This is a genomic window from Bradyrhizobium tunisiense (assembly GCF_042263385.1).
GTDB lineage: Bacteria > Pseudomonadota > Alphaproteobacteria > Rhizobiales > Xanthobacteraceae > Bradyrhizobium > Bradyrhizobium tunisiense.
This window is the reverse complement of sequence record NZ_JBHLEV010000003.1, coordinates 911,764-1,022,707: the sequence shown is the minus strand read 5'-3', so window position 1 is coordinate 1,022,707 and position 110,944 is coordinate 911,764. Positions and strand designations below refer to the sequence as shown.

Below are 110,944 nucleotides of genomic sequence, written 5' to 3'. Positions count from 1 at the left end.
GAGGCCGAGCGTCGCATTTGCGAACGATATCCCGCCCGGCCATCAAGAAATCGCGGCGGAGGCCCGCGTTCACGGCGCTCCCCCGATGGCGAGCGAGTTTTCGCATCCCGACCTCGGCCTTCACGTTGCGGGCGGCGCAGCCGGGCATCATGTGCCGCACGATCTCCTGGTGTGACCATGGTCTATTGAAGATGCACATGGCGGGAATGCATCGCTAAATCTCGCGAGCCCCGCAAGCCAGAGGCCTGTAACGATCTCGGCCTATTTCCGCCCTGACGGCGGCGTTGCCATCGCCGCCGCCGGCTCGGGCGGGGTCAGGTGACGGGGGACGATGAGGGTTTGCCCCGGCGTAAGCGGTGCATTTTCTGCGAGCGAGTTGCTCTGCGCGAGCGTCCACAGCGGCACGCGATTGGCGGCGGCGATGCTTTCCATGGTGTCGCCCTTGCGCACCGGCACTCGTACACCGGAGTCCCACAATTCGACCAACGTATCGGCCGGCACAAGATAGCGCAGCGGCACCGCGTCGGCCTGCGTTTGCGGCGGAATGCGCGGCAGCTTCGTCACCATCTCGACGATCTGGCGATGGATGTCGTCGGATTTCTCGATGTTGATGTGCGAGACGCGCGCGTTCTGCTTCAGGTCGTAGCTCGCGTAATGGCCGCGAAAGCCGGGGACCGCAACGACGTCGCCGCCGCCGAGCACGCTGTCGGACAGGAAGATGTTGATGAAGCGCTCGACATTGAGCGGCACGTCGCCGGTCGCATGCGCGGGATCGATGGCGATGACGAGGCTGATCGGGATGTTCTCCTTGGCCGCCATCTCGGAGATGATGATCGAGCACAGCCCACCCATGGAGTGGCCGATCAGCACGATCGGCGCGGGGCTTTCCTTGTAGCTGGCGATGGCGCGGTCGCCGATGAACCGGCAGATAGTGAACTCATAGACATTGGCCGAGAAGCCGGCCTTCGTCAGCTTCTCTTCGAGTCGATCCATGCCGGTCGAGAAAATCGGGCCCATGGCGCCGCGGAACAGGTAGATTTTTGGCGGCGCCAGCGGCTCGAAAGGCGGAGGCGGCGGCGCGGCAGGCACGGCCGCGGTGGGCTTGGATTTGGCGGGTGAGGCAGCGGCTACGCCGGGGCCCAAGGCGAGCAGTGCAACGGCTGCCAGCGCGACTAGTCGCCTCAGATCAATCATCAGTCCAGCAGTCCCACCACGGAGCCAATGGCCCCCTCCGGGGCTTAGTGACCACCGATTGGGTGGATTTTGGGGCACGGAACCGACTGCCTTTCCCGGCAGCCCGCCAACCCGCTGCCCATCGCGGCATATCACGGACTTTGCGACGATCGGCCTCAGGCCGGTCCCGAGGCTAGAGCGGCAGAATCCGATTCAACAGTTCGAGCAGCGTACGTTGCTCGGCCTCGCTGAGCGAGGCCAGCATCCTTTCATTATAGGGCTGAGTCAGCCTTACTCCCTCGGCAATGAGCTTTGCGCCCTTTGGCGTGAGCATCAATTCCACCGCGCGGCGATCGGACTTCGAACGGCTGCGCTTGATCAAGCCGGTCGATTCGAGCTCGTTCAGGATCTTGATCAGGTTCGGCAGGCGGAGGCGGAGCACGCTGGCGATGCTGCTCGGGGGAACGCCGGGATTGTCCCGAATGATCGCGAAGATCGCATAGGTGGCGGGCGTCAGACCCAATGCCGCGAATTCCTCGTAGAAGCCTTCGAAGAACTTCAGCTGCGCGAGCCGCAGCATGAAGCCTGGCGTCCGCTGCAGCGCGCGCAGGTTCAGCGACGTCTCCGGCGACTGCGCGGACTTGGCTCCGGGTCTTACTGCTTTCGCGCTCATGATCCTCAATCCGCGGCGGCCGGAAGACGGCCGAATTGACACTCCCAAAAATAGCTATAAAATATAACTATTATACAGCGGCACCAAGACCGCCCATGGGAGGGAGACAATGAACAGCAAATTCCTGCACAAATTATGCATAGTGGCGGCGATGATGACGGCTGCACCGGCGTTCGCCCAGGACGCGGTGAAGATCGGCATCCTGAACGACCAATCGGGTCCGTTCGCCAGCTATCAGGGCATCGGCTCGGTCGTCGCCGCCAAAATGGCGGTTGAAGACTATGGCGGAAAGGCCGCCGGCAAGCCGGTCGAGGTCGTCGCAGCCGACCATCAGAACAAGACCGATATCGGCATCGGCATCGCCCGGCGCTGGTACGAGAACGAGGGTGTCGATGCGATCTTCGACCTTCCGAACTCGTCGATCGCGCTTGCGGTGGCCGGCATGAGCGCCGAGAAGAACAAGGTCTTCGTCGGATCGGGCGCCGGAACGGTGCTGTTGACCGGCGAGAAATGCACGCCGAACACCGTGCACTGGACCTACGACACCTATGCCTATGGGCGTGGTCTCGGCAAGGCGATCGTGCAGCAGGGCGGCAAGAAATGGTTCTTCATCACCGCCGACTACGCCTTCGGCCATGATCTTGAGAAGCAGGCCGCGGAGGCCGTGAAGGCGTCCGGCGGCGAGGTGCTCGGCAACGTGCGGCATCCGCTGGGAACGGCTGATTACGCCTCGTTCCTGCTCCAGGCCCAGGCGTCGGGCGCGAACGTCATCGGTTTCGCCAATGCCGGCGACGATACCATCACCTCGATGAAGCAGGCCGCCGAGTTCGGGCTGACCAAGGACCGCAAGCTGGTCGGATTGATCCTCGGCATGAACGGCCTGCCCGCACTCGGCCTGAAGTTTGCGCAAGGCGCTCAGATCATGAACCCGTTCTACTGGGATCTGAACGACGGCACGCGGGCTTTCGCCAAACGCTTCGCCGAACGCATTCCCTCGAAGGCCTATCCAAACGACATGCAGGCCGGCGTCTATGCTTCGGTCATTCACTATCTCAAGGCCGTCGACAAGGTCGGCGGCGCCAAGGACGGCAAGGCGGTGGTCGCGGCGATGAAGGCGTTGCCGACTGACGACCCCCTGTTCGGCAAGGGCTACATTCGCAAGGACGGACGCAAGATCCACCCGCTCTACCTCTTGCAGGTCAAGGCTCCGGACGAATCCACGTCGACCTGGGATATGCTGAAGGTCGTCGCTACGATCAAGGGCGAGGACGCGTTCCGCTCCGAGGGCGACGGTCAGTGCCCGCTGGCGAAGCAATAGCCGCCGGGAGCTGACCATGAGCGGCATTGCATCCATCCCCCTCGACCCGTTCGCACCTGACTTCCTGATGGAGCCTTATCCTGCTTATGAGGAGCTGCGTGCGCTCGGGCCCGTATTCACGCTGGAGCGTTACGGCGTGTGGGCCATGGCAGGCTATGGCGAGGTCGAAGCGGCCCTGAAGGACTGGAAGACCTTCATCAGTGGCGAAGGCGTCGGGCTCCACGGGATGAACCCGGCGTTGCCAAAGCCGCTCACGCTGCAGATCGACCCGCCGGACCACGACAAGGGCCGGCGGGTGCTCGGCCGCACGCTGTCTCCGGGCGTCGCAAGGAGGCTGCGCGAGACGTTTCAGAAGGAAGCGGAGAAGAAGGTTTCGGAGCTGATCGACAAAGGCACGTTCGATGCCGTGAGCGATCTTGCCGAGGCCTATCCGATGAAGGTGTTTCCGGATGCGATCGGCATCCGGCCCGACGGTCGCGAGAAGCTGCTGGCCTGGAGCACCTTCGTGTTCGACAGCTTCGGCCCTGAGAACGAGATCCAGGCCGGCTCGCGCAAGGCGGGCCTCGCGGCGCAGAGCTGGATCATGGATTGTTGCGCGCGAGATGCGTTACAGCCCGACAGTCTCGGCATGATGATCTACCAGGCGGCCGACGACGGCGAGATCACCGAACACGAGGCGACGCATCTGGTGCGGCCGTTCCTCACGGCGGGGATCGACACCACGGTCAACGGCATCGGCAACACCCTGCTCGCGCTGGCCACCCATCCGGATGAATATCGCAAGCTGCACCACAAGCCGGAGCTGGCGCGCAACGCTTTCGAGGAAGGCCTGCGTTACGATTCACCGATACAGACGTTCTTTCGCACCACCTCGCGCGACGTGAAGATCGGCGGCGGCGTCATCCCGGCGCATCGCAAGGTGCTGCTGTTCATGGCCTCGGCCAACCGCGATCCCGCACGCTGGGACAAGCCGGACTGCTTCGAGGTGGAACGGACCGCGACCGGCCACGTCGGTTTCGGCGCAGGCATCCACGCCTGCGTAGGTCAGATGATCGCGCGCCTGGAAGGCGAATTGATCTTCAGCGAGTTCGCAAGGCGCGTTAAGACCATCGAGCTTACGGCGGAGCCGAAGCGCAGGCTCAACAATTCGCTCCGCGGGCTGGAGAGCATGCCCGTGCGAGTGACGGCGGCCTAATTCCGTGTCGAGGCCGCTGCCGCCGAGTGCGCCTGCTGCGGCGCGCCGCGGACGGCGACCGGAGCTGCCGGAGCGCGCGAGCGCATGATCGCGGCGTTGATCTCGGCAATAACGCGGCGCTGGATCGCCTCGTTCTTGTCGATCGAGACGTGGCCGACGCCGGTGCCGCGCACGTCGACATTGTCGAGCTTGCCGCGCAGGCCCGCCGCAGCGCGCACCGGCTCACCCGGACCGTCGCCGATATAGATGTTGATGTAGCGCTCGGCGCCGGTCGAGAGCTTGGTCTTGAACACGGAGTCGAGGCCGATGGCGAGCTTCACGGGTACGCCGAGCTGGTTGAGCTTGGCGATCATGTCGGGCAGCGCGGTCGCACCGGAGGAATGGCCGACCAGGACGATGGTCTTGAGCCGGCCTGCCCTGTAGGCGGCCGCAGCTTCATCGGCGAGCGAGGACCAGGAGACGAAGTTGGCGACGGTCACCGGGACGCCCTGCGCCTGGAGCCGGGCACCGATGGTGTCGAGCCCGAGCGAGAAGATGTTGAGTACCCCGCGAAGCAGATAGACATGCGTGGTCGCCGCCGCGGCCTGGCTGGGCGCAGCCTTGGCAGTGGTCGGGTTGATGGCAATTGCTGACAGCAGGAGCAGGCACGTCGCCCACACCCGGAGGGCTGACAACTGGTTGGCGCCAGCGGTGTGACGGCCGTTCGGTCTCATCGATCTATTCCTTGGGGACAATGCGCTTTGCGATTGGCCGGAATCGTAGCCACGGCCTGCTCGCAGACGCAACAAAGAGGCACGTGAACGGCCAATCTTACCCACAACCCGTGACCATCGCGCAACACCTGCCCGAAACCTGCCACCGAAGGGCCTGTTTTGAGACCATTTTTCTCCGGGCAATTGCGGCCTGGCAAAGGCATTCCTATCTCAGGGCTCCGCTGACCGCCCATCCGGCAGGTTCCAGCCTCCCTCCCCAGCTTTTGCCCTCAGCCTTACGGCCATCCATGTCCTCCATCATCTCCGTCGCCAATTTGTCGAAGACCTATGGGTCCGGCTTCAAGGCGCTCAAGAACGTCAATCTCGACATCAAGCGCGGCGAGATCTTCGCGCTGCTCGGCCCGAACGGCGCCGGCAAGACCACGCTGATCTCGATCATCTGCGGCATCGCCAATCCCAGCGAAGGGCGCGTCCTCGTCGGCGGCGAGAACATCCAGACCTCCTACCGCAAGGCCCGCTCGCTGATCGGCCTCGTGCCGCAGGAATTGCACACCGACGCCTTCGAAAGCGTATGGGCCACCGTGAGCTTCTCCCGCGGCCTGTTCGGCAAGCCGAAGAATCCCGCCCATATCGAGAAGGTGCTGAAAGACCTCTCGCTCTGGGACAAGAAGGACAACAAGATCATTACGCTCTCCGGCGGCATGAAGCGCCGCGTGATGATCGCGAAAGCGCTGTCGCACGAGCCGCAGATCCTGTTTCTGGACGAGCCCACCGCCGGTGTCGACGTCGAGCTGCGCAAGGGCATGTGGGAGGTGGTGCGCGGTCTGCAGCAATCCGGCGTCACCATCATCCTCACCACGCATTACATCGAGGAAGCCGAGGAGATGGCCGACCGCATTGGCGTCATCAACAAGGGCGAGATCGTGCTGATCGAGGACAAGTCGACCTTGATGCAGAAGCTCGGCAAGAAACGGCTGACGCTGCATCTGCAGGGCAAGCTCGACGCGCTGCCGGAGAGCCTCGGCCATTACGAGCTCGAGCTCTGCGATAAAGGCACAACGCTGGTCTACGATTACGACACCAAGGGCGAGCGCACGGGCATCACCAGCCTGCTCGGCGATCTCCGCACCGCCGGTATCCGCTTCAATGATCTCGACACGACGCAATCGTCGCTCGAGGACATCTTCGTCGATCTCGTGAGGACGTCATGAACCACCGCGCCATCCGCGCCATCTATCTGTTCGAAATGGCGCGCACCTGGCGCACGCTGCTGCAAAGCATCGTGTCGCCGGTGGTTTCCACTTCGCTCTATTTCGTGGTGTTCGGCGCCGCGATCGGCTCGCGCATCAGCGAGGTCGAGGGCGTCAGCTACGGCACCTTCATCGTGCCGGGCCTGATCATGCTCTCGGTGCTGACCCAGAGCATCGCCAACGCCTCGTTCGGCATCTACTTTCCGAAATTCACCGGCACGATCTACGAGATCCTGTCGGCACCGATCTCCTATTTCGAGATCGTGCTCGGCTATGTCGGCGCCGCCGCGACCAAATCGATCATCTTGGGCCTCATCATCCTGGCAACGGCCGGGCTTTTCGTTCCACTGCACATCCAGCATCCGGTCTGGATGCTGACCTTCCTGGTGCTGACGGCGGTGACGTTCAGCCTGTTCGGTTTCATCATCGGCATCTGGGCCGACGGATTCGAAAAGCTGCAGATGATCCCGATGCTGGTGGTGACGCCGCTGACCTTCCTCGGCGGAAGCTTCTATTCCATCGACATGCTGCCGCCCACCTGGCGCACGGTGGCGCTGCTCAACCCGGTCGTCTATCTGATCTCCGGCTTCCGCTGGAGCTTCTATGAGATCGCGGATGTCAGCGTATCCGTCAGCATCGGCATGACTGTGGCGTTCCTGGTGATCTGCCTGGTCGTGATCTGGTGGATTTTTAGGACCGGTTATCGGCTGAAGAACTGAGTTGTCATTCCGGGGCGCCCGAAGGGCGAGCCCGGAATCCATTCATCCATTATCTCTGCCGCCCGATGGATTCCGGGCTCGCGCTACGCGCGCCCCGGAATGACGGCACGAGCTCACCTATAGCAGTGGAAGCGATGGTACCCGTCATAATAACCGCGACAGCGGTGACGATAATGACGGTGGGGAATGCCGAGCACCCCCTCGACGGCGCCAACGGCGCCGCCGACACCGGCACCGACGACACCGCCAACTGCGCCGCCCACGGGACCCGCGATACGGTTGCCCTCATAGGAGCCTTCCTGGGCGCCGCGCACGATACCTTGGGCGTGGCCGGCTTGCGGTAGCGACAACAGCGCGAGCAGAATGGCGGCGGCCGCGAAAAGCAGGCGGACAGGCAAACCGGCCGGCAAGGCGGCGACACGGGCTTTGTTCATCTTCGGTCCCAAAAGGCTGAAAGGAATAACCGACGGCGGGCGCCGCCTGTCGAGAGCTGCGATCAACGCGCGGTGCGGCGGAATGGTTGCGCCTTTGTGACGAATTGTCGGCGTCGTGAACGCACGTTCGGCTCGCGAAAATGTCAGCGCCGCCGCCAGCCACGCGGCACAAAGCGGCCTTGCTTACGCCCGCCGCCGCGTTAACGATGGGTGGCCAGGCCGCTGGAACGAAAGCCGGATTGCAGGCATATTGCACGCCGGGGGACGGAGAGCCGCGGCGCTAGCATGAACAGGCCGGAGGCCAGTAGTCCGATGCGTTCGTTTTTGATTGCTTTCACATCCCTGATGCTTTTGAGCGCTGGCGCCGCGCAGGCCAAGGTCGAGATCACCGTCGACAAGGACAATCAGCAGATGACCGTCGCCGTCGACGGCGTCGCGCGCTATCGCTGGCCGGTCTCGACCGGCCTCCCCTCGCGCGAGACGCCGAACGGCGCCTTCCGCGCCTTCCGCATGGAAGAGGACCACTACTCCAAGGAATTCGACGACGCGCCGATGCCGCACGCGATCTTCTTCACCAAGGTCGGGCACGCCATCCACGGCACGGACTCGGTCGGCCGGCTCGGCTCACCCGCCTCCCACGGCTGCGTGCGGCTGTCGCGCCAGAATGCCTCGACGCTCTATGCGCTGGTGCAGCAGCAGGGCGTGCTCAACACCACGGTAACGCTGACCGGCTCGGCGCAGGTGGCGCTCGCCCGCAATCCACGCGGCCGCGCCAGCACTGCGGTGGCGCGGGCTCCGCAGCAGCCCACTGAGGAGCAATATGCCACGACAGGCGATCCGGTGAACCTGACGCCGCCGGCACAGCCCGCCCGTCGCTACATGCCGCAGGACGACAACTACATCTATCCCGCCGACGGCAGCGATACCGGCGCACGCTATCCGGCACCGCGTTCGGCCGGCCGCCCGCTCTATGACGCCCAGATGTATCAGCAGCAGCCGCGGCCCTATTACGACCAGAGCTATGGCCAGCAGGACTACTACCATCAGCCACAACCCCGACAGCTTTACCAGCCGCGCGGCTATTACTACCAGAATTGATACGGCCCGCGGCCGTCGCTATCGACTGCCCTCGCCGACCAGCACGAACGATAGATGTCCCTTCGAGGCACCATGCCATCACGTGCCGCGACCACTCTGACTGTGTTGTTGGTCCTGATAGCGGGACGAGCCATGGGCTTCGATCTCGAAGCGCATCGCGGCGGTCGGGCGCTGCTGCCGGAAAACACCCTGCCGGCCTTCGCCAACGCGCTGTCGATGGGCGTGGACACGCTGGAGCTCGACGCCGGCGTCACCGCAGACGGCGAAGTCGTCATCTCGCATGACCGCAGGCTCAATCCCGATCTCACGCGCGATGCGGGCGGCGCCTACATCGTGCCGCCCGGCGCGCCCTTCGTGAAGCTGCGTCTCGACGAGGTCAGGACCTATGACGTCGGTCAGATCCGGCCGGACAGCGCCTACGCCAAACAATTCCCCGACCAGCGCGCCGCGCCGGGAGCACGCATTCCCACCTTGCGCGAGCTGTTCGCGCTGGCGCGCAAGTCCGGCAACACGCGCGTGCGCTTCAACATCGAAACCAAGATCGATCCGAACCGCCCGGATGAATCCCTTACCCCGCAGCCTTTTGTCACCAGCCTGCTGGATTTGATCGAAGCTGAAGGATTTTCCGACCGCGTCATGATCCAGTCATTCGACTGGCGAACGTTGCAGCTCGTGCAGCAGAAGGCGCCGAAGATGCCGACGGCATACCTCACGCTCCAGCGCGGCACAGCCACAGTGGCTCTGGACAAGGCCACCAGCTGGACGGCGGGTTTCAATCCGGCCGATCATGGCGGCTCGCTGCCGCGCACCATCAAGGCCGCGGGCGGCGCAGTGTGGTCGCCTCATTTCGGCGACGTGACGGCGGCGCTGATCTCGGAGGCCCACGAACTCGGATTGCGCGTGGTGGTTTGGACGGTCAACAAGCCCGACGACATGGCGCGCATGATCGAGCTTGGCGTCGACGGCATCATCTCGGACCGGCCGGACCTGTTGCGGCAGGTCGCCGGTGAGAAGGGAATTGCGTTGCCGGCGGGAACGCCGGTGGCACCGTAAGGCGGTCTCGCGTCCCGGACGCGGTGCGGCGTGCAACGCTGCTCCGCAAAGCCGGGACCCAGAACGCCGCGCCATGGACCCAGTATCTGCAGCGCATCATTTCGTCCTGCGCAGCGCCCGGGGCACGGGATGCATTCGGGCTTCCCTACTCCCCGTCCCGATAACGCCGGTACAGCGCGCCCAGGATGTTGGAATAGTCGTCGCTCCAGACCCGCACCCTGTCGTCGGCCTCGGTCTGCTCCCACGACTTGTTGGAGGCGAGCCTGCCGATATCAGCCTCCTCCCTTGCGGAGATGACGACGTCGGTCGAGAAAATGTAGTCACCATCGCGCCCCGAATCCTCGTTGAAGACCCAGCTCTTGAGGTCGTTTGAATCGGCGATGCCGACCACGACGGTCTCGAGATCGAGATGCCGGTTGGAGACGTGCATCAGCACCGCGCCGTGCGGGGCCAGCTTGTCCTTGTAGATCTTCATCGCCTCCTTGGTCGCAAGATGGATCGGGATCGCATCGGACGAGTAGGCGTCGACGATGATGAGGTCGTAGGCACCGTCGGGCTCCTTGGCGAAGGTCAGCCGCGCATCGCCGATCACCGGCTTCATGTCGGGCATGCAGCTCGAGATGTAGCGGAAATTCCTGGGGTTGCGCGCCGCGTCCACCATGGATTGGTCGATCTCGAAGAACTTCCAGTCTTCGCCGTGCTCGACAGCACAAGCGAGCGTGCCCGAGCCGACGCCGATCGCGGCGACCTTCAGCGGCGCGCCCTTGCGCTCGCGGATGGCGGTGACGGCCTGACCAATGCCGCCGTCCTTGTGGTAATAGGTGATCGGCTCGGGCCGGCCGGTGACCTGAGTGCCGTCATTGTTGCGGAAGCGTTCGGCGCCATGAATGGTGGTGCCGTGCATCAGCACGTGGAAATAGCCACCGGGCGTCTCCACGATCTTGTGCACGCCGAAGAAACTTCGCACCGTGGTGACGCGCCCTTCGTCCGCCGGATAGATTCGGATCAGCGCCAGCGCGAGTGCGACGGTCGCAAAGATTTTCCAGCGACCGGCATTGAGCACCAGCGCGAGCAGCGCAGCGAGTGCGCCGACGAAGCCGGCGATCCAGACGCGGTGGTCCTCGAACCACGTTGAAAGATCGCCTGTCATGATAGAGGGCGCAACGAGCCCCACTGCGAGCGCGGCGAGTGCCAGCCAATACCATTTGACGATACCGGCGAGACGTTCGTTCGCGGGCGGCCGGCACAGCGCTGCGAGCGCGATCAGGATCGGATATTCGGCGATCCAGGAGAAGGTGAATGGCGCAACCAGGCCGGCAAAGAGACCGCCGACCATGCCGCCGAACGACAGCGCCACATAGAAGCCGGTGAGATATTTGGCGGCCGGCCGCGTCCGCGCCAGCTCGCCATGGCAGGCCATGGCGATGACGAAGAAGCACAATTGATGGCCGCCGAGCGTGAGCAGCAGGTTCTGCTCGCCGCCATAGGCCAGCAGGACAACCACGCCCGCGATCGCGACCGGCTGGAGCATCAACATCCATTTGTGCGGCAACAGCGGACGCGACTGGAACACGACCACCCAGGTGAGCAGGTACAGCGACAGCGGCAGCACCCACAGAAGCGGCGCCGCCGCGACGTCGGTCGAGATGTGCGCCGTCACCGCGATGAGCAGGCCGGACGGCACCGCAGCCAGGAAGATCCAGCGCAGCCGCATCAGCAGAGCGGGCGCCGGCGCATTCACCTCCTCGGTTCGCGCGTCGACCTCGGCCAATTTCGGCGAACGCAACAGCAACGCGCCGCAGGCAGCGATCAGCAGGATCAGGAGGCCATAGCCGGCAGTCCAGAACCGGTTCTGCGTGTGCAGCGTGAAGATCGGCTCCAGCAGGAACGGATAGGACAACAGCGCAAGGAAGCTGCCGATGTTGGAGGAGGCATAGAGGAAGTACGGATCGTGCGCGGCGGGATGGCCGGTGCGGACGAACCAGGCCTGCAGCAGCGGATTGTTGGCGGCGAGCGCAAAGAACGGCAAGCCGATCGAAACCACGAACAGGCCGAGCAGCCAGAGCGCATAGCCCGAAGCGGGAGGCTCGCCATAGGCGGAGGCGATGCCGAGCGGCAGCGTGACGAACGCCGCGATCAGCAGCACCAGATGCACTGCGACCGGAACGATGCGGTTTCTGACCTGCATCAACAGATGAGCATAGGCGTAGCCCGCCAGCAGCAGCGACTGGAAGAACACCATCGCCACCGACCAGACCGCCGGCGAGCCGCCGAGCCGCGGCAGCACCATCTTCGTGAACAGCGGCTGCACGGAGAACAGCAGCAGCGCGCTGACGAAGATCGCCGCGGTGTAGACCGTCAGCAGCAGCCGGTTGCGCGACGAAGACGGCTGCTCCGTGGCGGCGGGTTGCACGATCGAATCCATGAGCGCTCCGGCGAACAATTCTCCGGCGGGCGCCGGACGCGCGCAATGGAGCATAAGGCGCCTGAACGGGCAATAAAGGGGCGCGTGATGTTGCCGCGAGAAATGCCTGATATACAGATGTCGTTCCGGGGCACCTCGAGGAGGCAAACCCGGAACCTCAAGATTTCCGGGCTCGATGCCGCGCATCGCCCCGGAAGGACGCCAGGGACATCATGAACGAAACCGACGTCGTCATCATCGGCGCTGGCCATAACGGCCTCACTTGCGCGGCCTATCTCGCGATGGCGGGCCTGCGCGTGCGCGTGGTCGAGCGCCGCAAGGTGGTCGGCGGTGCCGCGGTCACGGAGGAGTTTCACCCGGGATTCCGCAATTCGGTCGCAGCCTACACGGTAAGCCTGCTCAATCCGCAGGTGATCCGTGACCTCAAGCTCACTGAACAGGGCCTGCGGATCGTCGAACGGCGCGCCCAGAATTTCTTGCCCGCACCTGACGGCAGCTATCTTCTCACCGGCGAGGGACGGACGAAGGCATCGGTCGCGCGGCTGAGCACGCATGACGCGGCTGCGCTCGACGGGTTTTCGCGCGAGCTTGAAGACATCTCCGACGTGCTCAGGCAGTTCGTGCTCCGCGCGCCACCGAACCTCGTCGACGGCTTTGGCACGGCGGCGTTGCGCGAAGGCGTCAACGCCTGGACGACCGCCAATATCCTGCGCGGCCTGACGCTGGAGCAGAGCCGCAGCCTGCTCGATCTCTTCACCCGCTCCGCCGGCGAGATGCTGGACGAGCGCTTCGAGCATGATCTGGTCAAGGCGCTGTTCGGCTTCGACGCCATCGTCGGCAACTATGCCAGTCCCTACGCGGCCGGCTCGGCCTATGTGATGCTGCATCACGCCTTCGGCGAGGTGAACGGCAAGAAGGGTGTTTGGGGCCACGCCATCGGCGGCATGGGCGCGATCACGCAGGCGATGGCGCGCGCGGCACGCGATCGTGGCGTCGTGATCGACACCGACGCGGGCGTCCGCGAGATCATCGTCGAGCGCGACCGCGCCGCCGGAATCGTGCTGGAGAACGGCGAGACGATCCGCGCGAAATATGTCGCGGCCAACGTCAATCCAAAGCTGCTCTACACGCATTTGGTCGCGGCCGAGGCCCTGCCTGCGGACTTCCTCGCGCGCATCCGGCACTGGAAGAACGGCTCCGGCACCTTCCGCATGAACGTGGCGCTGGACCGCCTGCCCTCCTTCACGGCGCTGCCGGGCGAAGGCGATCATCTCTCATCCGGCATCATCCTGGCGCCGAGCCTTCCCTACATGGACCGCGCCTATCTCGATGCCCGCGCGCAGGGCTGGAGCCGCGAGCCCGTGGTCGAGATGCTGATCCCCTCGACGCTCGACGACACGCTGGCGCCCGCGGGAAAGCACGTCGCGAGCCTGTTCTGCCAGCACGTCGCGCCGGACCTTCCGGATGGAAAGTCGTGGGACGACCATCGCGACGAGGTCGCCGATCTCATGATCGCGACGGTGGATCAATACGCGCCGGGTTTTGCGGGAAGCGTGCGCGGCCGCCAGATCCTGTCCCCGCTCGATCTCGAACGGCAGTTCGGGCTTCTCGGCGGCGACATCTTCCACGGCGCGCTGAGCTTGAACCAGTTGTTCTCGGCGCGGCCGATGCTGGGCCATGCGGATTATCGCGGGCCGTTGAGGGGCCTCTACCATTGCGGCTCCGGCGCCCATCCCGGCGGCGGCGTCACCGGCGCTCCGGGCCATAACGCGGCGCAGGTGATCCTGAGGGATCACCGGTCGCTGTTCGGAAGCCGTGGATAGGTCTGTGGATAGGGTGTGGACGGGCTGTTGAACGGCCTGTGGACAGACCGAGGATGGCTTGGGCGAGAACGTTGGGACGAACTGAGGAAAGTCGGTGGAAATCGGTGGGCCATTGGCGGGAAAAGCCGGTGGATAACGTCCCGGCAAGCTGCGGACAATCTGTGAATATCGAAAGCGCTCGCCAGAAACGACCTCGCCCGCCAGGGGAATTCCCCTCGCGGGCGGTGATCAGGAATAGCCTCGGAAGAAAAGCAGCCCCGCTGGGAAATGGAGGCGGAAATTACTTCAAGGAGGTGCTAATCGAAGTGAACTTCTCGTTCATGGTGGTGCCCAGGTTGTTCACCACGGTGATGATCGCCAGGGCGATGCCCGCCGCAATCAGACCGTATTCGATCGCCGTTGCACCGGACTCATCCGACCAGAACTTCTGAATCATGCTCTTCAAGGTTAGCCTCCGTTTCAACTAAAAGATGCGATGACTTAATTTGACACTCGGAAATGTACGGGACACAGCCTTCGCCCGAGTTAACCGGGGAACCGCAAGTTATGCGGTAAATCGGGAACAAAAGTTCCCAAAATTAAACTCAATGGAACCCTGATGCAGCCTTCTCCGACCCATCGCGCCAGCTTTTCCATAGGCAGCGAGGCCGACGCCAGGCGTGTCGTCGACGTGCTCACCGAGGTGTTTTTCGAGAGCGATGCGGCGGTCGCCGCCTTCGAGAGGCCGGACGGGCAATGGGACGTCACGCTTCATTTCGCCGAGGCGCCCGACCAGGCGCTCCTGCGAGAACTCGTTGTAAATTCGGCAGGAAATGCGGTCGCCGACACCCTTATCTTTGACACGATGGAAGCCAAGGACTGGGTCAAGGCCAGCCTGGAAGACCTCGTCCCAGTGCCGGCCGGGCGCTTCGTCGTGCACGGCAGCCACGACCGCGACCGCGTGGCGCCGAACAAGCTCGGGATTGAGATCGAGGCGGCACTCGCCTTCGGCACCGGCCACCATGGCACCACCCGCGGCTGTTTACTGCTGCTTGACCATGTCCTGAAGAGTTCCCGTCCGCGGAACCTCCTCGACCTCGGCACCGGCACGGGCGTGCTGGCCATCGCCGCGGCGAAAGCGCTGCACCGCCACGTGCTCGCCTCCGACATCGACCCGCCATCGGTACGGGTGGCGAGCGAAAACGCCCGGCTGAACGAAGTGGGCAATCATGTGCGGGTGATCCGCGCCACCGGCTTCGCCGCGCCGGATTTTGGAAAGGCCGGCCCATTCGACCTGGTGCTGGCCAACATCCTTGCCAACCCGCTCAGGCAATTGGCGGGCCCGATGGCGCGGCATCTTGCGCCCGGCGGACGCGTCATCCTCTCCGGCCTGCTGACGCACCAGGCGCCCGCCGTGATCGCCGCCTACCGCGCGCGCGGCCTCGTGCCGTTGAAGCATCTGCGGATCGAGGGATGGAGCAGCCTGTTGCTGCGGAAGATAGGATAACCGCGTCTCCACGCCCGGGATCGTCGGGAGACCTGGGCCCCCTCACCCGGACCGCATCTTTACGATGCGATCCGACCTCTCGCCGCAAGCGGGGCGAGGTGAGCAAACACCGCCGCTACTCTGCCGGCTTCTCGTCCTGGCGCACGGCGTGCTCGTCTTGCAACGTCCGCCTTGCGCGGCGCACGGCGATGCGGTCGATCACCTGACTGATGACGCTGCGCGGCTTCTTCGGTACCGCCGCGGTCGGCGCTCGGCGCACCGGCGGCGAAATCTTCTCGAACGTGAATGCTGGCATCGTGTGTCCCCTCGTCGTTGAGATGAACCACCTGCTCGAATTTCCCTGTTATCCGGACAAAGCGCGACTGCCGCATCCTTACTCCACTCGACTCGAGTGGAACCATTTCAAGCACGGTCCATGCCAGATGCGACGTAAATGCGCCCAGATTGCGGACTCGTCCCCATGATCCTAAAGTGATCCACCATGTTCGAAGCACACTTCCAGACATTCGAGGAGCCGGAGGCCGGCGTCGCATTGACCGCACGGCTGGCCGCCCTTCGCGAAGAACTCGCCCGTCGCAAGCTAACCGGCTTCGTCGTTCCGCGCGCCGATCAGCAGCAGAACGAATATGTGCCGCCGTCGGAAGAGCGGCTGGCCTGGCTGACCGGGTTCACGGGCTCGGCAGGATTCGCGGTTGTTCTGACCCAGGAAGCCGCATTGTTCGTCGACGGCCGCTACACGCTTCAGGCCGCCAAGCAGGTCGACGCAAAGGCCTGGGCCGTGGAATCGCTGATCGACCCGCCACCCGAGAGCTGGGTCTCGACGCATCTGAAAGCCGGCGACCGCCTTGGATTTGATCCGTGGCTGCACACTTTTGCGGCAGCCGAACGCCTGTCGGCCGCGTGCGCCAGGGCTGGCGCCGAGCTGGTTGCCGTCGACAGCAATCCAATCGACGCGATCTGGCAGGATCGTCCGCAGCCGCCGCTCGCCCCCGTCGTCGTGCACGGACTACAAAATGCCGGCGTCACTGAAGCCGAGAAGCTGACGCAGATCAGAGGCGAGATCGCCAAGCTCGGCGTCGACGCGCTGGTTTTGTCCGACAGCCACGCGGTCGCCTGGACCTTCAACATCCGCGGCGCCGACGTCGCCCATACCCCGCTGCCGCTGTCCTACGCGCTGGTGCCGAAAGACGGACGCCCCACCATCTTCATCGACCATCGCAAGCTCTCCAACCTCACGCGCGACCATCTCGAGCAGGCCGCCGACGTGCGCGAGCCCGACGCGATGGCGCCGACGCTGATGGCGCTGGCCAAGAGCGGCGGATCGATCGCGCTCGACAGCGCCACCGCGGCCGACGCACTCAACCGGCTGATCGCGGGCGCCGGCGGCAAGCCCGTGCGCGGCAGCGATCCGATTGCCCTGCTCAAGGCGGTCAAGAACCCGACCGAGATCAAGGGTACCAAGACGGCCCATGTGCGCGACGCCGTTGCATTGGCGCGCTTCCTCGCATGGATCGATCGCGAGGCCCCAAGCGGCAAGCTCACCGAGATCGACGCGGTCGAGGCGCTGGAAACGTTTCGCCGCGACACCGGCGCGCTGAAGGACGTGTCGTTTCCGACCATCTCCGGCACCGGCCCGAACGGCGCCATCGTGCACTACCGCGTCACGCGCAAGAGCAACCGGCGGATCGCGGCCGGCGACCTGCTGCTGATCGATTCCGGTGCGCAGTACGAAGACGGCACCACCGACGTCACGCGCACCATGGCTGTGGGCAAGCCGACGGACGAGATGCGCGACCGCTTCACCCGCGTGCTGCGCGGCCATATTGCGATCGCCCGCGCGATCTTCCCGGACGGCACCACGGGCGCGCAGCTCGATACGCTGGCACGGCAATATCTCTGGGCCGCCGGCGTCGATTTCGAGCACGGCACCGGCCATGGCGTCGGCAGCTATCTCTCGGTGCACGAAGGCCCGGCGCGGATCTCGAAGCTCGGGACCACGCCGCTGAAACGCGGCATGATCCTCTCCAACGAGCCCGGCTACTACAAGACCGACGGCTTCGGCATCCGCATCGAAAATCTCGAGCTGGTCGTCGCCGCCGACATCGAGGGCGCGGAGAAATCGATGAACGCGTTCGAGACGCTGACCCTGGCACCGATCGACCGCCGGTTGATCGATGCCGCAATGCTGAGCAGGGATGAGCTTGTCTGGCTCAATGCGTATCATGCGCGCGTAAGAGCCGAAGTCGGGCCGGCGCTCGATGAGGCGACCAAGGCATGGCTCGGTCAAGCGACGGCCGAGCTCGAGGGTTAAGGTCCCTGCCTCGGAGCGCGCATAGCACTACGCGATTTGCGCAAGGCTTCTCCGACACGACTGTCATCCTCCGCGAAAGCGGGGCATCCAGCATTGTCGCGCCGTCAGCATAACCGTCCCGAAATCCGTATAGCCGCATTCCGAAACGCCGATATCGGTCTTGCGCGAGCAGGCTACAGTCGGATTTGAATTTAACGATACGGACAAATATGCACGGCATCATCAGCAAGCCGCCGAAAGCGGCAACCAACCTTGCGACCTCGCGCGTGGTGTTGCTGCTGCTCGTCGTCATGACCGGGATCGCGCCGATTTCGCTCTACATCCTGGTTCCGGCTCTGCCCGTGCTGGCGACGAACTTCGGCAGCGACATCTCGATCGCGCAGATGACGGTGTCGCTCTACATGGTCGGCATCGCGCTGTCGCAACTCGTCATGGGACCGTTGTCGGACAAGTTCGGCCGGCGCCCTGTGCTGCTCGGCGGCCTTGCGCTGATGGTCGCGGCGAGCATCGCCTGCATCTTCGCCGAAACCCTGCCGCAACTGATCGCAGCGCGTTTCTTCCAGGCGCTCGGCGGCGCCTCCGGCATGGTGGTGAGCCGCGCCATCATCCGCGACATCTACGAGCGCGACCGCGTCGCCTCCATGATCAGCCTCGTGGTCGCAGCGCTCATGATCGGCCAGATGGTCTCGCCGCTCACCGGCGGCCTGATCGAGACAGCGTTCGGCTGGCGCGCGATCTTCTACGCCATCACCGCCGCCGCGATCATTGTCGCCGTCGGCATTGCGCTGGCGCTGCCCGAAACGCGGCGCAGCCGCGCCGCCGGCAGCGGCTTCCGTGGCGACATCGGCATCCTGATTCGCAACCGCGCCTTCGTCGGCTATGTGATGTGCCAGGTGCTGGCCTCGCAGATCATCTTCACGTTCGCCGGCGGCGGCCCCTACATCGTCGTGACGCAGATGGGCCGGACCAGCGCCGAATACGGCGCCTGGTTTGCGACCTCGGGCTTTGCGTTTCTGGTCGGCAATCTGCTCTGCGTGCGCTTTGCGCCGCGGCACTCGCTGGCAAAGCTGATCTGGTTCGGGCTCGCGCTCCAGCTCGCCGGCAGTCTGTTGAACCTGCTGTGGAGTTTTACCGGCTGGAACGAAGCGCCCGCCTGGCTCTTCGGCACGCAGATGATCGTGATGGTCGGCAATGCCTTCGTGATGGCGAATTCCGCGGCCGGCGCGATCAGCATCCGCCCCGAAGCCGCCGGCACCGCATCGGGCGCCATGGGCTTTCTGCAACAGGGGATCGGCGCGCTGATGTCGCAATTCGGCGCCTATCTCGGCGGACACTCCGCAACGACGCTGCCGCTCACCGCCGCGGTGCTGGCGATCTCGCTGCTCTGTGCCTGCATGATGTTCTTCGTCGTTCCCCGACGCGAGGTGACGGTGAGCGAGACGCTGATCAAGCAGGCGGAAGAGGAAGAGAGCGGGATGATGTGAGGGGTGGCTATGCGCGTGCCCAAATCTCGCTGTCATGCTCCGGCTTGACCGGGGCATCCAGCACGCCGCGGCGCGAGTAACAACAGCGAAATCTCCAACGCGGATCTCTGGAATACTGGATCGTCCGGTCAAGCCGGACGATGACGGCGGAGTGTTTGACGCAAAGCGCGACCCCTCACTCCCCGATCAGCTTCAGCCACTCGTCCTCGGTCAGCACCTGGACGCCGTGCTTGTTGGCCTCGGTGAGCTTCGAGCCGGCGCCCGGGCCGGCCACCACGAGATCGGTCTTCTTCGACACCGAACCGGACACCTTTGCTCCTAAACGCTCTGCCGTCGCCTTGGCCTCGTCACGCGTCATCTTCTCCAGCGATCCCGTGAACACCACGGTCTTGCCGGCAACGGCCGAGTTGCTCTTCGGCTTCTCGGCGTCGACGATCTCGACCTCGCTGGTCAGCCGCTCGACGATGCCGCGATTGTGGCTCTCGCCGAAATAATCGGCGATGCTCTTGATCACGGTATCGCCGATCTGGTCGAGCGCGTCCATGTCCGCCATGGCCTCCTCGTCGCCCTTGGCGACTTTGAGGCAGGCGTCGTGGAAGGCATCCCAGGAGCCGTAGCCGCGGGCGAGCGCGAGCGCAGTGGTTTCGCCGACATGGCGCATGCCGAGCGCATAGATGAAGCGCTCGAGCGCGATATTGCGACGGCTCTCGATGGCAGCGAACAGATTGCGCACCGAAGTCGCGCCATAGCCCTCGACCTCCTCGAGCTTGAGCTTGGAGTTGCGCTTCTCCAGCGTGAAGATGTCGGCGGGCTCCTTGACCCATCCCTCGTCGAAGAAATACTGCAGCTGCTTCTCGCCAAGACCGTCGATATCGAAGGCGCGGCGTGACACGAACAGCTTGAGGTGCTCGATCTTCTGGTAGGGACAGGCGAACTCGCCGGTGCAGCGGGCGCGCGAGCCCTCCTCGCCCGCCGCCGTCTCCTCGCGCGTGACGTCGGTGTGGAGCGGGCATGGGCACTTCTTTGGAAAGTGGAATTCCCTGGCCGTCTTCGGCCGCTTGTCGAGCACGACGTCGACCACCTGCGGGATGACGTCGCCGGCGCGCTGGATCACGACGGTGTCGCCGATTCGGATATCGCGGCCCTCGCGCAGCACCTCGCCCTTGTTGCCGATGCCCTTGATGTAGTCCTCGTTGTGCAGCGTGACGTTCTGCACGATCACGCCGCCGACGCCGACCGGTTCGAGCTTGCCGACCGGCGTGAACGAGCCGGTGCGACCGACCTGGATCTCGATGTCGCGCAGCACCGTCATGGCGCGCTCGGCCGGGAATTTGTGCGCGATGCCCCAGCGCGGCGTGCGCGAGACGAATCCGAGTCGCTCCTGCCAGTCGATGCGATCAACCTTGTAGACGACGCCGTCGATGTCGTAGTCGAGCTCCGCGCGCTCCTCCTCGATGCTCTGGTGGAACGCGATCAACTCCTCGACGGAGTGGCACAGCTTGGTCAGCGGGTTGGTCTTGAAGCCGCAGCGCTCGAACCAGCCGATCATGCCGCTCTGCGTCTCTTCCGGCATCGCGCTCATCTCGCCCCAGGCATAGGCGAAGAAGCCAAGCGGACGCGAAGCGGTGATGGTCGGGTCCTTCTGCCGCAGCGAGCCCGCCGCCGAATTGCGTGGATTGGCGAAGATGGTATCGCCCGCCGCCTTCTGCCGCTCGTTGAGCGCCAAGAAGGCCTTCTTGGTCATATAGACCTCGCCGCGGACCTCGCAGATGTCAGGGACGTTGCGTCCCTTCAGTTTCTGCGGCACGTCTTCGAGAGTGCGGATGTTTGCGGTGACGTCCTCGCCGACCGCACCGTCGCCGCGCGTCGCCGCGGTGACGAGCTCGCCGCCCTCATAGCGTAGCGACATCGAAAGGCCGTCGATCTTCGGCTCCGCGGAGAAATTGACCTCGTCGTCGCCGAGCTTCAGGAAGCGCACGATGCGGCCGACGAAGTCGCGCACGTCCTCTTCGGCAAAGGCGTTGTCGAGCGACAGCATCGGAACGGAATGCCGGACCTTCTTGAAGCGCCCGGACGGTGCCGCGCCGACCTTCTGCGAGGGCGAGTCCGCCGTGACGAATTCCGGAAAGCGCTTCTCGATGGCGTTGAAGCGCTGTCGCAGCGCGTCATAGTCGGCGTCGGTGACGGTGGGCGCATCCTCCTGATAGTAGCGCTCGTTGTGCCCCTCGATCTCGAGCGCGAGCCGCATGTGTTCGACCTTGGCCTGCGCCTTGGTGAGGTCGGCGACGTCGCGCGGCGGTGTTGCTTTGGATTTTGCTGCTCTTGCCATCATGCTTAAGGTTCTAGCTCATCGTTCCGGGATGGTCCGAAGGACCAGACCCGGAACCTCGAGATTCCGGGTTCGCACTTCGTGCGCCCCGGAATGACGGTTGGGGGGAGAGACCATGGCATACTGTGTCTATATCCTAGCAAGCCGGCGCGACGGAGCAATCTATGTCGGCATCACCAATAACCTTGTGCGCCGCGTCTACGAGCATCGAATCAAGGCCGTCTCAGGCTTCACGGCGAAATACAACATCACGCAGCTAGTTTGGTTCGAGGTCTACGACGATCCGATCTCAGCAATCTCACGCGAGAAAGAACTCAAGAAGTGGAAGCGGGCCTGGAAAATCCAGCTGATCGAGAAGGACAATCGAAACTGGGATGATCTGTACGAGTCGATCTGCAATTGAGAGAGCCATTCCGGGATGGTTCGAAGGACCAGACCCGGAATCTCTAGATTCCGGGTTCGATGCTTTGCATCGCCCCGGAATGACGGCGCAACCCTAAAGCTAACTGGCCGCCTTGAGCAGCCGTTCCGCGGCTGCCCTTGCCTCGGCCGTGATCTCGGCGCCGGCCAGCATGCGGGCGATTTCCTCGCGGCGGTGGTCGGCGGCCAGCGCGTTGACGCGGGTGGCGACGCGCTTGCCCTTGTCGAGGGCGTCCTTGGAGATGAGCAGATGCTGGTCGGCCCGGGCGGCGACCTGCGGGGCGTGGGTCACGGCCATCACCTGCACCTTGCCGGCAAGCCGCGCCAGGCGCCCGCCGATGGCGTCGGCGACCGCACCACCCACGCCGGTGTCGATCTCGTCGAACACCAGCGTCGGCGCCGAGCCGCGGTCGGACAGCACGACCTTCAGCGCCAACAGGAAGCGCGACAGCTCGCCGCCGGAGGCGACCTTCATCATCGGTCCCGGCTTGGTGCCCGGATTGGTCTGCACCCAGAACTCGACGCGGTCGAAGCCTTGCGGCCCCGGAGCTGCCTCATCGGTCGCGACCTGGGTCATGAACTTGGCGCGTTCGAGCTTGAGCGGCGCGAGCTCGGCGTTCACCGCCTTGTTGAGCTTCTCCGCAGATTTCTGCCGCGCCAGCGACAGCTTCTTGGCGGCGGCGGCATAGCGGCTATCTGCCTCGATCGCGGCCTGCTCCAGCTTCTTCAGCTGCGAGGCGCCGGCGTCGATCAGGACGACGTCGGCGGCATATCTGGCGGCCAGCGCGGCGAGCCCGTCGACCGGGGTCGAATATTTGCGCGAGGCGGCCCGCAGTGCGAACAGGCGCTCCTCGATGCGTTCCAGCTCTGAAGGATCGAAGTCGGTCGCGGCCAGCGCGGCCTGAAGATGCTGATCCGCCTCTTCCAGCGCGTTGATCGCGGCGTCGATCGCCTTCACGGCGGGCTCGACCAGCGCCGGCGAATTGACGCCACGGCGCTCCAGCCGGCGTACCGCGGCCGACAGCGTCGAGACCGGTGAATGATGGCCGCCGACCGCCTCCTGCGCCTCGCGCAGATCGGAGGCGATCTTCTCGCCCTGCATCATGGTGGTGCGGCGCTGGGCCAGCGATGTCTCCTCGCCGTCCTTGGGCGCGAGCTGCTTCAGCTCGCCGGAGGCATGGCGGAGATAATCGGCCTCGCGCGCGGCTCGCTCCATGCCGGCGCGATGCTCCTCCAGCGCGGTGTTGGCGGTGCGGCGCGCGTCCCACAATGTTTCGACCGCGGCGACGTCCTTCTCCAGGCCGGCGAAGGCATCCAGCAGGCGGCGGTGGGTGGCGGCATCGACCAGCGCGCGTTCGTCGTGCTGGCCGTGGATCTCGACCAGGGCGGCGCCGACCGCCTTCAGCGTCTGCACGCTGATCGACTGGTCGTTGATGAAGGCGCGGGTGCGGCCGTCGGCGAGCTGCACCCGGCGGAGAATCATCTCACCGGTGTCGTCCAGCCCGTTCTCGGCGAGAATCTTGGTCGCGGGGTGATTTTTGGGGACATCGAATACGGCAGTGACCTGCCCCTGCTCCGCGCCGTGGCGCACGAGGCCGGCGTCGCCGCGGCCGCCGAGCGCCAGCGCAAAGGCATCGAGCAGGATGGATTTGCCCGCACCGGTCTCGCCGGTCAAAACCGCGAGCCCGGTGGCGAATTCGATATCGAGCCGTTCGATCAGGACGATGTCACGGATCGACAGACGCGCCAGCATGGAACCAGATTTCCTAGCCGAGACCCATCTTCTTGAAGGTCCGGCTGATCCAGGACCCCTGATTCTCGCTCGGTTCGAGACCGCCGGATTTTACAAGATTATAGGCGTCCTTGTACCAGCGACTGTCAGGAAAATTGTGCCCAAGCACGGCCGCCGCGGTCTGCGCCTCGCCGACGATGCCGATCGCCATATAAGCCTCGGTGAGCCGGAACAGCGCCTCCTCGACATGGCGGGTGGTCTGGTACTGCGTGACGACGGTCTTGTAGCGGTTGATCGCCGCCGTGTAGTCGCGCTTCTGCGCGTAGTAGCGGCCGACGTTCATTTCCTTGCCGGCGAGCTGGTCGCGCGCGCCCTCGATCTTGGCCTTGGCCGAGGTCGCATATTCCGAGCTCGGATATTTGCGCACCACCTCTTCCAGCGCGGCGATCGCCTTCTCGGTGCGGGTCTGGTCGCGGCTGATGTCCGGGATCTGGTCGTAATGGGAGGCCGCGACCAGATATTGCGCATAGGCCGCATCCGGGCTGCCGGGATGCAGCGTGACGTAGCGGGTGGCGGCGCCGATGCAGCCGTCATAGTCGCCGCTCTGGTAGGACGCATAGGCCGACATCAGCAGCGATTTACGGGCCCATTCGGAATAAGGATGCTGGCGGTCGACCTCTTCGAACTTCTTGTTCGCCGCCTTCATGTCCTTCTTCTCGTTCATGAGGTACAGGCCCTCATTGTAGATCTTGTCGGCGGGCTCCTCGACGAAGGTGTCGTCCTTGGCGGTGAACTTGTCCCAGAGAGAACCGGTGCCGCAGCCGGCCAGCGGCAGCGCGAGCATGATGAAGGTAACGGCTTGAAGCGGCCCACGGGCTCGCGACGAGACCGAGAAATATCCGCGCGTCATACGCTGTGCCGACATGAGTTTAAGCCCTGACGCCCTGTGATGCGGTGCCCGCCAGCCCATGAACCCCGTCACGGGCGCTAAACATAATCGTGGTGCCTGCCATGCGACCACGCTGATGTATCCGAAAAGCGATCTTTAACCAACCGGATAGGCAGGCATTCCGCCCGGATTAAGGCGAAGTTGCCGCAATGCTAGTCGATCATGGTTACCAGGAGTTTCCCGGGGTAAGCCGCGGCAGGATCCTGCGATGGCAAGGCCGTCAGGACACGTCCGGCCCGTAGGCCGCGGCGATCCGTCCGCCGACGATGCCGCGACCGACTTCGCCCTGGGGACGCGTGGTGCGGCGAGCCGCCTCGCCCTCGACCACCCGCCAGGCGGTACGGTCGGCGAGCAACGCGGTCAGGACGGCGTGGTTGAGCTTGTGGCCGCCACGCACCGAGCGGTAGGCGCCCAGCAGCGGCAGGCCGGCCAGCGAGAGATCGCCGATCACGTCCAGCACCTTGTGGCGGGCGCATTCATCGGCGTAGCGCAGGCCCTCGGTGTTGAGCAGCCGCTCCTCGTCGAACACGACGGTGTTGTCGAAGGAGGCGCCGAGGGCATAACCCGCGCTCCAGAGCCGCGCGACGTCGGACATCAGACCGAAGGTCCGGGCCCGGCCGACTTCGCGGCGGAAACGTTCCGGGTTGAGCTCGAAAGCGTAAGCCTGCTGGCCGATGACGGGATTGGTGAAGTCAATCTCGACCTCGACGGAGAAGCCGTTGGCGTAGGGCCTGATCTCGCCGAAGGAGTCGCCGATCTTGACCGAAATCGGCTTCAAAACCTGAATGAAGCGGCGCTGTGCCGGCTGGGTCACGATACCGGCCTGGTCGATCGCCGCAATGAAGGCCGCGGCGCTGCCGTCCATGATCGGCACTTCCGGGCCGTCGATCTCGATGGTGGCATTGTCGACACCCATGCCCCGCAGTGCAGCAAGCACGTGCTCGGCAGTAGAGACCAGCGGGCCGTTGCGATCGCCGAGGACGGTGGCGAAATCGGTCGCGATCACCTGGTCAGCGGTCGCCTGAACTTCGCGGTCACTTCCCTCGAGGCCCGTCCGGACAAAAACAAGGCCTGCGTCGACAGGCGCAGGCCCGAGCGTGAGGGTGACGGGAAGACCGGAATGAACGCCCACGCCTGCCACAGAGGCTTGCGCACGAAGCGTTGTTTGCCGGCTAAATTTCATCAGGAACCCGCCCCACTACGACCCACTGCGACTTATACTAGACCCACTTGGCCGGTCAGTGCCGACGCTGCGAATCCGTATCCCCAAGTCACGGCAAACCATAGTCACTGCCTCAAACAGCGCCAACTCACGCTTTTTTACCGATTGTTACCCCAAACCCGCCGTATTCGCGCCAAGGCTTAACCAAATTACGCCGAGGTTTGGGGCCGCCGCCGGCAGTTTTACTGAACACCCGAACACGTAATTAATGATTTAAAATCAGTTGTTTGTCTGCGCAATCCGGGCATGCACGGGACAAAAGGAAAGGTCCCGGCAAGCTTGTTGCCGGGACCTTTTTTGGTCCGCCTTATTGTAACAATCCTCAGGTCGCCTGACGCCGCAGGAAGGCCGGGATATCAAGATGGTCGTCGCCCTGTGGCGCCGGCGCAACAGGCGCGGGACGGCCATGCATGTCCAAGCCCTGCGGCGCGGGCCGACGGGCATACTCGGATACCGGCTCGCTCGACGCGATCTGCTGCGCCACGCTCTTCTGCTGGCGGCGCTCGGGCAGCGGCGGCATTGCGGGACCCGCGGTGCGGGCAGCGACCGGCGGCTCGCTTTCCTCGTCGCGACGACCGAGGCCGACATTGGCCAGGCGCTGGAGCAGCGACAGGCGGCTCTTCTGCGGCGCCTCTTCCTCGACCTCACCGCGAGCCTGGCGAAGCTCAGCCTGGGCCGGCATCGGCAGCTCGTCGATGCGGGGCATCCGCGGGGCGCGGACCGGGCGCTCGGCCTGCGGCGGGATGAAGGTCTCGGGCGTCATCGGCTCCTGCATCGCGACCGGGGCCTGCTCGGGCTCCGGAAACAGGGTCGGCTTCTGAGCGATCGGGCGCACAGTGACGTCGCCGTAGGTCTGCATCGGCGCCGGCGCCTGCGGAACCTCTGCAACGGCGGCGGCGATCGCGGCGAGTGCGGCGCGCTCGACGTTCGGACGGGGCGCCATCGGCGCGGCAGCGGCCGGAGCCTGTGCTGCGGCCGGCAGCTGCGCTTCCAGCTTCTGGGCGCGCTCGGCCATGCGCTGATTGTCGGCGCGGAGCCGCGCGGTCAGGTCGGCAAGACGGCTCTCGGCAGCCACGGCCGGCGCTGCGGGCGCCTGCGGGGCCGCGTTCGCGACGGGAGCGGAGGTCGCCTGGCTGTTGCGGGCGATCGCGGCCTGCTCGATGCCGGTGGCAACGACGGAGACGCGGATCAGGCCGTCGAGCGCTTCGTCGAAGGTCGCGCCGACGATGATGTTGGCGTCCTGGTCGACTTCCTCGCGGATGCGGGTCGCGGCTTCGTCGACCTCGAACAGAGTGAGGTCCTTGCCGCCGGTGATGGAGATGAGGAGGCCCTTGGCGCCCTTCATCGAGCTGTCGTCGATCAGCGGGTTGGCGATCGCGGCTTCAGCGGCGGTCAGCGCGCGCTTGTCGCCGGAGGCCTCGCCGGTGCCCATCATCGCCTTGCCCATCTCCTTCATCACCGCTCTCACGTCGGCGAAGTCGAGATTGATCAGGCCTTCCTTGACCATCAGGTCCGTGATGCAGGCAACGCCGGAGTAGAGCACCTGGTCGGCCATCGCGAAGGCGTCGGCGAAGGTGGTCTTCTCGTTGGCGACCCGGAACAGGTTCTGGTTCGGGATGATCAGCAGGGTATCGACCACTTTATGCAGCTCGGCGATACCGGCTTCCGCCGTGCGCATGCGGCGGGCGCCTTCGAAGTGGAACGGCTTGGTCACGACGCCGACGGTGAGGATGCCCATGTCGCGCGCGATCCTGGCGATCACGGGAGCAGCACCCGTGCCGGTGCCGCCGCCCATGCCGGCGGTGACGAACACCATGTTGGCGCCGGAGAGATGGTCGCGCAGCTCGTCGATCACCTCTTCCGCCGCGGTGGCGCCGACGTTCGGCTGCGAACCTGCGCCGAGACCCTGCGTGACCACCGTGCCCATCTGCACGATGCGCTGCGCCTTCGACATCGTCAGCGCCTGCGCATCGGTATTGGCGACCACGAAGTCGACGCCCTGAAGGCCCGCCGTGATCATGTTGTTGACGGCGTTGCCACCGGCGCCGCCGACGCCGAACACGGTGATCCGGGGCTTCAGTTCGTGAATATCAGGAACGTTGATGCTGATGGTCATGGTTGCTGCCTCTCGATCACGCGCGCGTGGGTTCGCCCCGGCCAATGGCCGCGGGAGTTGGTGAAAATCGATAATTGCGGAAAGGAGTCATCAGAAGCCCTCGCGTAGCCATCGTCCGACCTTTCCGAAATAACCGCCCGTCCCTGTCCTGACCTGCTGCCGCGTATGCCGCGGTTCGACATGTTCGAGGTGAACATATTGCGGGTAGACGAGGAGTCCGGCCGGCACCGCGAACGCGGCGTTCTTCGCCTCGTTCGGCAGCCGGCCAAAGCCGAGCGGACGTCCGACCCGCACGGGCCGGCCGAGAATCTGGGTACCGAGTTCGACGAGGCCGGTGAGCTGCGAGGCGCCGCCCGAAAGCACGACGCGGCCGTTGGGCTCTGCGGCGAAAGGCGAATCCTTCAGCTTGTCCCGAACCATTTCGAAGACTTCCTCGGCACGGTGCTTGACGATGTTGGCGATGGTGGCGCGGGATACGATCTGCGGCAGATCCTGCTCGTCACCGGCTGTCGGCACAGACATCAGCTCACGCGAGTCCGATCCGCCGGTGATGACGGTCCCGTATAACGTCTTGATTCGCTCGGCATCGGCAATGGTCGCCGAGAGTCCGCGCGCCAGATCCATCGTGATGTGTTGCCCGCCGACCGCAAAACCGGCCGCGTGCACGAAACGGCCGCCTGAATAAACGGCAATCGTGGTGGTGCCCGCGCCCATCTCGACGACGGCGGCGCCCAGATCGGCCTCATCGTCGGTCAGCACCGACAAGCCGGCCACATAAGGGCTCGCGGCCATGGCTTCGACATTGATGTGGCAGCGCTCCACCGCCAGCATCAGGTTCCGCGCCACCGTGGCGTCGCAGGTGACGACGTTCATGTCGATGCCGAACTGATGGGCGACCATGCCGCGGGGGTCGCGGATGCCCTTGACGCCGTCGAGCGTGTAGCCGACCGGCAGCGCGTGCAGCACGGTGCGGCCTTCGCCTGTGGCGTGACGCATGCCGGTGGAGGTGACGCGGCTGACATCGGCCTGGGTCACGGCGCCGCCGCGGATGTCGGCGGCGGCTTCGACCAGCTGGCCGGACAGCCTGCCGCCGGAGACCGAGAGCAGCACGGATTCGACCCGCACCTTGGCCATCTTCTCGGCAAGCCCGACGGCCTGGCGCACCGCCTGCTCGCATTCACCGAGATCGATCACCGCGCCGGCCTTCATGCCCCGCGATTGGATCTGGCTGTAACCGATCAATTCCACCGCGTGGGTGCGGCCGCGCAGCGCATCGCTCGGCGGCGACGGCTTCAGCCGCGCGATCATGCAGGCGATCTTGCTGGTGCCGATGTCGAGGCAGGCGACGAGGCCGCCGCGCTTGTGCGGCATCGGGCGCGTCTTCGGCGTCTGGGTGCGATCAAGACCGGTCATGCGGAATCCCCGGCCTTCTTTTTCTTCTTGTCCTTGAACAGATCCTCGCGCGCCTTGGCGGCGTCCTCGGACAGCTGCACCACCAACCGATCGGCCAGGCGCATGTCGACGGCGACGATGTCGCGGGAGAACAGCCGGTCCTCCTTGTCGAGCTTGGACAGCATCGCAAGCGCGTTGCCGACGTCCTGCTCGGGCAGGCGGATGTCGAGGCCGTCCTTGAGTCTCAGATTCCAGCGCCGCTCGCCGACGAAGATGGCGGCCTTCGTCACCGCGTTCACCTGCGGATAGCGCGCCAGCAGCGCGAGGAAATCACGGGCCTGGGTTTCGGCGCCCTTGCCGACCACGAGCGGCAACGACAGGAACCGGCGCGAGACGTAGGGCTCGAGCACGGCGCCGTCGTCGGCGATGACCGAGAGCCGGCCGGCCTCCTGCCACAGCGCGAACGCCTTGCGCTCGGTAAGCTCGATCATGAGCTGGCCCGGATAGAGCTTCAGCACGGTCGCATCCGCGATCCAGGGATTGGCCTTGAGCTTGTCGCGCACCGCTTCGGCGTCGAGGAACAGAAGCGAGGAGCGGCCGCTGACGCCGCCGATTGCCAGGATCTCGTCTTGGGTGAGCTGCTTGCGGCCATTGATCACCACGGAGGTGATGCGGAACCCGGCGGAATTGGCCAACGCGTTGCGGGCGTCGCTGACCGCCGTGATGAAATCCTGGAGATGGCCGCCCTTGACGATGCCGAAGCCGCAGCTTCCGATCAGCAGCAGCACGGTCATGCTGATCCCGACCCGGCGCGGCAGGTAGCGCTCGATGAGTGCGACCACGCGCGGCGGCGGCTCGCGCTCGACGACGGCCTTTGCTCTGGTCTTGATCTTGGCCGCAGCGCGCTTCTCGTCGCGCTTGTCCTGCAGCCACTCGCGCAGAAGCACGACCGCTCCGATCGCGGCCGCCTTCAGGTCGGCTTGGGGCCTCAGCGATCTGAAAAGCGACCGGGTGAGGCTTCCTGCTCCATCCATTGCACGAGCTCGTCAACAGTTTGCCCGCGACATCGCGCGGATCCTGGCGAACATGACGTCTTGGGCATGCCGGGTCGGGTGCTGGTCTTCAGCAGAAGAAAACCTCTCCCCTTCAAAGCGTTCGCTGGAGGTGACATCACCCGCGACAGCTCACGCGCCGGCAGCCAAAGCGCCATATGCGCCGCCAGCGTTAACCTTCGGACGTCCTGGTAAACAAAAGGTAAAGTTCGTTAACGTCCGGCGCATTTTGCCCCGCGATGTGAGGCATTTGTGCCGCGATGTCCGGCATTTTACCGGTTTTGGACGCCAAACCGGCCCGTTTCGCCCATTCGGCCGTTAACCAGTCCTAATTATTTCCGCACGCCCCGCCCGGCGAGCTCCACCAGGCCGCGCAGGAAGTCGACGAACTCGATCCCCTCTGCTTTCAGCGCCTTGGGGTAGAGTGAGGACTTGGTCAGCCCGGGCAGCGTGTTGGTCTCGAGATAGACCAGGCCCCTGTCCGAGACGATGAAGTCCGACCGGGAATAGCCGGTGCAGGACATCGCGCGGTGCGCCAGCATCGCCTGCGCTTTCAGCGCCGCGGTGATCTCGGGTGCGAAACGGCCGGGGCAGATCTCCTGGGTCGACGTCAGGAGGTATTTCGCGGCGTAGTCGAAACTGCCCTCGCCCGGAATGATCTCGATCGGCGGCAGCGCGATGATAGACCCGTCGGTGCGCTCCAGCACGCCGCAGGTCGCCTCGATGCCGGCGATATAGGGTTCGATCACATATTCTTCGTGCCTGGCCGCATTGCGGACGGCGACGAGATCCTGTTTGGCGTTGACGAAGATCAGGCCATAGCTCGATCCGTCGCGCGCCGGCTTTGCGATCAGCCTCCCGTATTCGGCGAAAGCTTCGTCGATGTTGTCGAGCGCAACGCTCAGCGGCGGCGTCACGCCGCCGAGGGCGGCGAAGTGCTTGGCCGCGATCTTGTCGAAGGCGAGATGCGAGGAGGCCGAGCCCGATCCGGTGAAGGGGACGCCGCGCGCCTCGCACATCACCTGCAATTCGCCGTTCTCCGCGCGTCCGCCATGCAGGCCGAGCACCAGCACGCGATCCTCAGCCTTGGCCTGGTCGAGTGCCTGCGGCAACGGAATGCCCGATGTCCCGGGCTTGAACTCGTCCTCGAACGGACGGGCATGTTCGAGCAGCTGCTTCGACTGCACGACATGCACCTTGTCCTCGACGTCCCACCACCAGAGATCGGCCTCGGGAAGTGCCTGATGCAGCGCCTGGGCCGAGGCGACCGAGACGAGACGCTCTCTGTTGGAGCCGCCGAAGAGGATGGTGATGCGCATGGTCATAGTCTCTCTCGTTCCGTCATTCCGGGCCGCGACGAAGTCGCGAACCCGGAATCCATTTCCCCACCGTCTCTGAAGCCAAATGGATTCCGGGTTCTCGCTTCGCCCCGGAATGACACTTAGGCGAGAACTCCGATCCGCTTGATCTCCCAGTGAAGCTCAATTCCGGAATTTTCCTTCACGCGTTCGCGCACGGTCTCACCCAGCGTCTCGATATCGTGCGCGGTGGCATCGCCCGTGTTGATCAGGAAATTGCAGTGCATCTCGGAAACCTGAGCGCCACCGACACGCAAACCGCGGCAGCCTGCGGCGTCGACCAGCTTCCAGGCGGAATGGCCGGGCGGATTCTTGAAGGTCGAGCCGCCGGTCTTCTCGCGGATCGGTTGCGCGGTCTCGCGATGGCTCTGCACTTCCGCCATGCGCGCGCGGATTGCTTCCGTATCCCTGATCTCGCCGCGAAAGCGCGCGGAGGTGAAGATGATGGAGGGATCGACGCCGCTGTTGCGATAGACGAACTTCATGTCGGCGTTGGAGAACACGTGCTTGCTGCCGTCGCGCCCAACCCCTCGCGCCTCGATCAGCACGTCCTTGGTCTCGCCACCATTGGCGCCCGCATTCATGCGCAGCGCGCCGCCGATCGTGCCGGGAATGCCGTAGTAGAATTCAAGCCCGCCGATATTGGCCGACGCGGCGACCTCCGCCACGCGCTTGTCGAGCGCGGCAGCACCTGCGGTGACGACATCGCCGCTCGCGCTCGCTTCGCCGAAGGCGCGGGGCGCCAGCCGGCTCACGACGCCCGCAATGCCGCCGTCGCGCACGATCAGGTTGGAGCCGACGCCGACGACATGGACGGGGATGTCGCTGGCGAGACGCGCGAGGAAGTAAGCGAGATCGTCCTCGTCCGCCGGCGTGAACAGCACCTGCGCCGGACCACCGACGCGAAACCAGGTGAGCTCGGCGAGCGACTGATTGGCGAGCAGCCGGCCGCGGAGTTGCGGCATCGCAGCTTTGAGGTCGGGGGTGATGTCGGGGAAGGTCACCACCCTACCCCAGCGCCTTCAACTGATCCGGCAGGGCGTACGCCCATTGCGTGATGTTGCCGGCGCCAAGGCACACGACGAGATCGCCGGATTTCGCCAGCCCCTTGACGATGCCCGCGAGCTCCGATGCGCCAGGCAGCGGGATCACCTCGCGATGCCCGTGCGCGCGCAGGCCTTCGACGAAATGGTCGCGGTCGATGCCGTCGATGGGCGCTTCGCCGGCGGCATAGACGTCAGCGACCACAACCGCATCCGCATCGTTGAAACAGGTGCAGAATTCCTCGAACAGCGATTGCAGGCGGGTGAAACGATGCGGCTGCACCACGGCGATGACCTTGCCGTCGTAGGAATCGCGCGCCGCTTTGAGCACCGCCGCGATCTCCACGGGGTGATGGCCGTAATCGTCGATGACGCTGATACCGTTCCATTCACCGGTCTTGGTGAAGCGACGCTTGACCCCGCCGAAGCTGGCCAGCGCCTTGCGGATGGCTTCGTCCGAGACACCGAGCTCATGCGCGACCGCAATTGCCGCCGTCGCATTCGAGGCGTTATGCCGGCCCGGCATCGGCAGCGTGAGGTCGGCGATCTCGTGCACGGCCCCGCTCTTGCGATCGCGGATCACGACCTTGAATTTCGAGCCGCCGCCGCCCGCGGTGAGATCGACCAGCCTCGCATCGGCCTGCGGATTCTCGCCGTAGGTGATGATGCGGCGGTCCTCGATCTTCCCGACGAGGCTCTGCACCACTGGATGATCGATGCACATCACGGCAAAGCCGTAGAACGGCAGGTTCTCTACGAAATGACGGAAGGCGTCCTGCACGGCCTCGAAGGTCTTGAAATGATCGAGATGTTCAGGGTCCACGTTGGTGACGATCGCAACATCCGTCGGCAGCTTCAGGAACGTGCCGTCGCTTTCGTCGGCTTCGACCACCATCCAGTCGCCGGCCCCTAAGCGCGCATTGGAGCCGTAGGCGTTGATGATTCCGCCGTTGATGACGGTGGGATCGAGCTCGCCTGCGTCGAGCAGCGTTGCGACCATCGTGGTCGTCGTGGTCTTGCCATGGGTGCCGGCGATGGCGACGCAGCTCTTCAGCCGCATCAGTTCGGCGAGCATCTCGGCGCGGCGCACCACGGGAATGCGCCGCTCGCGCGCCGCCATCAGCTCCGGATTGTCGCGCTTGATCGCGGTGGAGACCACGACGACCTCGGCACCGTCGACATTCTCGGCCTTGTGGCCGACCGAGACTTTCGCGCCCTTCTTGCGCAGACGGTCGAGATTGTAATTGTCGGACGCATCCGAGCCCTGCACGGCATAGCCGAGATTGACCAGCACCTCGGCGATCCCGCTCATGCCGATCCCGCCGATCCCGACGAAGTGGATGGGTCCGATCTCGCGCGGCAGTCTCATGCTCTGTTCCCCGACCTCGCCGCCTTGCACAGGCGGTATCTGGCGAAGGTCACGGCCAAATCAGCCGCGTGCCTTGTTACTGGATGCCCCGCTTTAGAAGGCGAAGACAAGGGCTTTTTCGCGTCAGATTCCCGCGACCTTGACCACCAGATCGGCCAGCCGCTCGGCGGCATCGAGCCGCCCCGCCCCCTTCGCAGCTTCGGCCATGGCGGCGAGGCGCGCGGGCTCGGCGGCGAAAGCGGAGATCTCGGACGCCAGCCGGTCGGAGCTGAACTCGGTCTGCGGGATACGAATCGCGCCGTCGACCTCGACCAGCACGCCGGCATTGGCGAACTGATCCTGGTCGATCGAGCCCGGCAGCGGCACCAGGATCGAGGGCCGGCCGATCGCGGCGAGCTCGGCGACCGTGCCGGCGCCGGAGCGCGACACGATCAGGTGGTTGGAAGCAAGCCGCGCCGGGAGATCGGTGAAGAACGGCGCGAGCTCCACCTTGATCTTGAGCTTGTCGTAGATCGCGCGGACGCGGCTCATGTCCTCGTCGCGCACCTGCTGGGTCAGGACGAGCCGGCTCCACAGCGCGGGCTCGAGGCGCTCGATCGCGCCCGGCACGATGTCGGCCATGATGCGCGCGCCCTGGCTGCCGCCGACCACGAGTAGCCGCAGCGGTCCGTTCACCTCGGGCGCGGTATATGGCACGGCGGCGGCTGCGAGAACCGCGGGCCGCATCGGCGTGCCGACCGTCGTGGTCTTGCCTGACAGCGCCGGATCGCGGTCGAGCACGCCGGGCAGGGACGTCGCGATGGCGCGCACGCGGCCCGACAGGAACCGGTTGGCACGGCCGAGCACCGCGTTGGCGTCGTGGATGATGCCGGGCACGCCGGCGAATTTCGCAGCGACCAGCGGCGGCAGCGTCGGATAACCGCCGAAGCCGACGACGGCGACCGGCTTCAATCGCTTGATCAGCGCGTAGGCCGCGAGCGTGCCGGCGGCGAGCGTGAGGCCGGCATAGGCGAGCTGAAACGGATTGCGGCCGCGGGCGGTCTCGCTTCTGACGACGTCGATCATGTCCTTGCTGAACAGCCCGCTATAGCGCAGCGCGCGCTCGTCAGTGACGAGGCGGACGCGATAGCCGCGCCGGATCAGCTCGACACCGAGCGCCTCGGCCGGAAACAGATGGCCGCCGGTACCGCCCGCGGCGAGAAGAATCAGAGGAGAATTGTCCATGGTAGAGGCGTTTTACAGCCTATCCTCCGTCATTGCGAGCGCAGCGAAGCAATCCAGACTGCCTCCGCGGAGGCAACCTGGATTGCTTCGTCGCAAGCGCTCCTCGCAATGACGACTTACGCGTAACTGCGCATCGCCTCGGCGTGGCCGCTCGCCTCGACCTCGGTGCGCGGGCGCAGCCGCGTCAGCGCCAGCATCATGCCGACACCATAGGCGAGCGAGATGATCGAGGAGCCACCATAGGAGATGAAGGGCAGCGTCATGCCCTTGGCGGGGATAAGCTGCAGGTTCACCGACATGTTGATCGCCGCCTGCACGCCGAACAGGATTGCAAGGCCCGAGGCGGCAAAGCGCGAGAACATGTCCTCATTGGCATAGGCGCGCGACAGCGTGCGGATGACGACGAAGGCGAACAGCGTCAGCATGGCGAGGCACAGGATGATGCCGAACTCCTCGGCGGCAACGGCGAACACGAAGTCGGTATGGCTGTCCGGCAGGCTGCGCTTGGCGATGCCCTCGCCCGGCCCGAGGCCGAACCAGCCGCCGTTGTAGAAGGCCTCCATGGCGGTATCGACCTGGAAGGTGTCGCCGGAGGCCGGGTTCATGAAGCGCTTGATGCGGCCCGCGACGTGCGGAACGAACAGATAAGCGCTGAACAGGCCGGCCGCGCCGAGACCCGCAAGGCCGAACACCCAGATCATGCGCATGCCCGCGATGAAGAACAGCGAGCCCCACACCATCAGGATCAGCATGGTCTGGCCGAAATCCGGCTCCATCACCAGCAGCGCGACCAGCATCAGGAGCAGCACCAGCGCGATCGAGGTCGCAGGCATCTCCGGCCGCTTGGTCGATTCCGCGAACAGCCAGGCGGCGATGACGACGAAGGAGGGTTTTGCAATTTCGGAGGCCTGGATGTTGATGCCGAGCAGCGTGATCCAGCGCCGCGAGCCCTTCACCTCCGGGCCGAAGGCAAGCGTGAGCACAATCAGCACGATGCTGGCCGCGAAGATGATCAGGGCCGAACGGCGGATCGCACGCGGCGACAGGAAGGAGACACCGAGCAGCACGATGCAGGACGGCAACAGGAACAGCACGTGGCGGCCGAAGAAATGGAAGGGATCGAGCCCGATGCGGGTCGCAACCGGCGGGCTCGCCGCCAGCGACAGGATCACCCCGGTCAGCATCAGCGCCAGGATGGCGCCCATCAGCGGCTTGTCGACGGTCCACCACCACTCGGAAAAGGGGGTGCGTTCTTCACGGGAGAGCATGGGCGGCCGCTTTCGGACAGAGGTCGCCCCATTGGTCGCCGAGGTTGGTTACCGGGGGGTTAAGGAAACGGGGATGTTTCGAGATGATCCCCGCTGCCGCGCTAAATACGGTGTCATGCCCCGGCTTGACCGGGGCATCCAGTACACCGCGGCCGCTCGGCTCAAGCACCGTCTCTGGAATACTGGGTCGCCCGGTCAAGCCGGGCGACGACAGCGGAGGTTGTGAAGATGCGTGCCCTCACACCACCGGCTTCACGCCCGGCAGCGCCTGCACCAGATCGCGGAACTTGGTGCCGCGGATTTCGAAATTACGATATTGGTCGAAGGAGGCGCAGGCGGGTGACAGCAGCACGACCGCATCTTGCAGGCCCGAGGCTTCCGCATCGCGCGCGGCGTGCTCGACCGCGACGTCCAGCGTCTGGCTGATCTCGTGCGGGACTGTGCCCAGCGTTCCCGAAAACTCCTGCGCGGCCTCGCCGATCAGATACGCTTTTCGGATGCGCGGGAAGTAGCCGGTGAGGCCAGTGATGCCGCCCGCCTTGGGCTTGCCGCCGGCGATCCAGAAAATATCCGAGAAGGATGACAGCGCATGCGCGGTGGCGTCCGCGTTGGTGCCCTTGGAATCGTTAACGAACAGCACGTTGCCGCGGCGGCCGACCTGTTCCATGCGGTGCGCAAGGCCCGGAAAGCTGCGCAGGCCGTTCTGCAGCACCTCTAAGCTGACGCCCATCGCGAGCGTCGCGGCGGCGGCGCAGGCGGCGTTCTGCGCGTTGTGCTGGCCGCGCAGCGAGCCGATGCCGCCGAGCGCGGCGATCTCGCTGCGGGCGCCGCCCGCCGTGCGCACGATGGTGCCGTGCTCGACATGGATGCCTGAAGCCAGCGGATTCTTGACCGAGATGCGCACCACGTTCTTGCCGGCGCGGTCGAGCCGGTCGGCGATGTCGCGGCAAAAGCCGTCATCGACGCCGACGACCGCAGTGCCGCCACCTTGCACGCCGGCGACGAGGCGCTCCTTCACCGCGGCGTAATGCGCGATGGTGCCGTGACGGTCGATATGGTCCTCGCTGACATTGAGCAGGATGCCGACGGAGGGATCGAGCGAAGGCGTCAGGTCGATCTGGTAGGACGACATCTCGATGACGTGGACGCGGCCCATGCGCGGCGGCTCCAGCGACAGGATCGCGGTGCCGATATTGCCGCCCATCTGGGTGTCGTAACCGGCAACTTTCGTCAAATGCGCGATCAGCGCCGTCGTCGTCGACTTGCCGTTGGTGCCGGTGATGGCGACGAACGGCGCATCCGGCGCATGCCGCCGCCGCTCGCGGCAGAACAGCTCGATGTCGCCGATGACCTCGACGCCCGCCTCGCGCGCCTTCAGCACGCTCCAGTGCGGCACGGGATGGGTCAGCGGCACGCCCGGCGCGAGCACGAGGGCCGCGAAATTGGCCCAGGAGACATTGCGCAGATCCGCAGTGATGAAACCGGCCTGCGCCGCCTTGGCGACGTTCTCGGCATTGTCGTCGGCCGCGATCACCTCGGCGCCGCCGGCTTTGAGCGCCTGGCAGGAGGCGAGCCCCGAACCGCCGAGGCCGAACACCGCGACGGTTCTGCCGGCAAAGGACGTGACGGGGATCATCGAGCGATCACCGCAGCTTCAGTGTCGACAGGCCGGCGAGCGCCAACATCACCGAGATGATCCAGAAGCGGATCACGATCTGCGGCTCGGTCCAGCCGAGCTGCTCGAAATGGTGATGGATCGGCGCCATCCGGAAGATGCGCTTGCCCGTGAGCTTGAACGACACCACCTGGACGATGACGGAGACCGCCTCCAGCACGAACAGGCCGCCGATTACCGCGAGCACGATCTCGTGCTTCACCGCGACCGCAATGGCGCCCAGCATGCCGCCGAGGGCGAGCGAGCCGGTGTCGCCCATGAAGATCGAGGCCGGCGGTGCGTTGAACCAGAGGAAGCCGAGGCCGGCGCCCAAGAGCGCGCCGCAGAGCACCGCGAGCTCGCCGGTGCCGGCGACATATTTGATCTGGAGATAATCGGCGAACACCGCGTTGCCGGCGAGATAGGCGATCATCGCAAAGCTCGCGGTTGCGATCATCACGGGAACGATGGCAAGGCCGTCGAGACCGTCGGTGAGGTTCACCGCATTGCCGGCACCGACGATGACGAAGGCGCCGAACACGACGAAGAACCAGCCGAAATGCAGCACCGTGTCCTTGAGGAATGGAATCGTCAGCGCGGTCGAGGCGGGATCGCGGTTCAGCCGCACCAGGGCGTAGCACGCCACCAGCGCGATCGCCGCTTCGATCAGCAGGCGAAGCTTGCTGCCGAACCCGGTCGTGGTCTGCTTGGTCACCTTGAGGTAATCGTCATAGAAGCCGACGAAGCCGAAGCCGAGCGTCACCGCCAGCACGATCCAGACATAGGGGTTGAGTGGATTGGCCCACAGCACGGTGCCGACGGTGAGGCCGGACAGGATCATCAGCCCGCCCATGGTGGGCGTGCCCTTCTTGGCGAGATGCGATTGCGGACCGTCGGTCCGGATCGGCTGGCCCTTGCCCTGGCGGATGCGCAGATGATCGATGATCCAGGGTCCGAACAGGAACACGAACAGCGCGCCGGTGACGACGGCGCCGCCGGTGCGGAAGGTGATGTAGCGGAAGACGTTCAGGAAGGTGCGAACGGCACCGAAGCCCGGAAAAGTGTTGGAGAGCTCGATCAGCCAGTAAAACATTCAGTCGGTCCTATGGCGCCTATGCACGCGGTTTTGGCCTTGATCTTGGCAGTGACCTTGGCCTCAACGCGTCTCACGCGCATTCGCTGGTCTTCATCACGGGTCGGGCGACCTCTGGGGAAACCGGACGGCCTCGCGCCGCAAAGGGTTGAGATTCGGAAACAGCGCCTTCCAAGCAGTTTACGCCTTTGCCTGCAAGGCGGCCACCAGGCCGGGCACAAACTTGTTGACCCAGAACATCTTCTTGCTGCCCTTGACAACCACGACATCGCCCGCCTTCAGCAGATTTGCGACCTCGCCCGGCTTCAGCGTGGCGGGATCGTCGTGCCAGCCGAGGCCCTTGCCTGATGGCAGCACCTCGTAGAGGTGACGCATCAGGGGGCCGACGCAGTAGACGGCGTCAATACCGTCGAGATGCTTGGCGAGGGCGGTGTGATAATCGGGCGCATCGTCGCCCAGCTCCAGCATGTCGCCGAGCACCGCAACGCGGCGGCCGCCGGTCACGTTGCGCGCCTGCAGGCTTTGCAGCGCGGCAGTAACGCTGGCCGGATTGCCGTTGAAACTGTCGTCGATCACCGTGATACCGCCGACCGCCTGCTCGACGCCTCGGCCGGTCATGATGCCGACCCGGTCGAGCTTGATCGCGAGCGTCGCCGCGTCGAGATTGGCCGCACGGGCCGCGGCGAGCGCGGCCAGCGCATTCTGCACGCGGTGCGGCGCGCCCGGCGTCAGGCTGAAGGCGATCTCCTTCTTGCCGATCATGGCCACGACCTGCCAGCTCTCGCCATGCGGCGCATGCGCGACCTCATGCACCTCGGCATGCTCGCCGAAGCGCACCACCTTGCCCTTCCATTCCGACGCCTTGAGCCCCGCGGGCAGCACCAGCACCCCGTCCTCGGGCAGGCCAAGCGCGATCGACACCTTCTCGCGCCTGATCGCGTCGAGCGAGCCGAGCTTTTCCAGATGCACCGGCTGGACGTTGACGACCAGCGCCACCGTCGGCCGCGTCAGCTCGCTGAGCCGCGCGATCTCGCCTTTCTGGTTCATGCCCATCTCGACGACCCAGAGGCTGGCGTCGGGCCTGGCGTTGCACAGCGTCAGCGGCACACCCCAGAAATTGTTGAAGCTCGACGGGCTCGCATAGGCGTTCGGATAAGCCGCCAGAAATTCCTTGGTGCTGGTCTTGCCGGCGCTGCCGGTGAGCCCGATCACCGGCCCCTTGAAACGCGCGCGTGCGGTGCGCGCGAGGCTCCAGAGGCCGTCGATCAGCGTGTCCTTCACCACGATCTGGGGAATGCGGCTGCCCGCGATCTCGTGCGGTACGATCATCGCGACCGCGCCGGAAGCTTCCGCCTTGTCCGCGAACTCCCAGCCGTCGCGCGCGCTGGCAAAGGCCGAGACGAAGCCGCCGCTCGGCGTGCCGCTCAGCGCGACGAACAGGCTGCCCGGTTTCACCAGGCGGCTGTCCTGGGTGACGAAGTCGATCGGCGTGTTCGGGAACGATCCGGCAACGCCCAGCGCACGCGCCACCTCGGCAACCGTCCATATCGGCGCGCTCATGCAACCCTCGACGCTAATGCGGCGGCGACCGCCTCGTGATCACTGAAGGGCAGCACTTGGCCGCCGACGATCTGCCCGGTCTCATGTCCCTTGCCGGCGATGAGCAGTGCATCGCCCTCCTGCAAGTTCTCGATCGCCGCGCGGATCGCGACGGCACGGTCGCCGATTTCGCGGGCGCCCTTCGCCGTGGCGAGGATCGCCGCACGGATCGCTTCCGGTTTCTCGCTGCGCGGATTGTCGTCCGTGACGATGACGTCGTCGGCGTTCTCCGCCGCGATCTCGCCCATGATCGGCCGCTTGCCGGCATCGCGATCGCCGCCGGCGCCGAACACGACGACCAGCCGACGCTTGGCATAGGGACGCAGCGCCTGCAGCGCCTTCGCCAGCGCGTCGGGCTTGTGCGCGTAGTCGACGAAGATCGGCGCGCCATTGCGCTCGCCGACGCGTTCGAGCCGGCCTTTGGCGCCCTCGAGGTGCTCCAGGCTCGCGAACACATCGGCCGCATCGCTGCCGGTGCCGATCGCAAGCCCCGCGGACACCAGCGCGTTCTCGATCTGGAATTCGCCGACCAGCGGCAGCCGGATCGCATAGCCCTTGCCCCGATGTGCGACCGTAAGCCTTTGCGAGAAACCTTCGACCACGGCTTCGGTGAGACGGATGCCCTCGCCTGCCCCGTCGCCGTTGCGACCGACCGCCATCACGCGCAGGCCTCGCGCGTTCGCTGCGTCGATGACTTCCGCCGAGCAGTCATGATCGGCCGAGATCACCGCCGCGCCGTCAGGGGCGACCAGTTCGCGGAACAGCCTGAGCTTCGCGGCAAGATAATGCGCGACTGTCGGATGATAATCCATGTGGTCGCGGGAGAGATTGGTGAAGCCGGCGGCAGAAACGCGCACACCGTCGAGCCGGTATTGGTCGAGCCCGTGCGAGGACGCTTCGAAGGCGAGATGCGTGACGCCCTCGCGCGCGATCTCGTCGATCTGCCGGTGCAGCGCGATCGGGTCCGGCGTGGTCAGCGAGCCATAAACCGTGCGCCTTGACGAGACGAGGCCGATGGTGCCGATGCTGGCGGAGACGTGTCCCAGCCGCTCCCAGATCTGGCGGGTGAAGGCTGCGACCGAGGTCTTGCCGCTGGTGCCGGTCACGGCGGCGATGGTCGCGGGTTGGGCGGGAAAAAACCTGGCCGCGGCCCGCGCCAGCGCGCGGCGCGGATTGGCCACTGTGACGAACGGCACTTTGCTGCCGTCAGGCGCATGGTCGCCGACGACGGCCACCGCGCCTGCGGCGATCGCGGCATCGATGAAGCGCGCGCCGTCGGTCTTGCTGCCCGCGAGCGCGAAGAAGAGGTCGCCCGGCTTGACCACGCGGCTGTCGAGCGCAAGGCCGCTCACATCGAGCGCCGCGACAGCAGGCTCGATCGCGGCGTCATTGCCTAGCAGGTCGGAGAGCTTCATGGTCTTCCAGTCGACATGCCCCGCCGTAAGCCGACCCGGGGAAAAGCCCGACTCAGCAGCGGCGATGGCCCACCCGTTGATTACTGGGTTGTCCTGGATGCTGCAAGAATAAGGCGTTCCGCAGGCGGCAAATCGAACCGCGGCTCGATGCCCAGCAGCGGCGCGATCCGCTCGATCACCTTGCCGCCGGTCGGCACCGTGTTCCAGCCCGAGGTGATGAAACCATGCGTTTCGGGCAGCGCCTGCGGCTCATCCAGCATGATCAGGACGTGATATTTGGGATCGTCGCAAGGCAGGATGGCGGTGAAGGAGTTGAGCACGCGCTTCTTGGCATAGCGCCCGTTGACGACCTTCTCGGACGTGCCGGTCTTGCCGCCGACGTAGTAGCCTTTGACATCTGCTTTTCTCGCCGAACCAACTTCGGCATTGAGCCGCATCAGGAACCGCATCTTGTCGCTGGTCTCCGGCTTGATGACGCGCTTGGCCAGCTCCGCAGCTTCCGCTTCGCTGCGCTTCATGAAGGTCGGCGGAATCAGATAGCCGCCGTTCACCAGCGCGTTGATGCCCATCACCGCCTGCAGTGGTGCCACCGAAAGACCCTGGCCGAACGCGGCGGTGACCGTGTTCAGCTCGCTCCAGCGCCGCGGGAGCAGCGGCGCCGCGCTCTCCGGCAATTCCGTGCGCAGGCGCGTCATCTGGCCCATCTTGGAGAGAAACGCCTTGTGCGCCTCGACGCCCTGATTGAGCGCGATCCGGGCCGCGCCGATGTTGGACGAGTAGGTGAACACTTCCTTGGTGTTGATGAAGCGCCCGAGCGGATGGCTGTCGTGAATGGTGAACTTGCCGTAGTGCAGGTTTCCGCGCGCGTCCCACATCGAGTTCAGATTGATCTTGCCGGAATCGAGTCCCATCGCCAGCGTGAACGCCTTGAAGGTCGAGCCCATCTCGTAGACGCCGGTGGTCAGGCGGTTGATGCGATCTGGGTCGTGCGCTTCCTTCGGATTGTTGGGATCGAAGTCGGGAAGCGAGACCATCGCCACGATCTCGCCGGTCTTGACGTTGGAGACGAGACCGGAGGCGGCCTTGGCGTGGAATTTATCCTTCGCCTTCAGCAGTTCGTCGCGCAGCGCGTGCTCGACACGCAGATCGACCGCGAGCTCGATCGGCTTTTGCAGCCGGTCGGTGGCAAAGCCGGCGCGGTGCAGATCGGCGAGCCCCTGATTGTCGAGCCACTTCTCCAGGCCGGCGATGCCCTGGTTGTCGATGTTGACGAGCCCGATGAGATGGGCGACCTCGTTGCCGGTCGGATAGACGCGCTTGTTCTCGCGCAGGAAGCCGATGCCGGGAATGCCGAGCTTGTGGACGGCCTGCTGCTGCGACGGCGTGACCTCGCGCTTGAGCCAGACGAAGCCCTTGCGCGTCTTCAGGCGCTCGCGCACCTCGGCCTCGTCGAGGTCGGGAATGGTCGCGGTCAGGAGCTCGATCGCTTCGTCCTTGTCGATGATGCGGCGCGGCTCGCCGAACAGGCTCGACGCCTTGACGTCGGTCGCAAGGATCGCGCCGTTGCGGTCGACGATATCGGGCCGCGCGGTCGCGACCACCTCCTGCGCCGCAGCGCGGCGCGCGCCGTGGGCATCGGCGCCGATCGCAAACATCACGAGCCGGCCGCCGATCACGGCATAGACCGAAGCGAAGGCGAGCATCGCGAGGCCGACGCGTGCACGCGCCTTCGCGGCGCGATCGACATTGCGCCCGTAGAGCAGGCTGCGGATCAGCCGCTGCCGCCAGGGTTCTGTGGCTTTGACCGGGAGCGCAGCGCTCATTGCTTGTCCTCGGGCTGAGACACGGAGCCCGTCACATTGTCGGGATCGCTCGCGGCTTCGATGGTATTGAGCATGGCTCCGATCGGATCGGGCTCGCCCGGCCTGAACATTCGCGGCGGACGCTCCGGCAGATTCTTCAGCGAATCATACTGCGTGCCGTTGACCGGCTTGAGCTGCAGATGCCGGTCGGACAGGCCCTGCAGCCGGTGGGGCGCATCGAGCTTGGCCCATTCGGAACGCAGCGACGCGATCGCATCGCGCTGCTCGCGGATCTCCGCATGCAGCCGCAGCACCTTCTCGACGCGCGCCGTGGAGTCCATCTTGATCCGGTAAACATAGGCCGCGGCGAAGATCAGCGCGCCTATGACGAGGAGGTGGATGATGCGCATGCGCTAGCCGCCCCTCATCACGTCGGAGAGCCTGGGCCAGGACGATGGCTCGCCATCGTCCTGCGCCGGCGCGGAGGTGCGCTCGGCTGCGCGCAGTTTTGCGGAGCGCGCGCGCGGATTATGCGCGACTTCGTCCTCACCGGCGACGACGGGTCGCCGGGTCAGCAGCTGGAAGCTCGGCGGAACTTGCGCCACCTCCGGCAGATGCCGCGAACCGCCGCCGGTCTTCGAACGCTCGGAGAGGAAGTTCTTGACGATGCGGTCTTCCAGCGAATGGAACGAGACAACGACGAGGCGGCCTCCCGGCTTGAGCACGCGCTCGGCTGCAGCAAGCGCGGTCTGGAGTTCTTCGAGCTCTTCGTTGACGAAGATGCGCAGCGCCTGAAACGTCCGCGTCGCCGGATGAATATCTCCGGGCTTCGAGCGTATGACCCTGCCGATGAGATCGGCGAGCGCACGCGTTGTCGTGAACGGGGTCTCCTGGCGGTCCGCGACGATGGCGCGGGCGACGCGGCGCGAATGCCGCTCCTCACCGAACAGATAGATGATGTCGGCGAGATCGCCTTCCGAGGCACGGGCCACCACGTCGGCCGCAGTCGGCCCGGCCTGCCCCATCCGCATGTCGAGCGGACCGTCGAGGCGGAAAGAGAAGCCGCGGGCTGCCTGGTCGAGCTGCATCGAGGACACGCCGACATCCATCACGACGCCGTCGACGCCATCGGTGCCCTGCGCCGCGCAGACCTCGGCGAGGTTGGAGAAGCGGTCCTCGACCAGCGTGAGCCGGCCTGCCGATCGTTCGACCAGTTCAGCGCCGCCCGTGATCGCAGTGTGGTCGCGGTCAATGGCGATGAGCCGGGTTCCCGGCACCTCCAGGATCGCACGGCTGTAGCCGCCGGCGCCAAAAGTGGCGTCGACATAGATGCCGCCTTCGCGCGGGGCGAGATGGGCGATAGCCTCACGGCCAAGAACGGGAATGTGCGGAACCGAGCTCATGCGCCACGCCGGCCGAAAGTCCAGCCTGACGTCCAAGCGAGATCGGGGACGAACAAGCCCATAGCGCCTCGAATCATTCCGCGTCGCGGCGGTTCCACGACAAAGCCCCAGTCCAGCATGGTTACCGAACCCGGTCGTCCCGGGCTGCAACCCCAGTGTTGCCAGTGCAATTTGTCGGGCAGCCATGGGATTTCGAGCCAAAATGCGCTTTGCCGCCTCCGGGCACGGGTCGGCTCTTCATCCCTCAGTAACGGCCCTTAGCGTTAAGAAAGCGTTGATCGGCTCGTTACAAGACGAAAAGGTGCAGCGGCGGTGATGCTTCATCCACACACATGCGCCAAAATGCAGCCGTTAACTGCGCCGCGCGATTGCGCGCGGTGGGCGGTAAAGGAATAGTAAAGAGAAGGGCTTGGCCCATTCTCTCGCGACCTGGTTTGTCTATGCCGCCGTCCGGTTCGTCCACACCGTCTGGATCTGATTCGAAGCGCCAACGCGTTCTCCCGGTTCCCAAGGCCGCGGCGAACATGCGGACGTTCGAGCCTGACTCCTCGATCGTCTCCGACATCATCCCGTCGCCGAACCATGGCGAGCGCAACAAGGGCCGGCAGCCCGACATGATCGTGCTGCACTACACCGGCATGCCCGATGTCGAGGGTGCGCTGGCCCGGCTCTGCACGGCCGGCACCGACGTCTCGGCGCATTACGTCGTGCTGGAGGACGGCCGCATAGTACAATGCGTGCAGGAGACCAGGCGCGCCTGGCACGCCGGCGTCTCGTCCTGGGCCGGCGAGGACGACATCAATTCCTGCTCGATCGGCATCGAGATCGTCAATCGCGGCCACGACTGGGGCTATCCCGAGTTTCCGCTTCGCCAGATCGCCGCCGTGATCGCGCTGTGCCGCGGCATCATGCTCCGCCGCAAGGTGTCGGCCCACCGGGTGCTCGGCCATTCCGACGTCTCACCCGCGCGCAAGAAAGACCCCGGCGAAAAGTTTCCGTGGCACTCGCTGGCCAATTCCGGCGTCGGTCATTGGGTAACGCCTGCCCCGATCGTGCGAGGCGAGACTTTGATGCTCGGCACCATCAGCGACGAAGTGCTGAGCATGCAGCAGGCGCTCGCCAGATACGGCTACGGTGTGCCGCTGACCGGCAAATACGACGCCGCGACCATGGAAGTCGTTACGGCCTTCCAGCGCCATTTCCGCCCGGCGCGGCTGGATGGTGTCGCGGACCATTCGACGCTGGCGACCTTGCAGGCGCTGCTGGCGAGCCTGCCGGCGGAGGGAACGACCGTCGCATCGAAGTGACGGCGCTAACCACGCCGCACCTCGCCCAAGGCGATCCCGGCTTGACGGAACCGTCACAAATGCCCCATGCGTTGTCGGTCAGTCGGCCGGACGGCCGCTCCGGCAAGCGCCGAAAGGCCGCCGGGGAGGAAAGTCCGGGCTCCCTTGACATGCGGTGCCGGATAACGTCCGGCGGGGGTGACCCCAGGGAAAGTGCCACAGAGAACGAACCGCCCGCCTCGCCCTTTGGGCTTCGGCGCGACAAGCCCTCGGGCCTGCCGTGCCGTAGCAGCGCAAGCTGCGTAGGCAGGTAAGGGTGAAAAGGTGCGGTAAGAGCGCACCGCGGCTCCGGCAACGGAGCCGGCATGGCAAACCCCACCGGGAGCAAAACCGAATAGGGACGGCAAATGCGGGCCGATCGCGCAAGCGATAACGCCGCGGGGCGATGTCAGGCCCGCCGTCCGGGTAGGTTGCTCGAGGCCACGTGCAAACATGGTCCCAGAGGAATGGCCGTCACGTATCGTTCGCGCAAGCGGACGGTGCCCTACAGAACCCGGCTTACAGGCCGGCTGATATCTTGCAACGAGGGGTTCGATGCTCACCGCATCGGACCCCTCACCATTTGAGCCCAGCGCAGTCATTCAACCGGTCGTCATTCCGGGGCTCGCGAAGCGAGAGCCCGGAATCCATCGGGCGGCAGAGTTGGTGGATGAATGGATTCCGGGCTCGTGCTGCGCACGCCCCGGAATGACAGCGAGGATTTTACGCGACGATCTTCTCCAACGTCGCCATCAGCGCCGCCGGTGCGGTGACATTCGGTGCATGGCTGGCGTCGAGCTCGAAACAGCGCCACCCCTCCTCGCTCTTCGCCCGTGCCGCGAATTGCCCGAACACGTCGCCCGGTGGAATGCGGGTGCAATAGATGTAGCTGCGCGGCATCGATGGCTCGCCATGCGCGAGGCTCAATCTCGTCTCGAAACATTTGATCGGCATGTCGACCCGGCGCGCATTGAGCCAGTCGATATCAGCTTGCGGCGTATCCGGCGGCGGCGGGTTCGGCGGAACGCGATAGCCGTCGCCGGAGCTTGCGGCCTTGCGCATCGGCTCGCGTCCACCCTCGTGGAGATCGAACAGCGACTGGCCGTTACGCGGCACGAAGGCATCCAGATAGATCAACTGCGTCACGCGCTCGCGGGCGCGATCGGCGACGCCGGTCGCGACCATGCCGCCATAGCTGTGGCCGAGCAGCACGATGTCGCTCAGATCTTCGAATCTGATGACGTTGAGGATGTCCTGGATATGCGTCTCGAGGTCGATCGAGGGACTGGCCAGGTGCGCACGATCCCCGAGGCCGGTGTAGGTCGGCGCCACCAGGCGGTGACCGGCCTCAGCCATCAGCGGATGCATCTTCTTCCAGGCCCACCCGGCGGACCAGGCGCCATGACAGAGCAGGAAGGTCTTCGCGCCCGTGGCCATCTGCGTTTCCATCGCTCTTGCTTGATCCGATGGAGTGTAGCGGCCGGACGCGCGATGTAAACGCTGCTTCTGCTCAAGCGGCGCGCGTGTCCGCCTTCACCAGCACCGGCGCAAGCTCATCCGCCTCGCGCCGCAGCTTGCTCGCCTCGAATCCGTGCATGCCGAGCTGCCATTGCAGCCCGACGATGGCGCCCTTGGTCGGCTGCAACAATGCGAGCGAAGCGAACAGGGTGACTGGCAGCCACACCGCGAGTTGCAGCCACTCCGGCGGCGCGTAGGCGGTCTCGACCGCGAGGATCGCCGGCACCACGAGGTGGCCGACCACGACCATGACGAGATAGGCCGGAAAGTCGTCGGCGCGCTGGTGAAACAGCTCCTCGCCGCAATGGTCGCAAGCGTCCGTCACTTTCAGGAAGCGGCCGAACATGTGCCCTTCCCCGCAATTTGGACATTTGCCGCTGAACCCGCGCCACATCGCCTTTGCCAGAGAGACCGCCATGACCACACCTCTTCCTTTCCAACGATCCATACAATATTATCTTGTATCCATACATTCAAATGATATGGGCCTAAATTGCATGGATTGGACTCCTACAATCTCCGAGCTCTCGGGCCCGCGCTACCAGCGCATCGTCGAGGCCATGGAGGCCGACATTGCCGCGGGGAGGCTGGTGCGCGGCCAGCAACTGCCGACGCAGCGCGCGCTGGCCAAGGCACTCAATGTCGACCTCACCACGGTGACACGCGCCTACACCGAGGCAAGGCGCCGCGGCATCATGGAAGCCCGCGTCGGACAGGGCTCATTTGTGTCGGAGACCAGCGCGCGCCGCGCGGTCGACCTGCCGCATCCGGTCGCGATCGACCTCTCGATGAACGTGCCGCCGCACCCGCTGGAGGCGCAGCTCGACGAGCGCATCATGGCCGGAATGGAGGCCATCCGCGCGCAATCGGGCCTGACGGCGTATCTCAACTATCAGCCGCCCGGCGGCAGCGCGCATGAGCGCGAAGTCGCGGCGCGCTGGATGCGTGCACGGGTGCCGCACGCACAGGCCGACAAGCTCGTGATCTTTCCGGGCACGCAGACGATCCTTTTCAACCTGCTCGGACACCTTGCGAGGCCTGGTGATATCGTGCTGACGGAGGCGCTGACATTTCCCGGCATCAAGGCCGCAGCATTGCGGCTCGGCGTCAGGCTCGTGGGCGTCGCCATGGATGATGGCGGCATACTGCCCGACGCGCTGGCAAAGGCCTGCCGCGTGCACCGGCCAAGGGCCGTCTATCTCATTCCGACGCTGCACAATCCGACCACTGCGACGCTTTCCCCGGAGCGGCGCGGCGCCATCGCAAGGATCATCCGCGATACCGACACGATCCTGATCGAGGACGACGCCTACGGCCTGCTCGACCGCTCGGCATCGCCGATCGCGAGCCTCATTCCGGAGCGGACTTATCTTGCGACCACGCTGTCGAAATGCATCGCACCGGCGCTGCGTGTTGCCTATCTGGTGACGCCCGACAGCGGCGCGCAGCGGGAGCTGCGCACATACTTGCAGGCGACCGTGCAGATGCCGGCGCCACTGATGGTCGCGCTGGTGACGCATTGGATCGAAAGCGGCATCGCCGATCGCATCATCACCGCCATCCGCAACGAGGCGGTCGGACGTCAACAACTCGCGCAACGCGCGCTGAAGGGCTTCCAGTTCCTGGCCAAGCCCGCGTCGCATCACCTGTGGCTGCGGCTGCCCGAGAGCCGGCCCGATGTCGCCGCACATCTGCTGCGGAATGGACTTGCGGTCGTCGCCGGCGATGCCTTCACGGTCGATGGGACACCGCCGTACGCGGCGCGCGTCTCGCTGGGAGCGGCTCGGAACAGATCGGAATTGACGGAAGCGCTGCGCATCCTAGTCGGCGCACTGCACAAGCCCGCCGACACGAGGCAGATCGTCTAGATCATCGACTGACGGCGATGGCCGGCGCGCACGACCGGTGCCGCAGGCAACGGATAGGCCTGCGATGCATAGGCATCATCAGCGCAGCGTGGATTGACCCGCACGGCAGCAAGCATGCTATGCGAGCGACGGCCGTATCGGAATCGCCCCGGCGAAGAGGACAATCTGTTGGAAACACTCACCTACGTCCTGCTGCTGTTCGGCGCGCTGGCCGGGGGCTTCGTCTCGGGGCTGGCCGGATTTGGCACGGCGCTGATGGCGCTCGGCATCTGGCTCTACGTGCTGCCGCCTTCGCTCGCCGTGCCCCTGGTGCTGATCTGCTCCGTGATCGCGCAGAGTTCGACGCTGCCCTCGATGTGGAAGAGTTTCGATCTCTCGCTGGTGTGGCCGTTCCTGATCGGAGGGCTGATCGGAGTACCGCTGGGCACCACGATGGTCGCCTCCGCCGATCCCAAAGTGTTCAAGCTGAGCGTCGGCGTACTGCTTCTGATCTTTTCGAGCGCGCTGTACCTGAACAAGAAGCCGCTCGCCATCAAGTTCGGCGGCCGCATCGCCGACGGCGCAATCGGCTTCGCCGGCGGCATCCTGGGCGGGCTTGCGGGACTGTCAGGGCCGCTGCCGATCCTGTGGGCCAACATCCGCGGCTGGAACAAGCACGAACGGCGCGGCATCTTCCAGCTCTTCAATTTCACGGTGCTCGCCACTGCACTGGTGTTGCAGACAGCGTCAGGCCTGGTCGAACTGAAGGTTGTCTGGCTCGCGCTGATCGCGTTTCCGGGCACTTTGATCGGCGCATGGGCCGGCGCGCGCGTCTATCACGCGCTGAGCGACAAGCATTTTGGCGATGTCGTGCTCGGCCTCTTGTTCCTGTCAGGCCTCGGCCTCGTCTGGAACAGCTTTGGCGCGCGTTAGCCTTGCGCCTTTCTGGCGAGCGCCATGCCACCGGCGACACCGACACCGAGCACATAGATCCAGCCCGGCGCGAAGTCGAACAGATGCGTGTTGAACAACGAGGTCAGCATGCTCTGGACCACGACCAGCAGGCCGATCCAAGCGGCCAATCCCTCGCCGCGAAACAGCGACAGGTGCGCAAACCAGAGCGCATAGAGGATCAAGACGCCAACGACGCCCACTGCACGGCGACGCTGAGGGTCTGATTGTGCGGGTTGCTGACGACCTCCCCGCGCAGTGGATCGGTCTGCGCATCGGCAGCCACGCTCGCGAACAGGCCGCGGATCGAGCCGGTGCCATGTCCGACGAACGGCGCATCGGCGACGAAGCCCAGGGACTTTCGCCAGTACTCGAGACGTGAGCCCATTCCACTGACCCGACCATCCTGCACGCTCATCTCATAGTCCCCGCTGAACTTGGCCACCGTCATGCGCAGATTCGGCGAGACGATCCAGAGCAGCAGCGCCAATAGCGCCACGACGCCCGCGACGAGCAGCGCCGTACGCCGATGCAGGTACAAAAGCGCGAACATCAGGATCAGGATCGGCAAAGTCAGGAGCGCCGTGCGCGAGACCACGACGAAGATCATGTTGGCGAGGAATCCGAACGCGAGCGCCGCAAGCAGCACCGCGATGCCGAGGCGGCGTTGTCGCAGCAGCGCCACGATCGGATAGACCAGCGCGAGCGCACAGAGCGCGAACTCCTGGCTCTGGTCGATATAGTTGCGCACCGCGATCCCGCTTTCGACCTTGTAGGGCCCCCGCGACAGGTAGAGCTTCAGCGAGAGTGCCGGGTCGATGGCAACGGCGAAGGAATAGAGCATCAAGGCCGTGCAGGACAGCAGGAAGGCGGAAAACACCCAATGGCCGCAGGGCCAGCGCTCGAACTGGTAGATCAGGAGCGGAATCACCAGCAGCTTCGTTGCCGGGCCGATCGCGTGGACTCGCTCCGGCCATGGCGCGTCCGACCAGGGCGTTCCGACGGCGGCGAGCGCGACCAGCGCGATCGGCAGCAGGCAGATCGGACGAAGCAGCGACCGCGGAAACTCGCGGAGATCGACGAACGCGAATGCGATCAGCCAGGGTATGAGCGCAAAGATCAGTCCGGTCGTCGTCCACGGCAGCAGCAGCGCGATCAGCGCGACGAAGCGGGCCGGCGTGCGATAGCGCGCCGCCCAGATCGCCGAGAGCCATGACGCTGCCTGCTGTTCGTTCGACACCCCGGTCATCGCGCCCCTTGGCCAGCCAACGGCGCGGCAAATTAGCCGGAGCCGCGGGCTGGTGCCAAGCGCCGCTACGCTGGCGCACGCGCGGGAGGCGTCGCGGAATCAGGCCCGGCCAGTGCCGGAGCCTCCGCCTGCCGAATTGGCGGCAGGCGCTTGCCCAACTCGCGGCGCAGCAGCCACAGGCTCAAGCCCGCCTGGAACGTGGTCGCCGCGATCGACAGATACCAGACATGCTCCATGCGAAAGCCCGGCCGCGTCGAGAGCCAAATCACCGGCAGCGAGTAGGTGAACACGCGCGTCGCCGAGCTCAAGAGCACCGGCCTGGTATTGCCGAGCCCCTGGAACATGCTCGAGCAGGTGAAGATAAGACCTTGCGCGACCATGTTGAGCGAGATGATCCGCAAGAACAGGAAAGCAACCTCCATCGTTTCCCGGTCGTTGGAGAATCCGGCGAGCAAGAGTTCGGGCTTGAATTGCGCCAGGCACATGAAGCCGATCATCACGACGGTCGTGATCAGCGCTGCCTGCACGAAGGTTTCGCGTACGCGCGCGTCGTTTGCCGCACCGACATTCTGGCCGGCGATCGGCCCTGCCGCGAGCGCGACCGCAAGCGCCGGCATCTGGATCAGGGCGAGGACGCGCTGTCCGATGCCGAATCCAGCCTGCGCCGACGCGCCGAAGTCACGCAGCACGTAGTAGACCACCGCCATGAAGATGAACATCATTGCAAACTCGCCGCCGGCCGGCAGGCCGACGTTGAGTATCCGCTTCAGATGATGCGCCTGCGGCCCCCACTGCGCCGGGTTAAAGGCGACGTAGCGCTCGACCTTGCGGAAATACGCCAGCAGCGCCACGACGCCGATCGCCACCGCGATCGAGCTTGCCAGCCCGGCTCCGGCAACGCCGAGCGCGTAACCGGTGCCCCAGCCCGAGATCAGCACCGGCGCCAGCGCGATGTTGATCATGACGGCGAGCACCCGCACGAGCATCGCGGGACCCACGCTGCCGGTCGCACGCAGCGCGGACGCCAATACTTGCATGGCGAATTCCAGCGCGAGTGCCGGCATGAACCACAACAGGTAAGTCGTCCCCGCCTCGATCGTGGCCTGGTCGGCGGCAATCGAGCGCATGTAAGGACGCGACAGAGCTGCGCCCATGACCAGGGTCAGCAGACCGAACAGCACCGACAGCGCTATCGCCTGGTTGAAGATCAGGTTCGCATCCGGCCGGTCCTTGCGCCCCACGGCATGTGCGATCAGCGCCACCGTGCCGACGCCGAGCACCTGCAGCAGCGCGTTAATGAGAAAGCCGGCATTGCCGGCCGCGGCAACGCCCGCGACGGCGGCATCGCCCAGGCCCGATACGAAATAGAGGTCGACCAGCTGGCAAAGCATGATCGTGACCATGCCGACCATGATCGGAGGTGCCATGACCAGGATGTGTCTCACGATGGAGCCGTTCGTCAGGTCTTTCATGTCTTCACCCCGGGCGGAGTGGCGGCGGGGCATTCACCCCGCCGTCCCCGCGCCTCATTCCGCCGCTGCGACACGTTCGAGCTCCACCACCTGGCGCTCGAACAGGCCGCGATAGAGGCCTCCTGGCTTGCCTGCGAGCACGGCGTGGGTGCCCTGCTCGACGATCTCGCCGCGGTCGAACACCAGGATCCGATCGAGGCTGCGCACCGTCGACAGCCGGTGCGCGATCACGATCGAGGTACGGCCCTTCATCAACCGCTCCATCGCCTGCTGGATCAGCGCCTCCGATTCCGAATCGAGGCTCGAGGTCGCCTCGTCCAGGATCAGGACCGGCGCGTCCGCCAGGAACGCGCGCGCCAGCGCCACGCGCTGCCGCTCGCCGCCCGACAGTTTCACGCCGCGCTCGCCGACCAGCGTGCCGTAGCCCTTCGGCAGGCGCAGGATGAAGTCGTGCGCGTTGGCCAGCCGCGCGGCGTGCTCGATCGCCTCCGGGCTGGCGCCGGGCCGGCCATAGGCGATGTTCTCGGCGAGCGAGCGGTGAAACAGGATCGGCTCCTGCTGCACGATCGCGATCTGGCTGCGCAACGATTGCTGCGTGGCGTGCGCGATGTCCTGCCCGTCGATCAGCACGCGGCCGCCGCTGACGTCGTAGAGCCGCTGCACCAGCTTGACGAAAGTGGTCTTGCCGGACCCGGAGCGTCCGACGAGACCCACACGTTCGCCGGCCCGGATCGTCACCGACAGTGCGTCGTAGAGCGGCGCGCGATGACCGCCATAGTGGAACGTGACGTCGTCGAAGACGATCTCGCCGCCCTCGATCGCGATCGGCCGCGCGTGGGCCGCATCGGCAATGCCGATGGGCTCGGCATGGATCGCCACCAACTCGTCCATGTCATTGACCGAGCGCTGGAGGTTGTTGATGTGCATGCCGACGTCACGCAAATAGGCGTGGATGACGTAGTAACTCGTCAGCACGTAGGTGACGTCGCCGGGCGAGGCATGCCCAGACATCCACAGCAGCACCGAGCCGCCGATCACGGAGGCGCGCAGGCACAGCAGCAAGGCAAGCTGCGACATGGACGTGTAATTGTAGCGATACCAGGTCCGCCGCACGCGCACGCGCCAGCGATTGATGACGCGGGCCAGCCGCGTGTCCTCGCGCCCTTCGGCGCCGAACGACTTCACCACGGCGTTGCAGGTCAGCGCGTCCGCCAGCGTGCCGCCGACCTTGGTGTCCCATGCATTGGAGATTCGTGCGGCCGGCGCGATGTAACGCGTCGAGAACACGACCGTGATGGCGACGTAGATGATCGCCCCGATCGCGATCACGAGGCCAAGCGGGGCCCAGTGCACGCCGATCAGGATCATAGAGCCGACCAGCACCAGCAGCGAGGGCGCCAGCGCCATCAGGATGGTGTCGTTGAGCAGGTCGAGCGCCCACATGCCGCGGGTGATCTTGCGCACCGTGGAGCCCGCAAAGGAGTTCGCGTGCCAGTCGGTGGAGAAGCGCTGCACGCGCGTGAACGTGTCCTGCGCGACCTCGGACATGATCTTCAGCGTGAACGGCACGATCGCCTGAAGGCCGATGAGCCGCAGCACCATCGAGACGGCTCCGAGCGCCACGATGGCGCCGAATGCCGTGAGCGCCGCGTGGCGCGCGTCGGGATCGGACGGGCCTCGCGTCAGCGCATCGACCAGATGTCCCGAGAAAACCGGCATGAACAGGTCGGCGACGGTCGCACCCAGCAGGCCGCCGGCCACGATGAGCCCGCGCCCGGGCTGCTTCAGCCAGTGCCGGAACACGAAGGGCAGCACCACGCGAATTGCGGCGGGCTTGTTGGACAGAGTGGTCATGACATCATCCGGCCGCTCGCGCGGGCCGGCTCCATCAATGGACGCAGGCCGGCCGCGATGGCCAAAACGGCGTCACTCAGAACTGACTTTGACTTGGGAAGCGGGGCGATCGGGACGCCTGGTCGAAACCTTGGCCCAATCGAAGCTGGCGGAAGAGGCCTCTAACAGGCCGCGTACATACCGAGCCAGAACATCATCGAGCGCGGGCGAACGATCTGCGAATGCGACGAAATCATGCAAATCCCTCCCGGTTCGATTGAATGAGGTGCGCTTTATAGATGCGTCGCTCGCGCTTTGCAACGGGGCTCGCGCGAGATCACGCACGAGTGTTGCAAATCGGTGCCTCCGCCTCGATCGACGACCTGCGCAAGCGACGTCAGCGGGAGCGTAGCGCTAGTGCGCGTCGCCACCAGCACCGAACGGCGACGGCGGCCTGTTCAGCAGCAGCACCAGGAAGCTGAGAGCGAGATAGAACACCGCCAGGATGAAGAAGGCATCGCCAAAGCTCATCACCACGGCCTGGCGATGAACCAGCTGGGAAAGCTGCTTCATGGCCATCAGCGTGGAATCGCCAAGCCCCTGGAACTTCTGCATGAACATGTTCAGGGTTTCGGTCGCGGTCGCGTTACCCCAGGTCACGCGCTCCTGCAGGCGGCTGATGTGGAGGTCGGTGCGGTCGTTGAGCACGGTGTTGATGACGGCAAGGCCGAGCGCGCCGCCGAGATTGCGCATCAGGTTGAACACGCCGCTCGCGTTCTTCACCTTGTCAGGCGCCAGCGTGCCGAGTGCGACGTTGTTGGTTGGGACCATCGCGAACATCATGCCGACGCCACGCAGGATCTGCGGCACCAGCAGTTCATAGAAATCATAGTCCCGCGTCATCCAGGTCATCTGGTAGGAGCCGAGCGCGAACACGACGAGGCCGAATGCGATCATGTAGCGCATGTCGACTTTCGCCATGAGCCGGCCGACCAGCGGCGCGACCAGGAACATGGTGATGCCGGAGACGAACATGGTATCGCCGATCATCAGCGCGCTGTAGCCGCGCACCTCGGCGAGATAGCGCGGATAGATGTAGGTCAGGCCGTAGAGCCCGATGCCGATGCAGAACTGCAGAGTGCAGCCGACGGCAAAATTGCGGTCGGAGAAGGTGCGCAAATTCACGATCGGCTCGGCCGCCGTGAAGACGCGCCAGAAGAACGCGATCGCCGAGATGACGCAGATCCACGCGCAGATCGCAACGGAAGTATCCTGCATCCATTCATGCAGCGGACCCTCCTCCAGCACATATTCCAGCGTGCCGAGGAAGCCGGCCATGAACAACAGGCCCCACCAGTCGAAACGGTCGAGCAATTCGAAATGCGGCTCGTCGAAATCGACCAGCGCCAGAACGCCCAGGGTGATGCCGATGCCGGGCAGCACGTTGATGAAGAACAGCCAGTGCCACGACATCAGGTCAGTGATGTAGCCACCGACGGTCGGGCCGATCGTGGGCGCCAGGGTCGCGACCAGCCCGATGATGGGGCCGACGATGTGGAATTTCGTTCGCGGGAAGACGGTATAGGCCGAGGCGAAGACCGTCGGGATCATGCCGGCGCCGAGAAAACCTTGCAGCGCGCGCCAGAGGATCATCTCTTCGATGGTCGTGGCAAAGCCGCAGAGCAGGCTCGAGGCGGTGAAGCCGGCCGCCGAGATCGCGAACAACAGCCGCGTGCCGAAGGCGCGCGACAGGAATCCCGACAGCGGGATCGCGATCACTTCGGCGATCAGATAGGCCGTCTGGACCCAGGCCACTTCGCTGGAGCTCGCCGACAGGCCGGCCTGGATTTCGCTCAAGGAGGCCGAGACGATCTGGATGTCCAGGATCGACATGAACATCCCGAACACCATGATGATGAACGCGAACAGCCGCTTCGGCGCGATGCGCTCCGAAGCGGGATCCGCCATCATGCCGGCTGACGCCGTGGTGGCGTTGGCCATGTGTCAGCCTGGGCTCGAGGAAGCCGCGGGGGCGATGCACCTCTTCCGCCTGCGGGAGAGGGAGCGCACCTGCGCTCGGAGCATAAAGGTGGAAGACCTCATCCCTGGCCAATCCTACTGCGGATGGACCGGGGTGGGATCGTCGAGGTCGACCTCGCTGTCGGCGTCGGCCGCACCCTTGTTGGTGTCCACGGTGGCGTAGACCGACATGCCGGCACGAAGCAGGTTCTGCTTCGCCACCGATTTCGGCACGCGGATGCGGACCGGCACGCGCTGCACGATCTTGGTGAAATTGCCGGTGGCATTGTCGGGCGGCAGCAGCGTGAACACCGAACCCGCGCCCGCGGCGATGCTGTCGACGATACCGGAGAACTTGCGCATGCCGTAGGCATCGACCTTGATCGTCACCGGCTGGCCGGGACGGATACGCTTGAGCTGGGTTTCCTTGAAATTGGCGTCAATATAGACGTCGTCGAGCGGCACGACGTTGCCGAGGCGCTGGCCGACCGCGACAAAGTCGCCGGTATTGACCAGGCGATTGGAGAACGTACCGTTGACCGGCGCACGCACCGCGGTGAAGGCCAGGTCGCGCTCGGCCTTGGCCAGCGTGGTCTTGAGCTCGGCGAGCTGGGCCTGCGCTTCGGCCTGCTGCGCCTTCGCAACATCGACGTTGCTCACGGCAACCTCATAGGCGGCCTGTGCGGCCTTGACCGCGGCGGCGCCCTGGTCGCGTCCGGCTTCCGAGCTCTCGAACACGGCGCGCGAGGCAAAGCCCTTGGTGCTCAGCGCCTGCTGCCGCTCGTAATCGAGATCGGCCCGCTTGAGCCCCGCCTCGGCCGAGACCAGCTGTGCCTTTGCCTGCGCAACCTGGCTGTCGAGCGCGGCAACCTGGCGGCCGATGCGATCGATGGTGGTCTGCTGGGTCGCGATTCTGGTCGCGGCGGCGTCGACCGCGATCCTGTAATCACCTTCGTCGATGCGGAGGACGATGTCGCCGGCTTTCACCGGCGTGTTGTCGCCGGCGAGGATCGAGGAGATGTGGCCCGCAACGCGCGCGCCCAGCATGGTGTTGTTGGCGCGGACATAGGCGTCATCGGTTGAGATGTAGAAGCGGCCGACCAGCGTGTAATAGCCGGCATAGCTCGCGGCGGCGAGCGCGAGCACCAGACCTACGCCCATCAGGACGAATTTGCGCTTGCCGGATTTGGGAGCGCCGGCGGCTTCTGCGTCGGGCGCAGGTGCGGACGGCTTGTCGGTCGCGGGCTTCTCCGGCGCCTCGGCGACGCGGCGCTTGGCTTCCTCGGACACATGCGCGCGCAGAGGTGCCGAGCTCTCGATCGCAGCATCACCGCCCGCGTGCTCCTTCCCCTCTTCCGGGCGAAGGACGCGCGCGGCCTGGTCTCTCGATACGGCCATAAAGGCCTCCCCCAAAAAGGCGATCAAGGAGACGGCAGGCGTGCGGCCTTCCCCACCCATGATCAAATATCATTGACCGAACGGTTCGGTCAATATTACATCACATCATGATCCCGGCCGGTATCCTACGGAGGGGACTCTTTTATCCGAGTTTCATGGTCACCACTCAACGTAAAAACCTTGCGAGACCCTAAACCAATGGTTGCAGCTGCCAGCGAACATCTGCAGGTCGTCCAGGAGGAGGACAACGCCAAACGCCGCCAGATCCTCGACGGGGCTCGCAAGGTGTTCATGGATCTCGGCTTTGACGGCGCCAGCATGGGCGAGATCGCGCGCGCGGCGCAGGTCTCCAAGGGCACGCTCTACGTCTACTTCGCCGACAAAGGCGCGCTGTTCGAGGCCATCCTGGAGCAGGAGGCGCTCCAGCACGGCCAGGTCGTGTTCAATTTCGATCCTGCCCGTGATGCCGAGACCACGCTGAAGGAGTTCGGCCGGGCCTACATCCACCTGCTCTGCCGGCCCGGCGGCGGATCGGCGATCCGCACCGTGATGGCGATCGCCGAGCGCATGCCCGATGTCGGCCGCCGCTATTATGCGCGGGTGCTGCACAAGAGCATCAACCTCCTCTCCGACTATCTCAAAACGCGTGTCGCCTGCGGCGATCTCGGGATCGACGATTGCGACCTTGCGGCGTCGCAGTTCATGGAACTGTGCAAGGCTTCACTCTTCCTGCCCTTCGTCTTCCAGGCCGCCCCAGCACCGTCGGAAGAGCGCATGACCGAAGTCATCGACAGCGCGACGCGGATGTTCCTGGCGGCGTATAAGGCGAAGTAGCGGCAGGCAGTCCGCGCGTTGCGCGGGCCTGACTGGCTGCCCTATATTGCGCTCATGTCTCGTGATCTTCGCCCGCCGGTCGATATCCTCCATTATGAGATCGTCCAGGAACAGGTCTCGGCGCTTGGACGGATGGGCCGCACACTCGAACAGGCGCTGGCGCGTTTGCGCGAGTTCGACGCCGCCCACGCGTCCGCGGAAGTGCCGGCATCGCAGCAGCCGACCAGGCGCAAGCTGGTGATGGAAGCCGGCCAGGCACTCTGGATGTTGGTCGTGCAACGCGAGGCATCGGGCCTGCGTGACAACCGCCACATCATGCGCACCTACGACGTCCCGGGCGAGGTGCAGCTCTGCATGGGGCCGGGTCCCCCACCGTCGAAGCGAGGCTCGTCATGACGCCGGCAGCGGGCGCTACTCGGTCACCTGTTTCCTCAACGCCGCGAGATCATTGACGACCATCTTGGTCGGACCGGTCGAGATGATGCCGTCGTCCTGGAGACGATTGAGGATCAGGCTGATCGACTGGCGCGTCGCGCCGATCATGCGCGCGAGATTTGCCTGCGTGATGCGGCCGAGCGAAATCGGGCCGCCTTCGTCCTGCGCCGCATTCTCGGACAGCTTTACCAGCAGCAGCACCAGCCGTTCCGCCGCCTTCTGCCCCGCCAGCGTCTGCGCCAGCATCGAATAGGTCTCGCCCTTGAAGCCGAGACACTCGATCAGCGCGACGGCGAACGAGGGCGACTGCGCGATCAGCCGGCGGATCGCATCCTGGTCGAGATGCAGCGCCTCGACCCGTCCGAGCGCGCGCGCCGACCAGCTATGCCGGTGATCGCCGAGAATGTAGGGGGCGCCGACGAAGTCACCGGCCTCCCAGGTCGCCAGCATCAGCTCGCGCCCCTGCGTACCGGCATGAGTGCTTTCGACGATCCCGCTCAGAATGACGTGGATGCCGTTGGCGGGCTCACCTTCCCGCAGCAGATATTCGCGGTTCTGGTAGGTCGCCAACCTGCCGGTCCGCATCACCAGATCCAGATCGGGCTTGTCCAGGGCGTTCAGCACGTATCGTCCGGTCCCCGCCCTTCGCACCTCTGCGCACGGCTCACCTGGATTGGCCACCTCGTGCGCATGACCGCGCCCCACGATCAGTCTCCCTTCGAGTGACGGCTCGAAGGCTAGGAGGTCTCCGGTCGGATTGCAACGCGGCGCAAATGCTCAACGCACCGCCGCCGACGCGAGCCCGCCGGCACGGGCCCTCAGCGGCCGATCACCTTCTCGATATAGGCCGGCTGGATGAAGGCCTCGAAGTCGGCACGCGGCAGCAACTTCGGCAGGCGCTCCTGCTTCACCAGAAAGTCGGCGGTCGCAACCAGCGTGTCGACGAATTTGCCCTTCTTCGCGCTCGTGCCGAAATACTCCTCGGTGAGCTGCTGGTTGCACGGGACCATGCCGGTGCCCTTCATCATCCGCGTCGCGTCGGCCAGCGGCAGCGACAGCTCCTCCGCAATGATTTCGGCCGTCTTCTCCGGATTCTTCAGCCAGAAGTCGATTCCCTCGCACTCGGCCTTGATGAACTTTTCGACGTAGGATGGATATTTCTGCGCGAATGCGTTCATGACGACGCCGATGTCCCAGGTCGGATAGCCGCGCTTGGTCATATCGCCCGACGTGATGAGGATCTTGCCGCCGTTCTTCACGGCCTTGTCGAGGTTCGGCTCCCAGAACCAGGCGGCGTCGATGTCACCGCGCAGCCAAGCGGCCGCGATGTCCGACGGCGCGAGATCGATGATCTTCATCGAGGCGGGATCGACGCCTTCGTCCTTCAGTGCCTGGAGCAGCAGGTAATGTGTCGTCGAGCCGAAGGGGGCAGCCACGGTCTTGCCCTTCAGGTCCTTGAGCGAGGAGATGTTCCTGTCGCTGCGAACCACCATCGACTCGACATAGTCGAGCAGATTGATCACCAGGATGCCCTTGATCGGAAGCGCGCGGGTCGCGCCGATCGCGGTCGGCGGATTGCCGAGACCGCCGAAGTCGACGTCATTGCCTGCGATCGCACGCAGCATGTCGCCGCCGCCTCCGACCTTGACGTATTTGATCTCGACACCCGGCATCTCCTTGGCGAGCAGGCCGAGATGCTTGGTGACGAGTTGTGCGTTCACCAGATTCAGATAGCCGACGGTCACCTTGGCCGGCTTGTCCTCGGCACGAGCGGTAGCCGTGAGCACCAACGTAGCAAGTGCGAGCGTGGCAACAAGTCTCTTCATCATGTCGATCTCTCCTCGATCAGGACTGGTTTCGGGCCCACGGCATCAACAGTCTGGCCATTCCGCGCATCATCAGGTCGAGCGCCACGCCGGTCAGGCCAAGCACGATCAGGCCCATGATCACGACGTCGGACAGCAGGAATTTTGCAGCATCCCAGATCATCCAGCCGATGCCTGCGGAGGCCGCGACGATCTCGGCGGCGACGAGAACGGTGTAGGTGAATCCGAGCGAGATGCGCATGCCGGCGAGGATCAGGGGGCCCGCCGCAGGTAGATAGACGTGGAACAGCAGATGGCGCCGGGTCGCGCCGAGGGATTGCGCGGCCCGCACAAAGACGGGATCGACGCTGGTAACGGCCTGGATCGTAGAGATCACGATGCCCGGCAAGCCGGCGAGGAACAGCAACGACAGCTTCGAGCTCTCGCCGATGCCGAGCCACATCACCAGAAGCGTGTAGAGCCCGAGGGGCGGCAGCGGCCGGTAGAATTCGATCAGGGGATTGAGCAGCGCGCGTGCATTGCGCGAGACCCCCATGAGGACGCCGAGCGGGATGCCGATGAGGCAGGCCAGTGTGAAGGCCGTGAGGATGCGGGAGAGGCTCGCGCCGAGATGCTGGTACAGCGTCGCGCCCTGATAACCCTTCGTCATGGTCTTGACGAACGCGGCCCAGACCGCCTGCGGCTTCGGCAGGAACAGCTCGTTGGCCCAGCCCACCCCCGTGACGATGGCCCAGGCGGCCAACAGCACGGCGACGGTGAGCGTCGAGAGCAGCACCGATCGCGAGACGGTTGGCAGCCGCAAACTGCCCCGCCGCGTACGATCGGCCGAGATCGGAATGGCCATGGGACCTGCCTCGACACTCACGTGCGCACTCCCAAGATCTGCATGATGGTCAGCGCGTAGATCCGCGTCGCCATCACCGATTTGGTGATCGAGATGTTCTCGTTGTCGACGGCCCAGCCGTCCTCACCCGGACCGAATGTCACCGCGTTGATGCCGGCTTCGCGGAAGCGGATGGTGTCGTTGAAGGCATTCTTGCGATTGACCCCGGGCTCGCGGCCCATCAGGCGTCGATAGACCGCGCGAAGCGAGCGGCATGGCTCTTCCTCGACCGGCACGGGCTCGGTCGCGTTGACGAACAGCGAGCCGGGCACCTGGCGCACTCCGATCTTGACGTCGTTGGCGCCTGCAAAGGTCGCCTGCCCGAGACGCTCGATGTCGGACACCACGCTGGCGAGCGTCATGCCCGGCACGATGCCGACCACCGCGAGCGTGATGGTGCAGGCATCCGGCGAGAACTGCATCTCGCCGGGAAGTCCGCCACGGATACGTACCACCGAGCAGCACGGCGGCGTATGCCCCATGAACTTGCTGGGCACATGCGTGAACGCCATCTCCTCCAGCCTCGGCAGCAGCTTCGCCGCCTCCATGATGGCGTTGACGCTGATGTCGGGCCGCCAGATGTGCGACTTGATGCCCTGGACCGTGACCTCGATCAGGCAATGGCCGGAATTGGCCACCGAGAGGTTCATGCCCCATTCTTTACTAACATCACCCCACGCGGTCGGCTCGGCCGTGATCTCGTAGTCGGCAGTAAGACCGACCTTGTTGAGCATGTAGATCGAGCCCTCGGTGCCGTTGCGCTCCTCGTCGACGGTGTAGCAGCACATCAAGGTGCCATCGAACTTCACGCCCTCTTCGATCAGGGCCTGCACCGCGAGCAGCGATGCCGCAAGATTGCCGCGCGTGTCGGAGGTGCCGCGGGCATACAGCAGATCGCCATGGCGCGTCGCCTTGAACGGATCGAAATCCGTCATGTGCCATTTCTCGGGCTCGACCACCGGATAGGTGTCGAGATGATCGTTGAGGATCAGCGACGGCGCGCCTTCCCGCCCTTTCAGCACGCCGAGCACGTTGGGCCGGTGCGGCTGCGCACTGTGCTTGGTGACCTCCATGCCGAGGGCTTCGAGCTTGCCCGCGACCAGCATCGAGATCGCCTCCTCCTCGGCGGCCGGCAAATCGGGATCGAGCGGATTGCCAGAACGCGGCTGACCGGTGCGGATCAATTCGGATGCAAGGTCGAGCCAGCGTTCCTCCGTGATGCGCGACAGCACGCGCTGCTCGAGATCGGAGGCAGGCGGGGCGACAGACATCTGCATGACGGGTTCCGTTGGCTCACAGCGCCGGCCGCGCCGCTTCGTTGCAGCACCCTCATTGCAGCGAATGTGCCAATCGCCAGGACAGCCCGCCTGGACGCGAATATTGATTGCTATTCAATGATTTGGAGAAGAATCGCGACTGCGCAAATTTTTGCGCGTCAGCTGCGCTTTGCCGAAGACGCAGCGCCGGCTGGACAGACCAGCCGCAGCGCGTGGAAGCCGCTTCCGATCCGGCGCACGCGCCTATTCGTTGGCGTAGTCGTCTTCCTCGCGCTTCTGTGCGGCACTCTTGCGTGCACCGAGCGAGCCTGTGATGGAGGGATCGCGCGCGTTGGCATAGGGGCTGCGCGATTTCGCGCGCGAGGCGACCTCGTCACCGGAGACGGCGGCCGGCTGGCAGATCAGGCGGCGGCTGGCGCGGCGCATCAGATCGACGTGGATGTGATCGTAGTGATAGACGTTCGACCCCGGCGCGAGCACCGTGGTGAAATGCGCGCAGGCACCCGCCTGCACGTCGCGCAAAAATCCCTGCTCTTCCGGCATGCCGCGCCAGCCGTCCTTCACGGTGACACGGCGACCATCGGCGAGCACGAAGGCCGAGATGTCGAGCGCATTGCCGAAGGCGTGCTCGGAGATGTGGGAGCGCGAGTTGCCGTTCATGCCGCGGCAGGAATAAGCGGAGATCTGCTTGATCTCGGCGACGCGGACGCCGAACCAGCGCATGGCCGAAGGCTGCACCGTGTCGGCGAGCCAGCGGTCGAGCTCGGACACGATCGGGCAGGCCAGCGTCGCCGTCGGCTTGATCGCAACGGGACCGACCGCGGTGACGGGATTGCCCTGCGCCGGGCCAAGGCGCGGCAGCGGCTGCTGTGCGGGCGCTTGCGAGTAAGGCGCGGGATTTGCCGGCCGTGCAGGATAGCTCGGCGCATTCATGTAGCGGGAGGCCCCCGCGGCATCGGTGCCCTCGGGCGGCAGATCGATCTCGTCTTCCTCCGGCACGACGCCGGGCGCGTTCAGCGACATCGGTCCGTTTGAGGTGCCGTAGCCGGACGGCTGGCGCACCGCGCTTTCGGGATAGTTCGACCGCGACGGATAAGAGGATGACGGATAATTCTGGCTCTGCGGATAGTTCGATCGCGGCTGCGTCACCGGCCAGCGCGGCTGGTTGCCGATGCTGCCGGGCGGGCGCAGTTGCTCGTCGGCAAAACCGTAAGTGCCGGAAGCTTCGCCGATGGCGGCGACCTTGAGCGGGAATTCGGCGCCGCACTGACCAGGGCCCGAAATGGGGTCGATCCGGACGAGATCCGGCCCCTCCTTCACCACGCCCGATTTCAGGCAAGCGGCTTCCGCCTCGGCCCGCCACGGTTCGCGTTCGGCCTGGAAGAAGCCGCGTCCGCAACCCGCTAGCGAAACAAGGACGATGGAGCCGACGAGATACAAACGAACTCCGCGCGTCATGAACGCACGTTCGGTGAATTTACTTAAAGACTCTTCAACACGTTGATTTCACGGTTCTTTAACCATGCCGGCTGGCGCGCGCCGAAGCCTCGTCAGAACCGAGCGACAGCAAGGCTGACTTTTTCGGACAGACACTTTCTGTTAACCATGAGGTCGCGCGTCAGCCAGCGCGCATTGAGGGAGGGACCTCATGACGTTCGCCGGGAGACTGAGCGTTGTCACCGCGTACCTCGCCATGGCCTTCGTCGGCGCCATCGTGCTCGGCATGATCTAGACTCATCGAGCGCGTCGAAGACGGGCCATCGCAACGAGTTACGATCTTGCGCCCCACTGCCGCGATGTCGTGACCAGTTGCTCGCGCGGCGCCTCGACCCGCCTCCAGTCGTTGCCCGAGCACCAGAAGCGGCCGATCGCGCAGGCCTCGACATGAAGTGTGCCGGAGCTCTTCAGCGTCATCGTTCCGAAATAGGTGCTGCCGCTGGAATGACTGTAGATGCTGCCGGTCCAGACGTCGTGCGTTTTCGGCTTCATGTTGACGAGCACGCTCTCACCCCTGTTCGACGCCTTGGTGAGCGCGAAACCGCACAATGCAGCTCCACAGCGTTCGATCCGGACCGTGCCCTTGGCACCCGGGCTTTCCCATTCGCCGAGCGGCGAAGAGGCCGGCGCGTCGTCGCTGCGCTGTGCGACCGGTGCCGTCTGCTCGATCTCGGGCCTCGGCGCAACGACCGGCGGCTCCATGCGCGGCGGATCGAGCGCAATAGTCTTCGGCGGATCGACGCGGGGCAACTCGATCCGCGGCGGCGCGGGCGGCGGCACAACCGGCTGCGACGTCGTCGCGGCAAGAACGGGGACTGGAGCTACCGACGGTGCCGCGACGACGGCCGCCTGTGGCAGCCGGACGGGAGGAATTGGATAGGCCGACTGCGGCGCCTGGACGACCGGCGCGGACGCCGGCGCCGGAAGGGGCCTGGTGGCGACATCCTCCGTCGGCCGAAGGCTGCGATTGGAGGAAATTGAAACGCAGGACGCGGATCGGCAACTCCTGGGCGACTCGACGCGGAGGCGGTGGCCGCCGATCGAGAAGGAATAGGAGCCGGCCTCGGCCGCGGGCACGACCGCCATCAACGCGATCAATGTGCCAAGCGAAGTCACAAGCCGGGTCATCGGCGCCTCCTGTCGTGTCGCGGCAAGGTTAGACGGAATGAGCCCCGGCTGAATGTGCGCCGCCTCACCCAGGCGCTGGCGCCCCTTGTGACGTCCATCACAGAGAGGCTGAGCGGCGAGGCGTAGGGTCGAACCACGCTTCATCCACCAGCGACTCCGGTCCATATCGGGGCCACGCAATTTTCGGAGGTTGTCATGAACAAGCTCACCATCGCCGCCACCGCGCTGTTCCTCGCTTCGACCGCCGCGGCCCATGCCGGCGGCAATTCGATCTCGTTCCAGATCGAGGGCCAGCACATCCGCATCGAGACGCCGCGCAACTGCGCCTCGCTCAACTGCGTGACCATCGTCGCGCCGGGCCTGTCGGACAAGCCGATCAAGCTGAACAACATCAACCTCAAGGGTCTCGGCGGCTCCAAGGACGACGACGTCGACACCACGCCGGCTCCCCCCACGACCGCCCAGCCCGCGCCGGCTCCGCTGCAGCAGCAGCCCGTGCAGCAGGCGCCGGTCCAGGCGACTGCACCTGCAGCTCCCGCCGCGCCCGTGACGACCGCAACGGCCGCGCCGTCCGCCAGCTTCGACAACGCGACGCAGCCCGCACCGGCTGCGGTTCCTGCTCCTGCACCCGCGCCAATCGCGGTTGCTCCCGCGCCTGCTCCGGCTCCGGCGGCCGCTGCGCCCGTGGCCGCGCCAAACTCGCCGATCGGCGTCTGGGCGACCGAAGAGAACAAGGGCAACGTCCGCGTCGAGCAGTGCGGCGCCAATCTCTGCGGCTATGCCGAGAAGACCAACGCGCGCATCCTGATCAACATGAAGCCCCAGGGCTCGAAGTGGAGCGGCCGGATCCACGATCCCGACTCCGGCCGCAATTACGACTCCACGATCGCCATGAAGGGCCCGAATGCGATGCGCGTGCAGGGCTGCGCCTTCGGCGGCATGTTCTGCGGCGGCCAGACCTGGAAGCGCGTGAGCTGACCAGCGGAGCGCGTCATCTCCAACATGCTCGCAAATCTTCGTCATGCCCGGGCAGAAGCGCGAAGCGGGTCTTCGCGCTAGATGTCCCGGGCATCCACGTTCTTGGTGCCGCAAAACAAGGCGTGGATGGCCGGGACAAACCGTCCATGACGGCGTGGAGACATTCACCCCCTCCTCGCTAGCCTCGCCTGGCCTTGAACACTCCCTCCTGCCACATATGTTCATCCGCCATTCAGCCTGATCCGGCTGATATCGCCCCATCTCGCCTCGCATTTCTCACCGGGACATCCTCGTGACTGCATTGGTGGCCTGGCGCCGCTTCGTCCTCTCGTTTGCTCTGGCCTTGCCGCTGGTGGGCAACAGCGTGGCATCCGACGCGATGGAGCTTGCGCAGCCGCAGCCACAAGCGCAGCCGACACCCGAGTCCTCCCCGACACCATTGGCTTCCCCCACCCCCGCGCCGGACGCACAATCCACCGCCATCGAGCCGATCGGCAACGTCGCGACCGTCACGGGAATCGCGACCGTGATCCGCGACAAGAATTCCTATCCGCTGCGCGTGCGCGACGACATCTATCTCAACGACGTCGTGCAGACGTCGTCGAACTCCTCGCTCGGCATCACCTTCAACGACGCGACCACGTTCAACCTTTCGGCCAGCGCCAGGATTACCATCGACAATTACGTCTATGAGGACGGCGGCAAGCAGAACTCCGGGATCTTCGACGTCGGCAAGGGCACGGTCGCCTTCGTCGCGGCGGCGGTGGCAAAGACCGGCAACATGAAGATCACGACGCCGACGGCGACGCTCGGCATCCGCGGCACCACCGGCGTCGTCGACGTGCCTGAAGGCGCGGCAGCGAGCAGCAAGCGCAACGTCAACATCAAGCTGTATCCCGACGCCGACGGCCGCGTCGGTCACATCGACGTCGACGACCGCACCAGCGGCACGCGGCTCGGCGCGCTGACGCAGGCATCGAGCGGCTTTGCGATCCGGCCTGGCGCAGCCGCTGCCGGGATCATGCGCTTCGCCGCGGTACCGATCACGATTGCGCCGCAGCAGATCGCGCGCGACCGCGGCTTCGTCGGCCAGGTGCATCTGGCGCAAACCACGGGCCGCCAGATCGTCATCGAGCAGCGCGACTTCCGCCGCGCCAATCCGACCGCGCTCAGCCGCATTCCGCGGCCCGCCCAGCCGCCGCAGCAGCAGCAATTGCGGCCGAACGGCCAGCCCGGCCTGAACAACCGTCCGGGTCAGCAGCAACCGGGCACGCCGGGCCGTCAAGGCGCCCAGCCGCCGCACCGGCAGGGACAGGGACAACAAGGTGGCACAATGCAGCCGGGCAACCCGCGCGCGGGTCAGGGTCAACGGCCGCGAGGTCAAGAGGAGCGCGGCGAGAGGCAGCCGGGCCCGCAGCAAGGCGTGGGGCGTCCAGCGCGCCCCGGACGAGGCCCCTTGCCGAACGGCACGCCGCAAACCCAACCGCAACGCGGCGGGCAAATTCAGCCTGGCGGAGCTACGCCGCAGCCGGGGGTGACGCCGCTGCCCAGCCCGCAGCCGCAGCTGCCACGCACCGGCATGCAGCCGGGGCAGCCACCTGCAGCTCAACAGCCAGGCCTGCAGCGCCCCGGCGGATTCCAGCAACACCTCCCTGGCGCGCAACGTCCTGCCGCGCCGCGCAAGCCGCCGCCCACTCCGAAGGACAGGGAGCGGCGATGATCCTCGGCGCGGCCGCCGCATCCGCGCGATAGCGCCAAAGGAGCGCCCTCCTCCGCCATTGCGGGCGCGGCGAAGCAATCCAGTGTTCCTCCGCGGAAAGATTCTGGATTGCTTCGCTCCGCTCGCAATGACGACTTGGAAGGAGCTGGGTTACCGCGGCTACACCAACCTGCAGATGCCGATTTGACCAGCAAGCGCGGGCTCACGCCTCGCCGCGGAGCCAGGCCTTCACCTTTTGCAACAGACCGTGCCGCAGCTCGTCGACCGAGGCCGCCTCAGCCGGCGTCAGCGTCTGCAAGGCTGCATCGAGATCGTCAGGGGCCGCCATTGGCACGGGCTCCGGCGCCGATGCAGCCACCAGCCCCGCAGCCGCGAGCGCGATCGGGCCGATTTGCGTGAGAAACACGCGTTCATATTCGCGCGACAGCCGCGCGATCGCATCGTCGAGCTTCAACCACTCGACCGCCTTGATGTCGTTCATCAGCTTGCGGACCGGGCCGCCCTCGGCCTCCATGCGCCAGAAATGCACGACCTTCGAGCGCCCGCCGGATTGGTACACGAGGGTGCCGAGGAATTCGTGCACGGCGACGTCGTGGCCGGTCTCCTCCAGCACCTCGCGATGCGCAGCTTCCTTCGGCGTCTCGCCGTCGTCGAGCTTGCCCTTGGGCAGAACCCATTCGTTGCGCTTGCGCTGGCGCACGATAGCGATCAGCGGCTCAGCGCCCCGCCGCAGCACAATACCACCCGCCGCCATCACCGGCGCCCGCGCCATCACAAGATCCGTCGTCCAGAATCGATCCCGCTGACGATATAGGCCGCGGGCACGGCGGATTGAAGGCTACTTTCTCTTCAACAGAGCCTGACCTGCACGAATGCGCGTGCCCTCGGCGATACCGTCGCAGAAGGCGAAATCGCCGGGCGCCAGGATGATGATGGTCGAGCCGTGCTCGAACCAGCCGAGCTCCTCGCCCTTGGTCACGCTGACGTCGCAGGGAAAGTTGACCGGGCCGCGCGTCTGGGCGTTCAGCACCATATCGAGGAAGTGCAGGCGGATGCTCGCGACCAGGATTGCGGCGACCGGTACCAGCGTCACGGCTTCGCCGGTCGAAAGATGCGTGCGGATCACCGCGCGCTCGTTCTTGCAGAACAGCCGCTCGACGCGCTTCAGCGCGATCGGGTTGACGTTCCAGACATCGCCATGGATCAGCGAGACCCGCTCGATATGCGCGTCGTAGGGGGCATGGAAGCGGTGATACATGCTCGAGGTCAGCCGCAGCGTGACGAAGGAGCCATTGCGGTGCTGGTCCACCAGCGCGGCATCGCCGACGAGGTCGAGCAGCGAATAGGGCGCGCCCTTGACCTGGAACAGCTCGGTGTCGGCGATCCGGCCATGGGCGCCAACGATGCCGTCCGAGGGGCTGGCGACGACCGAGGGGTCCGGATCAAACGGCCGCAGGCCCGGCTTCAGCTCCCGGGTGAAGCAGTCGTGCAGGCTCCTGAAATGAGTCTTGCGCGCCTCCGACAGGTCGAGATCGGAGAACAGCTTCCACAGCGCGATCGAGAAGTCCCGCACGAGCGGGTTCTCGATCTTGGAGAACCAGCCCATGAATCGGGTCAGCGCGGCGCGGGGGATGCGGTTGGTCAACAGGAAGTTGAGGTCTTCCTGCTGGGTGAAAGAGGCGATGAGGGCTTTGACTGTCATGAATCTGTTAGCTCACAGTATTAGCGCTTGTTGACATGGAAACGACACTCCCGATTCTCTCGATGTCCGTGGCCGCCGCAGCGTCCGCTGCCGCCGTCCTCCCGAAAATCAAGGCGCGGGTCGAACTGTCCCGCGCCAAGCATCGCTCGCTCGCCGGGCACTCCAAGATGTCGCGCCGGGTGGCAAAGCTGCTGCCGTTCTACGAATTCGAAGGCGACAAATATTTCGGCTGCGACGGCGCGCCGGCGAACATCGTGGCGCAGCGCAAGGACGCCTTCTTCCGCCTTGCACGCCTCTACGCCGAGCGCTACCCCAAGGGCCGCGCGATGACGAAGGAGGCGGCCGAGACGATCTCCGATCTCAACTTCACCGAAAGCTACCGGGTGCCGTTCCAGTTCTCGCGCCTCGTCCGCGAGCATCTGGGCACCTCGACCTTCGTGGAATCCTCGCGCGGTGTCACCGTCACTGATGTCGACGGCAACACCTCGTACGATCTCACGGGATCCTACGGCGTCAACATCTTCGGCAACGACTTCTACAAGGAGTGCATCGAGGGCGCGGAGAAGCGCGCGCATGCGCTCGGCCCCGTGCTCGGCCCCTACCATCCCGTCATTCTCGACAACGTGGCGCGGCTCCGCCAGATCTCGGGACTCGACGAGGTGTCCTTCCACATGTCCGGCACCGAGGCCGTGATGCAGGCGGTGCGGCTGGCGCGCTACCACACCAGGCGCAGCCATCTTGTGCGATTTGCGGGAGCCTATCACGGCTGGTGGGGCGACGTGCAGCCCGGCGTCGGTAACCCCATTGCCGCGCACGAGACCTACACCCTCGCGGAGATGTCGGAGAAGACGCTGCATGTCCTGCGCACGCGCAAAGACATCGCCTGCGTGCTGGTCAACCCGCTGCAGGGCCTGCATCCCAATGCCAACGCGTCCGGCGATTCCTCGCTGGTCGATTCCTCCCGCGGCGGCAACTTCGATCGTGCGGCCTACACCGAATGGCTGAAGAAGCTTCGCCAAGTCTGCACCGAGCGCGGCATCGTGCTGATCTTCGACGAAGTGTTCGTCGGCTTCCGCCTCGCCGCCGGTGGCGCCCAGGAATATTTCGGCGTCAAGGCCGACATGGTGACCTACGGCAAGAGCCTCGCCGGCGGCCTGCCGGTCGGCGTGGTCTGCGGCAGACGCGAGCTGATGCGCCGTTTCCGCGACGATCGTCCCGCCGACATCTGCTTTGCCCGCGGCACCTTTAACTCGCACCCCTACGTCATGACGGCGATGGACGAGTTCTTGAGCCGGCTGGCAAGTCCGAATTTTCGCGCGGTCTATGACGGTCTCGAGGAGACCTGGAACGGCCGCGTCCAAAAACTCAACCAGATGATGACCGACGCCGAGCTGCCGGTGCGGTTCGCCAATTTCTCGACGATCTGGACGGTGAAATACACCACCCCGTCCCGCTACAATTGGATGCTGCAATATTACCTTCGCGCAGAGGGCCTCGCGCTGAGCTGGGTCGGCACCGGCCGGCTGATCTTCAGCCTCAACTACACCGACGCCGACTTCACCGAGGTTGCCGAACGCTTCGTCCGTGCTGCCGAAAAGATGAAGGCCGACGGCTTCTGGTGGCACGACGGCGTGCTCACCAACAAGAACATCAAGCGGCAGATCTTGAAAGAGATGCTGGCCAAGCGCTTCGGGCGCTGAGGTTCTTCGTCTTCTCACCACCGTCATTCCGGGGCGCGCGCGGGGAGGCGAAGGAGCCCCCCAAGACCTGGATAAGACGTGGATGCCCGGCGCGAAGCCGGGCATGACGTAGCCGATCAACATCGGAATGCTTGGTGAGACCAGCGCGCTCAGGCGTGCTGCTCTTCGAGCGTGGGCTCGCCGATCAGGCCCAGCGTGTGCTCGGGATTGAGGTGCAGGCCGGGGTCCATCAGCTCGCCGCGCATCAGCGCCAGCGGAGCCTTGCGATAGAGCATCAGATCGTGGAACGGGTCCGTCAGGATCTTGGTCATCCAGACGAGGCCGGTCTCGACGTCGCGGATGAAGAAGAGGTGCACCGTGCGGAACAGCAGACCGCCGCCGCCGACCACGAGCCAGATCTTGGCAACCTGCCGCATGAAGTCGGTCGCGCTCGCCCAGGGCGTGAACAGGCCGAACAAGGTCGGATCGACGACCAGCACCAGCGGCGAGAGCGCCCAGATCGCCATCAGCACCACCTTGCGCTGAAGATTGTAGCCGACCTTGATCTCTTCCTTGTATTCGTGCGTCGCCTGGTTGACGTGATCGTAGGTGTGCGGCTCGAAGAAGAAGTGACCGGCCTGGCGCGAGGTCATCGAGACCAGCCAGCCGACCAGCGCGGAGACCACGGGATCGATGAACAGCCAGACATAGGCGAAGAGAAAGCTCAGCGCGCTGACGAAGTGCAGGCTCTGATTGATGCGGCTGTGGTGATAGTAGCGATGGTCGTCCCAGCGCTGGATCCGCAGCTGCTCGAGATAATTCTTGATCATGCTCTCCCCCAAAATGCTTTCGGGTCCGGGATTTACAGGGATTCGATGTAGGCCGTGTGACATCATCATTGTGTCATGTGACGACGTGCAGCGGCGCGATGACGCACGCGACGCGCCGGCTTCAGGTCACGCCGCCTTGGCGACGTCGACCTTGCGGAAGCGCACCAGCGAGAAATGACCGAGCGGCGGAATCAAACGGCGCTCGGCGAGCTCGATGCCGTGCGCACCGGCCAGCCACTTCGCATAACGCGACCAGGCGAACTCGGCGGTGCGGAAGCCGAGCGGACGCACCACCGGCTGCAGCTTCTGCTCGATGAAGCGGCGCATGCCGGCATCCGCGCTGACGCGGGTGAGGATGATCAGCTCGCCGCCCGGGCGCAGCACGCGGGCGAACTCGTCGAGCGCCTTTTCGGGATTCGGCACCGCGGTGACGACATATTGCGCCATCACGACGTCGAAGGAATTGTCTGAGAATTCCAGCTTCTCGGCATCCATCACCGCGAGGCCCTCGACGTTCTTCAGCCCGCCCTCGGCGACGCGCTGGCGCGCCTTGTCCAGCATTGCTTCCGAAATGTCGGTGCCGAAGATGCGCAGGTGCGGGGCGTAGAGCGGCAGCGAGATGCCGGTGCCGACGCCGACCTCGAGCACACGGCCGCCGATCTTGTTGGTGGCCGCAATCGCAGCCTGCCGGCCCTTGGCGAACACGCCCCCAAACACGAGGTCGTAGACCGGCGCCCAGCGGTCATAGGCCTGCTCGACCGTGCCACGGGTGAGGTCGAGCTGCCGGGTGCCGTCGAGGTTCATGATCTTAGCCATCGGTGAGGTTCTCGCTGTGGTCAAAATGGAGAGGTCAACCGCGCACCGGCCGCCGCGCCATCCGAGGCGAGGCGCGCAAGGCGCGGCTGGGCTGAAGTGAGGTGAGATTGCCGACGAACTGCCGCGCGCTGTTCTCCCAGGAGCGCTCCAGCGCGAAGTTGCGGCAGGTCTCGCGCGACATGGTGAGCGCGCGCAGGCACGCAGTGCGCAAATCGTGGTCGATCGCGCCGATGGGATGATCGGCGATGACGTCTTTCGGACCCGTCACCGGAAACGCCGCAACCGGCGTGCCGCAGGCGAGCGCCTCGAGCTGCACCACGCCGAACGTATCGGTCAGGCTCGGAAACACGAACGCGTTGGCGGCGGCGAGATGCGCGGTGAGGTCCGCGCCCTTCTTCTCGCCGAGGAAGACCGCGTCGGCGTATTTCTTTTCCAGCGCCGCCTTCTGCGGACCGTCGCCGACGACGACCTTGGTGCCGGGCAGGTCGAGCGAGAGGAACGCTTCGAGATTCTTCTCAACCGCCACGCGCCCCATCGTCATGAAGATCGGGCGCGGCAGGTCGAGTTGAGCCGGAGCGTCGGGATGGAACAGCTCGGTGTTGACGCCGCGGGTCCAGAAGCCGAGCCGCTTGAAGCCGCGCTCGGACAACTCCTGCCGCAGCGAAGGCGTCGCCACCATGGTCATGGCGGCGGCGTCATGGAAGTGGCGCAGCACGGCATAGCCGACGCTCGCGGGGATGCCGGTCCGCACCGAGACATATTCCGGAAAACGCGTGGTGTAGGAGGTGGTGAAGGCAAGCCGGTTGCGCCGGCAATAGGCGCGTGCGGCCCAGCCGATCGGGCCTTCGGTTGCGATGTGCAGGGCTTCCGGCGCCGCGCTCTCGATCCGCCGTGCGATCTCTTTGCTGCTCGGCAACGCGAAGCGCAAGCCCGGATAGGTCGGCAGCGGCCAGGACGGAAAGCCGTCCGGCGTGAGGAAGTCGATCTCGACATCGAGGGCCTTGGCCGCGTTCGCCAGCGAGGTCAGCGTCCGCACCACACCGTTGACCTGCGGATGCCAGGCGTCAGTCGCGATTAATACCCGCATGGGAAAATCCCGAGAGTTTGATGATTCTCAGGCATCGACCATCAGCGAAGGATATTTCAGGCGTGTGACGTCATGGAAGTGTCGGCGGGCCGTTTTGTTCGTTAACGCACCCCCGCGGCCACGAAACTGTCATGAAACAATCCTTGCCGCCATGAAACCGTTTTCGGTTTTCCGCGCAAATGTCCCGAAACGTTTCGCCGTTAGTGATTGACGCAACGGAGCACCGAACGGTGCCGCGGTGATCAACGACACCGAGCAAACAGGGGCGATCAAATGTTCAATCTGGATACGTTCAAGACCTATTCGCGCGCCGCTGCGTTCGGTGCAGTGGCAATCTCCGCAATCGCGTTCGCAGGCGCCGCCAACGCCGCGCCGGTGCAGATCTTCCCGTTTTTCCAGCCGCTGCCGCCGATGGCCGCGCCGCAGCCGTTCCAGCCCTATCACCCCTATCAGGCGCCGAGCTACCAGACTGAGCCGTCCGAGGATCAGGACGCGGTCGAGATGCCGGCCCGCTTCCGCCGCCAGACCGTTTCCTACGCGACGCGCGAGGCGCCGGGCACCATCATCATCGATACGCCCAACACCTATCTCTATTACGTGCTCGGCAACGGCCAGGCGCTGCGCTACGGCATCGGCGTCGGCCGCGACGGCTTCACCTGGTCCGGCATCCAGTCGGTGAGCCGCAAGGCCGAGTGGCCGGCCTGGACCCCGCCGCCCGAGATGATCGCCCGCCAGCCCTATCTGCCGCGCCACATGGCCGGCGGCCCGGGCAATCCCCTCGGCGCCCGCGCCATGTATCTCGGCGGCACCATCTACCGCATTCACGGCACCAATGCGCCCGAGACCATCGGCAAGCGCGTCTCCTCCGGTTGCATTCGCATGACCAATGAGGACGTCACCGACCTCTATTCCCGCGTCAACGTCGGCACCAAGGTGATCGTGCTGCCGATGACGGAGCGCAGGGCGGAACTCGGCGGCGCAACGCGCTGAGCACAGGACATTCTGACGCGAGCGGCCCCGGAACCCACCGGGGCCGGATTCGTTTGCCCTCGACATGTCGACGCGCGCTTTGCTGCGGCGCGATCTCGATGGAGGCGCAAATGCAACCACGCCTGCAATCCTCGCCGTATCCATGGCTGCGCGCGGTCGCCGGCGCCGGAGTCCTGACGCTGCTGCTGTCCGCGGCCTCATCGTTCGCGCAGCAGCCCGCGAGCGGCGACGCAGCCCACCAGGCCTTCAACAATTCCTGCCGCACGTGCCATTCCGTGAAGGAAGGCGACAACCGCCTCGGGCCCAACCTCAACAAGATCGTCGGACGCAAGGCCGGCTCGCTGCCGAATTACAATTATTCGTCCTCGATGAAAGAGGCGGGCTTCGACTGGGACCAGGACAAGCTCACCCGCTTCCTGGTCAAGCCCGACGAAGTCGTGTCCGGCCACAAGATGCAGCCCTATGGCGGCATCTCGACGGAGGAAGCGGCGAAGGTGGTGGCGTATCTGCAGGCGGCTTCGCAGTGACAACGCCACGGCTGCTTTCGTGAGGTGTCGGAGATTGTGGCGCATCCTTCGAGACGCCCGCCTATGGCGGGCCCTCAGGTTGAGGAGCGGAGTGCGCGACTGCCAATCCATCCGAAGCTCTTGCGCCAAGGTGGGACTGTCGGATAGCCTCATCCTGAGGAGACCGCGAAGCGGTCGTCTCGAAGGACGAGGCGTTCACGATGACCGAAGGCGCATGGCTCTACATTCTCAGATGCGCCGACGGCAGCTACTACATCGGCACGACGCGCACCGAACTCGAGATCCGAATCGCGCAGCACAACGCCGGCACGTTCGATGGCTACACGAAGTCGCGCCGCCCTGTGACTTTGATATTCTCGCAATGGTTCGATCGTATCACCGACGCGATCGAATGCGAGCGCAAGCTCAAAAAATGGAGCCGCGCCAAGAAGGAAGCCTTCATGCGTGACGATTTTGCCGAGCTGCATGAGTTGGCAAAGCGCGGATCACATCATCCTTCGAGACGCCCGCCTGCGGCGGGCTCCTCAGGATGAGGGCAGAGTGTGCGGTAACGCTTTGGCTGCGGCACGACTGCCGGTTAGCCTCATCCTGAGGAGCGCGCCCTTGCGCGCGTCTCGAAGGACGAGGCGGTCACTCCGGCGGATGCTGCCTATTCCCGCCGCTCCGCGATCCACCTCAGCCATGCCGCCGAATGAAACGCGCTCATCAGGAGATACATCGGCACCATCCCGCCGAGCGGAGAACCATGCCCGGTGACGCACAGCATGTCTGCCGCTCCGTCGCCGAGCACGGCCGTCAGCAGCGCCATGATCGCGAAGGTCGGCGTGGCCGCCAGCGCAAGCCATCTGGCGAGGTGGCGCACGGCGGCGACGCCATCATCGCGGCCGGTGGCCGTGCTCACAGCGGGAGTCATTTCCGTTCTCCCGCCGCCTCCTCGCGAAAAGCCTTCTCGCCGGCATCCGAGATCTCGACCCACTTCTGGTCCGGCGCCGCGCCTTCCGCGTAGCTGTCGTGCCAGTTCCACCATTTGTAAGTCGGTGTCTGCGGATAGCCTGGCGGCGAATCCTCCCAGACCTCCTGGCGGCCGAGCGGCGTGATGTCGAGATAGTTCCAGGTGCCGCCCATCTGCTCGTCGCCGCGGCTCTTGACGAAATAGGTGCGGAAGATGCGCGTCCCGTCGCGGTAGAACACGTTCGTCCCGTGCCATTCGTCGACGCCGAAATCGGCATCGAAACTGTCGGTGACGGTGACCCACGGCATGGTCCAGCCCATCCGCTGCTTCAGTTTGACGATATCGGGCTGCGGTGCGCGCGATGCGAACACGAGCGTGGTGTCGCGGGCGTTCAAATGCGCGACATGGGCGACCTGGTCGGCCACCATGGAGCAACCCCGGCAGGCGTGATCGGGCCAGCCGAACACGCCGGGCTCGAAGAAGGCGCGGTAGACGATCAGCTGCCGCCGTCCCTGGAACAGGTCGGGCAGACTGAGCTTGCCGCCGGGCCCCTCGAACGCATAGGTTTTGGTTACTTCCATCCACGGCATGCGCCGGCGCTCGGCCGCCAGGGCGTCGCGGGCACGGGTATGCGCCTTTTCCTTCACGAGCAGTTGCTGACGGGCCGCCTCCCAGTCCTGCGGCGACACCACCGGCGGTGTCTGCATGGCGGGCTGTCCGCTCGCCCCTGTGTTTTGAACTGATGTCATGATGGCTCTCCAGATCTCTTGCTTCGGCCGCCGTTCCTTGCCGCGCCGTGGCGGACGCGGAACCACCCGCGCCCACTCACCGCACATCTTCGGCCGTCAACGATTTCTGGCATCTCGCGGTTGCGCGGTGGGAGTAACAAGTGTGACGGGATTGACATGGAGTCGCTGATCACGGCCGCCGCACGGGCATTGGAGGCCGGCGATCCGCTCGGCGCGCTGAATCGCGTCGCCCTGCGGAACGATGCGCCGTCGCTCGCACTGCGCGGCATCGCAATGGCGCAGCTCGGCGATCTCGCGAAGGCGAAGTCTCTGCTGCGCGGCGCCGCGCGTGCCTTCGGTCCGAGCGAGGCGGTGGCGCGCGCAAGGTGCATCGTGGCCGAGGCAGAGATCGCGCTCGTCTCGCGCGAGCTGAACTGGCCGGTGAGAACGCTCGCGGCGGCGCGCGCGACGCTCGAGAAGCACGGTGATCTCGTCAATGCCGCCCATGCGGGCCACGTCGAGGCACGCCGCCTGCTTCTCCTGGGACGCCACGACGAAGCCGAGGATGCACTGGCCGAGGTCGTCACCTCTCCGCTGCCGCCGGCCTCGCAGGTCGTACGCGAGCTCGTGGTCGCCGGCATTGCCATCAGGCGGCTCAGAACGAAGGATGCGCGCGCAGCGCTCGACCGTGCGGCCCGTGCGGCGCGCCTCGCCGGCATCGCTGCGCTCGCATCCGAGGTCGAAGGCGCCAACCTCGTGCTCGACACGCCCGCGGCGCGCCTGATCACGCGCGGCAGGGAGCATCCCCTGTTGCTGGGCCAGGTCGAAGCGCTGGCGCGGTCCAAGGCGCTTGTAGTGGACACCTTCCATCACAGCGTTCGCAGGAATGGCATCGTCGTGCCGCTCGGAACGCGGCCGGTGCTGTTCGCGCTTGCGCGCCACCTGGCGCAGGCCTGGCCTGCGGACGTGTCCCGGGAAGCGCTGATGACCGCGGCGTTTCACGCCAGGCACGCCGACGAATCGCATCGCGCCCGGCTGCGGGTCGAGATCGGACGGCTGCGGGCGAAGCTCAGGCCGCTGGCGGATGTCAGCGCAACGAAGCAAGGCTTTGCGCTGACACCGCACAAGACGCGCGACGTTCTCGTGCTGGCACGGCCGGTCGAGGAGAAGCACGCCACCGTCCTCGCCTTCCTCTCCGACGGCGAGCCGTGGTCGAGCTCGGCTCTCGCACTGGCGCTAGGCACGAGCGCGCGGACGGTCCAGCGCGCGCTCGAAGAGCTGGCGCGATCGAACAAGGTGCAGTGCTTCGGACATGGACGGGCGCGGCGCTGGTTGACCCCGCCCGTCCCGGGTTTCCCGACAGGCTTGTTACTCCCCGGCCCACTCCTGAACACGTAGGATGAGATAAGTTCACATCCACGAGGGATCGCGCACATGAAGCGTTCAGCCGCCGAAATCGTCAGGGAATACGGGCCGTTTGCAGGCGTCGAAGCCGTGCATGGCGTCACCTATGACGGCAAGCATGTCTGGTTCGCGTCCGGCGACAAGTTGAACGCGGTCGATCCGGCTGACGGCAAAATCGCGCGCTCCATCGATGTCGCCGCGCATGCGGGAACGGCGTTCGACGGCCGGCACCTGTTCCAGATCGCCGAGGACCGCATCCAGAAGATCGACGCCGCCACCGGCAAGGTGCTCGGCACGATCCCCTCGCCTGGCGCCGGCGGGGATTCCGGATTGGCCTGGGCCGAGGGCTCGCTCTGGGTCGGCCAGTATCGCGAGCGCAAGATTCACCAGATCGATCCGGAGACGGGCAAGGTCCTCCGCACCATCGAGAGCAAGCGCTTCGTGACCGGCGTGACCTGGGTCGACGGCGAGCTCTGGCACGGCACCTGGGAGAACGAAGAGAGCGACATCAGGCGGATCGACCCCGAGACGGGCAAGGTGCTCGAGCAGCTCGACTTGCCCGCCGGCACGGGCGTATCCGGGCTGGAGTCCGATGGTGCCGACCAGTTTTTCTGCGGCGGCGGCGGTCGCGGCAATGTTCGGGCAATCCGCCGTCCGAAGCGCGGTCAGGCCGGCGGATGATGGCTTGAAATGGGGGGCAACGTGGGTTTGCAGCCGTTAACCTGTTCGCCCCAATTCCACCCCACCGGTGCGCTCTAGCGCCCTCCTCGCCCGCCCTGTAAAATCCCCAACGGGCGGCTTGGGGGATTGATGCGACTGACGTTGAATCTGAAGACCATCCTGATCGCCGTCGCGGTGCTCGCGGCGTCGTTCTTCATCAGCTTGAAGGCGATGGACTTGCTTTCGCCGCGCGCGACGAATTCGGCGCCGCCGGTGGCGCAATTGCCGCCGCTGCCACCGGTCACGAAGAGCTCGATCGTGATCGCCCCGGTCGCCATCGCGATATCGGCGATCCGCGAGCAAGCCGAAAAGGCCGCACCACGTAACTTCGCCGGCAAGGCCGACAACCCGATCTCGCAGATCCTGGAGAATGCCGACATCGGCTGGACCGCGGTGCGTGGGCCGATGGCAGCGGCCGGTGACAAGGACGTGCTGACGATCTCGACGCCGCTCAGCGGCAAGCTGAACGTGACGGGCTCGCTGTCCTCGAAAGCCACAGGTGCGCTTGGCGACGCGCTCGGCAGCGTGCTCGGCGGTGACGCCGCGAAACGGATCGGCGCCGTCAACATCAAGAATCTGAACGCGAGCGCGGAGATCAAGGGCAACGTGGTCGTCACCTCGCGTCCGAAGCTCGCGGCCAACTGGCACCTCGAGCCCAATCTCGGCGCCCAGGTCAATCTCGGCGATACCAACCTCAACGTCTCGGGCGCCAAGGTCAACGTACCGGCGCAGGTCAAGCCGCTGATCGACAAGAATGTCGGCGAGCAGATCAATGCCGTCTCCGAACGCATCCGCAACGATCCGAGCCTGCGCGAGAATGCGAAGCTGCAATGGGCCAAGGCGTGCCGCTCGATCCCGCTGCAGGGCTCGGGCTCTTCGGCCGGGCTTCCGCCGCTCTGGCTGGAGATGAAGCCGATCCGCGCCATCGCCGCCCAGCCGCGCGTCGACGCGCAGGCCGTGACGCTGCTGATGGGCCTGGAAGCGGAGACGCGCGTCACCTCGACGCCGACCAAGCCGGACTGTCCGTTCCCCGACAAGATCTCGATCGTGCCGCCGACCGGCACCGGCGTGAACATCGGCGTTCCCATCGACGTGCCGTTCACCGAGATCAACAAGCTGATCACGGCGCAGATGGTCGGCCGCACCTATCCCGAGGACGGCTCGGGTCCGGTCGACGTCACCGTCAAGAGCGCCAACGTGATCCCGTCGGGCGAGCGCCTGCTGATCTCGCTTCTGGTGCGCGCCAAGGAAAAGAAGAGCTGGCTCGGCCTCGGCGCCGAGGCGACCGTGCACATCTGGGGCCGGCCGGTGCTCGACCAGGCGCAGCAGACGCTCCGGCTCACCGACATCCAGCTCGCGGTGGAATCGGAAGCCGCCTTTGGCCTGTTGGGCGCCGCTGCGCGCGCCGTCGTGCCGCAAATGCAGCAGGCGCTGCTGCAGAAGGCGACGCTCGATCTGAAGCCGATCGCCGCCAACGCGCGCGAGAAGATCGCCGCCGCGATCGCGGACTACCAGAAGAGCGAGGACGGCCTCAAGGTCGACGCCAGGATCGACAGCCTGACGCTTGCCGACATCGCCTTCGATTCCAAGACGCTACGCGTGGTCGCGGAAGCCGGCGGCACGCTGAACGTGTCGGTGACGAAGCTGCCTTAGATATAGCGCGGGTCCGCCTACGCCTTCATCGCTTGCGCCGCTGGCATTCTCATCGCAGGGTGCTAAGCTGTTGCTCGCAACCTCGAACGAGGTGTTGACAGCATCGTAGAGGCAAGCCGAGGACAACATGGAAGCCGGCATGGTCACGCCCGCGCCGGCACTGGTGCGCTTTTCCGGCATTCAGAAGACCTACGATGGCGAGCACCTCGTGGTGAAGAACCTCGATCTCGACATCAGGAAGGGCGAGTTCGTCACCCTGCTCGGGCCGTCGGGCTCGGGCAAGACGACAACGCTGATGATGCTGGCCGGCTTCGAGGTTCCGACCCACGGCGAGATCTACCTCGCGGACCGGCCGATCAAGAACATGCCGCCGCACAAGCGCGACATCGGCATGGTATTCCAGAACTATGCCTTGTTTCCGCACCTGACGATCGCGGAGAATATCGCCTTCCCGCTCTCCGTTCGCAAGACGGGCAAGGCGGAAGCGCAGGAGCGCGTCAAATCGGCGTTGCGCATGATCAAGATGGAAGCCCTGGCGCACCGGCGGCCCGGACAACTGTCCGGCGGTCAGCAGCAGCGCGTGGCGCTGGCCCGTGCGCTGGTCTTCAATCCGCAGCTCGTGCTGATGGACGAGCCTCTGGGCGCGCTGGACAAGCGGCTGCGCGAGCAGATGCAGCTCGAGATCAAGCAACTGCACGAGAGGATGGGCATCACGGTGGTCTACGTCACCCACGATCAGAGCGAAGCGCTCACCATGTCGGACCGCATCGCCGTGTTCAATGACGGCGTCGTGCAGCAGATCGACAGGCCCGACGCGCTGTATGAGCATCCGGTCAACAGCTTCGTCGCCCATTTCATCGGCGAGAACAACGTTCTGGCCGGCACCGTCGAGACGGTCGACAAGGATTATTGCCGCGTCGCGCTGGCGGGCGGCGGCACCGTGACCGCACGCGCGGTCAACATATCGGGCGCGGGCGCATCGACCTCGCTGTCGGTACGGCCGGAGCGGATCTCCATTGTCTCCGACGGCACCTCCAGCGACGGACCGAACCGGCTGCCGGCCAAGGTGCAGAGCGCGATCTATCTCGGCGACCATGTGCTGGCCGTGCTCGATGTCGCCGGCAACGGGGAGTTCATGGTCAAGCTTCAGCCAGGCGCGCATGACAACCTGAGACACGGTGAAAGCGTGTTCATCGCCTTCCGCCCCGAGGACTGCCTGGCCCTCGATCCCGTCTGACCCACTGCAGGATTTCGCCAGCGCAAGCCGACCTGAAGCAATCAACCTCGACGCAACTGACATGAAAGGAACCAAGACCATGCTGAAGTGCAAGATTGTCCGGATTGCTCTGGGTTTCGCCGCGGCGTTCAGTGCCGGCGCTGCGCTCGCGAGCGTCGCGCAGGCGCGTGACCTCACCGTCGTGTCGTGGGGCGGCGCCTATCAGGATGCACAGAAGAAGGTTTACTTCGAGCCCTTCAAGAAGGCGGCCGGAATTGCCATGAACGACGAGTCCTGGGACGGCGGGGTCGGCGTGTTGCGCGCCAAAGTGCAGGGCGGCGCCGCCACCTGGGACGTCGTCCAGGTCGAGAGCGACGAGCTCGCGGTCGGCTGCGAGGAAGGCCTGTTCGAGAAGCTGGACTATTCCAAGATCGGCGGCGAGGCGGCCTATATCCTGCCGTCCGTCAATCCCTGCGGCGTCGGCGCCATCCTCTACGATTTCGTTCTCGGCTACGACAAGGACAAGCTGAAGGAAGCCCCCAGCGGCTGGGCCGATTTCTTCGACACCAAGAAGATTCCGGGCAAGCGCGCCCTGCGTCAGGGCCCCAAGACCACGCTGGAGATCGCGCTGATGGCCGACGGTGTCGCGCCGAAGGACGTCTACAAGGTGCTCGCGACCGACGAGGGCATCGAGCGCGCCTTCAAGAAGCTGGACAGCATCAAGGGCGACATCGTCTGGTGGAAGGCCGGCGCCCAGCCGCCGCAACTGCTCGCCTCCGGCGAGGTGGCGATGACCTCGGTCTACAATGGCCGTATCGACACCGCGAACAAGAACGAGAAGAAGAACTTCGGCATGGTGTGGGACGGGGCGCTGTTCACCCTCGACAGCTGGGTCATCCTGAAGGGCAGCCCGAACAAGGATGCCGCTTACAAGTTCCTGGATTTCGTCGGCAAGGCGGAGAACCAGTCAAAACTGTCGGAGAACATCGCCTATGGCACTTCGAACAAGGACGCAGCCGGCAGGCTCGCCCCCGCCGTTCTGAAGGACCTGCCGACGGCGCCCGACAACATCAAGAACGCGGTCGAGATCAACGTTGCCTTCTGGCTCGAGAACATCGACCGCCTGACCGAGCGCTTCAACAAATGGGCGGCGAAATAAACAGCGCATCGGCAAGGCTCGCCCCATGACGGATGCGCTGCTGACCGGCGCCAATGCGTCGACCGAGGTGCCGCTCAAGCGCCGATTGCGGCGCGCTGAGCGAACGCGCCAGGTCAAGGCATTGGCGCTGGTAGCGCCGCTCCTCGTCTTCCTGCTCTTCACCTTCGCCGGGCCCATCGCCGGCATGCTGTGGCGCTCGGTCGACGACCGCGAGGTGCGTCAGGTTCTGCCTCGAACTATCGCGGCCCTCGCCAGTTGGGACGGCAAGGACCTGCCGGACGAAGCGGCCTACGCAGCGCTGGCAAGCGACATCCAGGCGGCTCGCGCATCCGGCACCATTGCGATTGCGGCCAAGCGGCTGAACTACGCGCTGAACGGTTTTCGCACGATCCTGACCAGCACCGCGCGCAATCTGAAGGCGATGCCCGAGCCCGGCACGGCCAGGGAGACGCTGGGCAAGATCAATCCAGCCTGGCGCGAACGCGCGACCTGGACGACGATCAAGGACGCCGGCGGCCCCATCACGGGCTTCTACCTTCTGGCGGCGCTCGACCTGACACGGAACGTGGACGGCGCGGTCGTCGCCGCTCCACCCGACCAGGCGATCTACCGCAGCCTGTTCGCTCGCACCTTCCTCATCAGCCTCAGCGTCACCGTCCTCTGCCTGATCCTCGGCTTCCCGGTCGCCTACCTGCTGGCGACGCTGCCGCCGGGGCGGTCGAACCTCCTGATGATCTTCGTGCTGCTGCCGTTCTGGACCTCGCTTCTGGTCCGTACCTGCGCGTGGATCGTGCTGTTGCAGAGCAAGGGCGTCGTGAACGACAGCCTGCACTGGCTTGGCGTCATCGACGAGCCGCTGCGCCTGATCTACAACCGCTTCGGCGTCTGCGTGGCGATGACCCACGTTCTCCTGCCCTTCATGATCCTGCCGCTGTACAGCAGCATGAAGGCGATCTCGCCCGCTTACATGCGGGCCGCCGCCTCGCTCGGTGCGGCGCCCGTCACGGCCTTTCTGCGGATCTACCTGCCGCAAACGCTGCCCGGCGTCAGTGCGGGAAGCCTGCTCGTCTTCATCCTGGCGCTCGGCTACTACATCACACCGGCTCTCGTCGGCGGCGCCGCCGATCAGATGATCAGCTACTTCATCGCGCTGTACACGACCGAGACCGCCAACTGGGGCCTCGCTTCGGCGTTGGGCGCGGTGCTGCTGCTGGCCACCCTTTTGCTGGCACTCGTCTATGGCAAGCTGGTGCAGGGCCAGCAGGTCACCGGAGGCATGAAGAATTGAGCGACAATTCCTCCTTGCGCACGACCAGCCAGCGCATCGCGTGGACCGGGACCATTGTTGTCTCCACGCTGGTGTTCATCTTCCTGATCGCGCCGATCCTGGCGATCATGCCGCTGTCCTTCAGTTCGGGCTCCTACCTCACCTATCCGCTGCCCGGCCTGTCCTTGCGCTGGTACGACGACTTCATCACGTCGCCGCGCTGGATGAATGCGCTGAAAAACAGCCTGATCATCGGCGTCGCCTCGACGGCGCTGTCCATGGTGCTCGGCACGCTGGCCGCGCTGGGGCTGGCGCAGTGGAAGAGCCGTTTCAAGCCGCTCGTGCTGGCTTTCGTGCTGTCGCCGGTGGTGGTGCCCGGTGTCATCACCGCGGTCGGCCTGTATTTCTTCTTCGCGCCGATTGGCCTCACCGGCAGTTATCTCGGCCTGATCCTGGCCCACACCGCGCTGGCGACGCCCTTCGTGGTGATCACGGTCGGCGCGACGCTGCAAAGCTTCGACACCAATCTGGCGCGCGCCGCCGCCTCGCTCGGCGCCTCGCCGCTGTATGCGTTCCGCCGCGTGATCCTGCCGCTGATCCTGCCCGGCCTCGCATCGGGTGCGCTGTTCGCCTTCGCGACCAGCTTCGACGAGGTGGTCATCGTGCTGTTCATGGCAGGCCCCGAGCAGCGCACCCTGCCGCGCGAGATGTTCAGCGGCATCCGCGAGAACATCAGCCCGACCATCACGGCAGCGGCGGTGATCCTGACGACGGTCTCGATCATCCTCCTCGCCACCATGGAAGGCCTGCGCCGACGCAACGAACGGCTCAAGGGTGGCGGCGGCTGAACGGCTTCCTTCTCCCTCTCGCCGCCTGCGGGGAGAGGTCAGAAAACGACACGACAGCGCGCCCGGTGAAAACCGGGCGCGCTTCGTTCAGGTGGTTAGGCGAGCCGCATTACTCCGAGTACTTGAACTCCGGCATGTTCTTCAGCTCGTCCTTGCTCGCATTGAACACGGCGTGGTCCGGGTACCATTTCGACGTGGTCGACGTCGCAGTCGCAGCAGGCCTGTCGGTACCGGTCGCAGCGCCCGTCGTCGTGCTCGCGGCGGGCTTGGCGCCCGGGTTCGTGCCGGCACCGGTATAGGCCACGGCCTCGTTGACGAACTTCAGCTTCTCATACGGCACCGCGACGAGATGCTCGCCCATGCCGAGGAAGCCGCCGACGCCGATCACTGCGATCTTGATGTCGCCGTTCTTGTCCATCAGCAGATCATTGATCGTGCCGATGTTCTCGTTGGCTTCGTTGTAGACCTTGAGGCCGTCCATCTTGGACGTACGCCACTGCCCGCTCGCAGTAGTGGTGGCGGTGGTGGACGTGGAGGTCGTGGCCGCAGGCGCCGCCTTGTCGGTGGTGGCGGTCGGCGCTTGCGCGAACGCAACGGTGGTGAGCAGTGCTGTGCCGGCAAGGCCGGCGACGATCGACTTCATCATGTTGTCCTCTCCTTCATCGAAAACTCGTGGGGAGAAAACCGCGCTGATGAAGCGCAGTTCCGTGCGCGCCGCAATTTCGTCGCGTAACGCGCGAGCACGCGAGGCATGTTCCTGCGTTACCCAGGAACATTTTGCGGCGCACGGCTTTGCGGCGATAGCGCAAGTGTGACGCGGTTCTTCTTCGCGACAGAACCGCACGCATTTGCGCGGCGATCATGCCCTATGAAGCACCTCAGGCCGCGAGCGGCGGGTGCTCGACGGCCACCTCGTCGAAGATCGCCACCGCCTCGAAGCGATAGTTGCAGGCGTGGCAGGTCCAGAGGTAGGACACGCGGCCTTCGCCCGGCTCGATCCAGTCGGGCTGCGCAATCGGCGTGCCGCATTGGGCGCAGGGGTTTTGCCTGGGGATGTCGCTGAGGATTGCTTTTGTCATGGCACCTCTCCCGATTTGCAGCATCTTCCTACTCGCTTTCGCCGGCACGCGCGAATAGACAGGCGTGCTGCCGCGAGTGGGGTCGTCGGCCCCGAAGCTTCCGCTTGGAGGCCTCTTGCGCCGGCTTTGGGTCGTAATGGCGGCTCGGCACCGCAAAATCGGACGATGGCGGCGTTTGGTCACATCATCGCCGCGTTCCGGGGGCCTAACGGCAACCGGTGCAGGTCACTTCCAACGACCTCTGGGATATCTGATGAAAATTTTACGCATTGCCGCACTGCTCGCGGCCGGACTGACATTGCCGCAGGCCGCATTTGCCGGCCAGGCCGAGTATGCCGAGATGGTCGCGGCCCATGCCCGCGCCAACGGCGTGCCGGAAGCGCTGGTGCACCGCGTGATCATGCGCGAGAGCCGCTATCAGCCCCATCTCGTCGGCCGCGGCGGCACCATCGGGATGATGCAGATCAAGCTCGCGACCGCCCGCGGGGTCGGCTACACCGGCGATGCAGCCGGCCTGCGCGATCCCAACACCAACCTCACCTATGCCGTGAAATACCTCGCCGGCGCCTACCGCGCCGCCAATGGCGACCACGCCCGGGCCGTGCGTTATTTCGCAGGCGGCTATTACTACGCAGCCAAGCGGCAGCGGCAGGAGACGCTGCAGCAGGCCAGCTTCGAGACGAACGCGCAGGCTTGGCTGGAGCCCAACGGCAACCCGCAGCCGATGTTCGGCGCACCGCCGCAGCGCAAGCTGGCGCAACGCGTCCGCAATGCGCGGGCGCAGGTTCCCCACTAACCGACGTCATTCCGGGGCGGTCCGCAGGACCGAACCCGGAATCTCGAGATTCCGGGGCTGGCGCTTTCGCACCATCCCGGAATGACTGCCCTGTGGCAGACGCGTTGACACGGCCTGTCACTGTCCTACATTAGAGCCGTTCCGAGGGGTGCTCCGAGGAGGAGCTGAGATACCGCTAAATGGGCAATGCCGATCGACCGGCTTGCCAGGACCGCGGTGACCCTTTGAACCTGATCCGGGTCATGCCGGCGAAGGGACAGGGATGTTGCAGACGACCAAGCGGCCGGATTCACCGGTATCCATCATCGGCGCAGGCATTGCGGGCGCCTGGCAGGCCCTGCTGTTCGCACAGGCCGGCCATGCCGTGACCTTGCACGAGCGCGGTGACGAGGCGATGACGGACGCCACCAGCCATTGGGCCGGCGGCATGCTCGCGCCCTATTGCGAGGCCGAGGTCGCCGAACCCATCATCAGCCGCCTGGGGCTGCGCTCGCTGGACATCTGGCGGCGCGAGCTGCCGGACACGCCGTTCAACGGCTCGCTCGTGGTCGCCCATCCGCGCGAACGCAGCGATTTCGAGCGTTTCGCCCGCATGACCGAGGATCACCGCCGGCTCGACGCAGCCAGCCTCGCCGAGCTCGAACCGTCGCTGGAGGGCCGCTTCCGCGACGCGCTGTTCTTCCCGGCCGAGGGCCATGTCGAGCCGCGCCGCGTGCTGCCGCAGCTTCACGAGCGCATCCGCGCCGCCGGCGGCACCATCAAATTCTGCAGCGACGTTTCAGCCACCGATCTCGCACAGGATTCCGAGGGCATCGTGATCGACTGCCGCGGCCTCGGCGCGCGCGACGAACAGCCGGAGCTTCGCGGCGTCAAGGGCGAGATGATCCTGATCGAGACCAGTGAGGTGCAGCTTGCACGCCCGGTGCGGCTGATGCATCCGCGCTGGCCGCTCTACGTGATCCCGCGCGAGGACAATCTGTTCATGCTGGGCGCGACCTCGATCGAGGCCGAGGACACCGGCGTCAGCGTCCGCTCCGCGCTGGAGCTGCTCGGCGCGGCTTACACCGTGCACCCCGCGTTCGGCGAGGCCCGCATCGTCGAATTCGGCTCCGGGCTTCGTCCTGCTTTTCCCGACAATTTGCCGCGCATCGGCATCCGCGGCCGCAGGATCACCGTCAACGGTCTCTACCGCCACGGCTTCCTGATCGCGCCCGCGCTCGCCGAGCTGACGCTCGCCTATGTCGAGCGCGGCCAGATCGACAACGAGGTGATGCAATGCGCGTGATCGTCAACGGCGAGGCGCGGGAGATCAGCGCGGCCAGCGTCGACGCGCTGCTCGCCGAGCTCGACTACGAGGGCACCCATTTCGCCATCGCGCTGAACTACGACGTCGTGCCGAAAAGCCGCTGGGCCGAGACGGCACTGAAGGCCGGCGACGAGATCGAGATCATCACGCCGCGGCAGGGAGGGTGAGCGGGATGCTTTCACCAAACACTCCGCTGTCATCGCCCGGCTTGACCGGGCGATCCAGTACGCCGCGGCTTCACGTTTCCAGCCGGACGGCCCCGGCGTACTGGATCCCCGCCTTCGCGGGGATGACAGCTTCGTTTTGGCTGACACCATTCTTCAAGGAGACACCTTCCACATGGTGACCTTCTACGGCAAGACCTTCGCCTCCCGCCTCCTGATCGGCAGCGCGCTCTATCCTTCGCCTGCGATCATGCAGTCCGCGATCCGCGCCTCGGGCGCCAACATCGTCACGGTGTCGCTGCGGCGCGAATCCGCCGGCGGCAAGACTGGCGATGCGTTCTGGAATCTGATCCGCGAGCTCGACGTCACCGTGCTGCCGAACACCGCCGGCTGCCGCACGGTGCGCGAAGCCGTGACCACCGCAAAGCTCGCCCGCGAATTGTTCGGCACGACCTGGATCAAGCTCGAAGTGATCGCCGACAACGACACGCTGCAGCCCGACGTGGTCGGCCTGGTCGAAGCCGCCACCATTCTGGTCAAGGACGGTTTTGAAGTGTTCCCCTATTGCACCGAGGATCTCTCGGTCGCGAACCGCCTGGTCGATGCCGGCTGCAAGGTGGTGATGCCGTGGGCAGCCCCCATCGGCAGCGCGAAAGGCATCACCAATCGCGATGCGCTGAAGCTGCTGCGCGATCGGCTGCCCGATATCACGCTGGTGGTCGACGCCGGCCTCGGTGCGCCCTCGCACGCCGCGCAGGCGCTCGAGCTCGGCTATGACGCCGTGCTGCTCAACACCGCGATCGCCAAGGCCGGAGATCCCGTCGCAATGGCCAACGCCTTCCGCCTCGGTATTGAGGCCGGCCGCACTGCTTACGAAGCCGGGCTGATGAACGCCCGCGACTTCGCCTCCCCCTCCACCCCTGTCGTTGGGACCCCGTTCTGGCATGCCGTATCCTGATCGCTTCTATCCCGTCGTCGACAGCCTTGCGTGGGTCGAGCGCCTGACCAAGCTCGGCGTCGGCACCATCCAGCTGCGCGCCAAGGAGCTCGACGATGGGCAGGCCCTGCAGATGGTCACCGACGCGCTGGCGATCACGGAAGGAACGCAAGCCAAGCTGGTCGTGAACGACTATTGGCGCGCTGCGATCGTCGCCGGCGCCAAATATCTGCATCTCGGCCAGGAGGATCTTGCCGATGCCGATCTCAAGGCGATCCGCGAGGCCGGCCTGTCCCTCGGCATCTCCACCCATGACGATGCCGAGCTTGAAACCGCGCTGGCCGCAAAGCCCGACTACGTCGCGCTGGGCCCGATCTTCTTCACCACGCTGAAGTCGATGCGCTTCGAGCCGCAGGGCATTCCGAAGATCACCGAATGGAAGAAGCGCATCGGCACCATCCCGCTGGTCGCGATCGGCGGCATCAAGTTCGAGCACGCCGCGGAAATTTTTGCCGCGGGGGCGGATTCGATCGCGGTGGTCTCCGATGTCACGCAAAACGCCGACCCCGATGCGCGGGTTCGGCAATGGCTCAGCCTGGAGGAGGCGGCGTGATGCACTCAGTGCTCTCACCCCACCCTCCAATGTCATCGCCCGGCTTGACCGGGCGATCCAGTACGCCGCGGCTTCTCCGTAGCTCACTACGGTCTCTGGAATACTGGATCCCCGCTTTCGCGGGGATGACAGCGAGCCTACCCACCGGCGTCATTCCGGGGCACGCGAAGCGTGAACCCGGAATCTCGCTCAATAACCTCGAGGTTCCGGATCGGACCGCAATGCGGTCCGTCCGGAACGACGCCCTGTAAAGGAGGATCCCCATGAACATCCGCTCCAATCCCGAAAAAACCGTCCCCGCCGTCACCACCGGCCCCCTTCCCTCCTCGCGCAAGATCTTCGCCACGCCCGATGCAGCGCCCGACCTGCGCGTGCCCCTGCGCGAGATCATTCTCTCCGAAGGCGCCGGCGAGCCCAACCTGCCGGTGTACGACACCTCGGGCCCCTACACCGATCCCTCCGTCACCATCGACGTCAATGCCGGCCTTCCCCGGAGCCGCAAGCAATGGGTGCTGGAGCGCGGCGGCGTCGAGGAATATGAGGGCCGCCAGATCAAGCCGGAGGACAATGGCGGCGTCTCCGCCGACAAGGCCGCGCGCGCGTTCAGCGCCTATCACAAGCCGCTGCGCGGCCTCGACGGCCACAAGATCACCCAGCTCGAATTCGCCCGCGCCGGCATCATCACCAAGGAGATGATCTACGTCGCCGCCCGCGAGAATCTCGGCCGCAAGCAGCAGCTCGAGCGCGCCGAAGCAGCCCTCGCCGACGGCGAGAGCTTTGGCGCCGCGGTGCCCGCCTTCATCACCCCGGAATTCGTCCGCGACGAGATCGCGCGCGGCCGCGCCATCATCCCTTCCAACATCAACCATTCCGAGCTCGAGCCGATGATCATCGGCCGCAACTTCCTGACCAAGATCAACGCCAATATCGGCAACTCGGCGGTGACGTCGTCGGTCGAGGAAGAGGTGGAGAAGATGGTGTGGGCGATCCGCTGGGGCGCCGACACCGTGATGGACCTCTCCACGGGCCGCAACATCCACACCACGCGCGAATGGATCTTGCGCAACTCGCCGGTGCCGATCGGCACCGTTCCCATTTATCAGGCGCTGGAGAAGTGCAACGGCGATCCCGTGCAGCTGACCTGGGAGCTCTACAAGGACACGCTGATCGAGCAGTGCGAGCAGGGCGTCGACTATTTCACCATCCACGCCGGCGTGCGCCTGCAATACATCCACCTCACCGCCAGCCGCGTCACCGGCATCGTCTCCAGAGGCGGCTCGATCATGGCGAAGTGGTGCCTGGCGCATCACAAGGAGAGCTTCCTCTACACGCATTTCGACGAGATCTGCGACCTCATGCGCAAATATGACGTCTCGTTCTCGCTCGGCGACGGCCTGCGCCCGGGCTCGATCGCCGACGCCAACGACCGCGCGCAGTTCGCGGAGCTGGAGACCCTCGGCGAGCTGACGAAGATCGCGTGGGACAAGGGCTGCCAGGTCATGATCGAGGGTCCCGGCCACGTGCCGATGCACAAGATCAAGATCAACATGGACAAGCAGCTCAAGGAGTGCGGCGAGGCGCCGTTCTACACGTTGGGACCGCTGACCACCGACATCGCGCCGGGCTATGACCACATCACCTCCGGCATCGGCGCCGCCATGATCGGCTGGTTCGGCTGCGCCATGCTCTGCTACGTCACGCCGAAGGAGCATCTCGGCCTGCCCGATCGCAACGACGTCAAGACCGGCGTCATCACCTACAAGATCGCCGCCCACGCCAGCGATCTCGCCAAGGGCCACCCCGCCGCGCAACTGCGCGACGACGCCCTCTCCCGCGCGCGGTTCGACTTCCGCTGGACCGACCAGTTCAACCTCGGCCTCGACCCCGAGACCGCCAAGAACTTCCACGACGAAACCCTGCCGAAGGAAGCCCACAAGGTCGCCCATTTCTGCTCGATGTGCGGCCCGAAATTCTGCTCGATGAAGATCACGCAGGACGTGCGGGATTATGCGGCGACGCTGAACGACCCGAACTCGGTGGGCATGTCGCTGGCCGGCACCGCCGAAGACGGCATGAAGCAGATGAGCGCGAAGTTCAAGGAGATGGGGAGCAGCGTTTATCTGGATGCGGAGAAGGTGAAGGAGAGTAATCGGGTGTTGTGAGGGAGCTGAATGCGATTTCTACTGCCTAGACGAGCGCTTCCAAAGTTCGAAGCATATGGGACCCCCGAAAGCAGCCGGAATATTCAGTCAAATTGGTAGCCGGCATATGATCGGTTTCTTGGAATCGGTCGTCTAGTGGAGGAGCGGTCAGAGCGCCCCTCCACTAGGCACCCAGACCCATCTTCTTTCGAAGGCGACTAATTGCACCAGCGAGTTGGTGAGATCGCCACCTATTGTCTAAGCGAAGGTCTAGTCGATACTTCAACAGTATCGACAAGGGATCAATTTGAAATTTTGTTTGCGACGGCTTTCCCAAATTCCGGTCCCGAATTACATAGAACAAGCTCATCAAAATGGCTTGGGCCTTTTTCGTTTCCCCGCTTCGCAAAAGATCGTCGATAAAGACATCGAGTATCATGACCGCCGCCTCGACGCGCTCGGCCGAGCTCGGGCACTACTACGCCCATCCCGGCAACCGGTTCTGGCGCGCGCTCCATGAGGCCGGGATCACGCCGCGGCGCTATCAGCCGAGCGAGTTTGCGGAGTTGATCGCGCTCGGGATCGGCTTCACCGATCTCTGCAAGACGGGCGCCGGGATGGATCATCAGATCGCGGCGGAGGCGATCGACGTGCCGGGCTTCAAGGCGAAGATGGAGACGTACCGGCCGCGCACGATTGCGTTCACGAGCAAGAAGGCGGCGAGCTTGTTTTACGGCCGGCCGTCGAGCGGGATCGCGCTGGGGCGGCAGGCGCGCGACGAGAGCCTGCCCCAGATATTCGTGCTGCCCTCGCCATCCGGAGCAGCGTCCGGGCATTGGACGCTGGAGCCGTGGCGCGAACTGGCGGCGTGGATTGGTCGCGCACCCTGAACGGCGACTGCCGGATTGCATCTGCTCTCGTGTCCCGGGCCAGCGTAGCGCAGACCCGGGACCCAGAAGCTCCGGCACGCGTTCGTCATGGGCCCCGGCTCTGCAGCGCATCGCGCCGCACTGGACGATGCTTCGCATCGCCAGGGGCGCGCTGCACTGCGTCCGGGGCACGCCACCACCGATATTTCGCGCACAGTCTGTCGGAGACCGCATCCGTCATTCGTCCTGGAAATGATCACCCCGGAGACCGGACATGCCCCCCACCATCACCGCCTTCGAATCCTCGCCCGACCGCGGCCGCGGGCAGGCGCGCGACATGAGGGTGCGCTGGGCGCTCGAAGAGGTCGGCCTGCCCTATGACGTTCGGCTCGTCTCGTTCGCCGCGATGAAGGAGCCCGCGCATCTTGCGCTGCATCCGTTCAGGCAGATCCCGACCTATGAGGACGGCGATCTCGCGCTGTTCGAATCCGGCGCGATCGTGTTGCATATCGCCGAGCGCCACGATGGCTTGCTGCCCAAGAACGCCAATGCGCGCGCCCGCGCGATCGCGTGGATGTTCGCCGCGCTGAGCACGGTCGAGCCGCCGATCGTCGAGCTCACCATGGCCATGCTGTTCGAGCGGGACAAGAGCTGGCACGCGGAGCGGCTGCCCATGCTGCAGGATCGCGTCCGCACCATGCTCGGCGAATTGTCCGCTCGCATCAGTGGTGCCGACTGGCTCGACGGCGCGTTCAGTGCCGGCGATCTCATGATGGTGACGGTGCTGCGCCGGCTTAATACGTCCGGCGTGCTCGATGAGCATCCCGCCATCGCCGCCTATGTCGCCCGCGGCGAGGCACGGCCGGCCTTCAAGCGTGCCTTCGAGGCGCAGCTTTCGGTGTTCAACGCCGCATCGCGTTCGCAGGCGGAGTAGCCGCTCAGCTCAGCGACGCCAGCTCGCGCGCGAGGTTGGCACGCGCCTGGCGGTCGAAGGTCGCGGCGAAGTCCGGATCGGGAAAGATGACCTCGCGTGCCGCGAAATGGCGGAGCACGCGGGCACGGCCGACGCGATAGTCGTTCTCGCCGACATGGATGAATTCGCGGCGGATCGCGGCGGCATAGGCGTCGTAGCGCGCGGGGGCGGCGCCGAGAATGCTGAGGTCGATCGAGATCAGGATCGCCCCGAGGCGGTCGCCGGCGGCAACGTCGTGCGTCCTGGTCAGGCGGATCAGGCGGCCGACCTCCTGACGAAGCTCGGCGCGGACGTGCTGCTCGGCGAGCTCCGCGCTGCGCTCCTCATTGTCCGACCGGGTCGGGTCGTAGACGACATCGTGCCACCAGATCGCCTCCGACAGCGTCTCGCGCTCGGCGGCCGAGAGACCCTCGACGCGTGCGAGCGCGGCGAGGCAATCCTCGATGTGCGAGAGATTGTGATAGTGGCGGCCGGGCGCCGCATAGGCGGCGGCCAGTTCGTCGCGGGTCATGGGCAAGGGCCTCACTCCTCGAACAATTCCTCGAACAGCGTCTTCGCGCGCTCGAGCACGCGCCAATCTCGCGTGTGCCGCGGCGGACTCGTGCGGCGCTCGGATCGAAAATCGCAGTAAATCGTAGGGTGGGCAAAGCGAAGCGTGCCCACGTCTTTCCTGGATACGGAAAAGAATGGTGGGCACGGCGCTTGCGCGCCTTTGCCCACCCTACCAGAGCGTCTTCTACCGCATCGTGATCGCAAGCCCGCTGAGATCCGCGTTCGCCATCAGGCCGACCTGCCTGCCCGACAGTTCCAGCACCGCGCCCTTCTGGTTGGTCAGCACGATGGCGCGGGCGCCGGAGCCGACGGCGATGCCGGCACCGGCGGCGCCGTAGACGCCGGCGACGTCGGAGGGACGGTTGATGTTGGAGACGCGGCCGCGCAGCACGGTCTTCGAGCCGCCGAAGACGAGGCCGTAGTCGAGCCCGCCGGTGGACAGCCCGTAGGAGCGGCCGCGGAAGTTGAGGACGCCCGAGCCGCCGGAACCGCCGATGATCCAGCCCGCCTTGTAGATCGTCAGCGTCACCGTGCCGCCGTCGGCCATCGCCGAAGTCGACAGTCCGGCCAGGGTGGCAATGGTAACCAGCGCGGCGCGGAAGGTGGATGCGAGCTTCATGAGTGTCTCCGGGGGCTGTTTTTCTCGGGGGAAAGGATTCGAATCAGACGAAGGGAATGTATCTGATGGATCAGGGCGGCAACATGATGGATGAGCGTGGGGCGCGCTCGTCGCCAGGCATTCAATCTGTCATCGCCCGGCTTGACCGGGCGATCCAGTACTCCGCGACGGCAGTGATCGAACCGAGAGGCTGCAGCGTACTGGATGCCCCGGTCAAGGCCGGGGCATGACAGTGGAGCTTTTGTCGGAAGCCCAGGCAACCGCATCATCCCATCATGCCCGTGTTTTGCCCGGCGAAGCAAACGATCATTTTCGCCCTTCCCGAACCTCAAAAGCCCCAACGATTTCCACCTCATCCCTACTGTGCATGGGGTTGTATTCGCATTTTTTGGTTTGAGCCGCCGTCGCCTGCCGCTACGTTTGCCGCGTCCGCGACCGTCTTCGAGGTGACCCCATGCCGATCCAGCATTTCGCGCCCCCGCCGCACGTCAAGGCGCCGCCGCTGTCCTTTGCGACGCGCGTCGGCGATCTCCTGTTCGTCTCCGGCATTCCCGGCTTCGATGCGAACGGCGCGCTGCCGGATGGTTTCGAGGCGCAGTTCGCTAATGTCGTCGTCAACATCCGCCGCGTGCTGGACGAGGCCGGCGCCACCACGGCCGACCTCGCCAAGGTCAACGTGCTTCTGACCCGCGCCACAGACGTTGCCGCCATGAACGCGCTCTATGCCGGCGCCTTCGGCCCGCCGCCCTACCCCGCGCGCACCACGTGCGTGGTGCAGGCCCTGCCCGATCCGAAGATGCTGATCGAGATCGAGGCAGTGGCCTCGCTGTCGAAGTGAGCCTGCCTGTGACTTGTCGGGCACGCGGCCAAACCAAATGCGCGGGCGCGACTGACATATCCGTGAAACGCCGCTCCCCGGCTTGCAAAGAAGCTGCTTTTACCGCACGAATTTTCAGGTCCTACTTCCCCACAAGGAGATATTTCATGCGTCGCGTTCTCGCCCTCTGTGCCGTTGCCGGCATCGCCACCTCCGTCTTTGCCGTGCCGGCCTCGGCCAAAGTCGGGTATTACGTGATCCGCTGGGATAACACCGGCATCTGCCAAATCTGGAACGAGGACCTTCAGCACAAGCCGTTCCAGTTCGGCGTGTCGACCTACAAGGTCGTCAGCAAGTCCTTCCCGACCTTCCAGCAAGCCTCAGACCTCCAGATCAAGTTGCGCGGCGAGCGCCGCTGCACGCTCTGAGCTCGAGCGACGGATCGAATTTGAAGGGCGGGTCGCGCGAGCGATCCGCCCTTTCCTTTTGCCGCGGCCCGGCGTTTTCCGGCCGAAATCACGCATTTTCCCGCCCGCGCGCTTTGAACCTGACGGGCAGGCGGAACTACTCACATCTTGTCCGGGGCGCATTCTCAGAGCGTCCGGCACCAGCCCTCCCCGCATTGCCGGGAGGCGCATCACATCATTCATTTTGAGGAGCTGATCATGCGTCGTATTTCCGTGCTGTGCGCTGCCGCAGGCCTTGCCGTCACTGCATTCGTCGCCGCGAGCCCCGCCGAGGCCGGGTATCACCTGGTCCGCTGGCAGGACAGCGGCTTCTGCCAGATCTGGGACGAGAGCATCCCGACCACGCCGTGGCCCGCCGGTTATCAGCGCGCCAGCGCCTCGGTGCCGACATTCATCGACGCGCTCGCGATGAAGGATACCGCGCTCAAGACCGGCAAGTGCACCTGGTAGGATTTCGATCGGCGGACGAAAGGCCGGGCAAGGGCGCCAGCGTCCTTGCCCGGTTTTTTTGTGCTCCGCGTGAACGAACGTTGACGTGCTCTCACACGTCCTTGTGCGCGCCGGGATGGATCAGGACGTCGCGCGCGGCGGCGAGGTCGATGAAGGCTTGCGCGCTACCGCCGTGGTCGGGATGCAGGCCCTTGGCGGCGCGGCGATAGGCCTGGTTGATGTCCTCGCAGGTGAGCTGCACCGCGAGCGGCAGGCCGAGCATCTTGCGCGCGCGATCTTCGGTGGACAGCTTCTTCGGCATGGCGTTGCGGCGGCCGAAGCGCGGCGCGGTCAGATCGTGGACGACATCGAGCACCACGCCGAGACGGCGCTGGGCCGCCAGTGTGACGCCGTGATCGTCATTGCCCGCGGCCTGGCGCAGCACCGGAAGCGCCTGCTCGGCGGCCTGGCGCAGCATGGTGTCCGTGCTCGTCCGTGCGATCTCGGCCACGAGCCGGCCCGCCTCGGCGAAGTCGGCAGATTGCGCCGACCGAAGGCGTTCAAGGGCCAGTTTCCAGGAGTCGAGCCGGGCGTCGAGCCGTTCCATCATGCGCGCAACGTTTAGCAATCAAGATCAGTATGCCAAGGCCGCCGTTTCCGACCCCTTAATTTCGAGTTAGCGTTTCGTGAAACTTCGAAAAGAAATCGGGAGGAATATGTCATGGCACTGCTCGCAAACCACATCGCCGTCGTCACCGGCGCCGGTTCCGGCATCGGCCGCGCGATCGCCGCCGGCTATGCGCGCGAGGGCGCGCAAGTCGTGCTGCTCGACGTCAATTCCGACACCGTCGCGGAGGCCGCCCAGGATATCCGAAAATCGGGCGGCAAGGCCGAGAGCTTCGCGCTCGATGTGACCAGGCGGGACGACTGCTTCGCGCTCGCCAGGCAAGTCGCGGACAAGGTCGGGCAGGTCTCGATCCTCGTCAACAATGCCGGCATCACCCGCCGCAACGCCTTCACCGCAGAGACGGAGACGGTGGCAAAGGACTGGAACGACATCATCTCGCTCAATCTCAACGGCGTCTTCAACATGACGCAGGCCTTCCTCGCACCCTTGCGCGCGAGCAAGGGCCGCATCGTCAATATCGGCTCGATCCAGTCCTTCGTGCACCTGCGTACGCCGAGCTCGGCGGCTTACACGACTTCGAAGCACGGCGTGCTCGGCTTCACCAAGGCACTCGCGGTCGAACTCGGCAAGGAAGGCGTGCGCGTCAACGCGATCGGGCCCGGCTTCATCGAGACCAACATCAACGCCAATGTGCGCGCGACCAATCCGGCGCTGGTGCAGGCCTTCGTCGACCACACCCCGCTGGCGCGCACCGGCAAGCCCGAGGACATCGTCGGCCCCGCACTCTTCCTGGCCTCGGATCTGTCGGCCTATGTCACGGGAACCATCGTGATGGTGGATGGCGGCTATCGAACGGTGTGAGAACATCACTCGGTCCTCCGCCAATCGCGGCGGCTTCGCGGCATTCCTGGGGTCATCTGGTGCGTTCGGGCGCGGTTAACCTTTCATTAACCAAACCCGACCACCGTGGATCTACGGCTTGGGGGTCGTTTGTTCTCGATCCGCTTCCAACGATGGTAGCGGGCGTTGATCGGGGAGTGTGTTGATGACCACTGTTCATGTCGCTGCGTCCGAGCCGGGCGCACAATTTCTTGCTCCTAACCAGATCGTTCCGTTGCTGATCGGTGCGACCGTCGACGAGGTCGAGCGCGAGCTCGTGCTCCAGACCCTGGCGCGCTGCGACGGCAACCGCACCCGCGCCTCGCGCGTGCTCGGGTTGTCGGTCCGCACGCTGCGCAACAAGATCAGGATCTATGCCGCCTCCGGCATCGACGTGCCCGCCTATCAGGATTAGCGCGCGGTTGCGGGCCGATTGGTGTTGACCGGTCCCCTGTGAAACACGGGCGGAATTGCTGCTGTCGTCAAACGCCGCTAAGTAGCTTGCGTCCGTTAAAGGGAGCAGCGGCGTGGCAGACGATCAGGGACGACGGCAGGGACCTCAGGGACCGCGCGGGCGGCAGGGCGAGCCGGGACGGCCGGGGCCGCAGGGTCATCCCGGCCGACGCGGGCCGGACGGCGCGCGCGGCAAGCCTGGTCCGCAGGGCAAGCCGGGGCCGATCGGAAAGGCGGGGCCGCAAGGTAAGCCCGGTCCGCAAGGCAAGCAGGGCGAGGCGGGTCCACGCGGGGCAATTGGCGCACAGGGTCCTGCCGGACCGCAGGGGCCCGCGGGTCCGCAAGGCCCGCGCGGCGAGGCCGGGCCGCCCGGTCAGTTGCCATCGATCGAACAGGTGCTGCCGTGGCTCGAGCAACTGTTCGACGCCTGGGACGAGCGTCGCCGCCAACGCGAGCGCGAAGCCGCCGAACGCGAAGCGCTGGAGGCCGCCGTGCAGGAAGCTGACGAGCCGATCGCCGACGACGAGAGCGAGGTCGGCGAAGGCGACGATCACAAGAAAAAGAAGAAAAAGAAGAAGCACGGCAAGGATCAGTGACCGCTCTCCTGCCCCCGGACGCAGCGCGGCATGCAATGCTGCGCTGCTGAGCCGGGGCCCATGTCTCCGAGACCTGCGCTGACGATTTCCGGGCCCCTGCTCTGCGAAGCGGCACTTAGCGCCGCACCGCGTCCGGGACACGAGCCAAATCAAGACGTGCCGGAAGCATCGTCCTTGCGCGGCAGCATGCCCATGCGCTCGAACTGCCAGCGCATGGCGCGATACCAGAGATAGCCGACCGCGGCGCCGCACAGAGCGAGGATGATCACGTTTGCGCTCGAGAACGAGCCGCTCCACCACATCATCCACGCCGTCCACAGCAACGTGAAGATGATGGCACCTGCTTTCAGCGGAAGAAGGGGGCGGCTCATGACTCTGCTCCGGGCTGTAAAAACCCCGGCGAACATCATCACGCACCAAGCGGCCTTCTTCCGTGAGCCAGATCACGGAATGGCTTTCGACGATCCCTAGCCGAACCGCAGCCGTGAGCGTTCCCTGGCCCTTTCCGCCTCGACCTCGCGGTCGCGCGTCGGCGCATGGGTGTGCAGCGACGTCAGGAGTTTCCGCGCGGCCTCCGAGACCTCCGCCACCGCACGGTCGAACGCCGCCTCGTTGGCCTGCGACGGCTTGTTGAAGCCGGACAGTTTTCGCACGAACTGGAGCGCGCTGGCGTGGATCTCATCCTCCGTCGCCGGCGGATCGAAGTTGAACAGCGTCTTGATGTTGCGACACATGCAGTCTCTCCGGATGTTTCCCTCAAAGACGATCGGCGGCGGCGAAATCCTACATCCTTCCCGCGCTTCTGTTGAGTTCCGCGGCGTCGCGCCCCGATATCGCAACGCATCATATGCCACGCCTTCACGCCGCATATTATTTGAGCATGCAATGCGCTGACAGCTCGGGCTTAATCGCCTCGACGATGGAATCGACGCGAGCAAGAACTCGCGCGAATGGGACGGCGCGACGAGGAGGATCGCATGCACAGGCTCGCACTGTGCGTTTGGCTGACCGCGATGACGGCGCTGACGAGCGCCGCGTTCGCGTTCGACAACGGGCAATATGATCACGTCCCGCCCGACATCCGGGCCTGGTTCAAGAGCGTGATCGCGCCGAACGGCGTGCCCTGTTGCGACATCTCCGACGGCCATCGCACCGATTACGACGTACGGAGCGGCGCCTATTGGGTGCCGATCGAGGGACAATGGATGGAGGTGCCCGAACGCGCCATCATCCGCGGCCAGGGCAATCCGGTCGGCCAGGCCGTGGTCTGGTACGTTCACCACCGCGGCGCCATCATCATCAACTGCTTCGTGCCGGCGGATGCAGTCTAGCATGATGGATTTCGTTGGCTGAGGCGGCCCGATCGGGTAGCTTGTCGCAAAGCTGATGCGGAGGCATGCCGTTGACCGATCTTTGCGCCGAAGACCTCGCCACCATCTATGCCAAGCCGAGCCCGCGCGTGATCGCGAAAGCGCGTCCCGCGATCGATGCGCATGCCAGGAAATTCATCGAGATGTCGCCGTTCTGCGTGCTCGCGACGTCGGGCGCCGACGGCAGCGTCGATGCCTCGCCACGCGGCGGCGGCATCGGCTTCGTCCATGTCGCAGGTCCCAACCAGCTATTGATGCCTGACCGCTCCGGCAACAACCGGATCGACAGTTTTCGCAATGTCGTCGAAGGCTCGGGCTTCGTGCATCTGCTGTTCTTCGTGCCCGGGATCGACGAGACGCTGCGCGTCGGCGGACGCGGCACGCTGTCGGCCGATCCGGATCTGCTTGCCTCCATGGTGGAATTCGGCAAGCCGCCGCGCGCGGTGCTGAACGTCGCGGTCAGCGAAGTCTATTTCCACTGCGGCAAGGCGCTGATGCGCTCGAAGCTGTGGTCGCCCGAGAAGGTGCAGCGCTCGGTGATGCCGAGCATCATCGAGGTCATTCACGACCAGACCGGCTTGGGCGAACGGCAGAGCCAGGAGGTCGTTGAGGAGCTCTACAAGTCGCAGCTGTAGCTGGCGCGGCAATCACCGTGTCGTCCCGGACAAGCGCGCCTTAGCGTGCGCCGATCCGGGATCCATAACCACAGGGAGTGGTTTGGCGAAGGCTCGCAGTGAAGAACCTATCCGCCGGTACGAACACCGACACTTGCAGATAGATCACGTGGGATGGGTCCCCGCTTGCGCAGGGACGACACCGGGTGCGTGGCTAAGGCCGGAGCTTAATGCCCCTCGCCCTCGAGCCCGCCGACGTGCTTCTGGGTGTAGAGTTCGAGGCCGATGCGGCCGATCAAATCGAGTTGGGTTTCGAGGAAGTCGATGTGGTGCTCCTCGTCGCTCATCAGCTTCTCGAACAGGTCTCGCGTGACGTAGTCCTTGGCGCCGTGGCAGTAGGTCGCCGCTTCCTGGTAGAGCGCGCGCGCGCTCATCTCGGCGGCGAGATCGCACTCGATGATCTCCTTGACGTTCTGGCCGATACGCAGGGGATCGAGCACCTGCATGTTCGGGAAGCCGTCGAAGAACAGGATGCGCGCGGTGAGCTTGTCGGCATGCTCCATCTCCTCGATGGACTCCTTGCGCCAGACCTTGGCCATGTCGAGGAGACCCCAATTGTCGAGGAAGCGGTAGTGCAGCCAGTACTGGTTGATCGCAGTCAGTTCGTGACGCAGTGCCTTGTTGAGATAGTCGATGACTTTTGCGTCGCCCTGCATGGTCCACTCCAGCTCTTGCAGTCCAAATCGGCCCAAAACCGAATTTAGAATACTTCTAAATCAGTTTCCGGGCGAGGGCAACCAGCCACGGAGATGCGGCCGGGGAAAAGCTCAGCCGATCGGATGAAGATTTCAGCAAGCCGCGAGGGCGAACTGGCGGGTCTCGGCCGCCTCGTCATTCGCGGCCACGGTGTGGCTGTGCGGGCAGCCCGAGCAGCAGGACTGGGCGCAGGGGCCAAGCGCTTCGTCGATGATGGTCTTGATCGTCCGGGCACATCGGCCACATTCGGCGCTACAGCCGAGGCATCCATAGACCTGCTTGGCATGGCGCACGGCGTCGTCCGACTCGGCGACGGCGGCGCGGATGTCGTCATCGCTCAGCACGTTACAGGAACAAACGATCATGGAAGCGGCAGGCCCTTCGGTGATGCGTCACCATCGATATTTAACGGGCCGGCCGGATGCAAAAGGAAAAAGCAGTATTTGAAGCTATTCCAAACTGGCCCGATTGCAGCCTAGAACGGCTCCAAAACCGGGCGTTGCGCTGAATCAAGATTAGAGGGGATCTAGTCGCCGCCGCCGCCTCCACCACCATCACCGCCGCCTCCGCAATCCCCGCCACCGCCGCCGCTATCACTGCTGGAACAGCCGCCACCGTCGCTGGAACTCCCCGAACTGCCGCCGGAAAACCAGCTCCCCAGCCAGAAGCCGTCGTTCGTCCCCGTATAGGTGTCGCCGCCGCCACTATTGCCGTCGCCGGCCGCGATCCGTGAGCGGCGCTGGCTCCGGTTCTGAAGGTGCGAGATCCAGCCGAAGCCGATCGCGAAGACTACTCCAGCAGCAATCAATGCACCGATCATCGCGTTGTCCAACTCGCCTCCCGGGCACATCGGTGCCTGATCATCCATTGGTCGCGCCCGCCAAAGGCGCCGTTCATTGATCATTCAAGCGAAGTATGGAACTCTGGTCCCAAAGAGTTCCCGCGTGTTCGTACGAAAGGCCACCCCATGAAGAAGCTGTTCCTGACGGTCGCTGCCGTCGCCTCCCTGGCCCTCGCGGCCGGAACACCGGCCCATGCGCAGCGCGGCGTCGCGGCGGGCGTGGCGGCTGGGATCATCGGCGGCGCAATTGTCGGCGGCGCACTGGCCTCTCCGTATTATTACGGACCCGGCCCGGGCTATTACCAACCCGGTTATTACCCGCCCCGCTACTACGCGCCGGGTCCGGGCTATGTCTCCGACGGCTATTACGGTGGCGGCTGCGTCTGGCAGAAGCAGCGCTTCTGGGACGGCTACGACTGGCGCATCCGCCGCGTCAGAGTCTGCGGCTGAAGGCGCTGCGGGCCGAATCGTCCGACCGATTCACTCCGGACCCGCCGTTCATCTTGGGGCCTGAAAAAGACCGCTTTTTCTCGTCACAGCTCCGTGTGCGTTTACCGTGGATTGACCATTTGCGCGCTTCCTAGCTGCAAGGCCAATTCCATTGGAGCCTGCGTGAACCTTTGAAACCCGGGCGCCTCGAACAAGAGGAACCCATCTCCCAGGAGAGCCCTGAGCATGAAGAAGATTCTTGTTGCCGCCCTCACGGTTGCGACGGTCGCCGGTTCGCTGGTGACTGCCGTTCCGTCCGCCAAGGCGCATGACGGCAGCATCGGCGCCGGCATCGCGGCTGGCCTGATTGGCGGTGCGATCGTCGGCGGCGCCATCGCGTCGAGCCGTCCGGCCTATGGCGGTCCCGTTTACGTGGCCGAGCCCGGCCCGCCGCCCCCGCCCTGCTACTGGCAGCGCCAGCGTTACTGGGACGGCTTCGGCTGGGTCGTTCGCCCGGTTCGCGTCTGCTACTGATCTGATCGCACGGCGCTCACGAGCGCCGCGATCGAAGCCCGGCCGAGACCATCGGCCGGGCTTTTTCTTTTAGCCCGCTACCGCGCCGCCTGGATCGAGCGCAGCACCTCTTCGCTCGGCCAGCAATCAACCTTGAGGCCGGCCGATTTCTGATAGGCGCCGAGCGCAGCGCGCGTCAGCATGCCGGCCTTGCCGTCGATCTTGTCCTTGTAGAGCCCGACGCGCGTCAGCCCGCGCTGCATCGTCTCGACGTCCTTGGTGCGCAATTGCTTGGAGGCCGCCCACGGCGTTGCGAACGACTGCGGGCTTGTCATGCGATCGCTGAGATGACCGACGAACAGCACATAGAGGTCCGAGAAATTGTACTCCTTGATGACGAAGTAGTTCTTCGTGGTCAGGAACGACGGACCGTAGATGCCTTCCGGCTGAAGCAGCGAAGCCGGCTGCGCCTGCTCGGCCGCACCTAGCTTTTGTCCACGCACCGGCACGAAGCCTTCGCGCAGCCACTGTCCGATCGGCTTCGTCACCTCGGGCACGCCGGTTGTGCAATCGACCTTGGCCGGCGCCTGCACCTCGTAAGCCCAACGCACACCGCTTTGCCAGCCCTTGTTGACGAGCTGCTGCGCTGCGGATGCAAGCGCATCCGGGACCGAGCGCCAGATGTCGATGCGGCCGTCGCCGTCGAAATCGACACCATGCTTGTAATATTCGGATGGAAGGAACTGGGTGAGGCCGGTCGCACCAGCCCAGGAGGAGCGCATGTCCTTGCGTGTGACGACGCCTTCGTCGAGTATCTTGAGCGCGACAATGAATTCGTTGCGATACTGATCCTTGCGCCGTCCGACATAGGCCTGCGTCGCCAGCACACGCAGCAGATCATGGGGTAGCGTATGGCGGCCATAGTCCGTCTCGCGGCCCCAGATCGCGAGCATGACGGTCGCCGGTACCCCGGACTTCTTCTCGATCTCAGCCAGCGAGGCACGGTATTTTTGCAGCAGCCGCTGCCCCTCGCCCGCAAGCCGCGCGATCGAGGCTTCCTTGACATAGTCGGCCGGCACCTGCACGAACTCGGCCTGCGACGGCGCACCGGTCGCGGGGCGCCCGGGCAGGATCAAATCGGGCAGCTTGTAGTCAGGTTCGAGCCCGCGCGTCTGCTCGTCGAACGTCTTGCGCGAGACGCCTTCGGCCTGTGCCTCCGGCCAGAGCGAGGCGATGAACTGCGTGAAGGCGGCGTCGGCGGCGCGGGCGGACGACCAGCCGCAGGTGACCACGATCACCGCAGCGATGAGCGCCCGCCGCATCATGCCGCCATCACCGCGTCAGCTTCTTGTACTTCACGCGGTGCGGAATGATGCTGTCCTGGCCGAGCCGGCGCATCTTGTCCTTCTCGTAGTCCTGGAAGTTGCCTTCGAACCATTCGACGTGGCTGTCGCCCTCGAAGGCCAGGATGTGGGTCGCGATACGGTCGAGGAACCAGCGATCATGGCTGATGATGACGGCGCAGCCGGCAAAGTCCTCCAGCGCCTCTTCGAGCGCGCGCAGCGTGTCGACGTCGAGGTCGTTGGTCGGTTCGTCGAGCAGCAGCACGTTGGCGCCGGACTTCAGCATCTTGGCGAGATGTACGCGATTGCGTTCACCGCCGGAGAGCGCACCGACCTTCTTCTGCTGGTCGGCGCCCTTGAAGTTGAACGCCGAGCAATAGCCGCGCGAATTCACTTCCTTCTTGCCGAGCAGGATCAACTCGTTGCCGCCGGAAATCTCCTCCCACACGTTCTTGTTGCCGTCGAGCGCGTCGCGCGACTGGTCGACATAGCCGAGATGCACGGTCTCACCGACCGTGATCGAACCTGAATCCGGCTTCTCCTGGCCGGTGATCATCTTGAACAGCGTGGTCTTGCCGGCGCCGTTGGGGCCGATCACGCCGACGATGCCGCCGGGCGGCAGCTTGAAGGTGAGGTTGTCGATCAGGAGGCGGTCGCCGAAGCCTTTGCTGAGGCCTTCGAAATCGACCACGTTGGCACCGAGCCGCTCGGCGACGGGAATGATGATCTGCGCCGTCTGGGTCTGCTTCTCGCTCGCCTGCTTGAGCAGATCCTCATAGCGCTGGTAGCGCGCCTTGGACTTGGCCTGACGCGCCTTCGGTGACGAAGCGACCCATTCCTGCTCGCGGGCCAGCGTCTTCTGGTGCGCGGCGTCCTCGCGTCCCTCCTGCTCCAGCCGCTTCTGCTTCTGAACCAGCCAGGACGAGTAATTGCCCTCGTAGGGAATGCCCTTGCCGCGATCGAGCTCGAGGATCCAGCTCGTGACGTTGTCGAGGAAGTAGCGATCGTGGGTGACGATCAGGATCGCGCCGGGATAGCTGCGCAGATGGCTTTCGAGCCACGACACGGATTCGGCGTCGAGATGGTTGGTCGGCTCGTCCAGCAGCAGCAGATCGGGCTGGTCGAGCAGCAGCTTGCACAGCGCGACGCGGCGGCGTTCACCGCCGGAGAGCTTGGTCACATCGGCGTCGTCGGGCGGGCAGCGCAACGCGTCCATGGCCTGGTCGACCTTGCTGTCGAGATCCCAGAGGCCCTGGGCCTCGATCTCGTCCTGCAGCTTGGTCATCTCGTCGGCGGTTTCCTCGGAATAGTTCATCGCCAGCTCGTTGTAGCGATCGAGGATGGCCTTCTGCTTGGCGACGCCCAGCATGACGTTCTCGCGCACCGAAAGCTTGGCATCGAGCTGCGGCTCCTGCTCAAGGTAGCCGACGCGGGCGCCCTGGGCGACCCAAGCCTCGCCGTTATACTCCTTGTCGAGGCCGGCCATGATCTTGAGCAGCGTCGACTTGCCCGAGCCGTTGACGCCGAGCACGCCGATCTTGGCGTCCGGGTAGAAGCTCAGATGGATGTTATCGAGCACCTTCCGGGTCGGGTAGCTCTTGGTCAGGCCCTGCATGAAATAGATGAACTGGCGCGCCATCGGTCCCGAAAACCTTCGATTTGAGGAAATTTGCTTCGCCGCCGATGTAGCGATCCCGTCCCTAAAGGGCAACGTTTTCCGTCCGTTCACCACGGACGAATACGGAATGGACACCATCCGGACACCGATCCGGACAATTGAAACCATCTTTTAATAAATCAGGCCGAAAGCTCGGTTTCGCGCGGAAACAGCGCCGCCCGCCCAGAACGAACGGGAGCACAGCGAGGCCGCATCATGGCTCTGATCGAGACCCATTCTCTTCCTGTTCCGGCAGAAGCCGGCCACGTCTCCGACTTCGCCTCGGAGATCAAGGGCTTCTGGAAGCGCTTCTTCGCCACCGCCTTCAACCCCTACCGGCCCGAACTGCACTACATGCGCGGCCCCGGCCCCGCCTGGCGCGCCAAGCACGGCATGGATGCGCCGTTCCGCCTGAAGCCCCGCGACCTCTAAGCGCCTCTCTCCTGTCGGATTTTTGAAGACGCGAGCGGCTTGCGCGCCGTCCTATTGCGCGCAACCATGGCCTGGTTCCGACGGTGGCGCTCGCCTTGCGCCCTCACCTCTCGCCATCAACTCTGGCCCTGGATGAACGCTGATGAGCCGGCTGCGCTGTGCAATTCTCGACGACTATTTCAATCTCGCGCTCGACGTCGCCGATTGGCAGAAATTGTCCGACCGCCTCGACGTCACCGTGTTCAGCCATCCCTTCGCCTCCGAACAGACGGCGGCCAGCGCGCTGGCCGATTTCGAGATCATCTGCGCGATGCGCGAGCGCACCGCGTTCCCCAAGAGCCTGTTCGAGAGCTTGCCGAAGCTGAAGCTGCTGCTCACGTCAGGCATGCGCAACGCCGCGATCGACATGGAAGCCGCGAAGGCGCGCAATGTCGCCGTCGGCGGCACGCAATATTCCCGCGACCCGACCGCACCGCTCACCATGGGCCTGATTTTGGAGCTGACCCGCGGCATCGGCCGCGAGAACGCGCGCATGCATGCCGGCGAGCCCTGGCAGACCTTTGCCGGCGTCGAGATCGAGGGCATGACGCTCGGCATCGTCGGGCTCGGCAAGCTCGGCAGCAAGATGGCCGGGATCGCCAAGGCGTTCGGCATGAACGTGATCGCCTGGAGCCCGAACCTCACGCCGGAGAAGTGTGCGGCGGCCGGCGTCGGCTACGCCTCCAAGGAGGAGCTGTTCGCCAAGGCCGACATCGTCACCATCCATGTGGTGCTGAGCGAGCGCTCGCGCGGCCTCGTCGGCGCTGCCGATCTCGCGCGGATGAAGCCGACGGCGTTTCTCATCAACACCGCGCGCGGGCCGATCGTGGACGAGCAGGCGCTGCTCGAGGCGTTGCAGCAGCGCAGGATCGCGGGCGCCGGCCTGGACGTGTTCGCGGTCGAGCCGCTGCCGGTCGACCATCCTTTCCGCAAGCTCGACAATCTCGTGCTGACGCCGCATCTCGGCTACGCCACCGAGGACGGCTTGCGCATCCATTACGGTCAGATGGTCGAGGCGATCGACGCCTGGACCAAGGGCGGCGAGTTGCCGCGCAGGCTGGCCTGAAACGATGAAGGGCGTGCCAATGGCACGCCCTTCGCGAACTGAATTGTCTCTCGGAGCTTAGCGCACGGTGACCGGCGCCGGCAGCGGCGGCACCACGGTCGGCTGCGTGCCCGGAACGGGACCGGCCTGCGCGGCCATCGGGGCCGGACCGGCAGCACCGGGCGTCGGCGCAGCGGAGGCAGTCGCCGTTCCCGGCGGCGGGC

Annotated in this window: 109 protein-coding genes, 1 other RNA gene, 1 pseudogene and 1 riboswitch (2 of these 112 running past the window's edge); of the genes and pseudogenes, 52 read left to right on the top strand and 59 right to left on the bottom strand. The window is 65.2% G+C overall.

Annotation, left to right across the window (positions count from 1 at the left end):
• Positions 1–175, top strand: partial view of a VCBS domain-containing protein gene (locus tag ACFDR6_RS18190; protein WP_375859054.1) — the final stretch only. 4,568 nt of this gene lie to the left of the window's left edge; the window shows 175 of its 4,743 coding nt (coding positions 4,569–4,743); its start codon lies off the left edge, out of view; the stop codon is at positions 173–175.
• A gap of 86 nt (positions 176–261) precedes the next feature.
• Here ACFDR6_RS18190 and ACFDR6_RS18185 read toward each other — a convergent pair whose 3' ends face one another.
• Together ACFDR6_RS18185 and ACFDR6_RS18180 are read right to left on the bottom strand one after the other, a co-directional pair.
• Entirely contained in the window at positions 262–1,194 is a 933-nt protein-coding gene (locus ACFDR6_RS18185) for a LysM peptidoglycan-binding domain-containing protein (protein WP_375859053.1), read from the bottom strand.
• Positions 1,195–1,366: 172 nt separating this feature from the next.
• Positions 1,367–1,846: a MarR family winged helix-turn-helix transcriptional regulator gene (locus ACFDR6_RS18180; protein ID WP_375859052.1), complete on the bottom strand. Its 480-nt coding sequence runs from the start codon at positions 1,844–1,846 to the stop codon at positions 1,367–1,369.
• A gap of 109 nt (positions 1,847–1,955) precedes the next feature.
• Here ACFDR6_RS18180 and ACFDR6_RS18175 point away from each other — a divergent pair, with 109 nt between their 5' ends.
• Positions 1,956–3,164 (top strand): ABC transporter substrate-binding protein, encoded by a 1,209-nt coding sequence (locus ACFDR6_RS18175; protein ID WP_375859051.1) that lies wholly within the window; start codon positions 1,956–1,958, stop codon positions 3,162–3,164.
• Between the two features lie 16 nt (positions 3,165–3,180).
• Positions 3,181–4,359, top strand: coding sequence for a cytochrome P450 (locus tag ACFDR6_RS18170; protein ID WP_375859050.1), 1,179 nt, complete (start codon positions 3,181–3,183; stop codon positions 4,357–4,359).
• Here the strand turns inward: ACFDR6_RS18170 and ACFDR6_RS18165 are convergent.
• Positions 4,356–5,072: a hypothetical protein gene (locus ACFDR6_RS18165; RefSeq protein ID WP_375859049.1), complete on the bottom strand. Its 717-nt coding sequence runs from the start codon at positions 5,070–5,072 to the stop codon at positions 4,356–4,358. The genes ACFDR6_RS18170 and ACFDR6_RS18165 overlap by 4 nt on opposite strands.
• A 287-nt stretch (positions 5,073–5,359) precedes the next feature.
• Between ACFDR6_RS18165 and ACFDR6_RS18160 the strand changes: the two genes are divergently transcribed.
• Positions 5,360–6,283, top strand: coding sequence for an ABC transporter ATP-binding protein (locus ACFDR6_RS18160; RefSeq protein ID WP_212080630.1), 924 nt, complete (start codon positions 5,360–5,362; stop codon positions 6,281–6,283).
• Positions 6,280–7,041 carry an ABC transporter permease gene (locus tag ACFDR6_RS18155; protein WP_212080629.1) on the top strand — a complete coding sequence of 254 codons (762 nt, stop codon included), beginning with the start codon at positions 6,280–6,282 and terminating at the stop codon, positions 7,039–7,041. Before ACFDR6_RS18160 ends, ACFDR6_RS18155 begins: the two co-directional genes overlap by 4 nt.
• Positions 7,042–7,154: 113 nt before the next feature.
• Here ACFDR6_RS18155 and ACFDR6_RS18150 read toward each other — a convergent pair whose 3' ends face one another.
• Positions 7,155–7,475, bottom strand: a complete 321-nt coding sequence (locus ACFDR6_RS18150) for a hypothetical protein (protein ID WP_212080628.1) — start codon at positions 7,473–7,475, stop codon at positions 7,155–7,157.
• A gap of 285 nt (positions 7,476–7,760) precedes the next feature.
• Here ACFDR6_RS18150 and ACFDR6_RS18145 point away from each other — a divergent pair, with 285 nt between their 5' ends.
• A complete protein-coding gene (locus ACFDR6_RS18145) occupies positions 7,761–8,573 on the top strand; it encodes a L,D-transpeptidase (protein WP_375859047.1) in 813 nt (270 codons plus the stop codon).
• A gap of 72 nt (positions 8,574–8,645) precedes the next feature.
• Positions 8,646–9,626, top strand: coding sequence for a glycerophosphodiester phosphodiesterase (locus ACFDR6_RS18140; protein ID WP_375859046.1), 981 nt, complete (start codon positions 8,646–8,648; stop codon positions 9,624–9,626).
• A gap of 145 nt (positions 9,627–9,771) precedes the next feature.
• Here the strand turns inward: ACFDR6_RS18140 and ACFDR6_RS18135 are convergent, their stop codons facing one another.
• On the bottom strand, positions 9,772–12,051 hold the full coding sequence (locus ACFDR6_RS18135) for a fused MFS/spermidine synthase (RefSeq protein ID WP_317242541.1): 2,280 nt from the start codon (positions 12,049–12,051) through the stop codon (positions 9,772–9,774).
• A gap of 212 nt (positions 12,052–12,263) precedes the next feature.
• On the opposite strand from ACFDR6_RS18135, the gene ACFDR6_RS18130 reads away from it, so the two are divergent.
• On the top strand, positions 12,264–13,874 hold the full coding sequence (locus ACFDR6_RS18130; protein ID WP_212080624.1) for a phytoene desaturase family protein: 1,611 nt from the start codon (positions 12,264–12,266) through the stop codon (positions 13,872–13,874).
• A gap of 280 nt (positions 13,875–14,154) precedes the next feature.
• Here the strand turns inward: ACFDR6_RS18130 and ACFDR6_RS18125 are convergent, their stop codons facing one another.
• Positions 14,155–14,310, bottom strand: a complete 156-nt coding sequence (locus ACFDR6_RS18125) for a Flp family type IVb pilin (protein ID WP_375847607.1) — start codon at positions 14,308–14,310, stop codon at positions 14,155–14,157.
• Positions 14,311–14,472: 162 nt separating this feature from the next.
• On the opposite strand from ACFDR6_RS18125, the gene ACFDR6_RS18120 reads away from it, so the two are divergent.
• Positions 14,473–15,360, top strand: coding sequence for a 50S ribosomal protein L11 methyltransferase (locus ACFDR6_RS18120; protein ID WP_375859045.1), 888 nt, complete (start codon positions 14,473–14,475; stop codon positions 15,358–15,360).
• 115 nt (positions 15,361–15,475) lie between these two features.
• Here ACFDR6_RS18120 and ACFDR6_RS18115 read toward each other — a convergent pair whose 3' ends face one another.
• Complete coding sequence (locus ACFDR6_RS18115) at positions 15,476–15,655, bottom strand: hypothetical protein (RefSeq protein WP_212080621.1); 180 nt, start codon at positions 15,653–15,655, stop codon at positions 15,476–15,478.
• Positions 15,656–15,841: 186 nt separating this feature from the next.
• On the opposite strand from ACFDR6_RS18115, the gene ACFDR6_RS18110 reads away from it, so the two are divergent.
• Entirely contained in the window at positions 15,842–17,671 is a 1,830-nt protein-coding gene (locus ACFDR6_RS18110; protein ID WP_375859044.1) for an aminopeptidase P family protein, read from the top strand.
• A gap of 209 nt (positions 17,672–17,880) precedes the next feature.
• Positions 17,881–19,155 carry a multidrug effflux MFS transporter gene (locus ACFDR6_RS18105; protein ID WP_212080619.1) on the top strand — a complete coding sequence of 425 codons (1,275 nt, stop codon included), beginning with the start codon at positions 17,881–17,883 and terminating at the stop codon, positions 19,153–19,155.
• Positions 19,156–19,330: 175 nt separating this feature from the next.
• Here ACFDR6_RS18105 and ligA read toward each other — a convergent pair whose 3' ends face one another.
• Positions 19,331–21,484: an NAD-dependent DNA ligase LigA gene (gene ligA / locus ACFDR6_RS18100; protein ID WP_375859132.1), complete on the bottom strand. Its 2,154-nt coding sequence runs from the start codon at positions 21,482–21,484 to the stop codon at positions 19,331–19,333.
• 115 nt (positions 21,485–21,599) lie between these two features.
• Here ligA and ACFDR6_RS18095 point away from each other — a divergent pair, with 115 nt between their 5' ends.
• On the top strand, positions 21,600–21,887 hold the full coding sequence (locus ACFDR6_RS18095; protein WP_375859043.1) for a GIY-YIG nuclease family protein: 288 nt from the start codon (positions 21,600–21,602) through the stop codon (positions 21,885–21,887).
• Between the two features lie 99 nt (positions 21,888–21,986).
• Here ACFDR6_RS18095 and recN read toward each other — a convergent pair whose 3' ends face one another.
• The 18 genes from recN to rsmH all read right to left on the bottom strand — a co-directional run bounded on the left by recN (position 21,987) and on the right by rsmH (position 45,595).
• Positions 21,987–23,657, bottom strand: a complete 1,671-nt coding sequence (gene recN, locus ACFDR6_RS18090) for a DNA repair protein RecN (RefSeq protein ID WP_212080618.1) — start codon at positions 23,655–23,657, stop codon at positions 21,987–21,989.
• Between the two features lie 13 nt (positions 23,658–23,670).
• Positions 23,671–24,561: an outer membrane protein assembly factor BamD gene (locus tag ACFDR6_RS18085; RefSeq protein WP_212080617.1), complete on the bottom strand. Its 891-nt coding sequence runs from the start codon at positions 24,559–24,561 to the stop codon at positions 23,671–23,673.
• A gap of 244 nt (positions 24,562–24,805) precedes the next feature.
• On the bottom strand, positions 24,806–25,768 hold the full coding sequence (lpxC, locus tag ACFDR6_RS18080; RefSeq protein WP_212080616.1) for a UDP-3-O-acyl-N-acetylglucosamine deacetylase: 963 nt from the start codon (positions 25,766–25,768) through the stop codon (positions 24,806–24,808).
• Positions 25,769–26,129: 361 nt separating this feature from the next.
• Entirely contained in the window at positions 26,130–27,923 is a 1,794-nt protein-coding gene (gene ftsZ / locus ACFDR6_RS18075; RefSeq protein ID WP_212080615.1) for a cell division protein FtsZ, read from the bottom strand.
• 90 nt (positions 27,924–28,013) lie between these two features.
• On the bottom strand, positions 28,014–29,336 hold the full coding sequence (gene ftsA, locus ACFDR6_RS18070; protein ID WP_317242536.1) for a cell division protein FtsA: 1,323 nt from the start codon (positions 29,334–29,336) through the stop codon (positions 28,014–28,016).
• Positions 29,333–30,349 (bottom strand): cell division protein FtsQ/DivIB, encoded by a 1,017-nt coding sequence (locus ACFDR6_RS18065; RefSeq protein ID WP_375859042.1) that lies wholly within the window; start codon positions 30,347–30,349, stop codon positions 29,333–29,335. Before ACFDR6_RS18065 ends, ftsA begins: the two co-directional genes overlap by 4 nt.
• A gap of 350 nt (positions 30,350–30,699) precedes the next feature.
• On the bottom strand, positions 30,700–31,686 hold the full coding sequence (locus tag ACFDR6_RS18060) for a D-alanine--D-alanine ligase family protein (RefSeq protein WP_375859131.1): 987 nt from the start codon (positions 31,684–31,686) through the stop codon (positions 30,700–30,702).
• A 122-nt stretch (positions 31,687–31,808) separates the two neighbouring features.
• Positions 31,809–32,729, bottom strand: coding sequence for a UDP-N-acetylmuramate dehydrogenase (murB, locus tag ACFDR6_RS18055; RefSeq protein WP_375859041.1), 921 nt, complete (start codon positions 32,727–32,729; stop codon positions 31,809–31,811).
• Positions 32,730–32,733: 4 nt separating this feature from the next.
• Positions 32,734–34,137 carry a UDP-N-acetylmuramate--L-alanine ligase gene (gene murC, locus ACFDR6_RS18050; RefSeq protein WP_375859040.1) on the bottom strand — a complete coding sequence of 468 codons (1,404 nt, stop codon included), beginning with the start codon at positions 34,135–34,137 and terminating at the stop codon, positions 32,734–32,736.
• Positions 34,138–34,260: 123 nt separating this feature from the next.
• Entirely contained in the window at positions 34,261–35,361 is a 1,101-nt protein-coding gene (gene murG / locus ACFDR6_RS18045; RefSeq protein ID WP_317242533.1) for an undecaprenyldiphospho-muramoylpentapeptide beta-N-acetylglucosaminyltransferase, read from the bottom strand.
• 116 nt (positions 35,362–35,477) lie between these two features.
• On the bottom strand, positions 35,478–36,629 hold the full coding sequence (gene ftsW, locus ACFDR6_RS18040; protein WP_317242532.1) for a putative lipid II flippase FtsW: 1,152 nt from the start codon (positions 36,627–36,629) through the stop codon (positions 35,478–35,480).
• Between the two features lie 238 nt (positions 36,630–36,867).
• Positions 36,868–38,265, bottom strand: coding sequence for a UDP-N-acetylmuramoyl-L-alanine--D-glutamate ligase (murD, locus tag ACFDR6_RS18035; RefSeq protein WP_375859039.1), 1,398 nt, complete (start codon positions 38,263–38,265; stop codon positions 36,868–36,870).
• 7 nt (positions 38,266–38,272) lie between these two features.
• A complete protein-coding gene (mraY, locus tag ACFDR6_RS18030; RefSeq protein WP_014492955.1) occupies positions 38,273–39,376 on the bottom strand; it encodes a phospho-N-acetylmuramoyl-pentapeptide-transferase in 1,104 nt (367 codons plus the stop codon).
• A gap of 180 nt (positions 39,377–39,556) precedes the next feature.
• The gene (locus tag ACFDR6_RS18025) at positions 39,557–40,936 is read right to left on the bottom strand and encodes a UDP-N-acetylmuramoyl-tripeptide--D-alanyl-D-alanine ligase (RefSeq protein WP_375859038.1); all 1,380 of its coding nucleotides are present in this window, start codon (positions 40,934–40,936) and stop codon (positions 39,557–39,559) included.
• A complete protein-coding gene (locus ACFDR6_RS18020) occupies positions 40,933–42,390 on the bottom strand; it encodes a UDP-N-acetylmuramoyl-L-alanyl-D-glutamate--2,6-diaminopimelate ligase (protein ID WP_375859037.1) in 1,458 nt (485 codons plus the stop codon). Before ACFDR6_RS18020 ends, ACFDR6_RS18025 begins: the two co-directional genes overlap by 4 nt.
• A gap of 80 nt (positions 42,391–42,470) precedes the next feature.
• Positions 42,471–44,213 (bottom strand): peptidoglycan D,D-transpeptidase FtsI family protein, encoded by a 1,743-nt coding sequence (locus tag ACFDR6_RS18015; protein WP_375859036.1) that lies wholly within the window; start codon positions 44,211–44,213, stop codon positions 42,471–42,473.
• On the bottom strand, positions 44,210–44,602 hold the full coding sequence (gene ftsL / locus ACFDR6_RS18010) for a cell division protein FtsL (protein ID WP_375859035.1): 393 nt from the start codon (positions 44,600–44,602) through the stop codon (positions 44,210–44,212). Before ftsL ends, ACFDR6_RS18015 begins: the two co-directional genes overlap by 4 nt.
• A gap of 3 nt (positions 44,603–44,605) precedes the next feature.
• Positions 44,606–45,595, bottom strand: a complete 990-nt coding sequence (gene rsmH / locus ACFDR6_RS18005) for a 16S rRNA (cytosine(1402)-N(4))-methyltransferase RsmH (protein ID WP_375859034.1) — start codon at positions 45,593–45,595, stop codon at positions 44,606–44,608.
• A gap of 524 nt (positions 45,596–46,119) precedes the next feature.
• Between rsmH and ACFDR6_RS18000 the strand changes: the two genes are divergently transcribed.
• Positions 46,120–46,902 (top strand): N-acetylmuramoyl-L-alanine amidase, encoded by a 783-nt coding sequence (locus ACFDR6_RS18000; protein WP_212080601.1) that lies wholly within the window; start codon positions 46,120–46,122, stop codon positions 46,900–46,902.
• Positions 46,903–46,980: 78 nt separating this feature from the next.
• Positions 46,981–47,458: RNase P RNA component class A (rnpB, locus tag ACFDR6_RS17995), an RNA gene on the top strand.
• Between the two features lie 185 nt (positions 47,459–47,643).
• Here the strand turns inward: rnpB and ACFDR6_RS17990 are convergent.
• Together ACFDR6_RS17990 and ACFDR6_RS17985 are read right to left on the bottom strand one after the other, a co-directional pair.
• On the bottom strand, positions 47,644–48,357 hold the full coding sequence (locus ACFDR6_RS17990; RefSeq protein ID WP_375859033.1) for an alpha/beta fold hydrolase: 714 nt from the start codon (positions 48,355–48,357) through the stop codon (positions 47,644–47,646).
• Between the two features lie 73 nt (positions 48,358–48,430).
• Positions 48,431–48,886: a DUF983 domain-containing protein gene (locus ACFDR6_RS17985; RefSeq protein ID WP_375847591.1), complete on the bottom strand. Its 456-nt coding sequence runs from the start codon at positions 48,884–48,886 to the stop codon at positions 48,431–48,433.
• A 49-nt stretch (positions 48,887–48,935) separates the two neighbouring features.
• Here ACFDR6_RS17985 and ACFDR6_RS17980 point away from each other — a divergent pair, with 49 nt between their 5' ends.
• Both ACFDR6_RS17980 and ACFDR6_RS17975 read left to right on the top strand, forming a co-directional pair.
• Entirely contained in the window at positions 48,936–50,306 is a 1,371-nt protein-coding gene (locus ACFDR6_RS17980; protein WP_375859032.1) for an aminotransferase-like domain-containing protein, read from the top strand.
• Between the two features lie 168 nt (positions 50,307–50,474).
• Positions 50,475–51,218, top strand: coding sequence for a sulfite exporter TauE/SafE family protein (locus ACFDR6_RS17975; RefSeq protein WP_212080597.1), 744 nt, complete (start codon positions 50,475–50,477; stop codon positions 51,216–51,218).
• Here the strand turns inward: ACFDR6_RS17975 and ACFDR6_RS17970 are convergent.
• The 5 genes and pseudogenes from ACFDR6_RS17970 to ACFDR6_RS17950 all read right to left on the bottom strand — a co-directional run bounded on the left by ACFDR6_RS17970 (position 51,215) and on the right by ACFDR6_RS17950 (position 59,207).
• Positions 51,215–52,485: pseudogene (locus ACFDR6_RS17970) on the bottom strand (O-antigen ligase family protein). The gene ACFDR6_RS17975 and the pseudogene ACFDR6_RS17970 overlap by 4 nt on opposite strands.
• Positions 52,486–52,550: 65 nt before the next feature.
• Positions 52,551–53,957: an MATE family efflux transporter gene (locus ACFDR6_RS17965; RefSeq protein WP_375859031.1), complete on the bottom strand. Its 1,407-nt coding sequence runs from the start codon at positions 53,955–53,957 to the stop codon at positions 52,551–52,553.
• 54 nt (positions 53,958–54,011) lie between these two features.
• Positions 54,012–55,811, bottom strand: a complete 1,800-nt coding sequence (locus ACFDR6_RS17960; protein ID WP_375859030.1) for an ABC transporter ATP-binding protein — start codon at positions 55,809–55,811, stop codon at positions 54,012–54,014.
• A 393-nt stretch (positions 55,812–56,204) separates the two neighbouring features.
• A complete protein-coding gene (locus tag ACFDR6_RS17955) occupies positions 56,205–57,791 on the bottom strand; it encodes a DHA2 family efflux MFS transporter permease subunit (protein WP_375859029.1) in 1,587 nt (528 codons plus the stop codon).
• 114 nt (positions 57,792–57,905) lie between these two features.
• Positions 57,906–59,207, bottom strand: a complete 1,302-nt coding sequence (locus tag ACFDR6_RS17950; protein WP_375859028.1) for an HlyD family secretion protein — start codon at positions 59,205–59,207, stop codon at positions 57,906–57,908.
• 198 nt (positions 59,208–59,405) lie between these two features.
• Between ACFDR6_RS17950 and ACFDR6_RS17945 the strand changes: the two genes are divergently transcribed.
• A complete protein-coding gene (locus ACFDR6_RS17945; protein ID WP_212080591.1) occupies positions 59,406–60,041 on the top strand; it encodes a TetR/AcrR family transcriptional regulator in 636 nt (211 codons plus the stop codon).
• A gap of 54 nt (positions 60,042–60,095) precedes the next feature.
• Complete coding sequence (locus ACFDR6_RS17940) at positions 60,096–60,437, top strand: hypothetical protein (protein WP_375859027.1); 342 nt, start codon at positions 60,096–60,098, stop codon at positions 60,435–60,437.
• A gap of 15 nt (positions 60,438–60,452) precedes the next feature.
• Here the strand turns inward: ACFDR6_RS17940 and ACFDR6_RS17935 are convergent, their stop codons facing one another.
• The 6 genes from ACFDR6_RS17935 to ACFDR6_RS17910 all read right to left on the bottom strand — a co-directional run bounded on the left by ACFDR6_RS17935 (position 60,453) and on the right by ACFDR6_RS17910 (position 67,087).
• A complete protein-coding gene (locus ACFDR6_RS17935; RefSeq protein ID WP_375859026.1) occupies positions 60,453–61,100 on the bottom strand; it encodes a Crp/Fnr family transcriptional regulator in 648 nt (215 codons plus the stop codon).
• A 194-nt stretch (positions 61,101–61,294) separates the two neighbouring features.
• Positions 61,295–62,305: a taurine ABC transporter substrate-binding protein gene (locus ACFDR6_RS17930; RefSeq protein ID WP_375859025.1), complete on the bottom strand. Its 1,011-nt coding sequence runs from the start codon at positions 62,303–62,305 to the stop codon at positions 61,295–61,297.
• Between the two features lie 16 nt (positions 62,306–62,321).
• The gene (locus ACFDR6_RS17925; protein ID WP_212080587.1) at positions 62,322–63,167 is read right to left on the bottom strand and encodes an ABC transporter permease subunit; all 846 of its coding nucleotides are present in this window, start codon (positions 63,165–63,167) and stop codon (positions 62,322–62,324) included.
• On the bottom strand, positions 63,164–64,462 hold the full coding sequence (locus ACFDR6_RS17920) for a M20 family metallopeptidase (RefSeq protein WP_212080586.1): 1,299 nt from the start codon (positions 64,460–64,462) through the stop codon (positions 63,164–63,166). Before ACFDR6_RS17920 ends, ACFDR6_RS17925 begins: the two co-directional genes overlap by 4 nt.
• A gap of 243 nt (positions 64,463–64,705) precedes the next feature.
• Complete coding sequence (locus ACFDR6_RS17915) at positions 64,706–65,920, bottom strand: extensin-like domain-containing protein (protein ID WP_375859024.1); 1,215 nt, start codon at positions 65,918–65,920, stop codon at positions 64,706–64,708.
• Between the two features lie 312 nt (positions 65,921–66,232).
• On the bottom strand, positions 66,233–67,087 hold the full coding sequence (locus ACFDR6_RS17910; RefSeq protein WP_375859023.1) for a DUF2147 domain-containing protein: 855 nt from the start codon (positions 67,085–67,087) through the stop codon (positions 66,233–66,235).
• A gap of 195 nt (positions 67,088–67,282) precedes the next feature.
• Here ACFDR6_RS17910 and ACFDR6_RS17905 point away from each other — a divergent pair, with 195 nt between their 5' ends.
• Complete coding sequence (locus ACFDR6_RS17905) at positions 67,283–68,065, top strand: DUF2147 domain-containing protein (RefSeq protein ID WP_317242514.1); 783 nt, start codon at positions 67,283–67,285, stop codon at positions 68,063–68,065.
• Positions 68,066–68,366: 301 nt separating this feature from the next.
• Entirely contained in the window at positions 68,367–69,785 is a 1,419-nt protein-coding gene (locus ACFDR6_RS17900) for a FecR domain-containing protein (protein ID WP_375859130.1), read from the top strand.
• A gap of 202 nt (positions 69,786–69,987) precedes the next feature.
• On the opposite strand, the gene ACFDR6_RS17895 is transcribed toward ACFDR6_RS17900, so the two are convergent.
• Positions 69,988–70,557, bottom strand: coding sequence for an NUDIX hydrolase (locus tag ACFDR6_RS17895; RefSeq protein ID WP_375859022.1), 570 nt, complete (start codon positions 70,555–70,557; stop codon positions 69,988–69,990).
• Positions 70,558–70,623: 66 nt separating this feature from the next.
• Positions 70,624–71,487, bottom strand: coding sequence for an archaetidylserine decarboxylase (gene asd / locus ACFDR6_RS17890; RefSeq protein ID WP_375859021.1), 864 nt, complete (start codon positions 71,485–71,487; stop codon positions 70,624–70,626).
• Positions 71,488–71,522: 35 nt separating this feature from the next.
• On the opposite strand from asd, the gene ACFDR6_RS17885 reads away from it, so the two are divergent.
• Positions 71,523–73,187 (top strand): aminotransferase class III-fold pyridoxal phosphate-dependent enzyme, encoded by a 1,665-nt coding sequence (locus ACFDR6_RS17885; RefSeq protein WP_375859020.1) that lies wholly within the window; start codon positions 71,523–71,525, stop codon positions 73,185–73,187.
• A 149-nt stretch (positions 73,188–73,336) separates the two neighbouring features.
• Here the strand turns inward: ACFDR6_RS17885 and ACFDR6_RS17880 are convergent, their stop codons facing one another.
• From ACFDR6_RS17880 to ACFDR6_RS17870, 3 genes are all read right to left on the bottom strand, one after another.
• Entirely contained in the window at positions 73,337–73,996 is a 660-nt protein-coding gene (locus ACFDR6_RS17880) for a hypothetical protein (protein WP_375859019.1), read from the bottom strand.
• A gap of 126 nt (positions 73,997–74,122) precedes the next feature.
• Positions 74,123–74,812: a class I SAM-dependent methyltransferase gene (locus tag ACFDR6_RS17875; RefSeq protein ID WP_212080578.1), complete on the bottom strand. Its 690-nt coding sequence runs from the start codon at positions 74,810–74,812 to the stop codon at positions 74,123–74,125.
• Positions 74,813–74,846: 34 nt separating this feature from the next.
• A complete protein-coding gene (locus ACFDR6_RS17870; RefSeq protein ID WP_375859017.1) occupies positions 74,847–75,899 on the bottom strand; it encodes a glycosyltransferase family 4 protein in 1,053 nt (350 codons plus the stop codon).
• A 273-nt stretch (positions 75,900–76,172) separates the two neighbouring features.
• On the opposite strand from ACFDR6_RS17870, the gene ACFDR6_RS17865 reads away from it, so the two are divergent.
• The 3 genes from ACFDR6_RS17865 to ACFDR6_RS17855 all read left to right on the top strand — a co-directional run bounded on the left by ACFDR6_RS17865 (position 76,173) and on the right by ACFDR6_RS17855 (position 77,949).
• Positions 76,173–76,889 carry a L,D-transpeptidase gene (locus ACFDR6_RS17865; RefSeq protein WP_375859016.1) on the top strand — a complete coding sequence of 239 codons (717 nt, stop codon included), beginning with the start codon at positions 76,173–76,175 and terminating at the stop codon, positions 76,887–76,889.
• Positions 76,890–76,999: 110 nt separating this feature from the next.
• Positions 77,000–77,416 carry a c-type cytochrome gene (locus ACFDR6_RS17860; RefSeq protein WP_375859015.1) on the top strand — a complete coding sequence of 139 codons (417 nt, stop codon included), beginning with the start codon at positions 77,000–77,002 and terminating at the stop codon, positions 77,414–77,416.
• 200 nt (positions 77,417–77,616) lie between these two features.
• On the top strand, positions 77,617–77,949 hold the full coding sequence (locus ACFDR6_RS17855; RefSeq protein WP_317242505.1) for a GIY-YIG nuclease family protein: 333 nt from the start codon (positions 77,617–77,619) through the stop codon (positions 77,947–77,949).
• A 116-nt stretch (positions 77,950–78,065) separates the two neighbouring features.
• Here ACFDR6_RS17855 and ACFDR6_RS17850 read toward each other — a convergent pair whose 3' ends face one another.
• Together ACFDR6_RS17850 and ACFDR6_RS17845 are read right to left on the bottom strand one after the other, a co-directional pair.
• Positions 78,066–78,329, bottom strand: a complete 264-nt coding sequence (locus tag ACFDR6_RS17850; protein ID WP_375859014.1) for a hypothetical protein — start codon at positions 78,327–78,329, stop codon at positions 78,066–78,068.
• Entirely contained in the window at positions 78,326–79,117 is a 792-nt protein-coding gene (locus tag ACFDR6_RS17845) for a DUF899 domain-containing protein (RefSeq protein WP_375859013.1), read from the bottom strand. The genes ACFDR6_RS17850 and ACFDR6_RS17845 overlap by 4 nt, the downstream gene beginning before the upstream one ends.
• Before the next feature lie 156 nt (positions 79,118–79,273).
• Between ACFDR6_RS17845 and ACFDR6_RS17840 the strand changes: the two genes are divergently transcribed.
• The 7 genes from ACFDR6_RS17840 to ACFDR6_RS17810 all read left to right on the top strand — a co-directional run bounded on the left by ACFDR6_RS17840 (position 79,274) and on the right by ACFDR6_RS17810 (position 87,363).
• Positions 79,274–80,494: a helix-turn-helix domain-containing protein gene (locus ACFDR6_RS17840; protein ID WP_375859012.1), complete on the top strand. Its 1,221-nt coding sequence runs from the start codon at positions 79,274–79,276 to the stop codon at positions 80,492–80,494.
• A 36-nt stretch (positions 80,495–80,530) separates the two neighbouring features.
• The gene (locus ACFDR6_RS17835) at positions 80,531–81,181 is read left to right on the top strand and encodes a Vgb family protein (protein WP_317242502.1); all 651 of its coding nucleotides are present in this window, start codon (positions 80,531–80,533) and stop codon (positions 81,179–81,181) included.
• Positions 81,182–81,310: 129 nt separating this feature from the next.
• Positions 81,311–82,873: a DUF4403 family protein gene (locus ACFDR6_RS17830; protein WP_375859011.1), complete on the top strand. Its 1,563-nt coding sequence runs from the start codon at positions 81,311–81,313 to the stop codon at positions 82,871–82,873.
• Between the two features lie 127 nt (positions 82,874–83,000).
• On the top strand, positions 83,001–84,110 hold the full coding sequence (locus ACFDR6_RS17825) for an ABC transporter ATP-binding protein (RefSeq protein ID WP_317242500.1): 1,110 nt from the start codon (positions 83,001–83,003) through the stop codon (positions 84,108–84,110).
• Between the two features lie 79 nt (positions 84,111–84,189).
• Entirely contained in the window at positions 84,190–85,248 is a 1,059-nt protein-coding gene (locus tag ACFDR6_RS17820; RefSeq protein ID WP_375859129.1) for an ABC transporter substrate-binding protein, read from the top strand.
• Positions 85,249–85,273: 25 nt separating this feature from the next.
• Positions 85,274–86,536, top strand: coding sequence for an ABC transporter permease (locus tag ACFDR6_RS17815; RefSeq protein WP_375859010.1), 1,263 nt, complete (start codon positions 85,274–85,276; stop codon positions 86,534–86,536).
• On the top strand, positions 86,533–87,363 hold the full coding sequence (locus ACFDR6_RS17810) for an ABC transporter permease (protein WP_212080567.1): 831 nt from the start codon (positions 86,533–86,535) through the stop codon (positions 87,361–87,363). Before ACFDR6_RS17815 ends, ACFDR6_RS17810 begins: the two co-directional genes overlap by 4 nt.
• 109 nt (positions 87,364–87,472) lie before the next feature.
• Here ACFDR6_RS17810 and ACFDR6_RS17805 read toward each other — a convergent pair whose 3' ends face one another.
• Positions 87,473–88,009, bottom strand: coding sequence for a PRC-barrel domain-containing protein (locus ACFDR6_RS17805; protein WP_212080566.1), 537 nt, complete (start codon positions 88,007–88,009; stop codon positions 87,473–87,475).
• A gap of 232 nt (positions 88,010–88,241) precedes the next feature.
• Positions 88,242–88,442 (bottom strand): hypothetical protein, encoded by a 201-nt coding sequence (locus ACFDR6_RS17800; protein ID WP_212080565.1) that lies wholly within the window; start codon positions 88,440–88,442, stop codon positions 88,242–88,244.
• A gap of 253 nt (positions 88,443–88,695) precedes the next feature.
• On the opposite strand from ACFDR6_RS17800, the gene ACFDR6_RS17795 reads away from it, so the two are divergent.
• From ACFDR6_RS17795 to ACFDR6_RS17760, 8 genes are all read left to right on the top strand, one after another.
• Positions 88,696–89,238, top strand: coding sequence for a transglycosylase SLT domain-containing protein (locus ACFDR6_RS17795; protein ID WP_317242497.1), 543 nt, complete (start codon positions 88,696–88,698; stop codon positions 89,236–89,238).
• 134 nt (positions 89,239–89,372) lie between these two features.
• Positions 89,373–89,513: riboswitch (TPP riboswitch) on the top strand.
• The gene (locus tag ACFDR6_RS17790) at positions 89,501–90,523 is read left to right on the top strand and encodes an FAD-dependent oxidoreductase (RefSeq protein ID WP_317242496.1); all 1,023 of its coding nucleotides are present in this window, start codon (positions 89,501–89,503) and stop codon (positions 90,521–90,523) included. (Overlaps the previous riboswitch by 13 nt.)
• On the top strand, positions 90,514–90,711 hold the full coding sequence (gene thiS / locus ACFDR6_RS17785) for a sulfur carrier protein ThiS (protein ID WP_317242495.1): 198 nt from the start codon (positions 90,514–90,516) through the stop codon (positions 90,709–90,711). The genes ACFDR6_RS17790 and thiS overlap by 10 nt, the downstream gene beginning before the upstream one ends.
• A gap of 172 nt (positions 90,712–90,883) precedes the next feature.
• Positions 90,884–91,666 (top strand): thiazole synthase, encoded by a 783-nt coding sequence (locus ACFDR6_RS17780; protein WP_375859009.1) that lies wholly within the window; start codon positions 90,884–90,886, stop codon positions 91,664–91,666.
• Positions 91,653–92,258, top strand: coding sequence for a thiamine phosphate synthase (locus tag ACFDR6_RS17775; RefSeq protein WP_375859008.1), 606 nt, complete (start codon positions 91,653–91,655; stop codon positions 92,256–92,258). Before ACFDR6_RS17780 ends, ACFDR6_RS17775 begins: the two co-directional genes overlap by 14 nt.
• Before the next feature lie 263 nt (positions 92,259–92,521).
• Positions 92,522–94,420, top strand: coding sequence for a phosphomethylpyrimidine synthase ThiC (gene thiC, locus ACFDR6_RS17770; RefSeq protein ID WP_375859007.1), 1,899 nt, complete (start codon positions 92,522–92,524; stop codon positions 94,418–94,420).
• A 416-nt stretch (positions 94,421–94,836) separates the two neighbouring features.
• The gene (locus ACFDR6_RS17765; protein ID WP_375859006.1) at positions 94,837–95,289 is read left to right on the top strand and encodes a mismatch-specific DNA-glycosylase; all 453 of its coding nucleotides are present in this window, start codon (positions 94,837–94,839) and stop codon (positions 95,287–95,289) included.
• A gap of 253 nt (positions 95,290–95,542) precedes the next feature.
• Complete coding sequence (locus ACFDR6_RS17760) at positions 95,543–96,202, top strand: glutathione S-transferase family protein (protein ID WP_375859005.1); 660 nt, start codon at positions 95,543–95,545, stop codon at positions 96,200–96,202.
• A gap of 4 nt (positions 96,203–96,206) precedes the next feature.
• On the opposite strand, the gene ACFDR6_RS17755 is transcribed toward ACFDR6_RS17760, so the two are convergent.
• Together ACFDR6_RS17755 and ACFDR6_RS17750 are read right to left on the bottom strand one after the other, a co-directional pair.
• Entirely contained in the window at positions 96,207–96,752 is a 546-nt protein-coding gene (locus ACFDR6_RS17755; RefSeq protein ID WP_317242487.1) for an HD domain-containing protein, read from the bottom strand.
• 225 nt (positions 96,753–96,977) lie between these two features.
• Positions 96,978–97,412 carry a hypothetical protein gene (locus tag ACFDR6_RS17750; RefSeq protein ID WP_375859004.1) on the bottom strand — a complete coding sequence of 145 codons (435 nt, stop codon included), beginning with the start codon at positions 97,410–97,412 and terminating at the stop codon, positions 96,978–96,980.
• Positions 97,413–97,468: 56 nt separating this feature from the next.
• Here ACFDR6_RS17750 and ACFDR6_RS17745 point away from each other — a divergent pair, with 56 nt between their 5' ends.
• The 4 genes from ACFDR6_RS17745 to ACFDR6_RS17730 all read left to right on the top strand — a co-directional run bounded on the left by ACFDR6_RS17745 (position 97,469) and on the right by ACFDR6_RS17730 (position 99,146).
• Positions 97,469–97,642 (top strand): hypothetical protein, encoded by a 174-nt coding sequence (locus ACFDR6_RS17745; protein ID WP_375859003.1) that lies wholly within the window; start codon positions 97,469–97,471, stop codon positions 97,640–97,642.
• A gap of 224 nt (positions 97,643–97,866) precedes the next feature.
• Positions 97,867–98,250, top strand: coding sequence for a RidA family protein (locus ACFDR6_RS17740; RefSeq protein WP_375859002.1), 384 nt, complete (start codon positions 97,867–97,869; stop codon positions 98,248–98,250).
• Positions 98,251–98,396: 146 nt separating this feature from the next.
• Complete coding sequence (locus ACFDR6_RS17735; protein ID WP_212080552.1) at positions 98,397–98,657, top strand: hypothetical protein; 261 nt, start codon at positions 98,397–98,399, stop codon at positions 98,655–98,657.
• Between the two features lie 237 nt (positions 98,658–98,894).
• Positions 98,895–99,146 carry a hypothetical protein gene (locus ACFDR6_RS17730; RefSeq protein WP_212080551.1) on the top strand — a complete coding sequence of 84 codons (252 nt, stop codon included), beginning with the start codon at positions 98,895–98,897 and terminating at the stop codon, positions 99,144–99,146.
• Positions 99,147–99,237: 91 nt separating this feature from the next.
• Here the strand turns inward: ACFDR6_RS17730 and ACFDR6_RS17725 are convergent, their stop codons facing one another.
• Positions 99,238–99,735, bottom strand: coding sequence for a J domain-containing protein (locus tag ACFDR6_RS17725; RefSeq protein ID WP_375859001.1), 498 nt, complete (start codon positions 99,733–99,735; stop codon positions 99,238–99,240).
• A gap of 111 nt (positions 99,736–99,846) precedes the next feature.
• Here ACFDR6_RS17725 and ACFDR6_RS17720 point away from each other — a divergent pair, with 111 nt between their 5' ends.
• From ACFDR6_RS17720 to ACFDR6_RS17710, 3 genes are all read left to right on the top strand, one after another.
• Positions 99,847–100,614 carry an SDR family NAD(P)-dependent oxidoreductase gene (locus tag ACFDR6_RS17720; RefSeq protein ID WP_375859000.1) on the top strand — a complete coding sequence of 256 codons (768 nt, stop codon included), beginning with the start codon at positions 99,847–99,849 and terminating at the stop codon, positions 100,612–100,614.
• Between the two features lie 184 nt (positions 100,615–100,798).
• Complete coding sequence (locus ACFDR6_RS17715) at positions 100,799–101,047, top strand: helix-turn-helix domain-containing protein (protein WP_063201937.1); 249 nt, start codon at positions 100,799–100,801, stop codon at positions 101,045–101,047.
• A gap of 112 nt (positions 101,048–101,159) precedes the next feature.
• Positions 101,160–101,681, top strand: a complete 522-nt coding sequence (locus ACFDR6_RS17710; protein ID WP_375858999.1) for a collagen-like domain-containing protein — start codon at positions 101,160–101,162, stop codon at positions 101,679–101,681.
• 149 nt (positions 101,682–101,830) lie between these two features.
• Here ACFDR6_RS17710 and ACFDR6_RS17705 read toward each other — a convergent pair whose 3' ends face one another.
• Both ACFDR6_RS17705 and ACFDR6_RS17700 read right to left on the bottom strand, forming a co-directional pair.
• Positions 101,831–102,052 (bottom strand): hypothetical protein, encoded by a 222-nt coding sequence (locus tag ACFDR6_RS17705; RefSeq protein WP_212080547.1) that lies wholly within the window; start codon positions 102,050–102,052, stop codon positions 101,831–101,833.
• A gap of 96 nt (positions 102,053–102,148) precedes the next feature.
• A complete protein-coding gene (locus ACFDR6_RS17700; protein WP_212080546.1) occupies positions 102,149–102,415 on the bottom strand; it encodes a DUF2277 domain-containing protein in 267 nt (88 codons plus the stop codon).
• Positions 102,416–102,658: 243 nt separating this feature from the next.
• On the opposite strand from ACFDR6_RS17700, the gene ACFDR6_RS17695 reads away from it, so the two are divergent.
• Together ACFDR6_RS17695 and ACFDR6_RS17690 are read left to right on the top strand one after the other, a co-directional pair.
• Positions 102,659–103,012 (top strand): hypothetical protein, encoded by a 354-nt coding sequence (locus ACFDR6_RS17695; protein WP_375858998.1) that lies wholly within the window; start codon positions 102,659–102,661, stop codon positions 103,010–103,012.
• A 71-nt stretch (positions 103,013–103,083) separates the two neighbouring features.
• The gene (locus ACFDR6_RS17690; protein ID WP_375858997.1) at positions 103,084–103,686 is read left to right on the top strand and encodes an MSMEG_1061 family FMN-dependent PPOX-type flavoprotein; all 603 of its coding nucleotides are present in this window, start codon (positions 103,084–103,086) and stop codon (positions 103,684–103,686) included.
• Positions 103,687–103,892: 206 nt separating this feature from the next.
• On the opposite strand, the gene bfr is transcribed toward ACFDR6_RS17690, so the two are convergent.
• From bfr to ACFDR6_RS17675, 3 genes are all read right to left on the bottom strand, one after another.
• Positions 103,893–104,381, bottom strand: coding sequence for a bacterioferritin (gene bfr, locus ACFDR6_RS17685; RefSeq protein WP_008556076.1), 489 nt, complete (start codon positions 104,379–104,381; stop codon positions 103,893–103,895).
• Between the two features lie 132 nt (positions 104,382–104,513).
• Complete coding sequence (locus tag ACFDR6_RS17680; RefSeq protein WP_212080543.1) at positions 104,514–104,786, bottom strand: (2Fe-2S)-binding protein; 273 nt, start codon at positions 104,784–104,786, stop codon at positions 104,514–104,516.
• Positions 104,787–104,947: 161 nt separating this feature from the next.
• A complete protein-coding gene (locus ACFDR6_RS17675) occupies positions 104,948–105,289 on the bottom strand; it encodes a hypothetical protein (protein WP_375858996.1) in 342 nt (113 codons plus the stop codon).
• Between the two features lie 99 nt (positions 105,290–105,388).
• Here ACFDR6_RS17675 and ACFDR6_RS17670 point away from each other — a divergent pair, with 99 nt between their 5' ends.
• Both ACFDR6_RS17670 and ACFDR6_RS17665 read left to right on the top strand, forming a co-directional pair.
• Entirely contained in the window at positions 105,389–105,712 is a 324-nt protein-coding gene (locus ACFDR6_RS17670) for a hypothetical protein (RefSeq protein WP_212080542.1), read from the top strand.
• 225 nt (positions 105,713–105,937) lie between these two features.
• Positions 105,938–106,225, top strand: coding sequence for a hypothetical protein (locus ACFDR6_RS17665; protein WP_317242478.1), 288 nt, complete (start codon positions 105,938–105,940; stop codon positions 106,223–106,225).
• A gap of 77 nt (positions 106,226–106,302) precedes the next feature.
• Here the strand turns inward: ACFDR6_RS17665 and ACFDR6_RS17660 are convergent, their stop codons facing one another.
• Entirely contained in the window at positions 106,303–107,529 is a 1,227-nt protein-coding gene (locus tag ACFDR6_RS17660) for a lytic murein transglycosylase (protein WP_375858995.1), read from the bottom strand.
• A 7-nt stretch (positions 107,530–107,536) separates the two neighbouring features.
• Positions 107,537–109,186 (bottom strand): energy-dependent translational throttle protein EttA, encoded by a 1,650-nt coding sequence (gene ettA, locus ACFDR6_RS17655; protein WP_317242475.1) that lies wholly within the window; start codon positions 109,184–109,186, stop codon positions 107,537–107,539.
• Positions 109,187–109,420: 234 nt separating this feature from the next.
• Between ettA and ACFDR6_RS17650 the strand changes: the two genes are divergently transcribed.
• Positions 109,421–109,636 (top strand): hypothetical protein, encoded by a 216-nt coding sequence (locus ACFDR6_RS17650; RefSeq protein WP_063201904.1) that lies wholly within the window; start codon positions 109,421–109,423, stop codon positions 109,634–109,636.
• Positions 109,637–109,778: 142 nt separating this feature from the next.
• Positions 109,779–110,741 carry a D-2-hydroxyacid dehydrogenase family protein gene (locus tag ACFDR6_RS17645; RefSeq protein WP_375858994.1) on the top strand — a complete coding sequence of 321 codons (963 nt, stop codon included), beginning with the start codon at positions 109,779–109,781 and terminating at the stop codon, positions 110,739–110,741.
• 57 nt (positions 110,742–110,798) lie between these two features.
• On the opposite strand, the gene ACFDR6_RS17640 is transcribed toward ACFDR6_RS17645, so the two are convergent.
• Positions 110,799–110,944, bottom strand: the 3' end of a protein-coding gene (locus tag ACFDR6_RS17640; RefSeq protein ID WP_212080537.1) for a L,D-transpeptidase. The gene runs 1,054 nt beyond the window's last position; 146 of the gene's 1,200 nt are visible here — the last part of the coding sequence; the start codon falls outside the window, past its right edge; its stop codon occupies positions 110,799–110,801.

Bases quoted from the DNA above. Each gene is read 5' to 3' on its own strand.
- murG (WP_317242533.1), bottom strand. From the start codon at position 35,361: ATGGACAATTCTCCTCTGATTCTTCTCGCCGCGGGCGGTACCGGCGGC.
- ACFDR6_RS17680 (WP_212080543.1), bottom strand. From the start codon at position 104,786: ATGATCGTTTGTTCCTGTAACGTGCTGAGCGATGACGACATCCGCGCC.
- ACFDR6_RS18155 (WP_212080629.1), top strand. From the start codon at position 6,280: ATGAACCACCGCGCCATCCGCGCCATCTATCTGTTCGAAATGGCGCGC.
- ACFDR6_RS17840 (WP_375859012.1), top strand. From the start codon at position 79,274: ATGGAGTCGCTGATCACGGCCGCCGCACGGGCATTGGAGGCCGGCGAT.
- ACFDR6_RS17910 (WP_375859023.1), bottom strand. From the start codon at position 67,087: ATGACCCGGCTTGTGACTTCGCTTGGCACATTGATCGCGTTGATGGCG.
- ACFDR6_RS17880 (WP_375859019.1), bottom strand. From the start codon at position 73,996: ATGATCAAGAATTATCTCGAGCAGCTGCGGATCCAGCGCTGGGACGAC.
- ACFDR6_RS17795 (WP_317242497.1), top strand. From the start codon at position 88,696: ATGAAAATTTTACGCATTGCCGCACTGCTCGCGGCCGGACTGACATTG.
- ACFDR6_RS17825 (WP_317242500.1), top strand. From the start codon at position 83,001: ATGGAAGCCGGCATGGTCACGCCCGCGCCGGCACTGGTGCGCTTTTCC.
- ACFDR6_RS17955 (WP_375859029.1), bottom strand. From the start codon at position 57,791: ATGGCCAACGCCACCACGGCGTCAGCCGGCATGATGGCGGATCCCGCT.
- ACFDR6_RS18120 (WP_375859045.1), top strand. From the start codon at position 14,473: ATGCAGCCTTCTCCGACCCATCGCGCCAGCTTTTCCATAGGCAGCGAG.
- ACFDR6_RS17985 (WP_375847591.1), bottom strand. From the start codon at position 48,886: ATGGATCGTTGGAAAGGAAGAGGTGTGGTCATGGCGGTCTCTCTGGCA.
- ACFDR6_RS18140 (WP_375859046.1), top strand. From the start codon at position 8,646: ATGCCATCACGTGCCGCGACCACTCTGACTGTGTTGTTGGTCCTGATA.
- ACFDR6_RS17850 (WP_375859014.1), bottom strand. From the start codon at position 78,329: ATGACTCCCGCTGTGAGCACGGCCACCGGCCGCGATGATGGCGTCGCC.
- ACFDR6_RS17800 (WP_212080565.1), bottom strand. From the start codon at position 88,442: ATGACAAAAGCAATCCTCAGCGACATCCCCAGGCAAAACCCCTGCGCC.
- ACFDR6_RS17930 (WP_375859025.1), bottom strand. From the start codon at position 62,305: ATGATGAAGAGACTTGTTGCCACGCTCGCACTTGCTACGTTGGTGCTC.
- ACFDR6_RS18115 (WP_212080621.1), bottom strand. From the start codon at position 15,655: ATGCCAGCATTCACGTTCGAGAAGATTTCGCCGCCGGTGCGCCGAGCG.
- thiC (WP_375859007.1), top strand. From the start codon at position 92,522: ATGAACATCCGCTCCAATCCCGAAAAAACCGTCCCCGCCGTCACCACC.
- ACFDR6_RS17725 (WP_375859001.1), bottom strand. From the start codon at position 99,735: ATGATGGAACGGCTCGACGCCCGGCTCGACTCCTGGAAACTGGCCCTT.
- ACFDR6_RS17720 (WP_375859000.1), top strand. From the start codon at position 99,847: ATGGCACTGCTCGCAAACCACATCGCCGTCGTCACCGGCGCCGGTTCC.
- lpxC (WP_212080616.1), bottom strand. From the start codon at position 25,768: ATGAAATTTAGCCGGCAAACAACGCTTCGTGCGCAAGCCTCTGTGGCA.
- ACFDR6_RS18000 (WP_212080601.1), top strand. From the start codon at position 46,120: ATGCGGACGTTCGAGCCTGACTCCTCGATCGTCTCCGACATCATCCCG.
- recN (WP_212080618.1), bottom strand. From the start codon at position 23,657: ATGCTGGCGCGTCTGTCGATCCGTGACATCGTCCTGATCGAACGGCTC.
- ACFDR6_RS17775 (WP_375859008.1), top strand. From the start codon at position 91,653: ATGCCGTATCCTGATCGCTTCTATCCCGTCGTCGACAGCCTTGCGTGG.
- ACFDR6_RS17950 (WP_375859028.1), bottom strand. From the start codon at position 59,207: ATGGCCGTATCGAGAGACCAGGCCGCGCGCGTCCTTCGCCCGGAAGAG.
- ACFDR6_RS17915 (WP_375859024.1), bottom strand. From the start codon at position 65,920: ATGACGCGCGGAGTTCGTTTGTATCTCGTCGGCTCCATCGTCCTTGTT.
- ACFDR6_RS17980 (WP_375859032.1), top strand. From the start codon at position 48,936: ATGGATTGGACTCCTACAATCTCCGAGCTCTCGGGCCCGCGCTACCAG.
- ACFDR6_RS17750 (WP_375859004.1), bottom strand. From the start codon at position 97,412: ATGAAGCTCGCATCCACCTTCCGCGCCGCGCTGGTTACCATTGCCACC.
- ACFDR6_RS17965 (WP_375859031.1), bottom strand. From the start codon at position 53,957: ATGAAAGACCTGACGAACGGCTCCATCGTGAGACACATCCTGGTCATG.
- mraY (WP_014492955.1), bottom strand. From the start codon at position 39,376: ATGTTTTACTGGCTGATCGAGCTCTCCAACACTTTTCCGGGCTTCGGT.
- ACFDR6_RS17730 (WP_212080551.1), top strand. From the start codon at position 98,895: ATGCGTCGTATTTCCGTGCTGTGCGCTGCCGCAGGCCTTGCCGTCACT.
- ACFDR6_RS18130 (WP_212080624.1), top strand. From the start codon at position 12,264: ATGAACGAAACCGACGTCGTCATCATCGGCGCTGGCCATAACGGCCTC.
- thiS (WP_317242495.1), top strand. From the start codon at position 90,514: ATGCGCGTGATCGTCAACGGCGAGGCGCGGGAGATCAGCGCGGCCAGC.
- ACFDR6_RS18160 (WP_212080630.1), top strand. From the start codon at position 5,360: ATGTCCTCCATCATCTCCGTCGCCAATTTGTCGAAGACCTATGGGTCC.
- ACFDR6_RS18085 (WP_212080617.1), bottom strand. From the start codon at position 24,561: ATGTCGGCACAGCGTATGACGCGCGGATATTTCTCGGTCTCGTCGCGA.
- ACFDR6_RS18025 (WP_375859038.1), bottom strand. From the start codon at position 40,936: ATGAGCGCGCCGATATGGACGGTTGCCGAGGTGGCGCGTGCGCTGGGC.
- ACFDR6_RS18060 (WP_375859131.1), bottom strand. From the start codon at position 31,686: ATGCGCATCACCATCCTCTTCGGCGGCTCCAACAGAGAGCGTCTCGTC.
- ACFDR6_RS17660 (WP_375858995.1), bottom strand. From the start codon at position 107,529: ATGATGCGGCGGGCGCTCATCGCTGCGGTGATCGTGGTCACCTGCGGC.
- ACFDR6_RS18185 (WP_375859053.1), bottom strand. From the start codon at position 1,194: ATGATTGATCTGAGGCGACTAGTCGCGCTGGCAGCCGTTGCACTGCTC.
- ACFDR6_RS18110 (WP_375859044.1), top strand. From the start codon at position 15,842: ATGTTCGAAGCACACTTCCAGACATTCGAGGAGCCGGAGGCCGGCGTC.
- asd (WP_375859021.1), bottom strand. From the start codon at position 71,487: ATGACAGTCAAAGCCCTCATCGCCTCTTTCACCCAGCAGGAAGACCTC.
- ACFDR6_RS17765 (WP_375859006.1), top strand. From the start codon at position 94,837: ATGACCGCCGCCTCGACGCGCTCGGCCGAGCTCGGGCACTACTACGCC.
- ACFDR6_RS18065 (WP_375859042.1), bottom strand. From the start codon at position 30,349: ATGGATGGAGCAGGAAGCCTCACCCGGTCGCTTTTCAGATCGCTGAGG.
- ACFDR6_RS17960 (WP_375859030.1), bottom strand. From the start codon at position 55,811: ATGACCACTCTGTCCAACAAGCCCGCCGCAATTCGCGTGGTGCTGCCC.
- ACFDR6_RS17665 (WP_317242478.1), top strand. From the start codon at position 105,938: ATGAAGAAGATTCTTGTTGCCGCCCTCACGGTTGCGACGGTCGCCGGT.
- ACFDR6_RS17780 (WP_375859009.1), top strand. From the start codon at position 90,884: ATGGTGACCTTCTACGGCAAGACCTTCGCCTCCCGCCTCCTGATCGGC.
- ACFDR6_RS18150 (WP_212080628.1), bottom strand. From the start codon at position 7,475: ATGAACAAAGCCCGTGTCGCCGCCTTGCCGGCCGGTTTGCCTGTCCGC.
- ACFDR6_RS17760 (WP_375859005.1), top strand. From the start codon at position 95,543: ATGCCCCCCACCATCACCGCCTTCGAATCCTCGCCCGACCGCGGCCGC.
- ACFDR6_RS17895 (WP_375859022.1), bottom strand. From the start codon at position 70,557: ATGGCGCGGGCGCCGGTGATGGCGGCGGGTGGTATTGTGCTGCGGCGG.
- ACFDR6_RS17705 (WP_212080547.1), bottom strand. From the start codon at position 102,052: ATGAGCCGCCCCCTTCTTCCGCTGAAAGCAGGTGCCATCATCTTCACG.
- ACFDR6_RS17740 (WP_375859002.1), top strand. From the start codon at position 97,867: ATGCCGATCCAGCATTTCGCGCCCCCGCCGCACGTCAAGGCGCCGCCG.
- ACFDR6_RS18125 (WP_375847607.1), bottom strand. From the start codon at position 14,310: ATGATTCAGAAGTTCTGGTCGGATGAGTCCGGTGCAACGGCGATCGAA.
- bfr (WP_008556076.1), bottom strand. From the start codon at position 104,381: ATGCAGGGCGACGCAAAAGTCATCGACTATCTCAACAAGGCACTGCGT.
- ACFDR6_RS17745 (WP_375859003.1), top strand. From the start codon at position 97,469: ATGTATCTGATGGATCAGGGCGGCAACATGATGGATGAGCGTGGGGCG.
- ACFDR6_RS18020 (WP_375859037.1), bottom strand. From the start codon at position 42,390: ATGAAGCTCTCCGACCTGCTAGGCAATGACGCCGCGATCGAGCCTGCT.
- ACFDR6_RS17755 (WP_317242487.1), bottom strand. From the start codon at position 96,752: ATGACCCGCGACGAACTGGCCGCCGCCTATGCGGCGCCCGGCCGCCAC.
- ACFDR6_RS17945 (WP_212080591.1), top strand. From the start codon at position 59,406: ATGGTTGCAGCTGCCAGCGAACATCTGCAGGTCGTCCAGGAGGAGGAC.
- ACFDR6_RS18105 (WP_212080619.1), top strand. From the start codon at position 17,881: ATGCACGGCATCATCAGCAAGCCGCCGAAAGCGGCAACCAACCTTGCG.
- ACFDR6_RS17830 (WP_375859011.1), top strand. From the start codon at position 81,311: ATGCGACTGACGTTGAATCTGAAGACCATCCTGATCGCCGTCGCGGTG.
- murC (WP_375859040.1), bottom strand. From the start codon at position 34,137: ATGAGACTGCCGCGCGAGATCGGACCCATCCACTTCGTCGGGATCGGC.
- ftsL (WP_375859035.1), bottom strand. From the start codon at position 44,602: ATGCGCATCATCCACCTCCTCGTCATAGGCGCGCTGATCTTCGCCGCG.
- ACFDR6_RS17700 (WP_212080546.1), bottom strand. From the start codon at position 102,415: ATGTGTCGCAACATCAAGACGCTGTTCAACTTCGATCCGCCGGCGACG.
- ACFDR6_RS17790 (WP_317242496.1), top strand. From the start codon at position 89,501: ATGTTGCAGACGACCAAGCGGCCGGATTCACCGGTATCCATCATCGGC.
- ACFDR6_RS17650 (WP_063201904.1), top strand. From the start codon at position 109,421: ATGGCTCTGATCGAGACCCATTCTCTTCCTGTTCCGGCAGAAGCCGGC.
- ACFDR6_RS17820 (WP_375859129.1), top strand. From the start codon at position 84,190: ATGCTGAAGTGCAAGATTGTCCGGATTGCTCTGGGTTTCGCCGCGGCG.
- ACFDR6_RS17735 (WP_212080552.1), top strand. From the start codon at position 98,397: ATGCGTCGCGTTCTCGCCCTCTGTGCCGTTGCCGGCATCGCCACCTCC.
- ACFDR6_RS18170 (WP_375859050.1), top strand. From the start codon at position 3,181: ATGAGCGGCATTGCATCCATCCCCCTCGACCCGTTCGCACCTGACTTC.
- ACFDR6_RS18175 (WP_375859051.1), top strand. From the start codon at position 1,956: ATGAACAGCAAATTCCTGCACAAATTATGCATAGTGGCGGCGATGATG.
- ACFDR6_RS17870 (WP_375859017.1), bottom strand. From the start codon at position 75,899: ATGCGGGTATTAATCGCGACTGACGCCTGGCATCCGCAGGTCAACGGT.
- ACFDR6_RS18165 (WP_375859049.1), bottom strand. From the start codon at position 5,072: ATGAGACCGAACGGCCGTCACACCGCTGGCGCCAACCAGTTGTCAGCC.
- ACFDR6_RS18180 (WP_375859052.1), bottom strand. From the start codon at position 1,846: ATGAGCGCGAAAGCAGTAAGACCCGGAGCCAAGTCCGCGCAGTCGCCG.
- ftsZ (WP_212080615.1), bottom strand. From the start codon at position 27,923: ATGACCATCAGCATCAACGTTCCTGATATTCACGAACTGAAGCCCCGG.
- ligA (WP_375859132.1), bottom strand. From the start codon at position 21,484: ATGGCAAGAGCAGCAAAATCCAAAGCAACACCGCCGCGCGACGTCGCC.
- murD (WP_375859039.1), bottom strand. From the start codon at position 38,265: ATGATCCCCGTCACGTCCTTTGCCGGCAGAACCGTCGCGGTGTTCGGC.
- ACFDR6_RS17885 (WP_375859020.1), top strand. From the start codon at position 71,523: ATGGAAACGACACTCCCGATTCTCTCGATGTCCGTGGCCGCCGCAGCG.
- ACFDR6_RS17715 (WP_063201937.1), top strand. From the start codon at position 100,799: ATGACCACTGTTCATGTCGCTGCGTCCGAGCCGGGCGCACAATTTCTT.
- ftsA (WP_317242536.1), bottom strand. From the start codon at position 29,336: ATGACCGGTCTTGATCGCACCCAGACGCCGAAGACGCGCCCGATGCCG.
- ACFDR6_RS17835 (WP_317242502.1), top strand. From the start codon at position 80,531: ATGAAGCGTTCAGCCGCCGAAATCGTCAGGGAATACGGGCCGTTTGCA.
- ACFDR6_RS17695 (WP_375858998.1), top strand. From the start codon at position 102,659: ATGCACAGGCTCGCACTGTGCGTTTGGCTGACCGCGATGACGGCGCTG.
- ACFDR6_RS17905 (WP_317242514.1), top strand. From the start codon at position 67,283: ATGAACAAGCTCACCATCGCCGCCACCGCGCTGTTCCTCGCTTCGACC.
- ACFDR6_RS17805 (WP_212080566.1), bottom strand. From the start codon at position 88,009: ATGATGAAGTCGATCGTCGCCGGCCTTGCCGGCACAGCACTGCTCACC.
- ACFDR6_RS18095 (WP_375859043.1), top strand. From the start codon at position 21,600: ATGGCATACTGTGTCTATATCCTAGCAAGCCGGCGCGACGGAGCAATC.
- ACFDR6_RS17675 (WP_375858996.1), bottom strand. From the start codon at position 105,289: ATGGATGATCAGGCACCGATGTGCCCGGGAGGCGAGTTGGACAACGCG.
- ACFDR6_RS17855 (WP_317242505.1), top strand. From the start codon at position 77,617: ATGACCGAAGGCGCATGGCTCTACATTCTCAGATGCGCCGACGGCAGC.
- ACFDR6_RS18135 (WP_317242541.1), bottom strand. From the start codon at position 12,051: ATGGATTCGATCGTGCAACCCGCCGCCACGGAGCAGCCGTCTTCGTCG.
- ACFDR6_RS17875 (WP_212080578.1), bottom strand. From the start codon at position 74,812: ATGGCTAAGATCATGAACCTCGACGGCACCCGGCAGCTCGACCTCACC.
- rsmH (WP_375859034.1), bottom strand. From the start codon at position 45,595: ATGAGCTCGGTTCCGCACATTCCCGTTCTTGGCCGTGAGGCTATCGCC.
- ACFDR6_RS18145 (WP_375859047.1), top strand. From the start codon at position 7,761: ATGAACAGGCCGGAGGCCAGTAGTCCGATGCGTTCGTTTTTGATTGCT.
- ACFDR6_RS17990 (WP_375859033.1), bottom strand. From the start codon at position 48,357: ATGGCCACGGGCGCGAAGACCTTCCTGCTCTGTCATGGCGCCTGGTCC.
- ACFDR6_RS17860 (WP_375859015.1), top strand. From the start codon at position 77,000: ATGCAACCACGCCTGCAATCCTCGCCGTATCCATGGCTGCGCGCGGTC.
- ACFDR6_RS17670 (WP_212080542.1), top strand. From the start codon at position 105,389: ATGAAGAAGCTGTTCCTGACGGTCGCTGCCGTCGCCTCCCTGGCCCTC.
- ACFDR6_RS17845 (WP_375859013.1), bottom strand. From the start codon at position 79,117: ATGACATCAGTTCAAAACACAGGGGCGAGCGGACAGCCCGCCATGCAG.
- ACFDR6_RS17940 (WP_375859027.1), top strand. From the start codon at position 60,096: ATGTCTCGTGATCTTCGCCCGCCGGTCGATATCCTCCATTATGAGATC.
- ACFDR6_RS17865 (WP_375859016.1), top strand. From the start codon at position 76,173: ATGTTCAATCTGGATACGTTCAAGACCTATTCGCGCGCCGCTGCGTTC.
- ACFDR6_RS17645 (WP_375858994.1), top strand. From the start codon at position 109,779: ATGAGCCGGCTGCGCTGTGCAATTCTCGACGACTATTTCAATCTCGCG.
- ftsW (WP_317242532.1), bottom strand. From the start codon at position 36,629: ATGCTCTCCCGTGAAGAACGCACCCCCTTTTCCGAGTGGTGGTGGACC.
- ACFDR6_RS17815 (WP_375859010.1), top strand. From the start codon at position 85,274: ATGACGGATGCGCTGCTGACCGGCGCCAATGCGTCGACCGAGGTGCCG.
- ACFDR6_RS17920 (WP_212080586.1), bottom strand. From the start codon at position 64,462: ATGCAGATGTCTGTCGCCCCGCCTGCCTCCGATCTCGAGCAGCGCGTG.
- ACFDR6_RS18015 (WP_375859036.1), bottom strand. From the start codon at position 44,213: ATGAGCGCTGCGCTCCCGGTCAAAGCCACAGAACCCTGGCGGCAGCGG.
- ettA (WP_317242475.1), bottom strand. From the start codon at position 109,186: ATGGCGCGCCAGTTCATCTATTTCATGCAGGGCCTGACCAAGAGCTAC.